The organism is Flavobacterium sp. FG139, assembly GCF_057809695.1.
Genome location: NZ_JBMDKL010000006.1, coordinates 57,672 through 173,014, shown reverse-complemented (window position 1 = coordinate 173,014; position 115,343 = coordinate 57,672). Strand labels below are relative to the sequence as shown.

Annotated in this window: 97 protein-coding genes and 1 tRNA gene (2 of these 98 cut by a window edge); 40 read left to right on the top strand and 58 right to left on the bottom strand. The window is 34.7% G+C overall.

What is annotated here, in order from left to right:
* Positions 1-1,950, bottom strand: the 5' portion of a protein-coding gene (gene mutS, locus ACODSI_RS07120) for a DNA mismatch repair protein MutS (protein WP_488916144.1). Its footprint begins 657 nt before the window's first position; the window shows 1,950 of its 2,607 coding nt (coding positions 1-1,950); its start codon is at positions 1,948-1,950; its stop codon lies beyond the left edge, outside the window.
* 153 nt (positions 1,951-2,103) lie between these two features.
* Between mutS and ACODSI_RS07115 the strand changes: the two genes are divergently transcribed.
* The 3 genes from ACODSI_RS07115 (at position 2,104) to ACODSI_RS07105 (ending at position 5,308) form a co-directional block, all read left to right on the top strand.
* Positions 2,104-2,592 (top strand): DUF1573 domain-containing protein, encoded by a 489-nt coding sequence (locus tag ACODSI_RS07115; protein ID WP_488916143.1) that lies wholly within the window; start codon positions 2,104-2,106, stop codon positions 2,590-2,592.
* A 63-nt stretch (positions 2,593-2,655) separates the two neighbouring features.
* Positions 2,656-3,195: an RNA methyltransferase gene (locus tag ACODSI_RS07110; RefSeq protein ID WP_488916142.1), complete on the top strand. Its 540-nt coding sequence runs from the start codon at positions 2,656-2,658 to the stop codon at positions 3,193-3,195.
* Between the two features lie 31 nt (positions 3,196-3,226).
* On the top strand, positions 3,227-5,308 hold the full coding sequence (locus ACODSI_RS07105) for a T9SS type B sorting domain-containing protein (RefSeq protein ID WP_488916141.1): 2,082 nt from the start codon (positions 3,227-3,229) through the stop codon (positions 5,306-5,308).
* Here ACODSI_RS07105 and folK read toward each other — a convergent pair.
* Entirely contained in the window at positions 5,305-6,438 is a 1,134-nt protein-coding gene (gene folK / locus ACODSI_RS07100) for a 2-amino-4-hydroxy-6-hydroxymethyldihydropteridine diphosphokinase (protein ID WP_488916140.1), read from the bottom strand. The two genes, ACODSI_RS07105 and folK, sit on opposite strands and share 4 nt — an antisense overlap.
* A gap of 139 nt (positions 6,439-6,577) precedes the next feature.
* Here folK and sppA point away from each other — a divergent pair, with 139 nt between their 5' ends.
* The 3 genes from sppA (at position 6,578) to ACODSI_RS07085 (ending at position 11,453) form a co-directional block, all read left to right on the top strand.
* Positions 6,578-8,341 (top strand): signal peptide peptidase SppA, encoded by a 1,764-nt coding sequence (gene sppA, locus ACODSI_RS07095; RefSeq protein WP_488916139.1) that lies wholly within the window; start codon positions 6,578-6,580, stop codon positions 8,339-8,341.
* 197 nt (positions 8,342-8,538) lie between these two features.
* Positions 8,539-11,103 carry an AsmA family protein gene (locus ACODSI_RS07090; protein ID WP_488916138.1) on the top strand — a complete coding sequence of 855 codons (2,565 nt, stop codon included), beginning with the start codon at positions 8,539-8,541 and terminating at the stop codon, positions 11,101-11,103.
* Positions 11,104-11,147: 44 nt separating this feature from the next.
* Positions 11,148-11,453: a GIY-YIG nuclease family protein gene (locus ACODSI_RS07085; RefSeq protein WP_488916137.1), complete on the top strand. Its 306-nt coding sequence runs from the start codon at positions 11,148-11,150 to the stop codon at positions 11,451-11,453.
* 38 nt (positions 11,454-11,491) lie between these two features.
* Here ACODSI_RS07085 and ACODSI_RS07080 read toward each other — a convergent pair whose 3' ends face one another.
* Positions 11,492-12,286, bottom strand: a complete 795-nt coding sequence (locus ACODSI_RS07080) for a DUF2797 domain-containing protein (protein ID WP_488916136.1) — start codon at positions 12,284-12,286, stop codon at positions 11,492-11,494.
* Between the two features lie 92 nt (positions 12,287-12,378).
* Between ACODSI_RS07080 and ACODSI_RS07075 the strand changes: the two genes are divergently transcribed.
* The 3 genes from ACODSI_RS07075 to ACODSI_RS07065 all read left to right on the top strand — a co-directional run bounded on the left by ACODSI_RS07075 (position 12,379) and on the right by ACODSI_RS07065 (position 16,367).
* Positions 12,379-13,911, top strand: a complete 1,533-nt coding sequence (locus ACODSI_RS07075; RefSeq protein ID WP_488916135.1) for a GH3 auxin-responsive promoter family protein — start codon at positions 12,379-12,381, stop codon at positions 13,909-13,911.
* A gap of 3 nt (positions 13,912-13,914) precedes the next feature.
* On the top strand, positions 13,915-14,055 hold the full coding sequence (locus ACODSI_RS07070; RefSeq protein WP_488916134.1) for a hypothetical protein: 141 nt from the start codon (positions 13,915-13,917) through the stop codon (positions 14,053-14,055).
* Positions 14,056-14,177: 122 nt separating this feature from the next.
* Positions 14,178-16,367 (top strand): TonB-dependent receptor domain-containing protein, encoded by a 2,190-nt coding sequence (locus tag ACODSI_RS07065; RefSeq protein WP_488916133.1) that lies wholly within the window; start codon positions 14,178-14,180, stop codon positions 16,365-16,367.
* Positions 16,368-16,432: 65 nt separating this feature from the next.
* Here ACODSI_RS07065 and clpX read toward each other — a convergent pair whose 3' ends face one another.
* The 6 genes from clpX to ACODSI_RS07035 all read right to left on the bottom strand — a co-directional run bounded on the left by clpX (position 16,433) and on the right by ACODSI_RS07035 (position 22,048).
* Positions 16,433-17,665 carry an ATP-dependent Clp protease ATP-binding subunit ClpX gene (gene clpX / locus ACODSI_RS07060; protein WP_488916132.1) on the bottom strand — a complete coding sequence of 411 codons (1,233 nt, stop codon included), beginning with the start codon at positions 17,663-17,665 and terminating at the stop codon, positions 16,433-16,435.
* A gap of 86 nt (positions 17,666-17,751) precedes the next feature.
* Positions 17,752-18,438, bottom strand: a complete 687-nt coding sequence (gene clpP, locus ACODSI_RS07055) for an ATP-dependent Clp endopeptidase proteolytic subunit ClpP (RefSeq protein WP_488916131.1) — start codon at positions 18,436-18,438, stop codon at positions 17,752-17,754.
* Positions 18,439-18,789: 351 nt separating this feature from the next.
* Entirely contained in the window at positions 18,790-20,118 is a 1,329-nt protein-coding gene (gene tig, locus ACODSI_RS07050) for a trigger factor (protein WP_488916130.1), read from the bottom strand.
* Positions 20,119-20,196: 78 nt separating this feature from the next.
* Complete coding sequence (locus ACODSI_RS07045; protein ID WP_488916129.1) at positions 20,197-20,544, bottom strand: phage holin family protein; 348 nt, start codon at positions 20,542-20,544, stop codon at positions 20,197-20,199.
* Positions 20,545-20,571: 27 nt separating this feature from the next.
* On the bottom strand, positions 20,572-21,333 hold the full coding sequence (locus tag ACODSI_RS07040) for an alpha/beta fold hydrolase (protein ID WP_488916128.1): 762 nt from the start codon (positions 21,331-21,333) through the stop codon (positions 20,572-20,574).
* 1 nt (position 21,334) lies between these two features.
* Positions 21,335-22,048 (bottom strand): pyridoxine 5'-phosphate synthase, encoded by a 714-nt coding sequence (locus tag ACODSI_RS07035; RefSeq protein ID WP_488916127.1) that lies wholly within the window; start codon positions 22,046-22,048, stop codon positions 21,335-21,337.
* A 113-nt stretch (positions 22,049-22,161) separates the two neighbouring features.
* Here ACODSI_RS07035 and ACODSI_RS07030 point away from each other — a divergent pair, with 113 nt between their 5' ends.
* The 13 genes from ACODSI_RS07030 to ACODSI_RS06970 all read left to right on the top strand — a co-directional run bounded on the left by ACODSI_RS07030 (position 22,162) and on the right by ACODSI_RS06970 (position 33,409).
* The gene (locus ACODSI_RS07030) at positions 22,162-22,821 is read left to right on the top strand and encodes a CBS domain-containing protein (protein ID WP_488916126.1); all 660 of its coding nucleotides are present in this window, start codon (positions 22,162-22,164) and stop codon (positions 22,819-22,821) included.
* A gap of 98 nt (positions 22,822-22,919) precedes the next feature.
* A complete protein-coding gene (locus tag ACODSI_RS07025; RefSeq protein WP_488916125.1) occupies positions 22,920-23,804 on the top strand; it encodes an NAD kinase in 885 nt (294 codons plus the stop codon).
* A gap of 166 nt (positions 23,805-23,970) precedes the next feature.
* Entirely contained in the window at positions 23,971-24,651 is a 681-nt protein-coding gene (gene porG / locus ACODSI_RS07020) for a type IX secretion system protein PorG (RefSeq protein WP_488916124.1), read from the top strand.
* Positions 24,652-24,655: 4 nt separating this feature from the next.
* Positions 24,656-25,402, top strand: a complete 747-nt coding sequence (gene uppS, locus ACODSI_RS07015) for an undecaprenyl pyrophosphate synthase (RefSeq protein ID WP_488916123.1) — start codon at positions 24,656-24,658, stop codon at positions 25,400-25,402.
* Positions 25,329-28,082, top strand: a complete 2,754-nt coding sequence (bamA, locus tag ACODSI_RS07010) for an outer membrane protein assembly factor BamA (protein WP_488916122.1) — start codon at positions 25,329-25,331, stop codon at positions 28,080-28,082. Before uppS ends, bamA begins: the two co-directional genes overlap by 74 nt.
* 33 nt (positions 28,083-28,115) lie before the next feature.
* Positions 28,116-29,096 carry an OmpH/Skp family outer membrane protein gene (locus ACODSI_RS07005; RefSeq protein WP_488916121.1) on the top strand — a complete coding sequence of 327 codons (981 nt, stop codon included), beginning with the start codon at positions 28,116-28,118 and terminating at the stop codon, positions 29,094-29,096.
* A gap of 32 nt (positions 29,097-29,128) precedes the next feature.
* The gene (locus ACODSI_RS07000) at positions 29,129-29,626 is read left to right on the top strand and encodes an OmpH/Skp family outer membrane protein (protein WP_488916160.1); all 498 of its coding nucleotides are present in this window, start codon (positions 29,129-29,131) and stop codon (positions 29,624-29,626) included.
* A 66-nt stretch (positions 29,627-29,692) separates the two neighbouring features.
* Positions 29,693-30,472 carry a glutamate racemase gene (gene murI / locus ACODSI_RS06995; protein WP_488916120.1) on the top strand — a complete coding sequence of 260 codons (780 nt, stop codon included), beginning with the start codon at positions 29,693-29,695 and terminating at the stop codon, positions 30,470-30,472.
* A gap of 65 nt (positions 30,473-30,537) precedes the next feature.
* Positions 30,538-31,404, top strand: a complete 867-nt coding sequence (locus ACODSI_RS06990; RefSeq protein WP_488916119.1) for a pseudouridine synthase — start codon at positions 30,538-30,540, stop codon at positions 31,402-31,404.
* A 28-nt stretch (positions 31,405-31,432) separates the two neighbouring features.
* The gene (locus tag ACODSI_RS06985; RefSeq protein WP_488916118.1) at positions 31,433-31,795 is read left to right on the top strand and encodes a nuclear transport factor 2 family protein; all 363 of its coding nucleotides are present in this window, start codon (positions 31,433-31,435) and stop codon (positions 31,793-31,795) included.
* A 101-nt stretch (positions 31,796-31,896) separates the two neighbouring features.
* A complete protein-coding gene (locus tag ACODSI_RS06980; RefSeq protein ID WP_488916117.1) occupies positions 31,897-32,097 on the top strand; it encodes a dodecin family protein in 201 nt (66 codons plus the stop codon).
* Between the two features lie 30 nt (positions 32,098-32,127).
* Positions 32,128-32,517, top strand: a complete 390-nt coding sequence (locus tag ACODSI_RS06975; protein WP_488916116.1) for a YtxH domain-containing protein — start codon at positions 32,128-32,130, stop codon at positions 32,515-32,517.
* Between the two features lie 67 nt (positions 32,518-32,584).
* Positions 32,585-33,409, top strand: a complete 825-nt coding sequence (locus ACODSI_RS06970) for a mechanosensitive ion channel family protein (protein WP_488916115.1) — start codon at positions 32,585-32,587, stop codon at positions 33,407-33,409.
* On the opposite strand, the gene tsaB is transcribed toward ACODSI_RS06970, so the two are convergent.
* Genes tsaB through ACODSI_RS06955 form a run of 3 tightly spaced genes read right to left on the bottom strand, consistent with a single transcriptional unit; the run spans position 33,410 to position 36,842 of the window.
* Positions 33,410-34,072, bottom strand: coding sequence for a tRNA (adenosine(37)-N6)-threonylcarbamoyltransferase complex dimerization subunit type 1 TsaB (gene tsaB / locus ACODSI_RS06965; protein WP_488916114.1), 663 nt, complete (start codon positions 34,070-34,072; stop codon positions 33,410-33,412). It abuts the gene before it with no gap.
* 24 nt (positions 34,073-34,096) lie between these two features.
* Positions 34,097-35,392 (bottom strand): efflux RND transporter periplasmic adaptor subunit, encoded by a 1,296-nt coding sequence (locus ACODSI_RS06960; protein ID WP_488916113.1) that lies wholly within the window; start codon positions 35,390-35,392, stop codon positions 34,097-34,099.
* A 4-nt stretch (positions 35,393-35,396) separates the two neighbouring features.
* On the bottom strand, positions 35,397-36,842 hold the full coding sequence (locus tag ACODSI_RS06955) for a TolC family protein (protein ID WP_488916112.1): 1,446 nt from the start codon (positions 36,840-36,842) through the stop codon (positions 35,397-35,399).
* Between the two features lie 137 nt (positions 36,843-36,979).
* Here ACODSI_RS06955 and ACODSI_RS06950 point away from each other — a divergent pair, with 137 nt between their 5' ends.
* Positions 36,980-38,371 carry a DUF4403 family protein gene (locus ACODSI_RS06950; RefSeq protein WP_488916111.1) on the top strand — a complete coding sequence of 464 codons (1,392 nt, stop codon included), beginning with the start codon at positions 36,980-36,982 and terminating at the stop codon, positions 38,369-38,371.
* Here ACODSI_RS06950 and ACODSI_RS06945 read toward each other — a convergent pair whose 3' ends face one another.
* The 25 genes from ACODSI_RS06945 to ACODSI_RS06825 all read right to left on the bottom strand — a co-directional run bounded on the left by ACODSI_RS06945 (position 38,372) and on the right by ACODSI_RS06825 (position 71,257).
* Positions 38,372-38,521, bottom strand: coding sequence for a hypothetical protein (locus tag ACODSI_RS06945; protein WP_488916110.1), 150 nt, complete (start codon positions 38,519-38,521; stop codon positions 38,372-38,374).
* A 118-nt stretch (positions 38,522-38,639) separates the two neighbouring features.
* On the bottom strand, positions 38,640-39,182 hold the full coding sequence (locus tag ACODSI_RS06940) for a DUF420 domain-containing protein (RefSeq protein ID WP_488916109.1): 543 nt from the start codon (positions 39,180-39,182) through the stop codon (positions 38,640-38,642).
* A 3-nt stretch (positions 39,183-39,185) separates the two neighbouring features.
* The gene (locus ACODSI_RS06935) at positions 39,186-39,866 is read right to left on the bottom strand and encodes an SCO family protein (protein WP_488916108.1); all 681 of its coding nucleotides are present in this window, start codon (positions 39,864-39,866) and stop codon (positions 39,186-39,188) included.
* A 2-nt stretch (positions 39,867-39,868) separates the two neighbouring features.
* A complete protein-coding gene (locus tag ACODSI_RS06930) occupies positions 39,869-40,525 on the bottom strand; it encodes a hypothetical protein (RefSeq protein ID WP_488916107.1) in 657 nt (218 codons plus the stop codon).
* Between the two features lie 76 nt (positions 40,526-40,601).
* Complete coding sequence (locus tag ACODSI_RS06925) at positions 40,602-40,952, bottom strand: cytochrome C oxidase subunit IV family protein (protein ID WP_488916106.1); 351 nt, start codon at positions 40,950-40,952, stop codon at positions 40,602-40,604.
* Positions 40,953-40,972: 20 nt separating this feature from the next.
* Positions 40,973-42,013, bottom strand: a complete 1,041-nt coding sequence (locus tag ACODSI_RS06920; protein ID WP_488916105.1) for a cytochrome c oxidase subunit 3 — start codon at positions 42,011-42,013, stop codon at positions 40,973-40,975.
* Between the two features lie 42 nt (positions 42,014-42,055).
* On the bottom strand, positions 42,056-42,634 hold the full coding sequence (locus ACODSI_RS06915) for a cytochrome c oxidase subunit 3 (protein WP_488916104.1): 579 nt from the start codon (positions 42,632-42,634) through the stop codon (positions 42,056-42,058).
* A gap of 2 nt (positions 42,635-42,636) precedes the next feature.
* Positions 42,637-43,539 (bottom strand): heme o synthase, encoded by a 903-nt coding sequence (cyoE, locus tag ACODSI_RS06910; RefSeq protein WP_488916103.1) that lies wholly within the window; start codon positions 43,537-43,539, stop codon positions 42,637-42,639.
* 95 nt (positions 43,540-43,634) lie between these two features.
* Positions 43,635-45,755, bottom strand: a complete 2,121-nt coding sequence (locus tag ACODSI_RS06905; protein WP_488916102.1) for a capsule assembly Wzi family protein — start codon at positions 45,753-45,755, stop codon at positions 43,635-43,637.
* Positions 45,756-45,769: 14 nt separating this feature from the next.
* Positions 45,770-46,513: a deoxyribose-phosphate aldolase gene (deoC, locus tag ACODSI_RS06900; RefSeq protein ID WP_488916101.1), complete on the bottom strand. Its 744-nt coding sequence runs from the start codon at positions 46,511-46,513 to the stop codon at positions 45,770-45,772.
* Positions 46,514-46,552: 39 nt separating this feature from the next.
* The gene (locus ACODSI_RS06895; protein ID WP_488916100.1) at positions 46,553-46,930 is read right to left on the bottom strand and encodes a VanZ family protein; all 378 of its coding nucleotides are present in this window, start codon (positions 46,928-46,930) and stop codon (positions 46,553-46,555) included.
* Positions 46,923-47,303, bottom strand: a complete 381-nt coding sequence (gene gcvH / locus ACODSI_RS06890) for a glycine cleavage system protein GcvH (protein ID WP_488916099.1) — start codon at positions 47,301-47,303, stop codon at positions 46,923-46,925. Before gcvH ends, ACODSI_RS06895 begins: the two co-directional genes overlap by 8 nt.
* A 77-nt stretch (positions 47,304-47,380) precedes the next feature.
* Positions 47,381-54,643: a T9SS outer membrane translocon Sov/SprA gene (gene sov, locus ACODSI_RS06885; protein ID WP_488916098.1), complete on the bottom strand. Its 7,263-nt coding sequence runs from the start codon at positions 54,641-54,643 to the stop codon at positions 47,381-47,383.
* 3 nt (positions 54,644-54,646) lie between these two features.
* Entirely contained in the window at positions 54,647-55,228 is a 582-nt protein-coding gene (gene ruvA, locus ACODSI_RS06880; RefSeq protein WP_488916097.1) for a Holliday junction branch migration protein RuvA, read from the bottom strand.
* Between the two features lie 66 nt (positions 55,229-55,294).
* Positions 55,295-57,592, bottom strand: coding sequence for an NADP-dependent malic enzyme (locus tag ACODSI_RS06875; protein ID WP_488916096.1), 2,298 nt, complete (start codon positions 57,590-57,592; stop codon positions 55,295-55,297).
* Between the two features lie 106 nt (positions 57,593-57,698).
* Entirely contained in the window at positions 57,699-58,622 is a 924-nt protein-coding gene (queG, locus tag ACODSI_RS06870) for a tRNA epoxyqueuosine(34) reductase QueG (RefSeq protein WP_488916095.1), read from the bottom strand.
* Between the two features lie 2 nt (positions 58,623-58,624).
* Positions 58,625-59,647, bottom strand: a complete 1,023-nt coding sequence (ruvB, locus tag ACODSI_RS06865) for a Holliday junction branch migration DNA helicase RuvB (RefSeq protein ID WP_488916094.1) — start codon at positions 59,645-59,647, stop codon at positions 58,625-58,627.
* A gap of 78 nt (positions 59,648-59,725) precedes the next feature.
* On the bottom strand, positions 59,726-61,531 hold the full coding sequence (locus ACODSI_RS06860) for a cytochrome c oxidase subunit I (RefSeq protein ID WP_488916093.1): 1,806 nt from the start codon (positions 61,529-61,531) through the stop codon (positions 59,726-59,728).
* Positions 61,532-61,554: 23 nt separating this feature from the next.
* Positions 61,555-62,736 (bottom strand): cytochrome c oxidase subunit II, encoded by a 1,182-nt coding sequence (locus ACODSI_RS06855; RefSeq protein ID WP_488916092.1) that lies wholly within the window; start codon positions 62,734-62,736, stop codon positions 61,555-61,557.
* Between the two features lie 19 nt (positions 62,737-62,755).
* Entirely contained in the window at positions 62,756-64,231 is a 1,476-nt protein-coding gene (locus ACODSI_RS06850) for a quinol:cytochrome C oxidoreductase (protein WP_488916091.1), read from the bottom strand.
* Between the two features lie 27 nt (positions 64,232-64,258).
* Positions 64,259-64,819: a c-type cytochrome gene (locus tag ACODSI_RS06845; protein WP_488916090.1), complete on the bottom strand. Its 561-nt coding sequence runs from the start codon at positions 64,817-64,819 to the stop codon at positions 64,259-64,261.
* A 6-nt stretch (positions 64,820-64,825) separates the two neighbouring features.
* Positions 64,826-65,353 carry a DUF3341 domain-containing protein gene (locus ACODSI_RS06840; RefSeq protein ID WP_488916089.1) on the bottom strand — a complete coding sequence of 176 codons (528 nt, stop codon included), beginning with the start codon at positions 65,351-65,353 and terminating at the stop codon, positions 64,826-64,828.
* Positions 65,354-65,361: 8 nt separating this feature from the next.
* Positions 65,362-66,771 carry an NrfD/PsrC family molybdoenzyme membrane anchor subunit gene (nrfD, locus tag ACODSI_RS06835; protein WP_481790732.1) on the bottom strand — a complete coding sequence of 470 codons (1,410 nt, stop codon included), beginning with the start codon at positions 66,769-66,771 and terminating at the stop codon, positions 65,362-65,364.
* Between the two features lie 36 nt (positions 66,772-66,807).
* On the bottom strand, positions 66,808-69,873 hold the full coding sequence (locus ACODSI_RS06830) for a TAT-variant-translocated molybdopterin oxidoreductase (protein WP_488916088.1): 3,066 nt from the start codon (positions 69,871-69,873) through the stop codon (positions 66,808-66,810).
* A gap of 31 nt (positions 69,874-69,904) precedes the next feature.
* Positions 69,905-71,257, bottom strand: a complete 1,353-nt coding sequence (locus ACODSI_RS06825) for a c-type cytochrome (RefSeq protein WP_488916087.1) — start codon at positions 71,255-71,257, stop codon at positions 69,905-69,907.
* Positions 71,258-71,474: 217 nt separating this feature from the next.
* Here ACODSI_RS06825 and ACODSI_RS06820 point away from each other — a divergent pair, with 217 nt between their 5' ends.
* Positions 71,475-71,864, top strand: a complete 390-nt coding sequence (locus tag ACODSI_RS06820) for an SPOR domain-containing protein (protein ID WP_488916086.1) — start codon at positions 71,475-71,477, stop codon at positions 71,862-71,864.
* A 48-nt stretch (positions 71,865-71,912) separates the two neighbouring features.
* Here the strand turns inward: ACODSI_RS06820 and infB are convergent, their stop codons facing one another.
* From infB to rimP, 3 genes are read right to left on the bottom strand one after another with little or no spacing between them, the layout of a single operon-like run.
* Positions 71,913-74,705 (bottom strand): translation initiation factor IF-2, encoded by a 2,793-nt coding sequence (infB, locus tag ACODSI_RS06815; protein ID WP_488916085.1) that lies wholly within the window; start codon positions 74,703-74,705, stop codon positions 71,913-71,915.
* 45 nt (positions 74,706-74,750) lie between these two features.
* Positions 74,751-75,992, bottom strand: a complete 1,242-nt coding sequence (gene nusA / locus ACODSI_RS06810; RefSeq protein WP_488916084.1) for a transcription termination factor NusA — start codon at positions 75,990-75,992, stop codon at positions 74,751-74,753.
* An 11-nt stretch (positions 75,993-76,003) separates the two neighbouring features.
* Complete coding sequence (gene rimP / locus ACODSI_RS06805; protein WP_488916083.1) at positions 76,004-76,468, bottom strand: ribosome assembly cofactor RimP; 465 nt, start codon at positions 76,466-76,468, stop codon at positions 76,004-76,006.
* 171 nt (positions 76,469-76,639) lie between these two features.
* On the opposite strand from rimP, the gene ACODSI_RS06800 reads away from it, so the two are divergent.
* Positions 76,640-77,464 (top strand): universal stress protein, encoded by an 825-nt coding sequence (locus tag ACODSI_RS06800; RefSeq protein ID WP_488916082.1) that lies wholly within the window; start codon positions 76,640-76,642, stop codon positions 77,462-77,464.
* 104 nt (positions 77,465-77,568) lie between these two features.
* On the opposite strand, the gene ACODSI_RS06795 is transcribed toward ACODSI_RS06800, so the two are convergent.
* Positions 77,569-77,639 (bottom strand) — tRNA-Gln (locus ACODSI_RS06795).
* Between the two features lie 403 nt (positions 77,640-78,042).
* On the opposite strand from ACODSI_RS06795, the gene ACODSI_RS06790 reads away from it, so the two are divergent.
* Both ACODSI_RS06790 and ACODSI_RS06785 read left to right on the top strand, forming a co-directional pair.
* Positions 78,043-81,321 (top strand): glycosyltransferase family 117 protein, encoded by a 3,279-nt coding sequence (locus ACODSI_RS06790; RefSeq protein ID WP_488916081.1) that lies wholly within the window; start codon positions 78,043-78,045, stop codon positions 81,319-81,321.
* 98 nt (positions 81,322-81,419) lie between these two features.
* A complete protein-coding gene (locus ACODSI_RS06785) occupies positions 81,420-82,058 on the top strand; it encodes a polysaccharide deacetylase family protein (protein ID WP_488916080.1) in 639 nt (212 codons plus the stop codon).
* Here the strand turns inward: ACODSI_RS06785 and ACODSI_RS06780 are convergent.
* Positions 82,055-82,351: a thioredoxin family protein gene (locus ACODSI_RS06780; RefSeq protein WP_482469182.1), complete on the bottom strand. Its 297-nt coding sequence runs from the start codon at positions 82,349-82,351 to the stop codon at positions 82,055-82,057. The two genes, ACODSI_RS06785 and ACODSI_RS06780, sit on opposite strands and share 4 nt — an antisense overlap.
* Positions 82,352-82,423: 72 nt before the next feature.
* Complete coding sequence (locus ACODSI_RS06775) at positions 82,424-83,656, bottom strand: metallophosphoesterase (RefSeq protein WP_488916079.1); 1,233 nt, start codon at positions 83,654-83,656, stop codon at positions 82,424-82,426.
* Positions 83,657-83,780: 124 nt separating this feature from the next.
* Between ACODSI_RS06775 and ACODSI_RS06770 the strand changes: the two genes are divergently transcribed.
* The gene (locus tag ACODSI_RS06770; protein ID WP_488916078.1) at positions 83,781-84,272 is read left to right on the top strand and encodes a hypothetical protein; all 492 of its coding nucleotides are present in this window, start codon (positions 83,781-83,783) and stop codon (positions 84,270-84,272) included.
* Between the two features lie 6 nt (positions 84,273-84,278).
* Positions 84,279-87,140, top strand: coding sequence for a DNA polymerase I (gene polA, locus ACODSI_RS06765; RefSeq protein ID WP_488916159.1), 2,862 nt, complete (start codon positions 84,279-84,281; stop codon positions 87,138-87,140).
* Positions 87,141-87,168: 28 nt separating this feature from the next.
* On the opposite strand, the gene ACODSI_RS06760 is transcribed toward polA, so the two are convergent.
* On the bottom strand, positions 87,169-88,191 hold the full coding sequence (locus ACODSI_RS06760; protein WP_488916077.1) for a LacI family DNA-binding transcriptional regulator: 1,023 nt from the start codon (positions 88,189-88,191) through the stop codon (positions 87,169-87,171).
* A 282-nt stretch (positions 88,192-88,473) separates the two neighbouring features.
* Between ACODSI_RS06760 and rplM the strand changes: the two genes are divergently transcribed.
* From rplM to ACODSI_RS06720, 8 genes are all read left to right on the top strand, one after another.
* Positions 88,474-88,929, top strand: a complete 456-nt coding sequence (gene rplM, locus ACODSI_RS06755; RefSeq protein ID WP_488916076.1) for a 50S ribosomal protein L13 — start codon at positions 88,474-88,476, stop codon at positions 88,927-88,929.
* On the top strand, positions 88,929-89,315 hold the full coding sequence (gene rpsI / locus ACODSI_RS06750; protein WP_488916075.1) for a 30S ribosomal protein S9: 387 nt from the start codon (positions 88,929-88,931) through the stop codon (positions 89,313-89,315). The genes rplM and rpsI overlap by 1 nt, the downstream gene beginning before the upstream one ends.
* 176 nt (positions 89,316-89,491) lie before the next feature.
* Complete coding sequence (gene rpsB, locus ACODSI_RS06745; RefSeq protein ID WP_488916074.1) at positions 89,492-90,313, top strand: 30S ribosomal protein S2; 822 nt, start codon at positions 89,492-89,494, stop codon at positions 90,311-90,313.
* 113 nt (positions 90,314-90,426) lie between these two features.
* Entirely contained in the window at positions 90,427-91,251 is an 825-nt protein-coding gene (gene tsf, locus ACODSI_RS06740; protein ID WP_488916073.1) for a translation elongation factor Ts, read from the top strand.
* A gap of 269 nt (positions 91,252-91,520) precedes the next feature.
* Entirely contained in the window at positions 91,521-95,288 is a 3,768-nt protein-coding gene (locus tag ACODSI_RS06735) for a TraB/GumN family protein (protein ID WP_488916072.1), read from the top strand.
* A gap of 5 nt (positions 95,289-95,293) precedes the next feature.
* Positions 95,294-95,944, top strand: coding sequence for a queuosine precursor transporter (locus ACODSI_RS06730; protein ID WP_488916071.1), 651 nt, complete (start codon positions 95,294-95,296; stop codon positions 95,942-95,944).
* Positions 95,934-96,494 (top strand): DNA-3-methyladenine glycosylase I, encoded by a 561-nt coding sequence (locus ACODSI_RS06725; protein ID WP_488916070.1) that lies wholly within the window; start codon positions 95,934-95,936, stop codon positions 96,492-96,494. Before ACODSI_RS06730 ends, ACODSI_RS06725 begins: the two co-directional genes overlap by 11 nt.
* A gap of 100 nt (positions 96,495-96,594) precedes the next feature.
* Positions 96,595-97,329 carry a YoaK family protein gene (locus ACODSI_RS06720; RefSeq protein ID WP_488916069.1) on the top strand — a complete coding sequence of 245 codons (735 nt, stop codon included), beginning with the start codon at positions 96,595-96,597 and terminating at the stop codon, positions 97,327-97,329.
* Here ACODSI_RS06720 and aat read toward each other — a convergent pair.
* The 3 genes from aat to ACODSI_RS06705 all read right to left on the bottom strand — a co-directional run bounded on the left by aat (position 97,326) and on the right by ACODSI_RS06705 (position 99,337).
* Entirely contained in the window at positions 97,326-97,961 is a 636-nt protein-coding gene (gene aat, locus ACODSI_RS06715) for a leucyl/phenylalanyl-tRNA--protein transferase (protein ID WP_488916068.1), read from the bottom strand. The genes ACODSI_RS06720 and aat overlap by 4 nt on opposite strands.
* A gap of 111 nt (positions 97,962-98,072) precedes the next feature.
* Entirely contained in the window at positions 98,073-98,450 is a 378-nt protein-coding gene (locus ACODSI_RS06710) for a DUF3127 domain-containing protein (RefSeq protein WP_488916067.1), read from the bottom strand.
* An 11-nt stretch (positions 98,451-98,461) separates the two neighbouring features.
* The gene (locus tag ACODSI_RS06705) at positions 98,462-99,337 is read right to left on the bottom strand and encodes a flavin reductase family protein (RefSeq protein ID WP_488916066.1); all 876 of its coding nucleotides are present in this window, start codon (positions 99,335-99,337) and stop codon (positions 98,462-98,464) included.
* A 102-nt stretch (positions 99,338-99,439) separates the two neighbouring features.
* On the opposite strand from ACODSI_RS06705, the gene ACODSI_RS06700 reads away from it, so the two are divergent.
* Positions 99,440-100,585 carry a sensor histidine kinase gene (locus ACODSI_RS06700; protein WP_488916065.1) on the top strand — a complete coding sequence of 382 codons (1,146 nt, stop codon included), beginning with the start codon at positions 99,440-99,442 and terminating at the stop codon, positions 100,583-100,585.
* 1 nt (position 100,586) lies between these two features.
* On the opposite strand, the gene ACODSI_RS06695 is transcribed toward ACODSI_RS06700, so the two are convergent.
* The 3 genes from ACODSI_RS06695 to greA all read right to left on the bottom strand — a co-directional run bounded on the left by ACODSI_RS06695 (position 100,587) and on the right by greA (position 102,404).
* Positions 100,587-101,462, bottom strand: a complete 876-nt coding sequence (locus ACODSI_RS06695; protein WP_488916064.1) for an SH3 domain-containing protein — start codon at positions 101,460-101,462, stop codon at positions 100,587-100,589.
* A gap of 73 nt (positions 101,463-101,535) precedes the next feature.
* Positions 101,536-101,925 (bottom strand): HIT family protein, encoded by a 390-nt coding sequence (locus tag ACODSI_RS06690; protein ID WP_488916063.1) that lies wholly within the window; start codon positions 101,923-101,925, stop codon positions 101,536-101,538.
* A gap of 2 nt (positions 101,926-101,927) precedes the next feature.
* Positions 101,928-102,404 (bottom strand): transcription elongation factor GreA, encoded by a 477-nt coding sequence (gene greA / locus ACODSI_RS06685; RefSeq protein WP_481790762.1) that lies wholly within the window; start codon positions 102,402-102,404, stop codon positions 101,928-101,930.
* Between the two features lie 249 nt (positions 102,405-102,653).
* On the opposite strand from greA, the gene ACODSI_RS06680 reads away from it, so the two are divergent.
* Positions 102,654-103,076 (top strand): Rieske (2Fe-2S) protein, encoded by a 423-nt coding sequence (locus tag ACODSI_RS06680; RefSeq protein WP_488916062.1) that lies wholly within the window; start codon positions 102,654-102,656, stop codon positions 103,074-103,076.
* Between the two features lie 53 nt (positions 103,077-103,129).
* On the opposite strand, the gene ACODSI_RS06675 is transcribed toward ACODSI_RS06680, so the two are convergent.
* The 6 genes from ACODSI_RS06675 to ACODSI_RS06650 all read right to left on the bottom strand — a co-directional run bounded on the left by ACODSI_RS06675 (position 103,130) and on the right by ACODSI_RS06650 (position 110,188).
* On the bottom strand, positions 103,130-105,277 hold the full coding sequence (locus ACODSI_RS06675) for a TonB-dependent receptor (protein ID WP_488916061.1): 2,148 nt from the start codon (positions 105,275-105,277) through the stop codon (positions 103,130-103,132).
* A 317-nt stretch (positions 105,278-105,594) separates the two neighbouring features.
* On the bottom strand, positions 105,595-105,996 hold the full coding sequence (gene arfB, locus ACODSI_RS06670; protein WP_488916060.1) for an alternative ribosome rescue aminoacyl-tRNA hydrolase ArfB: 402 nt from the start codon (positions 105,994-105,996) through the stop codon (positions 105,595-105,597).
* A gap of 26 nt (positions 105,997-106,022) precedes the next feature.
* Positions 106,023-108,140 carry a DUF4301 family protein gene (locus ACODSI_RS06665; protein ID WP_488916059.1) on the bottom strand — a complete coding sequence of 706 codons (2,118 nt, stop codon included), beginning with the start codon at positions 108,138-108,140 and terminating at the stop codon, positions 106,023-106,025.
* Positions 108,104-108,721: a nicotinamide riboside transporter PnuC gene (gene pnuC / locus ACODSI_RS06660; protein WP_488916058.1), complete on the bottom strand. Its 618-nt coding sequence runs from the start codon at positions 108,719-108,721 to the stop codon at positions 108,104-108,106. Before pnuC ends, ACODSI_RS06665 begins: the two co-directional genes overlap by 37 nt.
* Positions 108,721-109,434: a phosphoglycerol geranylgeranyltransferase gene (locus ACODSI_RS06655; protein WP_488916057.1), complete on the bottom strand. Its 714-nt coding sequence runs from the start codon at positions 109,432-109,434 to the stop codon at positions 108,721-108,723. The genes pnuC and ACODSI_RS06655 overlap by 1 nt, the downstream gene beginning before the upstream one ends.
* Positions 109,435-109,543: 109 nt before the next feature.
* A complete protein-coding gene (locus ACODSI_RS06650) occupies positions 109,544-110,188 on the bottom strand; it encodes a 4'-phosphopantetheinyl transferase family protein (protein ID WP_488916056.1) in 645 nt (214 codons plus the stop codon).
* A 129-nt stretch (positions 110,189-110,317) separates the two neighbouring features.
* Between ACODSI_RS06650 and ahcY the strand changes: the two genes are divergently transcribed.
* Positions 110,318-111,634 carry an adenosylhomocysteinase gene (gene ahcY, locus ACODSI_RS06645; protein WP_488916055.1) on the top strand — a complete coding sequence of 439 codons (1,317 nt, stop codon included), beginning with the start codon at positions 110,318-110,320 and terminating at the stop codon, positions 111,632-111,634.
* Between the two features lie 224 nt (positions 111,635-111,858).
* On the opposite strand, the gene ACODSI_RS06640 is transcribed toward ahcY, so the two are convergent.
* Both ACODSI_RS06640 and ACODSI_RS06635 read right to left on the bottom strand, forming a co-directional pair.
* Positions 111,859-113,760, bottom strand: a complete 1,902-nt coding sequence (locus tag ACODSI_RS06640; protein ID WP_488916054.1) for a S9 family peptidase — start codon at positions 113,758-113,760, stop codon at positions 111,859-111,861.
* 97 nt (positions 113,761-113,857) lie between these two features.
* Positions 113,858-115,343, bottom strand: partial view of a reprolysin-like metallopeptidase gene (locus tag ACODSI_RS06635; RefSeq protein ID WP_488916053.1) — the final stretch only. It continues 1,712 nt past the right edge of the window; 1,486 of the gene's 3,198 nt are visible here — the last part of the coding sequence; its start codon lies beyond the right edge, outside the window; its stop codon occupies positions 113,858-113,860.

Genomic DNA, 115,343 nt, shown 5'->3' with positions numbered 1-115,343 from the left:
TGCTTCAGCCGGAACAAAACTTCCCATTTGCGCCAACAAAACAATTAATGCAGTTTGGCGTAAAATAGCCGATTTTCCGGACATATTAGGTCCTGTAATCATAATGAGCTGCTGAGTTTCTCTATCCAAATATACATCATTGGCGATGTAAGGAACACCAACTGGCAACTGCTTTTCAATCACTGGATGACGCCCGTTCGTAATTTCCAATTCAAAAGAGTCGTCTATACTAGGGCAAGCATAACTGTTTTCGATGGCTAATTGCGTGAATGAGGTCAAACAATCCAATTGCGCCACCAAATTAGCATTCAATTGTACTGGTTTTATATAAGTTGCAATCCACTGAACCAATTGTTCAAATAATTGTCCTTCTATTTGATGAATTTTTTCTTCAGCACCTAAAATTTTGGTTTCGTATTCTTTTAATTCTTCAGTAATATAACGCTCGGCATTCACTAACGTTTGTTTGCGAATCCATTCGGCTGGAACTTTATCTTTGTGAGTGTTTCTAACTTCTATATAATAACCAAAAACATTATTAAACGATATTTTTAAAGACGAAATTCCTGTAGCTTCCGATTCTCTTTTTTCAATACCTTCTAAAAACTCTTTACCAGAAAAAGCTATTGTTCGCAATTCATCTAATTCGGCATGAACACCAACAGCAATAGCATTTCCTTTTGAAATAGCTACAGGCGCGTCAGGATTTAAAGTGGATTTTATTTTTTCGCGAAGCAAATCACAACTGTGAAAACTATCACCAATGATTCGAACCGCTTCTTGTTTGCTTTCAAGCGCCAACGATTTAATTGGAATGATGGCATCCAAAGAATCTTTAAGATAAATAACTTCTCTCGGAGAAACTTTTCCGGTTGCTATTTTAGAAATCAATCGCTCTAAATCGGATATTTGTTTGATTTGGTATTGAATTTTTTGAAGAATTTCTTGGTTTTCTTTCAAATAAGCAACTACTTCATGACGGCCTTTTATTTTTGCAGCATCTTTTAAGGGCAAAGCCAACCATCGCTTAAGCAATCGTCCACCCATAGGCGAAAGCGTTTTATCAATTACATCCAATAAAGTAACAGCATTAGGATTATAGCTGTGATACAATTCTAAATTTCTAATGGTAAATCGATCCATCCAAACATAAGCATCTTCAGCAATTCGTTGAATACTCGTGATGTGTTGCACCTTATTGTGTTGCGTTTCCGACAAATAATACAAAATAGCACCCGAAGAAATGATTCCTTCCTGCAATTCTTCAACCCCAAAACCTTTTAACGAATTGGTTTGAAAATGATTGGTCAAAGTTTCAAAAGCATAATCTTCTTGGTAGACCCAATCCTCTAAATAAAAAGTATTAAAATCTTCTCCAAAAGCTTCTTTAAACTGATTTCTGTTATTTTTTTGAATTAGAATTTCACTTGGACTAAAGTTTTGAAGTAGCTTATCTATGTATTCTTCATTGCCTTGTGACGTGAGAAATTCGCCAGTGGACACATCTAAAAACGATACGCCAAGTTGTTTTTTTCCAAAATAAATGGAAGCTAGAAAATTATTAGATTTCGATTGCAACACTTCATCATTCATGGCAACACCTGGCGTAACTAATTCGGTAACACCACGTTTTACAATAGTTTTAGTCATTTTTGGATCTTCCAATTGATCACAAATGGCTACTCGAAGACCCGCTTTAACCAACTTTGGCAAATAGGTGTTAATGGAATGGTGAGGAAAACCTGCGAGTGCCGTTTCTGTTTCGGAACCCGCACCACGTTTGGTTAGAGTAATGCCGAGAATCTTAGAAGCACGAACAGCATCTTCACCAAAAGTTTCATAAAAATCACCTACTCTAAACAACAAACAGGCATCGGGATATTTCCTTTTTATCTCGTTATACTGCTTCATTAACGGCGTTTCTTTGACGCTTTTTTCTTTTGATGCCAATGGAATAATTAGTTTAAATTGAGTTCACGAATTTAATTATTTATAATCAATATAAAAGACAGAAAAAATTAATTTTAATTTTAAGGTTTTTTTAAGTTGTTTCTTTTGTTTTTTTATTTAGATTTGCTTGTTAATTATTTAATTTAAACAAAAATGAAAAGAATACTATTATTAGCGATGCTAGTTGTTTTTGGTGTTACAACGTCAAATGCACAAACCAAATCAAAAGCAAAAAAAGCAACTAAAGCTGTTGCAGCAAAAGTGGAAACTCCAAAAACTCCAGCTGTAGAAGGTGCCGGTATGGTTTTTGAAAATGAAACTATTGACTACGGAACTATTCCTCATAATGCTGATGGGAAAAGAGAATTTGTTTTCACAAATAACGGAAACAAACCTTTAATCATTGAAAGTACTCAAGGATCATGTGGATGTACTGTTCCAACAACTCCAAAAGAACCTATTCAACCAGGTCAAAAAGGTGTTATTGGTGTAAAATATGCTACTGATAGAGTGGGTCAATTCACAAAAACAGTTACCATTAAATCAAACGCTGTAGGTCAAGAAACTAAAGTAGTAACTATCAAAGGTAATGTTTTGCCTGATGCTCCAGCTGCTACTCCTGCTACGGAAACAAAAAGCTAATATTATTTATATATAATCAAAAAGCTTCCTCTTTTGGAAGCTTTTTTTTTAAACAATACTAGAATGCGAAAACTGGAGAACAGCGAACTGGAACGTAAATCGGTTGCCGATTTTAAACAAGCTGACAAAACACCAATAATAATTGTTTTAGACGACATTAGAAGTTTACATAATATTGGTTCTGTATTTAGAACTTCTGATGCTTTTTTGATTGAAAAAATAATTTTGTGTGGGATTACCGCAACACCTCCGAATAAAGAAATTCACAAAACAGCTTTAGGAGCAACAGATACAGTAGCTTGGGAGTATCACAAAGATGTACTTGAAGTTATTAAAAGTCTTCAAAAAGAAAATACTCAAGTATATGCCATTGAACAAGTAGAAAATGCTGTTTTTTTAAATAACTTTTATCCCGAAAAAAACATCAAATACGCTTTAGTATTTGGAAATGAGGTTTATGGAGTTTCTCAAGAAGCCGTAAAATTATGTAATGGAAGTATTGAAATTCCGCAATTAGGAACGAAGCATTCCCTAAATATTTCTGTTACAACAGGTATTGTAATTTGGGATTTATTTCAAAAAATGAATCAAAATAAAAACTAAATTTGTAAGAAAATTATATTCCTTAACTCACATGAAAAAAGATCATTTAAACAAGCTATTTTTTCTTCTATTTTTTATAGTTGAAGCTTTTGTTTATGGTCAATCTTCGAATGTGGCTCCTATTCTTACTGCTACAGGAAACCAAATCTATTGTCCCGGTACCTCCATAAAAATTGTTACTAATATGACAATTGTAGACCCCGACGACCCTGGTGTTGCTGCAGTTTACATACAAATTTCATCTGGATATGTTTTTGGACAAGACATCTTAACTCTCACAGGTTCCCATCCAACGATAACGAGTACGTGGAATATGAATACTGGAAAACTGACCCTTTCAGGAGTGTCAAGTCAACCAACTTATGCCGATTTAATTGCGGCTATTAAAGATGTTGAGTACTCCAGTAACGCATTAAATCCATCTGGATCTAGAACTTTTTCGATATCAATAGGTCAAGCTAATTATTTACCTTCCAATGGACATTATTACCAATACATCCCAAATCTTGGTGTTACGTGGTCGGATGCCAAAAACTTTGCTCAAGCATCAACGTATTACGGACTTCAAGGCTACTTAGCTACAATTACAGCTCCTGATGAAGCACAATTAGCAGGTGCTCAAGCGGCAGGTGCTGGCTGGATTGGTGGCAGTGACGAGCAAACAGAAGGTGTTTGGAAATGGATGACAGGGCCCGAAACTGGAACCGTTTTTTGGAATGGAAATTTCACAGGCTACACAAACACTTATGCCCTTTGGAATACTGCAGAACCCAACAATATGAATAATGAAGATTACACACACGTTACAGCACCAGGAGTTGGAATAAGCGGTTCGTGGAATGATTTATCAAATACTGGAGATCCAAGTGGTGATTATCAACCGAAAGGTTATATTGTTGAATATGGTGGTATGCCAGGAGACCCTGTACTAAGTATTTCAACTAATTCTTCCATTACCATTCCGTCTATAACATCGACTGCTACCGAAACGATTTGTGGCACTGGCACTGTAAACCTTCAAGCCACCTCCAATACTGGTACTGTAAACTGGTATACTAGTGCTTCTGGAGGAACGCCAATTGCCACTGGAAACAATTTCACCACACCAACAATTGCCACTACAACCACATTTTATGCTGCAGCACACAGTGCTAATTGCTCAGACGACTACAGAACACCTGTAATTGCCTATATTACACCAAGACCAGTGTTAACCTATAATTCTCCCTACTATATGTGTGACGAAAGTTATATGGTCATTGATGTACAAACAACTTCAGGAATATTATTATGGTACGATAGTCCAACAGCTACCAATCAAATATTTTTAGGAACCCATTTCGTAGTCCCAAACATTCATCAAAATACTGTTTTTTACGCCGAAGCCAATTACAATGGCTGCTTATCGGTAAGAGTTCCAATTGCCATAAATGTGTATGCCGCACCTATCGCCGCCGATGAAAGTTATAAAATATGTGATGGCGATGTTTTAGTTTTAAACGCAGGAAACCCCGGCATGTCTTATCTATGGTCTACTGGAGCAACAACTCAAACCATAACTACCAATGGATTAAGCAATTATTCTGTAGTTATCACTTCACCTGCTCCTGAAAATTGTAGTAAAACTAAAAATTTTACCATTACTATTCATCAAGCACCCATAATTTCAGAAGTTGTAATAAATGGAGCCATTGCCACCATAAACACCACCAATTCTGCCGATTTTGAATATTCTGTTGACGGTATAAATTATCAAGCATCCAACCAATTTACTATTATTGATGGTGGTTTTTATACGGCATATGTTAGAGAAAAAAACAACTGTGGTATAGATACCAAACCATTTATAATCATCACAATTCCAGATTATTTCACCCCAAATGGTGATGGTCAAAATGATTTTTGGACTATAAAAGGACTTTTCAATTACCCTAAGGCCGAAGTCAAAATATTTGATCGTTATGGTAAATTAATCACCAAATTAACTTCCAATACCACTTCTTGGGATGGCACCTTAAATGGTAAAAATTTGCTATCTGATGATTATTGGTATGTTTTTAAAATTGACGAAAATTCACCCGAAGTAAAAGGCCATTTTTCGTTAAAACGTTAATTCATTTTCTTCTGAATTTCGTTCAAAATAAAAGTATAATCCTCTTGGTTTTTGACGAAATCACGTTCCGAAACATCGATAACCAACACATTCAAATCTTTTTGTGTTTTGATGTAATCCAAATACCCATTATTGATTTTTTCTAAGTATTCAGCTGGAATTTCTTGCTCATAACTTCGTCCTCTTCGCTTGATGTTATGAAGCAATCGCTCAGTATTTTGATACAAATAAATATACAAATCGGGTTTTGGCATTTCTTTATAAATGATGTCAAAAAGTGTTTTGTACAAGCGAAATTCGTCTTCTGCCAAGGTTACTTTGGCGAAAATCAACGATTTAAAAATATGGTAGTCGGCTACAATAAAATCTTTAAATAAATCAAATTGTGCCAAATCATCAGAAATCTGCTGGTAGCGATCGGCTAAAAAAGACATCTCTAACGGAAAAGCGTATCGGTTTTGATCTTTGTAAAATTTAGGCAAAAACGGATTGTCTGCAAATCGCTCTAAAACCGTTTTGGCATTAAAATCTTCGGCAATTTTACCCACTAAAGTGGTTTTTCCAGCGCCAATATTTCCTTCAATAGCAATGTAATTAAAAGCATCCAATTTCATTGAATCTAAAGGTGCTTTTAGCTTTGATATTATTTCGCATTTGCCTTTATCCTTACAAGAATGCATCAATTCTGCAATTGATTTTTGCAAAACTGGATGCATCCAATCGGAAGCAATTTCCTTCATTGGTAACAACACAAAAAGTCGATCTTGCATGTGTTTGTGTGGAAGCTGCAATACCTCATTGTCCATTATTTCAGAATCTAACGAAACAATGTCAACATCAATTATCCTAGGTTGATACGCTTCGCCTTCCGCTCGAATTCTTCCTAATTTTTGTTCAACTTTTTGCAGGCTTTTTAATAATTTTTGAGGTTTTTTATGAGTGTGCATCACAACAGCACAATTATAAAAAGATTCACTATCAAAACCCCAAGCATCCGATTCGTATAATGACGAAACCGCAACAATAGTACCTACCTGACGATGAAGCACATCGATACAACTAATGATATTTTCAAGGCGGTTGCCCTGATTACTACCTAACGAAAGTATTACGTGATGTTGCATCTTCATAAGCCACAAAATAACTAAAAGAATTTTAGAATTGAAGTATATTTGTGCGTTCTGTTGATAACTATTTTTTATCAAAAGAATAACCAAATGGTTTGTAACAAATTACCCTTTTGGAATACTAATTTAGAAAATTAAGATTATGAAATTTTTAGGAAATGTATTAGCCACAATAGTTGGTTTATTTATTTTTTGCATGATAAGCTTTTTCGGAATAATCATTATCAGTGCTATTTTTGGCAGTGGCGAAGATACTGTTACGGTTAAGAAAAATTCGATTATCGAATTGGATTTGTCAAAAATACACAACGATTATGCTGGTAAAACTTCATACGATGACATGCCATTTTTAAATGGAAAAACGAAGCATGACGGATTGAGCGATGTTTTAAAAGCTATTGAATATGCCAAAACAGATGATAAGATCAAAGGGATTTCTATTTTAAATGCAACTTCCGATTTGGGAATTGCTCAAACCAAAGCACTTCGCGACCAATTGGAAGATTTTAAAAATTCGGGTAAATTCATTTATTCGTATGCCGATGTGTATTCGCAAAAAGAATACTATTTGAATTCGGTAGCGAACACCATTTACATCAACCCAATTGGCGAATTGGATTTTAAAGGACTGTCTGCCGAAATTATGTTTTTCAAAGATTTTGAAGAAAAATCGGGATTGAAAATGGAAGTCATTCGTCACGGAAAATACAAAAGTGCAGTAGAACCATTCTTGGAAAACAAAATGAGTGATGCCAATAGAGAACAAACTACTCAATTACTAAATTCTATTTGGAATTCGGTTTTAGTAGATATTTCTAAAAGCAGAAAAGTATCGGTTGAACACCTAAATCAAGTTGCTGATGGCCTTTTAGCTCGTACTCCTGAAATGGCAAAAGCCGAAAAATTGATTGACAAAATTGCTTATGAAGACGTGTACCACGATGACATTCGCAAAGCATTAAAAATTGATGCGGATAAAGATTATGATGCGGTTTCTATTGCCGATTATGCTGATAAAGTAGCCACTTCAAACATCGATTTGGATGCTAAAGACAAAATTGCCATTATTTACGCTCAAGGCGAAATTGGAAGCGGTGAAGGTGATGTAAACGTAATTGGGGAAGGCTCTATGCGTCGTTCACTAAAACAAGCTCGTGACGACAAAAATGTAAAAGCCATTGTACTTCGCATCAACAGCCCAGGTGGAAACGCCTTAACCTCTGAATTGATTTGGAGAGAAATTGAATTGACTAAAAAAGTAAAACCTGTGGTAGTTTCTATGGGTGATTATGCTGCTTCTGGCGGCTATTACATCGCTTGTAATGCCGATAAAATTTTTGCAGAATCAAATACAATCACGGGTTCTATTGGTGTGTTTGGAATTTTACCCAACTTTACGGAAGCCGCCAAAAAAATTGGTTTAAATGTAGAACAAGTTAAAACCAACACTAATGCGTCAGAATACAGTCCGTTTCGACCTTTAGACGATAATTACAGAGCCTTCGCACAGGAAGGTGTGGAAAAAATCTACGGAATATTTGTAAACCGTGTTGCCACTGGAAGAAAATTAACCTTTGAACAAGTAGATGCCATTGGTCAAGGTCGTGTTTGGAGCGGTGAAGATGCCCTTAAAATTGGGTTGGTAGATAAAATTGGAGGCATGGACGAAGCTATCAAAGAAGCGGCTCGATTGGGAAAAACCTCAAAATACAGAACTCAAAATTATCCTGAATTTGAAAAAAGTTTTGATGATGTTTTAGCAAAATTCGGCTTAGCGCAAAGCAGAGAAAGCATTATTAAAGAAGAAATTGGCGAGCAAAATTATGTCATTCTTAAACACATCAAACAAATGACCACTCAAAAAGGCGTTCAAGCAAGAATGGCGTATGAACTAAAAATAAATTAAAAAACAATTGGGTTAGTTGTTTTATGATCCGTCTTATGAATGAATAAGGCGGATTTTTTTATTCAAAACTGTTTTGTATAAAAAATTATATAATATTTTATGAAAATTTTACAAGCTACTAGACAACTAAAAAACTAAATTTGTATACTATTTCTCGCAAACAAAGTCGTCTATTAATTGCATTAAATCAAACTAACATGGTAAAGAAAATATTAAAAATAACAGGTATCGTTTTACTGGTTTTAATCGCATCAGCATTTGCAATACCCTATTTATTTCAAGACCAAATCAAAGCTAAAATTGCGAAATCCATCAATGAAAATGTCGATGCTAAAGTTGCATTTAAAGATGCCGATTTGAGTTTGTTTAAAAGTTTTCCAAAAGCGACAATTTCTATTGAAAAACTGTCGGTCATCAACAAAGCTCCTTTTGAAGGCGATACGTTAGTGGCCTTTGACGAACTGAATTTAAAAATGTCGGTAATGGAACTTTTTAATAGCGACGACGAACCTATGAATATCGAAGGTGTTTCTTCTAAAAATGGGTTAATCAACATTATTTTCAATAAAGACGGCATTGGAAATTACGACATTGCCATCAAGAATAAAGACAAAAAAGACGATGGAAAAAGTAAACCGTTGGCTTTAAAAATAAAAAGCTATGATGTTGAAAATTTTAAGTTCAAATTCACTGATGAAGCTTCAAAAATCAAAATGGTTTTAGACAGTATTAACCACTCGGGCACTGGAGATTTTACCAATGATGTTTTAGATTTAGACACCAAAACTAGCGCTAAAGTATCGTTAAGCATGGACAAAATGAACTACATGAACAATGTAGCTATTTCATTAGATGCCATTTTAGGAATCGATTTAAACAAAAGCAAATATACTTTCAAACAAAACAAAGCTAAAATCAACGAATTGCCGCTAGAATTTGATGGCTTTATTCAGTTAGTAGATGCCGGACAACAATACGATTTGACCTTTAAAACGCCAACCTCATCGTTCAAAAATTTCTTAGGACTCATGCCAGCAGCCTACAGAAGTAGCATTGAAAACGTACAAACATCGGGTGATTTTACAGTGAATGGTTTTGCCAAAGGATTGCAATCGGACACTTCTGTACCTAAATTTAATATTGCTATTGCGTCCAACAATGCTTCGTTTAAATATCCAGATTTGCCAAAATCAGTAAAAAATATTGTAATTGATACTAAAATCATCAATGAAACGGGTATCATGAACGATACTTATGTCAATCTAGATAAATTATCATTCGCTATTGACCAAGATGTTTTTAGTGCCAAAGCAAATATTAGAAATGTTGCTACAAATGCGCTTGTAGACGCCTCTTTAAAAGGAACCATCAACCTTGGGAATCTTTCAAAAGCCTATCCAATTAAATTAGACAAACCGCTTTCTGGAATTCTAAAAGCCGATGTAACCACCAAATTTGACATGGCATCCGTAGAAAAAAGTGAGTACCAAAACATTGACAATGCTGGAAACATGAGTTTATCTGGTTTCAAATATGTGGATGAAAATGGCAAAAGCATGAACATCAGTTCAGCTGTGGTACAATTCAATCCGAGTCGCATTAACCTTCAAGAATTTAAAGCTACTACAGGAAAAAGTGATCTTAGCGTGACTGGAGCTTTAGAAAATTTCTACGGATTTGTATTTAGAAACCAAGAATTAAAAGGAAATTTCAATTTGAATTCAAACCAAATTGCAGTTTCCGATTTTATGACTACTTCAGAACCGACTAAAGCGGATGCAAAAGCAACTCCTACGGCGATGAAGATTCCTGCATTCTTAAATTGTTCGCTTACAGCAAAAGCCAATACTGTGTTATACGATAATTTAACGTTGAAAGATTGTTCTGGAAAATTGATTGTAAAAGATCAAGCCGTTACTTTAGAAAATGTAAAAACCAATGTTTTTGGAGGATCAATAGGACTTAACGGAATGGTTTCAACCAAAGAAAAAACACCAAAATTCAACATGAATTTAGGATTGAACAAAGTAGACATTTCCCAAACTTTCACCCAATTGGATATGTTGAAAAAAATTGCGCCAATTGCAGGTGTTATCAACGGCAAACTGAATTCTACCATCAAACTTTCCGGAAATTTGAATGCTAACGAAATGACTCCCGATTTAAAAACCATTTCGGGTGATTTATTAGGACAATTGCTTTCAACCACTGTCAATCCATCCAATTCTAATTTATTAAGCGCTCTGGGTTCTAATATCAAATTTATTGATTTGAACAAGCTGAATTTGAACGACATCAAAGCCGCTCTAACTTTTAAAGATGGGAAAGTAACGGTAAAACCATTTGACATCAAATACCAAGATATCAAAGTAACAGTTGGTGGAACACACGGTTTTGACCAATTGATGAATTACAATTTAAAGTTAGATGTTCCTGCCAAATATTTAGGAACCGAAGCCAATACATTGTTAGCCAAATTATCACCTTCTGATGTGGCAAAATTGGATAATATTCCAATTAACGCTAACCTAACTGGTAGTTTTTCTAAACCCAAAGTTACTACCGATGTTAAAGCAGCCACAACGAGTTTAGTTACTAATTTAGCCAAACAACAAAAACAAAAAGCGCTGACAAAAGGAACAAATGTGTTAGAAGACATGATTAATAAAAACACCAAATCGGGAGATACTACCAAAACTAAAAAAGTAGTCAATCAAACCAAAGATTTGCTGAATGGTTTGTTTAAAAAGAAAAAACCGTAATGTAGTCATTGCGAGACACGAAGCAATCTCATAAAGTATATATAATGAAGCCTGGGTTTGTTTATATCGTAACTAATAAATATAATAATACTTATTATGTAGGTGTTACTTCTAATCTTCCTAAAAGAATTTTGGAACATATTGAAAAACGTTATGAAAATTCATTTTCAGCACGATACAATTTAAACAAATTGGTCTATTATGAACAATTTCAAATGATTGGTGATGCAATTGCTAGAGAAAAACAATTAAAAGCAGGTTCAAGAGCAAAAAAAGTAACTTTAATTCAAAATATGAATCCTAATTGGATCAATTTATATGAAGAAATAAAAGATATAATGTCTTATTAATAGATTATGAGATTGCTTCGTGCCTCGCAATGACAAACTTACAATGTAATTTTAACTACATATCCTTCAAAAGTGCGCACATTAAAAACAGTCCCATCCTCAAAGATTAAATATTGCCCTTTAATGCCTATGAGTGTTCCTGAATAATTAGGTGCTTTGTCTAAATTCAAACTCGAAACTTTCTTTGGATATTCTAATACCGGAAAGTGAAGATCATACAAATCTTCTTTTTCAGGATGAAAGAATTCTTGCACTTCTTTTGGGATCAATGGTTCTAATTTCAATCGTTCTGCAATCAAATCAACTTCTGGCACTTCATTTTTCAACATCTTTTGCCAATTGGTTTTATCGGCATAATGGTCTTTTAATGCGACTTCGGTAATTCCAGCTAAATATCGATTGGGAACCTCCACAATCGGAATGGCTTGCACAGCACCTTGATCAATCCATCGCGTTGGCACTTGCGTTTTTCGGGTTACACCCACTTTGATTTCGCTCGACAAGGCTAAGTAAACAACGTGTGGTTGTAATTGCACTTTTCGTTCGTATTCTAGATCACGATCTTCAATATCCAAATGTGCCGTGCTCAATTCGGGTTTCATAATCCAATCGCCGGCCGAAGCGCTACTCATAAAACAATCGTAACAAAATCCTTGTCGGAAGATTTTTTTCTTTTTCCCACAATTCAAACATTGGTAACCCACAAAATTAATATCGAGGTTTTTATTCAATAATTGATTCAAATTCAAGAAACTAGTTTCAAAAACCAAATAATATTGAATTGGATTCAAGTATTCGGTTTGCATTTTGGTGAGAACGCCTTCGTATTGCATATTTTATAATTTCAAGAATATTTGTAATTAATTTACTATTTTAGCGTAAAGTTATAATTCGTAATTCGTAATTCATAATTCTAAATTAAAAAATGCCTTTTCCAATAATCAATTCGATAGCTTCTTGGGTTTTAAAACAACGCATTCATCAGATTGAGTTGTTTCTAAAATACCCTCATGAAGTTCAAGAAGAATTGCTGATGAACCTGATTCGTCAAGCAGAGGAGACTGTTATTGGAAGACAATATGAGTTTGAATCGATAAAAAGTTACCGCACTTTTGTCGAAAGAGTTCCAGTTTCAACCTATGAAGAATTGGAGCCTTTAATTGAGCGCACTCGAAAAGGCGAACAAAATGTTTTTTGGAACGAACCTATAAAATGGTTTGCCAAGTCAAGCGGAACTACGAATGCTAAAAGTAAATTCATACCTGTTAGCGAAAGTGCTCTAGAAGATTGCCATTACAAAGGCAGCAAAGATTTGTTGTGCATGTACCTCAATAACAATGAGAATTCGGATATGTTTTTGGGGAAAAGTTTGCGTTTAGGCGGCAGTTCCCAAATTTACGAAAACAACAATACTTCTTTTGGCGATTTATCGGCAATTTTAATTGAAAATATGCCCATGTGGGCCGAATTCAGTAGCACGCCAAGCAATAAAGTATCCTTGATGAGTGAGTGGGAAACCAAACTTACGGCCATAATTAACGAAACTAAAAAAGAAAACGTAACGAGTTTTGCTGGTGTTCCATCGTGGATGATGGTATTGTTGAATCGCATTTTAACCGAAACCAATCACACCAATTTGTTTGAGCTATGGCCCAACTTGGAAGTCTATTTTCATGGCGGTGTGAGTTTTGAGCCTTATCGCGAACAATATCAAAAAATATTACCCAACGACAATTTCAAATACTATGAAATTTATAATGCTTCGGAAGGATTTTTTGCCATTCAAGACTTAAATTATTCTAACGATTTGTTGTTGATGTTGGATTATGGAATTTTCTACGAGTTCATTCCGATGGATACTTTTGGAACGACAAATCAAAAAATCATTCCATTATCGGAAGTGGAATTGTTCAAAAATTATGCTGTTGTTATCACGACCAACTCGGGTTTATGGCGCTATTTAATTGGCGATACCATCCGATTTACCTCGTTAAACCCATACCGCATTAGAGTTTCGGGACGAACCAAACATCACATTAATGTTTTTGGTGAAGAATTAATGGTCGAAAATACCGATCAAGCGATTGCTAAAACGTGTTCCCAATTGAATTGTGAAGTAAAAGATTATACGGTTGCCCCAATTTTCATGAAAGGCAAAGAAAAAGGCGCTCACGAGTGGATGATTGAATTCAAAAAACACCCTGAAGACATTGTGTTATTTCAAAAAGTTTTAGACGAAATGCTACAAACGGTAAATTCCGATTATGAAGCCAAACGCTACAACAACATGACGTTAAATCAATTAAAAATCAATGTAGCTAGAGAAAATTTATTTTACGATTGGCTCAAAGAAAACGACAAATTGGGTGGTCAACACAAAATTCCAAGGTTATCCAACCAACGTGATTATTTAGAACAATTGAAAGGAATGCAAACCGCACTATCAAAAAACAACTAAGTCATGAAAAAAATATTTACTGTAGTTTTGATTACTTTATTCATCGTTTCCTGTGGACCAAAACGAATGTCATGTTATGGTAAACGTTGTGTAGAACACACGGTTAAAAAAGAAAACGTAAAGTCCTCTAAAGCAAATTCATAAAACTTTTCTTAAAAAATAATCGTTTTTGATTGTAACATTTTTGATTACTAAAAGTCTTATTGGTAATCATCAATCAACCGAAACTCAACCAAAAAGTAGGTTTCGGAAAAATCAATCAATCCATGAGAAAATTATTTTTATCTGTACTGTTTCTTGCAGCAACAAGTAGCTATGCTCAAGAAACGAAAAGTGACACTGTTAAGAAAAAAGTCACTGTCCTTGACGAAGTAAAAGTCAACATCAAAAAGAAATTCATCAAAGTAGAATCCGACAAAACAACCGTTTCTGTAAAAGATAACGCCATGTTAAACAGCGGTTCGAGTTTGGAAGCTGTAAAAAAACTACCCGGTGTAATCACCTCTCCAACCGGCAGTATCACTTTGAACGGAAAAGGCGTTGCTATTTATATTGATGGCGCTCCGAGTACTTTATCGGGAAATGATTTACAAAATTATTTGAATTCATTACCTGCCAATGCCATCGAAAAAGTAGAATTAATTTACAATCCGGGTGCAGCTTACGATGCTAATTCAAGCGGTTCTATCATCAATATTGTAACGAGTTCTAAAAGAATGAAAGGCATCAACGCCAGTTTCAACATCAATTATAATTTTAACAAATACCAAAAACCAAGTCCGCAGATATTGTTAAATGGTAAAGAGAAAAACTTAAGTTGGCAAACCATGTTAGGCTATAATTATATTGATAGTGAATCACGAACCACTAACAGCCAAACGTTTACAGCATTCAATCCGGTAAAAGTGTTGAACCAAGAAAACTTTACGTTTAATACCAACAGAAACCTATATTTTAGAGGCGGAATCAACTACAAATTGACTAAAATGTCTAATTTGTTATTCAATTACAACGGAACATTTTCGAACGATAGAGGTGTTTTTGATGCAACCACAACCGGTGACAATATTGATTATTTCAACAAAGGAGTAACCAAAAACAAGAACAACAATCACGAAGTTAGTTTGCAATACAAAGCCAAATTAGACACTATTGGAAGTACGTTTGACATTACGGCTTTTGGAAATCATTATGATAAAAAACCCATTACCAATTCGAATGCTGTTGAAAATTTGAGTACTACTAATTCGTTCAACAACGGAAATATCGATTTTAAATTAGACAATTACTATTTGAAATACGACTTTACGTTTCCGTTTGAAAAACAAAAATTTTCAATCAGTACGGGTGGAAAATTCAATGGATTACAGGTTAAAGACAATGGTAGTTATTTTTTAAATTCAGCTATTCCGAACAACATCACTTTTGATTACAAAGAAGATAATTTAGCATTTTATGCTGAAGCACGAAAGAAAATCAAAAAATTCAGTTTTACGGCTGGATTGCGATTTGAGAACTTCAACGTTGAGCGTATCACCAATACATTAGCGGACAAAATCAAATTCAAGAACAACAATTTCTTTCCGAATTTGAGTGCCATTTATGAAGTAAACGATAATGTGAATGTTTCGGCATCCTATTCAAAGAAAATCAACCAACCGAACTACAACAATTTAGATCCAAATAATAGTTCGAGTTTTGATCAATACAACACTTCGCAAGGGAATTTGTTTTTAAATCCGACTTTTTTAGACAATTATGAATTTAAGATTTCGGCTTTTCAGTTTGTTCAAGTAGGAATGAATTATACGGCATCAAAAGATAACAATTTATTTGTTTTTAGTGCCGATCCGAATGCAACAACACCAGTGAGCAATCAAACGTTTCAGCAATTTGAGCATTTTAATACGTTTAGTGCGTATGCCAACTTCCCTATTCCGTTGGATTATTTCTTAAAAGGTAAAGAGGAATTCCAAAAAAGAATGGCTGATATGGACAAGATGAATTACATATTCTTCAACATCAATTATATTAAATCGGACATAAAAGGATATACGTTTCCTTACAGCAACAAAGCCATATGGAATTATGCGGCACAAGCTCAATTTATATTGCCTTGGGGCATTAAAAACTCGATGACCTATTTTATTTTACCTTCTGGAAATTGGCAGATATACAAAATAACCAAACCGATTCAGCAGTTTGATATTTCGTTTAACAAAGATTTTATGGATAAAAAATTGAAAATCGGATTGCATTGTTTTGATGTGTTCAATTCAAATGAAGTGAATGCCTTAATCGCAGGACAAAACTTGGAAACCAATTTCAGACAAAAACAAGATTCAAGAACGTTTAGAATTTCGTTAACCTATAACTTTGGAAACTTAAAATTACAAAAAGAAAACACCGATATTGAAACTGAGAAAAAACAAGGTGGTGGCGGTTTGGTGAAATAAATCACACTTAATAGTCCTAAAAAAACCCGAATCTGAAATTTCAAATTCGGGTTTTACTTTTTTATTTACGAAGCAATTTCGAGTCGCTTCAATAAATTTTTATTCAAGGTATGTTCTGCATATTCTTTGTCGATTTCCAGAACCTTCTCGTCTGAACTTGGCAATTCATACATGGCATCGGTTAAGATGGCTTCACACAACGAACGCAAACCACGAGCACCTAATTTATATTCTAAAGCTTTGTCCACAATATAATCTAACGCTTCATTGGTTACCGTAAATTTCACTTCATCCATAGCAAATAACTTTTCGTATTGCTTGATTAAGGCATTTTTAGGTTCGGTTAAAATAGAACGCAAGGTTTCTTTATCCAACGGATCCATATGCGTTAACACTGGCAAACGACCAATAATTTCAGGAATCAATCCAAAATCTTTAATGTCTTTCGGAATAATATATTGCAATAAATTTTCTTTGTCAATGTTGTCAGCATTTTTAGAAGTTGAATATCCAACTGCCGTTCTGTTCAAGCGCTTAGAAATAATGCGTTCAATTCCGTCGAAGGCACCACCAGCAATGAATAGAATATTTTGTGTGTTGACCTCAACAAACTTTTGGTCGGGATGTTTTCGACCACCTTTTGGCGGAACGTTGACAACCGTTCCTTCCAATAATTTAAGTAACGCTTGTTGCACACCTTCACCCGAAACATCACGCGTGATGGATGGATTATCACTTTTACGAGCAATTTTATCAATCTCATCAATAAATACGATACCGCGTTCGGCTTTGGTCACATCATAATCGGCAGCTTGTAGCAAACGTGTCAAGATACTTTCTACGTCTTCTCCTACATAACCTGCCTCAGTTAATACCGTTGCATCCACAATTGCTAAAGGAACATCTAACATTCGAGCGATGGTTTTAGCTACCAAAGTTTTTCCAGTTCCGGTTTGTCCCACCATAATGATGTTTGATTTTTCAATTTCAACCTCTTCGTGGTGTTGCTGTTGCATCAAACGTTTGTAGTGATTGTACACGGCAACCGACATTACTTTTTTGGTTTGATCTTGACCAATTACGTATTCGTCTAGAAATGCTCTGATTTCTTTAGGCTTACGCAAAATCAAATCGGTTGTCATTTTAGCACCCGAATTCGACTTCAATTCCTCTACAATTATTCCGTGTGCTTGTTCAATACAGCGGTCGCAAATGTGTGCGTCAATTCCAGCAATCAACAAATTGGTTTCCGGTTTTTTTCTTCCGCAGAAGGAACATTCTAATTTTTCTTTTGCCATTTTATTTTAGTTTCTAAGTTTCTGAGATGCTGAGATACTGAGATTTCTCTCAGAAACTTAGTAACTTAGAAACTCAGTTGCTTTATTTATCTTCTTAACACTTCATCAATCATTCCATATTCTTTGGCTTCATCGGCAATCATCCAATAATCGCGTTCTGAATCTTGGTATACTTTTTCAATGGTTTGCCCTGAATGATGTGAAATGATTTGGTACAATTCATCTTTCAATTTCAACATTTCTTTCAAGTTGATTTCCATATCGGTTGCAACGCCTTGTGCGCCTCCAGAAGGTTGGTGAATCATCACTCTTGAATGCGGTAATGCCGAACGTTTTCCAGCGGCACCAGCACAAAGCAATACAGCACCCATTGAAGCCGCCATACCGGTACAAATTGTGGCTACATCGGGTTTGATATATTGCATGGTATCGTAAATTCCTAAACCTGCATAGACACTTCCACCTGGAGAGTTAATGTAGATTTGAATGTCTTTGGAAGCATCAACAGATTCTAAAAACAACAATTGTGCTTGAATGATGTTTGCCACGTGATCATCAACTCCAGTTCCTAGAAAAATGATTCTATCCATCATCAAACGAGAGAAAACGTCAAGTTGTGAAATATTCAATTGGCGTTCTTCAATAATATAAGGTGTCATGCTCGCTACAATCTTGTCGTAGTACATGCTATTCACTCCGTGATGTTTGGTAGCGAATTTTTTAAATTGCTTCGCCATATCGAGCGCAGCTCTTGGGTCTTTTCCGTAGTTCATTTTAATGTTATTATACGTTGAATGTTATTAATTTCTTTTTCAGTAAAGCAAAGGTCGTACCTTTTATTTTAGGTGACAAACTGTCGTATTGATATTTATGAGTTTATTAACCAAAATAGTTGTTTAGTACTGATGCCCTAGCCCCGATAGTAGTGAAAATCCTTTTTATTGCTTTACGAATTACCCCTTTGACTGGGCTCAGGGTAATAAGCAATAAAAAGATTACTTCACATTGTGTCCATTTTCATCGGAGTTCAGTGAACTTCGTTTGTAACGGACAGCGGGAATAGCTTCCAATAAAAAAGCGCCAAAATCGGATGACTTTGACGCTCAAATATACTAATTTTTTAATTATGCTTCACCGTACATGGCTTTGATGAAGTCTTCATAAGTTACTTCTTTGGTTTTTGCTTTCACTTTCTCTTTGAACAAGTTTAGCATTTTTTCGCTCATTACTTGTTCCGAAAGGCGTTTCACTTCGTCTTGATTGCTCATCACGCGTGCTACAATTCCTTGAATATCTTCATCGGTTGGGTTCATTTGACCGAATTGTGCCATTTGTTTTTTGATTAAACCCGATGTAAAATCTTTCAATTCTTCAAAAGTGATTTGAAGATTGTTGTCTGCCATAACTCTGCCTTCAATCAATTGGTAACGTAGGCCGTTTTCTGACTTAGTGTATTCTTCTTCAGCTTGTTCGGCAGTTAATGGATTTTCACCAGCCGTTTGAATCCATTTTTTAAGGAATTCAGAAGGTAAATCGAATTTTGTATTGGCAATTAAAAACTCGGTAACGTCGTTTAAGAATTTTTGATTTGATTGTTGTTCGAATTGTTGCTCGGCATCTTCTTTGATTTTCGCCTTCAACTCATCTACAGAAGTTACTACTTTTGGTCCGAATAATTTGTCGAACAATTCTTGATCTAAAGTCGCTGGCTCGTAACCTACTACTTCGTCAATAGTGAAGTTTACCTCAATGTCTAAACCATGAACATCATCATGACCAATAGCCAAAACATCCATTAATTTATGATCGTCGTTGAATAAACCTTTGGTTTTTAAAGTCACTACATCACCCACTTTTTTACCAATGAATGTTTTTGCTGTTTTAGCATCGGCAAACAATTCCATGTCTAAAGTAGTTCTGTTGTTGATTCCTTTTTCTTCGTTTGAAAAAATACCCGAAACATCATTTCCTTCGGCTACAACCGTTTGAGAAATTACTTTTCCGTATTGTTTTTGGATGCGCGCAACTTGAGCGTTCAACATCGTGTCATCAGCGATGATTTTGTATTGAATCAAGTTGTTTTTAGCGGCTAAATCAACGGTGAACGTTGGCGCAAAGCCCAATTCGAAATCAAATTTAAAATCTTCTGCATCCCAATTGAAATCTTCGGTAACTTTTGGAAGAGGATTTCCAAGAATATCTAATTTTTCTTCTTGTAAATATCGGTTTAAATTTTCTTGTAACACTTTGTTTACTTCTTCTAACAATACTGCTTTACCGTATTGTTTTTGAATCAAACTCATCGGAACGGCACCTTTTCTAAAACCAGGAATGGCAGCGTTTTTACGATAATCTGCTAATGTTTTTTCAACTTTTGGAGCATAATCTGCTTTAGAAACTTCTACCGTTACTACAGCGTTTAATGCATCTACATTATTTCTTGTAATATTCATTTTTTTATATACTAAAATTGGGTTGCAAAATTATAACATTTCTACAACCCAAGCAATTTTATTTTGTTGATTTTTAAACTATTGTTTGCCTTCTCCAGAAAGTTGATAAACCAATGATTGTGAAAGCGATAATATGATGCTAAAAAACAAGGCCGTCCAAAATCCGTTTACATCAAAACCATCTACAAAATGGTCGCACATGAGTATGATTAAAGCGTTGATGACTAGCAAAAACAATCCGAGAGTAAACACGGTTACAGGCAATGTAAACAACACTAAAACTGGTTTGACGAAAAAATTCAATAAGCCCAGAACGATGGCTACTTTAAGCGCTGTTGTAAAATGATCTACAACCACACCTTTCATCAGATACGAAATAGCCATAACGAGTGCCGACGTGATAAGTATTCTTAGGAGTAATTTCATATTTTTATTTTATTTAAAATTACGGAATTATTTCAAAAAACGTGCCGTTTCCTCAAAAAATAACTTTGGGTTTTCGGCATGAAGCCAATGTCCAACGTTAGGAATTGTAGCCAATTCAATATTCGGAAAATGCTTTTTGATTTCGGGTAAATCGGCATCTAAAATGTATTTAGAATTACCGCCACGAATGAATAAGGTTGGTTTTTCAAAAACAGCTTCTTGAGGTAAAGCGGTTCCAATTACCTCAATATTGGCATTAAAAACGGGTAAATTGAATCGGAAATCCAGTTGTCCAGGTTCCTTCCAATATACATTTTTCATTAAAAATTGTCGGGTTCCAAAATCGGGAATGAACGGATAAAGTGTCTCTTCTACTGCCGATCTGTCGGGTTTTGAAGCAAAATCTACTGCATTCAATCCGGCTAAAATATCTTGATGATGCGGTGCGTAATATTTCGGCCCGATATCGGCAACAATCAATTTATCAACTCTTTCGGGATAAGTTGTTGCAAAAAGCATGGCTACTTTTCCGCCCATCGAATGTCCGATGATAGAAACCTGTTGCAATTGATGTTCTTGACAATAGTTTAAAACATCTTGCGACATCACATCGTAATTAAAAACCTCTGAATGAAAACTTTTTCCGTGATTTCTTAAATCGAGTAAATGCACTTGAAACCCTTCGTCGGCATAAAGCGCTGCAAACGACTTCCAATTGTCAGACATTCCTAAAAATCCGTGAATGATTAACAATGGTTTTCCTGAACCTTCTATTCTTGAATACAACATGTTATTTTAATTTTTGCAAATACATATTCACCACATTGTCTAATCCAAGATATAAGGCTTCCGAGATTAACGCATGACCGATTGAAACCTCTAACAAACCTGGAATATTTTCTTTAAAGAATTTGATGTTATCCAAACTCAAATCGTGTCCGGCATTGATGCCTAATTCTAATTCATTGGCCAAAATGGATGCTTGTGTATAAGGATGTATTCCGTTGTGATTGCCTAAACCATATTGGTGTGCAAATTCTTCGGTATACAATTCGATTCGATCTGTTCCTGTTTTTTTTGCACCTTCAACCATTTTCAAAATTGGGTCGACAAAAATAGAAGTTCTGATGCCGTTTCGTTGAAATTCCTGAATCACTTCGGTTAAATACGATTGATGTTTGACAGTATCCCAACCAGCAGATGATGTGATGGCACCAATGGCATCAGGCACTAAAGTCACTTGTGTGGGTTGACATTCTAACACTAAATCGATAAAATTGTGTTGTGGATTTCCTTCAATATTATACTCGGTGTACACTATTGGTTTTAAATCACGCGCGTCTTGATAGCGAATATGACGCTCGTCTGGACGCGGATGAATGGTGATTCCTTGCGCTCCGAATTTCTGAATATCTTTCGCAACTTGCACTAAATCGGGCACATTTCCACCACGAGCATTACGCAACGTGGCAATTTTATTGATATTTACACTTAATTTTGTCATGATTCTACTGAAATAATTTCGATTTTGAAATTCTGATTACAAAAATACAAAGTTAAAATAAGGATTTATGTCCTAAAATTTGATTATTTTGCAACAAATATTGAATAAGTACCATGACCGAAATCAACGAATACATAACAAACGATTACAAAGCCATTGATAGCCAGGAAACTATTACTGATGTTCAAGATTTTTTTATCGATGTTCCGTTCTCACATTTTCCAGTTGTAAACGAAGGCATTTACCTAGGAAGTATCGCCACTGATGATGTGGAGACTTTTGATACGGATAAAAAAGTTTCCGATTACAGGTATGCCTTGGAAGGTTTTTTTGCTAGAAAAAATATGATTTGGTTGGATGTTTTGGAAGTTTTTGCTAAAAATCATACCAATGTAGTTCCGGTTTTAGATGAGGCAAATGCCTATTTAGGCTATTATGAATTGGAAGATATTGTGAAATTTTTCCACGAAACTCCGTTTTTAAAAGAACAAGGTGGCATTATTGTGATAAAAAAAAGCATCTTGGACTATTCTATGAGCCAGATCACCCAAATTGTAGAGAGCAATAACGGAAAACTTTTGGGATTATTTGTTTCAGACGCCGACACCGAAAGTGTAGAAATTACGGTAAAAATAGCATTGGGAAGCATGAACGATATTATTCAAACTTTTAGAAGATACAATTACGAAATAATTTCAGAGCACAACGAAGACAATTATTTAAATAGTTTGAAAGAACGTTCTGATTATTTGGATAAATATTTAAACATTTAGAAATGAAATCGCCACAAATAATTTGTTTTTGTAAAAAAATATCAATAGTAAAAAGGCGATACCATATATGACCACTGACAAATAAACACTTTACATATATGAAAGTTGCCATTTTCGGACAATATTATCAAAACGACACACGACCTATTATCAGAGACATCTTTTTATTTTTCAATAATAACAAGGTCGAACTAGTGATTGAAGAAAATTTTCTAAAAATATTATACGAGCAAGAAATCCTAAAAAAAGAATACAAAACCTTTAATAATTATAAGTGTTTGGATTCGAGTTTTGATATTTTGGTGAGTATTGGTGGTGACGGAACCATTTTGAGAGCAGCTACTTTTGTTCGCGATTCATGCATTCCGATATTAGGAATCAATGCAGGTAGATTGGGGTTTTTGGCCAAAGTTCAGAAAGAAGATATTGAGCAGTTTTTGCAAATAGTTTTAGAAAAAAAATATACCATTTCCGAAAGAACACTATTAAGTTTAGAATGTTCACCAGAAAACGAACAAATCAACGAGTTGAATTTTGCCATGAACGAAGTAACCGTTAGTAGAAAAGACACCACTTCGATGATTACCATTGACACTTCTTTAAACGATGAGCATTTAAATTCGTATTGGGCAGACGGCTTGATTATTTCAACACCAACTGGGTCAACAGGTTATTCTTTAAGCTGTGGCGGACCCGTTTTGACACCAGAAGTCAAAGGATTAGTAATTACACCAATAGCACCTCACAATTTAAATGCACGTCCGTTAGTAATTCCAGATGATACCGAAATCAAACTAAAAGTTTCAGGTAGAGAAGAGCAATATTTAGTATCATTAGATTCTAGAATTGCAACCCTCAACAACAATTCGGTTTTAACCATCAAAAAAACGCCTTTTAAAATTAAGATGGTTGAAATTCCGAATGAAACCTTTCTAAAAACCTTACGCAACAAGCTACTTTGGGGTGAAGACAAAAGAAATTAACATCTTCTTTCGATACTACATTCTTCTTTTTTTCGTTAAATAGCAGTCCATTTTAAATGGAATTTATTTTAAACTTTAATTGTGTCAATTTTAATTTATTATAAATACTAATATCATGTTTTATTAGTAGCTATAATTGTTATATTTGCACGCTATTTTTCAATTAATGAAAAAAATATTTTTATTTATTTTTATATTAGGATTAACAAAATTAAACGCTCAGATTCACGAAGTTGGAGTTTTTCTTGGTGGTAGCAATTATATTGGAGATGTAGGAAAAACAAATTATGTAAATCCTAACGAGCTCGCTTTTGGGTTTTTGTATAAGTGGAATAAAAGTCCGAGACATGCCTGGAGAATCTCCTATACGCAATCTAAAATTACAGCAAATGATTTGGATTCTAAAGTATCGGGAAGGTATAAAAGAGGCTATAATTTTGAGAATAATATAAAAGAAATTTCGGCAGGTTTAGAATTCAATTTTTTTGATTTCAACTTGCATGAATTTGGAACAAAAGTAACGCCATATGTATATACTGGTTTGTGTTACACCAACTATGATGAATTGTATGTATTAAATGGCGAAACCAAGAAAGACATCAATCATGGTACTTTCGCAATTCCAATGACTGTGGGCATTAAAACTAATATTACTAAAGAGTGGATATTGGGTTTTGAAGTGGGAACACGATACACAATGACCGATAATTTAGATGGAAGTTTGCCTAAAAATGCAAATTTAGAGCCACTTAAATTTGGAAATATAAACAGCAAAGACTGGTATGTATTTAGTGGATTTACACTAACCTACACTTTTGGAGAAAAACCATGTTATTGCGCAGATTAAAAATATGAGTTTAAAAGAATCAATAAATAAGGACAATATACCCAAACACCTAGCCATAATTATGGACGGCAATGGACGTTGGGCTAAACAAAAAGGTTTATTGAGAACTCTTGGTCATGAAAGCGGTACTAAATCGGTAAAACGCATTGTAGAAACCTGCTCTAAATTGGGTATTGAAAATCTAACCTTATATGCCTTTTCAACCGAAAACTGGAACCGTCCAAAACTAGAAGTAGATACATTAATGAAACTTTTAGTGAGTTCTTTGAGAAAAGAAACCAAAACATTTCAAGAAAACAACATCCGACTAAACGCTATTGGCAATCTTACCAAGCTTCCAAATTCTATCCTTAAAGAATTGAATGAAGTTATGGACAAGACCAAAGACAATACCACCATGACCTTAACTCTTGCTTTGAGTTATGGCTCTCGCGAAGAATTATTAAATGTTGTTAAAAACATCAGTGATAAAGTTAAAAATAATATAATTTCAATAGAGGCTATTGATGAATCAATTATAAATCAGCATCTTTACACACACAATCTACCTGATGTAGATTTATTAATCAGAACCAGTGGCGAACACAGAATCAGTAATTTTTTGCTATGGCAAATAGCCTATGCCGAATTATTTTTTACTGACGTTTTATGGCCCGATTTTACAGAAGAACATTTATATGAAGCCATCATTAGCTATCAAAAAAGAGAACGAAGATTTGGAAAGACCAGTGAACAAATTAAACAATCCTAATAAAGTGTCAAAAAAATACCTTAAAATAGCAATAACACTTTTATTCTTAGGAGTTGTTTTTCAGTCAAATGCACAAGATAATTTATCATTCGAGCAAGGAAAAAAGTACATTCTTGGCAATGTAAATGTTATTGGAAAAATAAGCTACAATCAACAAACTGTTGTGACATTTGCTGGTTTAGAAAAAGGGCAAAACATCACCGTTCCTGGTGAAGAAATCAGTAATGCCATCAAGAAATTAGGTAAACTTGGTTTGTTTAGTGACATCGATTTTTATGTAAATGAAGTAAAAGGCGATAGCATCTATTTAGACCTAGAAATTACTGAATTACCCAAACTTAATGAAGTAAAATTTAACGGCGTTAAAAAGAACAAAGTTGAAGATTTAATCAAAGAAAATGCACTTACAAAGGGAAAAATTGTAAATGAAAACCTAATTACTACAACCAAAAACTATTTGGAAAACAAGTACAAAAAAGAAGGTTTTTTTAATACCAAAGTAGCGATTCGCACCATTCCAGCAGACACCGTTAAGAATGTTGTGAACATGTTAGTAAATATCGATAAAGGTGACAAAATAAAAATTACACAAATTGCTTTTGAAGGCAATGAAAAATTTTCGGACAAAAAACTCCGAAAAGCAATGAAAAATACCAAAAAAATCAATCCAATACGAATTTTTAAAGCATCCAAATTCATCAAAAAGAAATACGATGAAGATTTAGTAAAAATTGCTGATGCTTATAAAGAAAAAGGATACCGCGATGCAAGAATTGTTTCTGATTCAGTATGGTTGGATAAGAAAAAGAATAAATTAGCCATCAATATTAAAGTTGAAGAAGGTAAGAAATACTACTTCGGAGACATTAAATTCTTAGGAAATTCTGTCTATTCAGATCAATTATTGAACAGTTATTTGGGTATTAAAAAAGGAGACACCTACAATGGGGTACTTTTAGAAAAAAGAATCGCTGATAAATCGAAACCGGATGCTGATGACATTACCAATCTTTATCAAAATAATGGTTATTTATTCTCAACTATAAATCCTGTTGAAGTAAGAACGGTTAATGACTCCATTGATTTTGAAATAAGAGTTACAGAAGGTCCAGTGGCATATTTCAATAAAATTTCTGTGGTAGGTAACGACAAAACCAACGACAAAGTAATCTACCGCGAATTGAGAACAAAACCGGGAGAAAAATACAGTAAAGAAGACTTAGTAAGAACGATTCGTGAGATTGGTCAATTAGGTTTCTTTGACCCAGAAGCGATTGAACCAAAATTTAAAAATGTTGATCCAACCGCAGGAACGGTAGATATTGAATACAATCTTAAAGAAAAAGGATCCAGTCAAATAGAACTTCAAGGAGGTTATGGTGGCGGTGGATTTATTGGAACACTAGGATTGTCTTTCAACAACTTCTCGGTTCAAAATATTTTCAAAAAAGAAGCGTACCATCCGCTTCCCATGGGAGACGGGCAAAAAGTATCGTTGCGTTTGCAAGCCAGTACTTTCTTTAGAACCTATAGTTTATCGTTCTCAGAACCATGGTTTGGCGGAAAAAAACCCGTGAGTTTCTCGGCTTCTATCTCACAAAGTAAACAATTTTTATACACCGGATCATACAGCAGTATCGATAGAAGTAAAAGTTTTAATATTACCTCACTTTCTGTTGGTTTAGCCAAAAGACTTACCGTTCCAGACGATTACTTTGTATTATCAACTGCCTTGAGTTTCCAACATTATGATTTACACAATTATAACACCGGGTTATTTACATTTGGAAATGGTTCTTCTAAAAACTTTGCGTTCAATATTGGTCTAACTAGAAATAGTAAAGGAATTAATCCAGTATTCCCAACCAAAGGTTCTGAATTTAGTATTTCTACCAAATTTACATTGCCGTATTCCTCTTTTAATAAAATTGACTACGGAAATTTAGAAAATTTACCAGAATATAAGTTAACTTATGATGGAACTAGTGCAACAACTCCAATTCCAAATTCAATTGGTGAAACACCAAGTGTAGGCGATTTCATCAAATACGGAACTGTAAATAACATAACCGGATATTACAAAGTATATAGTGCTGCCGATGCTGATGTAAATCGTGGTAAAGTAGATCAGAAAAAATTCAACTGGTTGGAATACTATAAAATCAAACTGAAATTTGATTGGTATACCAAATTAATCGGTAACGATCAACACGCACTTGTATTGCGTTCTTTGGGTGAGTTTGGTTATTTAGGAGCATACAATTCTGCAAGAGGAGTTGTACCATTTGAGCGTTATTTTGTTGGAGGAGATGGATTGGCAAATTATGCTTTAGATGGTAGAGAGGTTATCCAATTGAGAGGGTATCCAAACCAATCTTTATCGGCTTCTACTGGTGGAACTATATATAACAAATTTTCATTAGAATTGAGATACCCTTTAACTTTAAAAGCAGCCGCATCGATTTATGGTTTAACTTTCTTAGAAGCTGGAGCATCGTATAACAATTTTCAAGAATATAATCCGTTTGTATTACAACGTTCAGCCGGATTTGGTATAAGAATCTTTATGCCAGCATTCGGTCTTCTTGGAATTGACTTTGCACATGGTTTTGATCCTGTTCCTGGAACAACAGTAAAAAGTGGTTGGCAAACACATTTCATTATTGGACAACAATTTTAGTATATTTGCTTAAACATTTCTAAACTCAGCGTTATGAAGAAATATATTTTATTACTGTTAGTTGCTTCATTATTAACATCCTATAATGGGAAAGCGCAGTCACGTGGCATAAAAGTTGGATACATTGACATGGAATATATCCTTGAAAAAGTGCCTGATTATGCTGAAGCAAAAAACCAATTAGAACAAAAAGCTGAAAAATGGAAGCAAGAAATTGAAACCAAAAAAAGCGATATCAATAAACTAAAAGAAGCTTTAAAAACTGAAAGAGTTTTATTAACCAAGGAACTTATTGAAGAACGAGAGGAAGAAATTGCTTTTCAAGAGAATGAGTTATTAGAATACACTCAGAAAAAATTTGGTCCAAATGGCGACTTAATTGTACAAAAAGCAGTTTTAGTAAAGCCGATTCAAGACCAAGTTTTCAATGCGGTTCAAGACATCGCCGAAGCAAAAAAATACGACTACATCTTCGATAAATCTTCCGATTTGACCATGTTGTTTGCTGCCAAAAAGCACGATATTAGCGACCGAGTAGTTCAGGTTTTAACACGTGCTGAAAAAAGACAGCAAATGACCGAAAAACAAAGAAAATTAGAAGAAGAAAAAGAGCGCAAGCAAGACATGATCGACGATAATCCGGAGCTTTCTGAAAGACAAAAACTTGCCGATCAAAGAAAAGCAGAGCGATTAAAAATGGTTGAAGATAAAAAAATTGCTGCCGAAGAAAAGAAAAAAGCAGCTGAAGAAAAAAGAAAACAATTATTAGCAGACAAAAATGCCAAAAAAAGTGGCACAGTTTCTGATAAGTCAAATACGGATGGCACTAGCACTACAGAAACAAATGCCGCTGATAAAAAAGCAGCCGCTGATGAAGCTAAAAAGAAAACTTTAGAAGAACGCCAAAAAACAATTGACGACAGAAAAAAGGCAGCAGAAGAGAAAAAACAAAAAATATTAGCAGATAGAGAAGCTGCCAAAAAAGCTAAAGAAGACGCTAAAAACAAACCTTAAATAAATTAAAACAATAATTAATACCTAAAATGATGAAACAATTAAGAACTTTTTTAATAGCTGCAGTAGCTTTATTTGGTTTTCAAACAATTAATGCGCAAACAAAAACAGCTCATGTTGATGTTCAAGAAATTATGACTAAAATGCCTGCGGTTTTGGATGCTCAAAATCAATTGAAAAAATTAGGTGATACTTACAGCGCTGAATACAAAACAATGGTAGATGAGTATCAATCTAAATTAAAAAAATATGATGCTGAAGCAGGTACTGTAACCGATGCGGTGAACCAAACACGTCAACAAGAAGTACAAGATATGGCTAAAAGAATTGGTGATTATCAAGATACTGCTCAAAAAGATTTACAGAAAAAAGAAGCTGATTTAATGAAACCAATTACGGATAAAGTAAAAGCTTCTATTCAAAAAGTTGGTAAAGCTAAAGGATACCAATACGTATTAAATGCTGCCGATCTTTTATTAGCTGATGGTCCAGACTTAACTGCTGACGTAAAAAAAGATTTAGGATTTTAATCCACATCTCACAAAATAATAAAAACTGCTCAATGGATTTGGGCAGTTTTTTTTTACTTTTGTTTTATGATAAATAATAATCCTATAGGACTTTTTGATTCCGGAATTGGCGGCACTTCCATTTGGAAGGAAATTCATCAATTGCTTCCTTCCGAAGACACTATTTATCTTGCCGACAGTAAAAATGCTCCTTACGGAGAAAAATCTAAAGAAGAAATCATTCATTTAAGTGCTAAAAACACGGAGTTTCTTCTAAATCAAAATTGCAAATTAATAGTTGTGGCTTGTAATACCGCAACCACTAATGCCATCAAAGAGTTAAGAGCAAAATACAGCGTTCCATTTATTGGAATTGAACCTGCGATAAAACCTGCAGCGCTTCATTCACAAACCCAAAAAATTGGAATACTTGCCACTAAAGGCACTTTAAACAGCGAATTATTTTACAAAAATGTAGAACAATTTCAAGACATTCAAATTATTGAACAAATTGGTTTTGGCTTGGTTGAATTAATTGAAAATGGCCAAATGGATTCGCTGGAAATGAATAAATTACTGAATGACTATTTAACTCCAATGATAGAAGCTAATATTGATTATTTGGTATTGGGTTGTAGTCATTATCCTTATTTAATTCCTCAAATTAAAAAAATACTTCCTGAAAATATTAAAATTATCGATTCGGGAGAAGCAGTAGCCAAACAAACTAAAAAGATACTGACAGAAAAAGTGGGTTTTAGAGAACCCGGTCTTAAAAGCAATCAGATTTTCTACACAAATGTAAATCCAAAAGTAATTTCAGACCTATTGAAAAACCAATATACTGTAACTGAGAAAGATTTCTAAAGAGGGTGCTTGATATAAGTATCGATAGTTCCTTCAAAAAGAGTATCTTTGCAAAAATAAAAAGCATGAATAATTCCAATAATAAAAAGCGAACAGGGACAAGCAAACCTAGTGGTGACCGAAAAAAATCGGCAGCTACTTCAAAACCTGCTATGGCTAAACGTTCTCAAAATAAAAAACCAGTAGTTAAAAAAGACTCACCAAACGTACCGAAACCATTAAAATCGGATGACATTCGTTTGAATAAATACATCGCCAATTCGGGTGTATGTTCGCGTCGTGATGCTGATATTTATATCCAATCTGGGAATGTAAAAGTTAACGGTATACCTGTGACCGAAATGGGATATAAAGTGAAACCAGGCGATGTAGTTAACTTTGATGGTGTTACCCTAACTCCAGAAAGAAAAGAATATTTTCTTTTAAATAAACCCAAAAACTTCACTACTTCTAACGAAGAAGTTGAACATAAAAATGTTTCCGAATTGATCAAAGGCGCATCAACAACTAAGATGCAACCTATTGGCAGAATGGATAAAAACACCACAGGATTATTAGTCTTTACTAATGATACTGATATGATACGCAAATTCAGTTTGCCAAATCAAAAATCACCAAAAATTTACCAAGTTACTTTAGATAAAAATTTAAAGTTTGAAGATTTGGAAAAAATAGCCTCAGGAGTTACTCTTGACGGTCATCGCTTGTTTGTGGACGAAGTTAGTTACATCGAAGGTGAACCAAAAACAGAAATTGGCATCAAACTAAGAACTCCTAATGTAAAAGTGGTACGTGCTATATTCGAAAACTTTAAATATACCGTTATAAAAGTAGATCGAGTTGCCTTTGCAGGATTAACCAAAAAAAATCTTCCAAGAGGAAATTGGAGAGCGTTAACAGAGCAAGAAATTATTAATTTAAAAAATATATAACCACGCCAAAAACGTGGTTTTTTTAAATATGACTACACAAAAAAATTTATCTATTGCACACGCATGGTTTGAAGCCTTTAACACTCATAATTTAGAAAAATTACTTTCGTTATATGATGAAGATGCTCAACATTTTAGCCCAAAATTAAAAATAAGACATCCTGAAACTAAAGGATTAGTAACTGGAAAAAATGCTTTAAGAACTTGGTGGCAAGATGCTTTTGACCGATTACCAACCCTAAATTATAAAGTAACTTCCTTGACTGCGAATGATGATAGGGTTTTTATGGAATACATCAGAACTGTTACAAACGAAGAAGATATGCTAGTAGCAGAAGTTCTGGAAATTAAAGAGCAAGTTATTGTAGCTTCGCGAGTATATCACGGATAAAATAATTGAAAAACAATAAAATAGCATTAAAATACTGTCTTTTTTCTTCCAAGATGATCAAATAAATTGTAACTTTATTTTTTTAATTAAATCATCACATTATGGCAGTATTAAAAGTAATTGAAGTTCTTTCAAGTTCCGAAATAGGCTGGGAAGACGCTACTCAAAAAGCAGTAACACAAGCAGCAAAATCCTTAAAACATATTCGTTCTGTTTATGTTCAAGAACAAAGTGCTACGGTAAAAGATGGAAAAGTTACCGAATATAGAGTAAATTTGAAATTGAGTTTTGAAATCGAATAAGTACATTTTTAATCATTAAACAAAATAAATATGGGAATAGGTGGGTTTTTTAAAAACTTGTTTGGTTCGTCCAAAGAAAAAGTAAGTGATGTAGCGGATAAAGCTGAAAATTTAGTTGAAGATGCTATTGAAAAAGTAAAAGAAACTGCAGCTCCATTGGTTGATAAAGCTGAGGAATATGTGGAAACAGCCAAAGAAAAAGTTAGCGAATACGTTCCTGCTGCAACCGAAGCAATAGATAACGTTGTTGAAACTGTAAAAGAAAAAGCAAGCGAACTAGTTGACAAAGCTGAAGAATTTACAGAAAATGCAGTAACAACTGTGAAAGACAAAGTGAATTCGTTTACCGATGATGCCAATGATGAAGCACCTTCAAAACCAGAAGGACCAATAAACAGAGTTGAAGAAGACGCAGATTAATTTCAAGAAAATACTATCTTTGCAAAAAAATTAAATCACACTTTTTAGTGTGATTTTTTACATTATTATGGAAGTAAAACAAGATTTCTTTTCAGCAGAAGGTTATATTAAAGGATTTATTAAAGTCCTTATCGAATATTCTCCAAAGTTAATTTCGGCATTTTTAATACTTTTTATCGGACTTTATACCATTCGGTTTGTCAATCGAATGACCCGAAAAATAATGCTAAAACGAAATTTAGACCCTACCCTATCTAAATTTTTAGCCGACATCATGATCTGGGTATTTCGAGTATTACTATTTGTTACATTCATTTCTAAACTCGGAATAGAAACTTCTTCTTTCGTGGCCATTTTAGGAGCTGCAGGTTTAGCGGTTGGAATGTCATTACAAGGTTCGCTATCCAACTTTGCAGGCGGTATGTTAATTATTTTGTTCAAACCATTCCGAGTTGGCGATACCATAGAAGCACAAGGTGTGATAGGAACCGTTTCAGAAATCCAAATATTTGTAACCAAATTACTAGCCGCTAACAATCAAACGATTTTTATTCCGAATGGGATTTTGTCAAATGGCATCATAACCAATCTTTCCATTGCAGGAATGCGCCGATTGGATTTAGTCTTTTCACTATCTTATGCCACAGATATTAAAGTTGCTAAAGAGGTTGTGATGGACGTAATGAAAAATCATCCCAAAGTTCTCAAAACTCCAGAGCCTGTGGTTTTAGTAAGAGATTTAACCGACAACGCAATCCATCTTGCCATTCGTCCTTGGTCTAAAAACGAAGATTTCGGAACCGTTTCTTCAGACATCTTAGAACAATGCAAAACTGCTTTTGACGAAAAAGGCATCCAAATTCAACCTTTTGTTAGAGATGTTGCTAAATAATTATTTGGCAAACATAAAGTCTTTAAGATAATACGGCTCAAAATAAGCCACATCAACAAAATCCTTTTTTTGGAATTTTTCAAAAGAAAGAGCACTCATTTCTTTTGCCGAAGGATAGACAATGCCTTCAAGAAAAACAAAATTTGATTGGGTCATAACCGATTTTGCTTTTTCATTACTATCTCCAACAAAATAAACCGTATCGGTAATTGTAGCAAAACTTTCTGGAGTTAAAACTTCAGATTGAACCTCACGAATCATTTCTTTTTTGGAATTGAAAATAGCACTATACACTTCCATTCTGCGTGCATCAATCATCGGTATAATTAAACCATCATTGTACGCCACTTGGTGCGCTAATGAAGTCAAAGTATCTATTGCCATTAACGGAATTTGCAATGCATAACTCAATCCTTTTGCTGCAGAAACACCAATACGCAACCCAGTATAGGAGCCCGGACCTTGACTTATTGCAATTGCAGCTAAATCAGACATAGAAATACCAGCTTCTGCAACAATTTCTTCTATAAAAACATGGAGCTTTTCCGCATGTGAATACCCTTGCTCTGCAATTTCTTTACAATTGATAGTTTCTCCATTTTTTGCTAAAGAAACCGAACAGTTTTTGGTTGCTGTTTCGAGATTAAGAATATAACTACTCATGGAATTAATAAAAATGAATTTTGATTATTTTTTTGGAAGTTTGTCTTTGGCACCACTCAATTTTACTTTATCACCCGAACTCAAATCTTTGGAAACGGTAACATAAGGCCCTGTAATTACTTCGTCGCCTTTTTTCAACCCAGACAAAATTTCAATATTGGTATCGTCTTGAATACCTGTTTTTACAATTCTGATTTTAGCTTTATCGCCAACTTTCACAAAAACACATTCAAATTTTTTATCACTTTTTGATTTAACTTGATCCTTATTTTCTTCTGGCATTTCAAATTTCTTAGTAGCTGTAGTATCTGATTTTACAACAACAGCACTAATTGGAATTCCAATTACATTTTCTTTTCTAGTAGTAATAATATCTACTGTAGCCGTCATTCCTGGTCTGAATGGCGAATAAGTAGCAGGTTTTCCTTCAATTAAATCTAAATACGACTCTTTCAAAATTCTAACTTTTACTTTAAAATTAGTTACCTGATCGGCAGTTGTAGTGGTACTTGCCGAGTTAGAAATGCTTGTTACAACGCCTTTAAATTCTTTTTTCAAATACGCATCCACTTGGATTTTAGTTTCATCACCTATGTTGATTTTAACGATATCATTTTCGTTCACATCAACCTCAACTTCCATATTGTTTAAATTGGCAACGCGCAATAATTCGGTTCCAGCCATTTGTTGGGTTCCCAAAATACGTTCTCCCAATTCTACATTAAGTTTAGAAATTGTTCCGTCATTTGGTGCATAAATCGTGGTTCTACCCAAATTGTCTTTAGCTTCTTTAACCGTTGCAGAAGCACTTTGTACGTTGTAATATGCTGTTTGTTTATTGGCTTTAGCTACTTCAAAAGAAGCGATAGCTTTATCCCAATCGGCTTTAGATATGATGCCTTTATCGTATAGTGTCTTATTTCGTTCATAGCTCGCTTGCGCTTCTTTAAAGGAAGCATCAGCCTGACTTAGACCCGATTTTGTGCCCGAGTAATTCGATACCGAACGATTCAACCCAGAAGTATATAAATCGGGATTGATGCGCACTAACAAATCGCCTTTTTTAACAACTTGCCCTTCTTTTACAGGCAAATCGATAATTTCTCCAGAAACTTGAGACGAAATTTTAACTTCTATTTCCGGCTGAATTTTTCCAGTGGCTGATACGGTTTCGACAATAGTAATTTCATTGGCTTTAGCGACTTCAACCTCTTTAGAATCATCATTTTTACCAATAACTCCTTTAGATTTTAAAACAACAAGCAATCCAACTATTACTAATATTACAACTACAATTAGGGTAATTCTTTTCTTTGACATGATATTATTTTTTTTCAATGATTGGTATTCCGAAATAAAACTCTACAATTTTAACCTTAAAAATATAATCGTATTTCGTTCTTAAAACTTCCGATTGGGCATTCACATATAACGTTTGTGATTGATTAAAATCAAAACTATTCATCATTCCCACTGCATATTTTTCTTTAGCATAATTGAAGGCTTCTTTTCTAGCTTCAAATGCGGCAACTGCGGCTTGATAAGCATTTAATGCTACATTGGCATTGGTAATAGCAGTGTAAACATTTCGCTCTAAATCGAGATTGGCCTGTTTTTCTACCGTTTTCGAGCGCTCGTATGCAATTTTAGCACGTTGAAAATTATTAGATGCCGAAAAACCATTCAAAATGGGAATATTCAATTGAACCCCAAAATTATGTCCTTTATTTCTACTAAATTGATCAAAAAAGGGAAGTGGATTTCCTAATACCGTAGAATAATTTGGCTGTAAAACATTCTGTCCAGTCCCTTCTACTTGTCCAATCACAGAAGTTGGATTGGTTACGTCTTGAGTAAAACCAACAACTCTATTAGCGTAACTTACTCTCGAACTAAAACTATAAAAACCAGTCAAACTAGGTTGAAAAGCGCCTTTGGCAATTTTGACATCTTTTTCAGCTATTTCTAAATTGGTTTTTGCAATTTTTAATTCTACTCGATCTTGTTTGGCTTTTTCAACAATAGTTTCTGGTTTTTCAAGCATTGTGGCACTGGGCTTAGCTTCATAATCTACATCAACAACATCAAATGTTTGAAAATCTTCCAACTGAAGTAATTGAGCCAAACTTAATTTCGATATGAATAAGTTGTTTTCTGCTGTAATAACCTTTTGTTTATCAGCCGCAACAGTTGCTTTAACGTCTAACAAATCACCACGTGCTACAACACCAGCTGCAACCATCTCTTCACTTTTCTTTTGTTGTTTTTCATCGTTAGCCAACTGCTCATTTTGCACTTTCAAATTTTCTTTATTGAATAAAATTTGCAAATAGGCATTGGCCACATTTAACGAAATATCATCCTGCATTTTAGACAGTTGATATTGAGCGGCAAGTATCGATAAATTGGCTTTTCGAAATTTATTCTGATTTTGAAGACCATTATAAATCGTAATATTTGAATTTATTCCAGCCGATGTAAATTGTGTTGTTTGATTTTCTAATAAACCAGTTGTAATGTTCTGATTCAAACCAATATTCCACGAATGAGAAGCATTAGCATTAATGCTTGGTAAAAAATTCCCTAAAGCTGCCTTTTTCGAAATGGCTGTAGTCTCGGCATCCAATTCTGTTTGTTTGATAGAAATGTTGTTTTTGAGTGCATAATCAACACACTCTTGAAGCGTCCACTTTTTGGCTTGCGCATGGGTATGATTTCCTAAAAGCAAAACAAAAAGCAACATCAGTATTTTAAAGCCGTAATTTTTCATGTTCTTTCATTCAAAAGTGAAAATAGTATACAAATTTAGTCGTTTTAAAATGAATTCAACCAAATTATTATCTGCCTATCAGACGTTAAATTAGATTTTTTGTTACATTCACACCAAAATTAATTTTAGCATCTAAAATGAATACGATTATTATCCGATTAACCGCTGTTATCCTATTATTTTCTTTGATTGGTTGTTCTTCTACGAGCAAAATTACTACGTTAAAACCAGAGCCTTCTACCAATGTCGCTATGGCCTACAAAACCACTACTTCGTTTGTAAGTATGCCTATGGAAATTACACTCAAAGAAATTGAAAATCAGCTAAATAAATCATTAAACGGATTGATTTACAAAGACACCATTCTGTCTGACGATAAAACCGAAATGAAAATTTGGAAAACAGCTCCAATTAAGTTGGTTGAAAAGGATGGTAAAATAGAATCGGTTTTACCATTGAAAATTTGGTCAAAATTCAAATATGGTACTGATTTTCTAGGGTTAAACGACACTAGAGAAATCGAATTAAACGGCACCATAACCCTATTGAGCAGCGCAAAATTATCCAATTGGAAAATGTCAACTAGTTCTATAATAGAAGATTTTCAGTGGAGCGAAAGCCCTACAATATTAGTCGCTGGAAAAAAAGTACCCATTACGTACATCATCAACCCAACTTTGTCTATTTTCAAATCTAAAGTGGCTAAAAAAATTGACGATGCCATTGAAAAATCATGTGATTTTAAGCCTTATGTCTTGAATGTTTTACAAACCATGAGTACGCCGTTTGAAACCAGTGCACAATATGAAGCTTGGTTTAAGATGAATCCAATAGAAGTTTATGTAACTGATGCCGTACTTGAAAAAAGTAAAATTAAAATGGATTTAGGGTTAAAATGCACGATGCAAACGATGGTTGGTGAACAACCTAAAAATAATTTCAACAAAGACGCTGTATCGTTTAAACCGGTAAGTAAAGTACCCGATAAAACTACCGCATCTATTGCAGCCGTCTCGACGTATGAAAGTGCTTCAAGAATCATCACAAAAAATTTTCAAGGAAAAGAATTTGCCTCAGGAAGTCGAAAAATTGTGGTTCAAAAAGTCGATTTATGGTCGAAAGACGGTAAAATGATCATTGCCCTTGACATGACTGGAAGTATCAATGGTACAATTTACTTGAGTGGAATTCCAAATTACAATTCGATTACCAAAGAAATTTACTTTGAGCAAATGGATTATGTATTGAATACGAAAGGCATTTTAACCAAAACAGCCAATTGGCTTTTACAAGGAATAATTTTGAAGAAAATTCAAGAAAACTGCCGTTATTCTATTAAAGAAAATTTGGATGAAGGCAAGAAAAACTTATTGCCCTATTTGAACAATTATTCGCCCATGAAAGGTGTTTTTGTTAATGGCACGATGAATGACTTTGAATTTGAAAAAGTAGAACTAACCAATGAAGCCATCATTGCTTTTATAACTGCCACTGGAAAGATGAATGTTAAGATAGACGGAATGGAGTAATTACTGTTGTTTTTTCTTGTACATTCTATAAACGACAACGCCTACAACACCAACTAGAATGTAGGGAATTATCATTAAATAAACGATACCATCATTTACTGCCTCGGCTTTCATGGTATTCCCTTCACTCTCTAAAGACGCTCTACACATAGCACATTGGGCTTGTGAACCTAGAGAATAAAGTAGGAAAAATAGAAAATAAACTGTTTTACTTTGCAAGAAGAACAGCTTATATGCAGTATTAGTATTACTCTTTTTTACACGATTTTTAAACATAGTACGGTGCAATCATAAAGTAAACAATTACTCCAGTAACCGCAACATACAACCATAAAGGAAAAGTTATACGCGCTAATTTTTTATGACGGTCAAAATCTTTAGATAAAGCTCTAACATACGTAAACAATACTAGAGGAATAATAGTTACTGATAAAATAATATGAGTAATTAATAAAAAGAAATACACGTATTTAATGAATCCTTCACCTCCAAATTTAGTGGCATCTGCCGTCATGTGATAGGCTACATACATCACTAAAAAAACCACAGAACAACCAATGGATGTTGTCATTAGCTTCTCATGTAAAACTCGATTGCCTTTTTTAATAGCTCGTACTGCCAAAACCAATAAAACAGCCGTTAGACCATTGATTCCGGCATATATTGGAGGCAAAAATGAAAGCGGTTCCATAACAACACCAAAGTCTTTTAATCGAACACTAAAAAGCAGAGCAACCGCAACAGGGATGAGTATTGAAACGATGATGATTGGTGCCTTAAATTTTTTTTCAATTGCTTTATTATCTTCCATGTTTTATTCTTTTAATAGTACTTTAATATCTTCTTTAATGGCATCAACACCTGGTTTCTCAAGACCATCATAATACAAAATAGGATTCCCTTGCTTGTCATAACGGCATCGAATTATACCATTTTTATCAATAAGAGCAAAAAGGCCTGAGTGCTCAAAATTTCCTAATGCTTTATTATTTTCTCCAACATACAAATTAAATCCTTTGTTGGCTAGGTTAAAAATATAATCTTTATTACCAGTTAGGAAATGCCAATTAGCAGCTGTAGCACCTATTTTGGCTGCATGTGTTTTAAGAACTTCCGGAGTATCGTTTTCTGGATTGATGCTAATGGATGCAATTCCAAAATCACTTTCTTTTGAAAATTCATTCTGAATTGACACCATATTTTTATTCATAATTGGGCAAATTGAAGGACAAGTAGAAAAGAAAAACTCTAATACATATACTTTGCCAACATAATCTTTATTGGAGATTTTTGTACCGTTTTGATCGGTTAGTTCAAACTTAGGAGCTGGCCCTATCTTTTTTAAATTCCCTTCTTTCACTATTTCGCTCGACAAACTCATGCGGTCGTTTTGAACTACTGAATCATTTTTAATTCTATCAATAATTTTGGGAATGAAAATAATTCCGAAAATCAATATGATGAATGAAATTCCGATATACGATTTATTTTTCATGATTAGATTTGTCTAGTTGCATTATGATTTCTTTTTAGAGCCAATCGATATTCTGCCAAAATAATTTTAACATCATCTGTCATTTGATTGTATAATTCTGAGACAAAAATGGTGTTGTAACCTTCTTTATATTCGGGTTTCCCTTTTTTATCATGCCCTTTTCTACCTCTCAAATTCCTTTTTTTGTCAATTATATAGACATTTGGTGTACCAAGTTTAGCATCTAATTTTCCAACAAGGTTTAATTTATTATAAAAAGTAGTAATCTGCTCTGGCGAACCAAAGACAAAATTCCAACCGGCTTGTGTTCCTAATTTCATTAAATCTTGTTGTAATTCACCAACTTGTTCTTGAGTTCCATCTGGCAAAATCATCACCATTTGAAAATCTTTAAAATCTTTATTTCTAGCATAGATTTTTTCATACAGATTAAAGAAATTTCCTTTGTGCTTTAGTACATCTTCGCCAATAAAACCAAGTATGCTAATCTTACCTGTTAAGGTAACCGGCTTTCCTTCTAAAGTTTTCCAAGAATTGATGTCTGGAATGTTTTTAGTAATAGTGGGAAGCTTAGCAAAGCTATTGATTCCAGAAGCAAAAAAAAGATAGGCAACAATAGGCAGAATAAACAATACGAATAGAACTAGATTCTTCTTCATTTTCAAAATTGATTTGATAGTACAAAAATAAAAAAAAGGTACGCATTGCGTACCTTTTTATTGAATTAATATCGTGTTAAAAATTCCACTTAATTGTAGCATCTCTAAATACCCCAAATATATAATTACCTTCCGTCAACAAGATGAATGATAAATATAAAATTAAGAAAATTACCGTCCAAACCACAGCTCTTCTCAAAGCTGGAGTCTCGCCTTCCATGTGCATGAAAGCCCAAACAATGTAATATGCTTTAAATATTGTAAGGATGATGAAAATCCAATTCAATAAATTCATGCCTAAAAAATTAGTCATGTGTAATGAAACTGGTTTTTGAATACCCAGAATAACTTCAACTGTTGTTACTACAGATAGTAATCCGAAAACAAACCAAATTCTTTTTGTATTAGAAACGTGTTCGTGTGACATAATATATAATTTCTAAAATATTAAACTAAGTAGAAGAATGTAAATACGAATACCCAAACTAAATCAACAAAGTGCCAATAAAGTCCAACTTTCTCAACCATTTCATACGTTCTTCTTTTTTCATACGTTCCTAAAAGAACATTGATAAAAATAATGATGTTGATGATTACTCCAGAGAACACGTGGAAACCGTGGAATCCAGTAATGAAGAAGAAGAAATCAGCAAACAATTTACTTCCGTATTCGTTGTGTTGCAAATTCGCACCTTCAATTACCAAACGAGCATCAGCTAATCTTTTCTCTGATTCAGCTCTGGTTAAAATAGTTTTGTGTTTCGATTTGAAAGTAAAATCATTTAATGTTGGGTGTACTCCTTGAGAAATTTTAGAAGTCGCTTCGTCAAAAATAGTTTCTGTTCTTACTAAATAATCTGGATGAGCTTTAAAACCCGCTTGAATTTGTTCTACAGAATACGTTGGCAAAGAGCTTTCTTCCATAAACCATTTGGCTTTACCTCTAGTCAATTGCTCTCTTTCTTTTGGAATGCTTGTATCGGCAAAATCCTTTATTGCGATATGGTTACCTTTAGCATCCACAAACTGAAGAATACTTCCTCCTTTTGTTTCCACAGCGCCATATTCACCTTGAATAAAATTTTTCCACTCCCATGCTTGTGACCCAACGAAGATTAAACCTCCAATAATAGTTAAAAACATGTAGAATGCTACTTTTCCTTGCTTCATTTGGTGTCCTGCATCAACGGCCAATACCATTGTTACCGATGAACCAATCAAAATAAAGGTCATTAATGCCACGTAGTACATTGGCATAGAAACACCATGAGCAAATGGAAAGTGCGTAAACACCTCATCAGCCAAAGGCCAAGTTTCGATAAATTTAAATCTTGAAAAACCGTAAGCTGCTAAAAATCCTGAAAATGTTAATGCATCCGAAACGATGAAAAACCACATCATTAATTTTCCGTAACTTGCTCCTAGTGGCTCATTTCCGCCATCCCAAGTTTTTCCTACAGTATTTGCAGTAGTAACTGTCGATCCCATAAAAAGTTATTGTTAAAAAGTTCCCAAATTTACATTTTTTTCTTATTTAAAGAAATATAAAAACAAAAATAAATAAATCCACAAGAAATCAAGAAAGTGCCAATACATTGCACCTAGCTCAATACCAAGAAATTGAGACGAATTGTACTTTTGTTTAAAATGATTATAAATTATAATTAATAATGAAATTATTCCTCCAGACAAGTGCGCCAAGTGCACATACACCAATACATACAAGAAAGAAATGGTGATAGAACCTGCTCCACCAACCGGATATAAATGGTTTTCAAAAAGCTGTGCAAATCCTTCAAATTGAAAATACACAAACCCAAGACCCAATACCAAAGTAGCTAATAAAAGTGATGTTGTGGCTTGTCTATTATCTTTCTTAATGGCTTTTTTGGCCAAATGAATGGTCACACTACATAAAAGAATGATGGCTGTACTAATAAAAAAAGCGGATGGCATATGAAAATCTTTCAACCAATCAGGTCTTGACTTACTCACAACCAAGGCGCTGGTTAATCCAGCAAACATCATCGTCATGCTTATCATAGCAAAAATCAACAAGAGCTTATAGGATCTTGCTGTGCGTGCTTTATGTTCTTCTGCTGTCATCATAACTAACGTAAAAATTTATCTGTTATATATATTATTTGTAACAAGGTGATGTAAGAAACACTCACTAGCATTAATATTCGTGCCGCCTTTGGCGTTCTTTCCTTATATAATTTTACCGCATACAACAACATCCACAACCCTAATAACAAGACCAAGATTGCCGAAACATACCCAATGTGCAACTGACCTGTAAATCCTAAACAAGGAAGTAAAGAAGCTACTATAAGCCACAAGGTGTACAATATGATTTGCATGGCTGTTTTATTGTCTCTTTGTCCTGTTGGCAACATGAAGAAACCTGCTTTTTCATAATCTTCAAACAAGAACCAACCTATGGCCCAAAAATGAGGAAACTGCCAAAAAAACTGAATCATAAACAAGGTTCCTGCTTCTATTCCGAAATGGTTTGTAGCGGCAACCCAACCCAACATAAACGGAATGGCTCCGGGAAATGCCCCAACAAAAACCGACAACGGCGTCATGGCTTTTAATGGCGTATACACACTCGTATATAAAAATATAGAAATCGCACCAAACATGGCTGTTTTGGGATTGATTAAATACAATAAAATTAACCCTATAATAGTAAGCAAACTTGCCACAAACAACGCCACATTGGGAGACATTCTTCCAGATGGTACTGGACGATTTTTAGTGCGATCCATCAACGCATCCAAATCTTTTTCAATCACTTGATTGAATGCATTAGAAGCACCAACCATACAATATCCGCCAACGGCCAACATTAAAAGCGTTGCCCAACTAAAGGGATGCTTATCGTCAAATCCTAATAAATAACCAGCTATAGACGAAAAAACAACACTAATAGCCAATCCAGCTTTAGTGATTTGTTTAAAATCGTGGTAGATTTTTATAGGAGAAAATGACGATGTATTGGTTTCCAAAAGTGTTTTGAAATTAAAACTGCTGCAAAAGTAGTTTATCAAAAAGGATTTGACAAAAAACAAACCATAAAATTGACAAAATAGAATGCTTTTTTCTAATAATCAAAATACCAATTGAAAATGTCGCATCGCAATCCGATGGAGAACCACGTAGTAGTTTCTTTCTTAACCAAATCAGTTTCTACTGTTGGTTTAAAATCGCGGTAAATTATACTTCCGAAAATCTTTAAATTGGTAGCTGGATTTACCAAATAACCTGCTTGTAAATCGGTGATGAAAATATTGGTTTTATTTCCTTGCCCGACTACTACATTATTGTTATACGGACGGTTTTCATTGTATCCTAAATAAATATTTCCGCCATAATTAAAATTATCTGTTGTTGTATTGAAATCCAATCCACGTGAACCAAAAGTAACTTTGGCATCAGCATAATAACGTCCTTTGTGATAACGAGCAATAGCTATAAACTCTTGTGCATTTCCACCCCATTGGTGTCCTAAACTTTGATTACTACTACCGTAATTGGTCAACGGATCACTATGTGAATACACATACGGACGAATGTGATTGTATTCTACTTGCAACAACAAATTATCGATATTGAATGCGTTGAAATATTTCATTCCGAATTGGTAAGCAAATTTATTCTTCCAACTTCTATTTCCTGCTTTTACTTCACCAAATGAAAATTCGTCGATTAAAAACTGACTGTACACATTAAACTGATTGTTCAATTTGTATTTTCCAGTCAATCCTAATAAGGCATTACCGCTTTTAGACGATGCCGAAATCTCAACCGCACGATAGAAAATAATCGGGTTGAAAAAACTCATATCGAAGCCTCGCTTGTTTTGATTGGCCCAAACTACCGATTCGAATAATCCCAAATTAAAACGCTTGGTAACATTCCAACTCAAATAATGATTTGCTACATATTTACTGGCATACGTTCCGTCTGAAGTTACTGCATCGCGAACGTCTTTCATGAACATGTAAGTATTGGTATATTTAATTTTCCAAAACGTAGAATTGATTTTTAAATAGGGATATGGACTAACACCATCGGTCAAGATTAACGAACGGTATCCATCTCCCAAAAAGTTTCTACCATACCCTACTTGAACGTCAAAAAACTTGCTTGGTGCATACGTTAAATTGGCTTCAGCCATAGGAAAATCAAAGGCATCTGTTTTAAATTCTTTAGCAATTCCAATTCCCGGTATGATTGCTGGATTTCCACCTGATGGACGAATAGAAACCGCATAATTATTGAAATAATCGGCAAATCTACCTAGACTTTCGTATATGGTTGTGGTAAAATTGAATTGTTTTCCAACGCCACCACGAATTTGGATTCCACGTGTATTAACATACGTTGAATTCTTTACACTTGGTGTGCTTTTTCCCATTTGCAAATCAAAAATAGGATTCATGGTAAACCAATAATCTTCACCTTGAATAGCTACTGTATTTTCGTTCCACAATTTTTTGCCCCACCACGATGTTTTGTTCTTCATTAACTTATCGTTTTCGGCTTCTAGGTTGTAATATTTAGAAACTTCGGCATACGTATAAGGCTTAGAAGCCGTGTGATTATTGCTGCCAACACGATTTAATGCCGCATCAAATTGCGCATAATAGCTGTGTGAAAACGGAATACTTAAATGACTTTGAAACTGTGGGTTTTTAAATTTTCGATAGGCAATACTGTCCAATTCGGTGAGTTCTTTATTCTTGTTTTTAGAAGAATATAAAAGGCTTTCTGGAGTGGGTTGCTGTGGTAACACTTCTTCATCCAACTTCACATCGGCTGGATTTTGCAACGGAATGGCTATTTTAATGGTGTATTTGGCATAGGTTGGCTTACCGTTGTAGGTTGGCGGAGTCACTTTGGGCATTTTACCAAAAACACGTTTACTTTCGGCAATTAATTCTTCTTCATTTGCATCCACATATTGTACTTTAAAACTTCCTTGGTCATCGACTTCAAAAAGCACAATTACAGCACCTTTATAATTATTTGTCTGAAGCTTTTTAGGTACTTGAAAATTGTTGTATACAAAGGTTTGCACTTCGGTATTAAAACAAGTTTCCAATGCTTTACCTTGTAAATTTTCGCACTTAGGAAAAATAGGCATTTGCTCACTGTTTTTTTGAGCAGGCGCAATTGTTAATGTAATAAAAGCCAGAAAAAGTGTAATTTTTTTAATCATCTTAATAGTATAATTTAGTAATCACTAGTTGTTGTTTCACCATGAGCAATAGCTTTGGCAGAAGAAGTTCCGATGCGTTTTACACCCAATTGAATCATGGCAACCGCTTCATCATAAGTTCGCACACCACCAGCTGCTTTCACCGGAAGTGGCGACGCATTTTCGAGCATCATCAATATAGTAGGGATTGTAGCGCCATTAGGCAACCCATTTTCTGTGGTGTAAAAACCTGTTGATGATTTTACAAAAACCGAACAATAATTTGATTCTTTAAAATTAGACATCACTACATTTTTAATCAATGTAGACAACTGAATGATTTGGTCAGCGTTTAAAGCCGCGACTTCAATGATCCATTTTACAATTTTATGATGAGACAAACCCAATTTAGTACCTTCAAGGATTTCGGTTTTTACCAATTCGATTTCGCCTCTTTTAAACGCTTCATAATTGCAAACAAAATCCAAATCATCGGCTCCATCTTCAATTGCTTTTTGGGCTTCGGCTAATTTTTCTTCTAACGAATACGTGCCTTCGTGAAATCCGATTACCGTTCCAATAGTCAGCACTGAATTGGCTTCCGTAATCATTTGCTTTGCCAACGAAACCATATCGGGACGAATCATAATCAATTTAAAGTGTTCGTCGATAGCTTCTTGGATAAAACCTTGAACTATTTTGGTGTTTTCGGCAACCGAAAGTCCCGCTTGTTCTGGTGTTTTAAGATAGGTTGAGTCTAAATATTGTTTGATATTCATTTTGATTTTTTAGAAGTGATAAAGGTACAAAAAAACCACTCAATGAGTGGCTTTCTTTTTAATATGATATAGGGTAATAAAAATAAATCCTATTATTGCGCCAGTTGTATTCGCATAAATATCATGGATATCGGGCGTTCGGGTTTTGGTAAAAATTCCTTGACAAATTTCCATAAAAACACCATATTCTATTGCAAAAAGAACGATAAGAATATGAGTAAAAACGGTATTGTATTTGGCTTTTAAAACAAAATTCCAAAACAGAACAAAAACGAAATAAAACGTAAAATGAACGTATTTATCTTTACCTGGAATCGTAATCGATTCACCAACATCACCCAAAGTTGCCAGACTAAGAAACGTGACTATTGCAGTCCAAAGCAGAGCAAATAATAGATATGTTTTGGTATTAAGCACCGATTAATTTTCCGTAAGCTTCGCTGTCTAATAATTCATCCCATTGCGATGCATCGGCAACTTTTACTTTCACCATCCATCCTGCTCCATAAGGATCCGAATTTACAGTTTCTGGATTGCGCTCTAAATCTTCGTTAAATTCAATGATTTCTCCAGCCAAAGGCAAGAACAAATCAGAAACAGTTTTTACCGCTTCAACGGTTCCAAAAACCTCATCTTTGTCTAACGTTTGATCTAATGTTTCTACTTCTACATAGACAATATCGCCCAATTCGCTTTGTGCGAAATCAGTAATTCCAATAGTAGCTACATCACCTTCAAGAGCAACCCATTCGTGGTCTTTAGTGTATTTTAAATTAGTTGGTATGTTCATTTGTTTGTGTATTTAAATTCAGGTCAAATGTATTGTTTATTCTTAAATTTTTAAAATGATTTTTATCACTATTTCAATTAATTTCCAAAGTTGTATCGCAAGGTAAATCCACCTCTAATATTGGTCAATGGGAATGAGGTTGAAATCACCGCTTTAGAGAACGAATGATCGTAATAGAGAATTGCAGTCAGGTTTTTACTGAACGAATAATCTGCGGTTAATTTGAACGACCAAATGTTTTGTCCGCCACCCAATTGATTGTTATCATAATCTAAATAACGTACAATTGTTTTATTATTTCTATACGAAAAATCAATTTTCAAGTTGATATCACTTTTGATAACACCCGATGGATTATCGGCTAATCTGGAAGAGAAAATGACATCTTTAAATCGGTATCCTGTTCCAATGACGTATTCAATACCTTTCACTTCGGTTAACAAGTTGTTGTCGAAACTAAGTGACAAAGCACGATCTTTTTTCATTTCGGCCAAAATTTTAAACGAACTTTTGGTTTCAAAATCAATACGAACTAGCGGATTAAACTGCTCTACTAAATTCACATTGCCAACAATTGTTTGACTGTAATAATTTCCGTTTAACGGATTGATCTGACCTGCATGTTGCGTATAATCTAAATTAGATCGGAATGAATTTATAGTATAAGAAGCCTTGTACGCATGTTGAATAGAGAAGCGCTTGAATTTATCTTTGAAGAATTTATAGCGCATCAATCCACTGTATTTGACATTCCAGTTTGGAATCGGAACATTCCTAAACATTCCTAAAGAAACTCCCGAAGCGTCTTTTCCGGTGTAAGCTGCTAAGAATGATGGCAGCAAAACTTCTTGACTCGTTTTACCATATCCTTTAGGAAAACCATCCGGATTAATATTGGCTGGATTGCTCAAATCAATACCGTTTGCGGTTGCCAAACGATTAGCTACTATAAGACGATTGCTTCTAAAATCATCAAAGGCGGCAGAACCAAATTCATCACTACTCTTGAAAGCGGTTTTTATTAAAATAGTCGAGATAGCAAAATTCCCAGTGTTATAAGGCGATCTTGAATTATAAGCTCCAGTTGCAGCATCTACATCGTATTGCTCTGAGTAATTGTTTGCATAGGTTCTATTCCCACTCAAATCGATTTTGAAATCTGGAAACAAATCCATATTGGCTGTAAAATCAAGAGTTCGAGTCAAAACATGTGTATAATTTTGATTGAAATCTGGATACGTTGTTAACCATCCACGTTTAGCCGCTTCAAAGCGAATATCGTCTTGAGCTCCAAAAGCAAATCCTAAAGAAGGCTTGGCGGTTCCAAAAAACCCAATGCTTGGTAAAAATCCTGGCAAGGCGGTTCCTTGGTTTTCGTTATAATTTATCTGAATATTTTTGACGCTAGTTACAATACCAATCAAACCATCTAAAAATACATTGGTGTTTTGGGCTGGTACCGCTTTAATATTATTCACTTTATCTCCGGGTTTTGGAGGTGCATTTGATGCTGTAGTTTTAGTAGTTTTCTTCTGTTTAGACAACCCAATATACTTATAGAACGTCTCCATATTTAAGGTCGTATTCAACTTGTGAGAACCAGCATTTTGGATGGTGTTTCCTAAATTATAATCAATTCCATCAGAACCAACTACTGAAGACATTGCTATGGAGGAACGTTGCCAACTGTAATTACCCGTATAAGTATAATTCGCTTTCACAAAACTCAAAAATGGAATTTTGTTGATTGGTAATTCGTAGTTTACTGTTACTTGTTGGTTGTGTTGGTTAGGCGTTCCAATATTCCAATAATCCGACCAAATGGTATAGGAATTATCGGGAGTATTGTCTTCTTTCATATAATTTCTAACAATATTATTAGAAGTAGCATTAAAGTTAATTTTCAATGCTTTGGTCAAATTATAATTGAACCCGTATTGGTAATTGAACAAGAAATTTCTTTGATATAAGGCATCCAAACCGATACCTTCCACATCAACCAATCGAAATTGTTGTCTATTAAATTGTCGTGTTATATTTGAACTAAATGAAACGTTGGTTGGTAAATAATTAAAGTTGAAATCACTCAACATTTTCCAATAACTGCTCTTTTTGAATATTTTAGTTTTCTTAAAGGGCTCAACAGGTTTGGTTTGAAATGCAAACGTATAATCGGCTGTTGTGCTAACATGCTGATCGGTATAGTTTTCTAGTTCATAGGTATGACGATCAACCTGATTATAGGTATAAGACAACGTTAAGTTCTCCGGATCATAAAAATGTGGTTTTTGTTTTTCACCACGTTCTTTTTTCACCCCGATAAAGTTGATACTTTTTCTTTTAGTGTAATCAATCGCTCTGTTTTTGATGTTTTTCTTTTCAGCAGCATCTGTAGTTACATCAATCAATTGCTTTAATTCAATATCTTGATTGAATGGGTCGTATTTAGGCGTGATGAATTCTTCACCAATAGCATAATTGAACGGTAAATTAACGTGGTAGGTTTTTGGTAATAATTTACCCAAACTCAAATTGGTTACCACATTATACTGCAATACGTCTTCAAGATTTCTTTGACTTGGCCCTTGCTCTAGAGCGCCAAATCCAATCGTACTCATACGTCCTGTTGCAGAAACAGTCGCAAAATCGGCTACATTGGCATCCATATTTGCTATAGCAGCCATACCGCCTTTATTGTCCATTTCGGCCAAACGCAATTCATTAAACCAGACTTCTCCTTTAATACGTCTAGGATTTAATGGATGTTGTGTAGTGTTTAATCGATTGGTATTGTTTTTAACCCCAAGCATTAATGTTCTTACTAATCCAAAATTAGGATTACCTCGAATTCCAAGACGCAAGTTAGGATCGCCATCACCATCTGCCAAAGTAACATCATCATCAGGATAATAAATTTGACCCGGAGCCAAAACATGACTCATAGCAATGATTTTCATTCGAGTAAGAAGTTCCAGAGAAACATCCAAATTATTGGCTGTTGGCCATACTCCTTCACGAGAGTTATCTCCAAATTGGGTTTTCTTAAGCGGAAGCTCTACTTGATAGAAGTTGTCTATAAAATCGCCACCAAATCGGATGAAACCAATCATTTCATCATCTTCAATTGAGTTGGAATCTGTAGCGATGGCCTCAGCATGTAAAAACATTTTTATTTTTTTATACTGACGCATATCCACACTTACATTTTTGAACACTGCACGAGAATCACCTGGTTCTAAACCGTTATCGGTTAAGGTACCCACTCTAATCGCCAAGGACTGCTCATTTTGCGGAATCAAGGTATTATTATTGTACAATTGTTCCAATTCTACTCCAGGAGGCAACACATAATGAATAGGAGTTCTTGTACCGTTTTCCTGTGTGTTTACCGCAAATGAATCGTAGTCGGTACTGTCATCTGTAGTATCCGTATCGGCAGGATCTAAAGTATTGTCGTATTTTCTCCATTCGCCACGAACCAAGTCTAATGAACCAAAACGAATGGTCATTTGATCGGTAAATTTGGTCATGAACATTCTCATGAATCGAATAGAGCGAAAATCAGAAATACTTCCAATAGTATTCGTTGGTTGGTTAATCGGAATTTTAAACTGAATCCAACGTGCTGTAGTAGTTTCGCCATTAGGAAGCGTTACCTGGGTTGGTAAAATGTTAGTGATGTAGTTTTGACCAACATTCGCTAAATCTAACGGGCTTATTTTAATACTGTATTCATAATAGGCATTAATCGTGTTCATGGTATTGTCACGATTGATGTCTTCTACATCTGGTACTGTTGTAGAACCACGATTGGTATCGGTTACATTAACTGGTGAGTTCCCTTCTGTACCATTATAATTTTTATAACGATCAAAAACATCTCCAGTGGTGTTTAAATAATAGGTGTAATCGTCTTGTGCTGGATCTTGAAAAGAGGCAAATCCTGGAAATTTAACGGCTTCTTGAGCATTATTCAACCCATTATATCCTAAATCTTGTGATCCTCGGTTGGCTTCATTAGAATCAAAAGCGTAAATTAACGACTGTGAAGCTGGTGTATCACCCCAGATGGTTGGTGGTGCTAAAGTTTGGTTGTTTCCAATTCCATTTTCATAGAATTTTCTTCCGTCTTGAAGCACGTCTTCAGATATTTCTCCTAAGTTAAAATAAATTCTACCGGTATTTCCTGGATTAATTGGTGCCGTTGAAACTCGGGTATCTGTGTAAGGATCCATCATCCAAAACTGAATATACTCAATATTGGATTGTTCAAAATTAGTCGAATTTAAAGCTCTAACGATTCCTCCAAAATTATCTCCTGGATTGGGCAATGTGTTGTCTGAAGCCGTAGCTGGGTTGAAGTTATAGGGACCACGATCTTTTGGAAAATAGGTCAAATCTAACGTATTAACTACTTGGGATTGTCCTTGAGCTAAAACGGTTGCCGGATATAATTCTTGACTGTAAATTCTTCTGGTCGTATTTAGCGACAAATCATCATCCGAAATACCGGTTGGCCGTTGCGTATAAAAAACAGGGTCGATGGTGTACCAAGCCAATCTTGCTCTTTTAAAACCATAATCTAAAGTAGTTGAATTTCCTCCAAAATCATTGTAATCGGTTATCGCACCTGTAGTAGGCTTAATTGGAGTAGCGGATAAAAACCACGAATAGGGTGATTTCATATCAATATTGGTTTGAGAGCCCTCAAAATCCTCTACATAAACCGTAGATTCTCCATTAAATTTATCTGCTTTTGGAGTACCCGGTTTTAAGTAGGCAATTTCACCTCTAAACGACACATTCGACGGTACGTCAGTATCGATATTTGGCAATTTATTTACCAATCGAGTTAGGAATGGAACTTCTGTTGAGTAGCTCGTATTCAATCCATATATGGTATTGTTTACGGATTCCTGACCGTAATTTGATTTTTGAGTAAATGGACGTTCCGACATTTTCAACATAGTACCACCAACCATAAACTTGTCGGTAAACTTGTGCTCTACGTTAATTCCGTAAAAACGTTTGGTTTGTCTTCCAAAAGTGGAATTATTTTCAACCGAAACCTCAATTGGAGTATTTGAAGCGGATAACGATGGATCTAAAATTTGCACTCTACCGGCTTGATAATTTACAGTGTAATCAACGCCTTCCACCAATCGTCTTCCTCCAGCAGTTACGATAACCGAGCCTTTAGGCACGTTGAAAGCTCCAATTGGAATTCCGTCACCACCCGACGATTTGAATTTCCCTTTTAATTGAAATTTATTCTTCTGACTGTCTTGTAAAGCTGCAGCTTGAGTGGATTTATACAGTTTTCTAAAAACATATTTAGACTGATTGTCGTTGTATACTAATGGATTTAAAGAAACGTCTCCATTATAATCTTGTAGCGGACTGGTTCTTAATTTTTCAAATAAATAATTTCCGAATGGCTCTACCGAAGTGAAAATAATTCGACCGTTTTGTTGATCAACCGTTAACCCGGGTACAAAATCAAAAAAACCATCTCCACCAACTTGTGGGTCGTTACTGGAATTTAATCGATCCAAACCAAATACTTTCAATAGTGGAGTATCTGCTATATCTGTTGGGAGTGGTGATGTAGAATTAGCTGGCGTTATATAGTTTAACGGCGATGGGTCGGTGTATAAAATATTGAATTTAAAATCTTCTTTTTGCAATTGAAACCCACTCGGAATTTGATAGATATTTTTCATCATCAATCCCCAAATTGGTTTCTGTACGTTGGTCAAACTACTTTTAAGCATTTTCAAAATCAACGCTTGAGAAGAGGGAACACCGTTTGGATCTACCTGAGTAGCATCTACACCATCGGTACCAAACTCACCTACTTGAAACACCTGATCACCAATGGTATATTGATACGCCACTGCTAGAACTTCGTCATTAGCCAAGCGCTGTTGCAACGAAATGTATCCCAATTGTGTATTGTAAGTAAACTCGTTTGGTAATAATTTTCGTGCATTCTCTAATTTAGCGTAATCGGTTCCTTCGGAAACGGGTACCGAATTGTTGAATCCAGCATTAGAAGTTACAATTTGACGAATATTCGTATTTAACAATCCGCCTGTTGCTATGATTAAAGCCGGATCGTAAAGGTTATTATTGTTGGCTGGTGGAGAATCTATAGGATTCACAAAGAAATTTGAAGGTGGCGTATTAATAGCAACCACTTGATCATCTGGAATAGCATTAATTGTTGGTGGATAATTCAAACGCGCTTCTCCTAAATCTTGAAGAGCAATGATATTTCGCAAATTATTATTGGTCGTGCTCACGCGATTTTGTTTATTGGTAATCCAAACTTCAATACGTGTAATTTGTACTCTACTGTCAATTAATGGATAGTTTCTTAAGGCATAATCGTAACGATTCTTAAAATACTGAGATAAGAAAAAGTGCCTGTCGGCATCATATTCTTGGGCGAAAAGTTCAAAATTCTGAACGGTCCCTCCGCCCTGAGCTGTTACCGTTTTGGTTTGTGATTTTTGTTCGGCAAATACAGCATTTACCGTAGTTTTACCAAACTGCAATTGTGCTTTAACCCCAAACAAACTCTGTGCACCTCGAATTAATGTACTGTTGAGTGGCATGCTTACGGCACCTACTTCAATTTTTTTAATAATGGAGTCATCTCCTCCCGAAGCGGAAGGATCAAAAGATAATTTGATAAGATTTTGAAATGCAAAAGTAGATTGAGTATCGTAATTAGCATTTACATTCAATCGTGTTCCGACTTTACCCATCAAACTCATACTAATTCTTTGATTGAAATCGAACGTTGTTGTTGAACGATTTCGAGGTGAAAAAGAAGGATTATCCTGTTTGGTATGGCGAAAACCTAGATCAATTTCGGCCGAACCTGTGGGTTTTACGTCTATTGTATTGGAACCAAATATAGTGGCAAAAAAGTTAGAATTGACATAGTATCTCGGCAATAAATCTTTCTTTTTTTCTTCAGCACCAGCTTTTTTGCCGTCTATGGCATCCGACTTTTCTTTGAAATAATTGTGCATGGATTCCTTAAGAACAAGGTCTTCATATTCTTTTGGAGTAAGAATGATTGGATAATTTATGTTGAAACCTTCAAAGGTTTTGGTCAGTACATAACGATCTGTTGCCGAATCGTAGGTATAAGCTTCAACCACACTTTTGGGATTAGCCATTTGCATGCTTCCTGTATTGTATCCTTTTATGGAGTCATTCACATCAGTATCAACTTGAGCGTGTGTAAATTGAGTAACTAGCAACAATACTATGACAAATGCTAGTTTTTGAACAACTTTGATATATTTATGGTAATTTGTTTTCAACAATTATAAATTTTTTAATGCTTGTTTGATAATTACTTCAACGGTAGCATCCGGATTTTGACTGATTACTTTATCTACTATTTTTTCGGATGCTTTTCTAACAAAACCTAAAACCTCCAAAGCAGATAACGCTTCATCTCGATTTGTATTGTTTTGAGATAGCGAAACTTCGTCTAAATCATATATTTTTAACACTTTATCCTTCAAATCAAGTATGGCGCGTTGGGCGGTTTTACCTCCAATTCCTTTTATAGATTGTATGGTTCCCACATCACCACTAGCCAATGCTTGAATGATTTGTTTTGGTTCTAATGAAGATAGCATAGTTCTGGCAATTCCAGCTCCTATTCCAGAAACCGAAAGCAGCATTTTAAATATTTCTCGTTCTGATTTTTCTACAAATCCGTATAGTGAATGTGCATCTTCTTTAATCATTAGATACGTGAAAAGTTTCACAAAATCGGTGTTGGGAAGTAATGTGTAGGTGTGCAACGAAATATTGATGTGATAACCCACACCATTACAGTCAATTACGACTTCAGTTGGTGTTTTTTCAACTAATTTACCTTGAATGTGTGCTATCATAATTTACCTATGTAATTCCAAATATAACAAAAATCTTTAATTAGCGTGATTATTACCGTTTTAATGCTACTTATTTACGTCGAAATTCTTGATTCGCTTAGCTTTTTCTTGAGCATCCACAACCGCTACCGCCGACATGTTTACCATTTCTTCTACACTTGCTCCGAGTTGGAAAATATGTACTGGCTTATCCATGCCAAGCATGATAGGACCTACTGAATCTACTTTGTATAATTCTTTAAGCAATTTATACGTGATATTCGCCGATTCTAAATTTGGAAATATTAACGTATTTACCTTTTTGCCTGCTAATTTAGAGAAGGGAAACTTCGCTTTAAGCATGTCGGGATTCAAGGCAAAATCCGTTTGAATTTCACCATCAACAATCAAATCGGGATAATATTTGTGTAAATAAGCCACCGCTTCACGAACTTTATTGGCACTTTCATGTGTAGACGAACCAAAATTGGAAAACGATACCATTGCAATTACAGGTTCCATACCAAACATTCGAACGGTTTTCTCTGTCATTAAAGCAATTTTTGCCAAATCATCTGCTGTTGGATTGGGATTGATTGCGGTATCCGACAAAAACATTGGACCACGATTGGTCATCATCATGTTAGTGGTGGCGATAAGCGAAATACCTGGTGCTTTCCCAATCAATTGCATCAAAGGTTTTACGACAGTTGGATAACTTCTAGAATAACCCGAAACCATGGCATCAGCATCACCTTGATTAACCATCATAGCAGCAAAATAATTGCGTTCGCGCATCCATTTTTGAGCATCCAACAATGAAATTCCACGACGTTGTCTTTCTTTCCAAAAAATATCGGCATATTCTAATCTGCGTCTGTCTTCTTCTTTAGTTTTCGGGTCAAAAATTGGCACATCGGCATCAAATCCAATTTCTTCTTTCAATTCTAGAATATCTTCTTTTCGACCTAGTAAAATTGGATGACCAATTCCTTCTTCGTAAACTATTTGAGCTGCTTTCAGCACATCTAATTGATCTGCTTCTGCAAAGACAATGCGTTTAGGGTCCGTTTTAGCACGATTAGTAAGCAATCGAACCATTTTATTATCAGAACCCATTCGCTCCATCAACTCCTCTTCATATTTTTCCCAATCGGTAATGGGTTGTAGCGCTACGCCACTTTCCATAGCGGCTTTAGCCACTGCTGGTGCTACTGTAGCAATTAATCTTGGGTCAAAAGGCTTTGGAATAATATAATCTCGACCAAAATTCAATCGGGTTTCGCCGTAAGCAATATTAACTTGCTCAGGAACCATTTCTTTGGCCAAAGCCGCTAATGCACGAACAGCTGCCATTTTCATGGCTTCATTAATTTTAGTAGCTCGAACATCTAGAGCACCTCTAAAGATATAAGGAAATCCTAGCACATTATTTACTTGATTAGGATAATCGGAACGACCGGTTGCCATGATAAGATCCTCTCTTGTTGCAATGGCAATGTTGTAATCTATTTCTGGAGTGGGATTAGCCATAGCAAAAACAATAGGATTTTGAGCCATTCCTAACAACATTTCTGGCGACAGAATATTTCCAGCAGAAAGCCCGAGAAACACATCAGCATTCACCAAAGCATCTTTCAAACTAATACCTTTTTTTCCGTAGGAGTATTTTTTTTGAAGTTCAGATAAGTCGGTTCGGTCATTTGACAACACCCCATCCTTATCGAACATGATGATATTTTCGAGTTTTACACCCAACAACACGTATAAATTAGCGCAAGCTAAAGCCGCAGAACCAGCACCAGAAACTACTAATTTTACCTCTTCAATTTTTTTATCAGCTAATTCTAAAGCATTCAGCAAGGCTGCAGAAGAGATTATTGCTGTTCCGTGTTGATCGTCGTGCATCACTGGAATGTTCAATTCTTCCACCAATCGTCTTTCAATTTCAAACGACTCTGGGGCTTTGATATCTTCAAGATTAATTCCACCAAAAGTAGGTGCTATATTTTTGACAGTAGCGATAAATTCTTCGATATCTTTGGTGCCTACTTCAATATCAAAAACATCAATATCGGCAAATATTTTAAACAACAATGCTTTACCTTCCATTACAGGTTTAGATGCTTCAGGACCGATATCTCCTAATCCTAAAACAGCAGTACCATTAGAAATTACGGCTACCAGATTCCCTTTAGAAGTATATTTATAAACGTTGTTTATATCTTTTGCAATCTCAAGACAAGGTTCTGCAACACCCGGCGAATAGGCTAAAGACAAGTCTCGTTGTGTAGCATATTTTTTGGTTGGAACAACTTGTATTTTTCCTGGAGTAGGTTTGGCATGATATAAAAGTGCTTCTCTACGCTTACTTGATTTATTCATTGTGGTCTTTTTACATTCTGACTTACAAAGGTAAAAGTCTCGACGTAAAACAACAACTTTTATAGCTTTTCTTTTGGCGAAAACATAAATATAAATTAATTGATATTTATTTTAAAAAATTAATATTTCGCCTAAAACCATCAAGCTGTGTTCTGTTAACAGCTGAGCTTTTGAAGACCTTATTGAACGTATCTTCTGTAATTTCTTCCCAATCTTTTTTGGTGAATGACAGCAATTCTGGATTGGGGTTGAATGAAGGTTCGTTATGCGGTTTAGAAAATTTATTCCACGGACAAACATCTTGACAAACATCACAACCAAAAGCCCAATCGTCGAATTTACCTTTCATTTCTTGAGGTAAATTGTCTTTTAATTCGATAGTAAAATAAGAAATACATTTACTTCCATCAACGACATAAGGTGCAACAATGGCTTGGGTTGGACAAGCATCTATACAAGCCGTACAACTGCCGCAATGGTCGGTTGTGGCATGATCGTATTCCAACTCTAAATCAATAATTAATTCAGCTATAAAATAAAACGACCCTACTTGTTTGGTTAGCAAATTATTGTTTTTTCCCAGCCAACCTAAACCACTTTTAGCGGCCCAAGCTTTTTCCATTACTGGAGCAAAATCAATAAAAGCCCGACCTGAAACATCTCCAATTTCTCTTTTAATCGTATTTAGAAATTTTCTTAATTTCTTTTTTATAACATAGTGATAATCTTTACCGTAGGCATATTTTGATATTTTATAGCTTTCTTCATTTTGAAACTCTGATGGATAATAATTCAGTAATAAAGAAATGACGCTTTTCCCGTCTTCCACCAAAATTGTTGGATCTAAACGTTTGTCAAAATAGTCTTCCATATACGCCATTTGCCCGTGCCGATTTTGGTTCAACCAACGTTCTAATCTAGGTGCTTCTTCTTCTAGAAAACCCGCTTTAGAAATGCCACATGAGAAAAAACCGAGGCGTTTGGCTTCGGTTTTAATGAGTTGGGTATATTTTTCTTTATTGTTTATCAAAATTAAAACAATCCTCCTTGAATATTAGTATTTATTTTACCTAGATGTTTATAAGCTTTTTCGGTCACCTCTCTGCCTCTTGGAGTACGAATTATGAATCCTTCTTGAATTAAAAAAGGCTCGTAAACTTCTTCGATGGTTTCACCACTCTCTGAAACTGCTGTGGCTAAAGTTGACAAACCGACAGGACCACCTTTAAATTTTTCGATGATTGTGGTTAATATCTTATTGTCCATTTCATCCAAACCATGTGCGTCTACGTGCAATGCTTTTAACGAATATTTAGCAATTTCAATATCGATTTTACCATTCCCTTTAATCTGCGCAAAATCTCTAACGCGACGCAATAATGCATTGGCAATACGCGGTGTTCCGCGGCTTCTACCAGCTATTTCTATAGCAGCTTCCATCGTAATTGGCATTCTAAGAATGGCCGAACTACGTTGAACAATAGTCGTTAATAATTCGGTGTTGTAATATTGAAGTCGACTTTGAATTCCAAATCGAGCACGCATCGGTGCGGTTAATAACCCCGAACGAGTAGTCGCTCCAACTAAAGTAAACGGATTTAAATTGATTTGAACCGTACGAGCATTTGGTCCAGATTCAATCATAATATCAATTTTGAAATCCTCCATGGCAGAATAAAGATATTCTTCCACAACCGGACTCAAGCGATGAATCTCATCAATGAACAAGACATCTCTATCTTCTAAATTGGTAAGTAAACCAGCCAAATCACCGGGTTTATCCAAAACGGGTCCTGAAGTAATTTTGATTCCAACTCCTAACTCATTGGCTAAAATATTAGCTAAAGTTGTTTTACCTAATCCTGGTGGCCCATGAAATAAGGTATGGTCTAGCGCTTCATTTCTTTGATTGGCAGCCTCAACGAAAACTTTTAGATTGTCTAAAACTTGTTCTTGTCCAGTAAAATCGTCAAATGATAATGGCCTTAATTTTTTTTCGAGGTCAAGTTCATCCGAATTATAATTGGAATTGGTAGGATCTAAATGTTCGTTCATATTACAAATATATAACAAAGTTGGATGCAAATAAAAATGCCTCTCATTAGAAAGGCATTTTTTATATAATATATAATCTTAGTGGTGTAATACTTCTTCACCTGGCTTCATTGGAACATTTTGTGGTACAAAATCTTCATCATGACCTGGTTTACTGTAATCATAAGGCCATCTGTAAACTTCAGGAATTTCACCTGGCCAGTTACCGTGGATGTGCTCAATTGGAGCAGTCCACTCAAGTGTATTTGATCTCCAAGGATTTTGAACAGTTCTCTTTCCATAAAAAATACTGTGGAAGAAGTTGTAAATAAATACTAATTGGAAAGCACCACCTATAAGAGCAAAAGTTGTAATAATAACATTCACATCTTGTAAATCATCAAATAATGGGAAGTTCGTATTCTCATAGTAACGTCTTGGTAAACCAGCCATACCAATAAAGTGCATCGGGAAGAAAACTCCATAAGCACATACGGCAGTTACCCAGAAGTGAACATATCCTAACGTCTTGTTTAACATTCTACCAAACATTTTAGGATACCAATGATAGATACCAGCAAACATTCCGTAAAGAGCAGAAATACCCATTACTAAGTGGAAGTGAGCCACAACAAAATACGTGTCGTGAACATTAATATCTAATGTACTATCTCCTAAAATAATTCCAGTCAAACCACCCGTGATGAACGTTGAAACTAAACCAATAGAAAACAACATAGCAGGATTTAACTGTAAGTTACCTTTCCATAAAGTAGTAATGTAGTTGAACGCTTTTACAGCCGATGGAATTGCAATTAACAATGTTGTAAAGGTAAACACCGAACCTAAGAAAGGATTCATTCCCGAGATGAACATGTGGTGACCCCAAACAATTGTAGATAAAAATGCAATCGCCAAAATAGACATGATCATTGCTCTGTATCCAAAGATTGGTTTACGAGAGTTGGTAGCGATTACTTCTGAAGTAATTCCCAATGCTGGTAACAAAATGATATATACCTCAGGATGTCCTAAGAACCAAAATAAATGCTCAAATAAAACTGGCGAACCACCTTGGTAGTTAAGAACTTCTCCAGCTAAATAAATATCAGATAAGAAGAACGAAGTACCGAAACTTCTATCCATAATCAACAATAACGCAGCTGACAAAAGAACTGGAAATGATATCACACCGATAACTGCAGTAATAAAGAAAGCCCAGATAGTTAAAGGCATTCTTGTCATTGTCATTCCTTTAGTTCTAAGATTAAGTACTGTTACAATGTAATTTAGTGATCCCATTAAAGAAGCTGCAATAAATACTGCCATAGAAACCAACCACAATGTCATACCTAAACCTGAACCTGAAATAGCTTGAGGCAAGGCACTCAAAGGAGGATATATTGTCCAACCTGCTGATGCTGGTCCTGATTCTACAAACAAGGAAATTACCATAATAACACTTGACAGGAAAAATAACCAGTAAGATATCATATTTAAAAATCCAGAAGCCATATCTCGTGCTCCAAGTTGTAATGGAATAAGCAAGTTACTAAAAGTACCACTCAAAGCTGCAGTAAGTACAAAGAATACCATTATGGTACCGTGAATTGTAATTAAAGACAAATAAGCTTCGTTAGTCATTACGCCTCCTGGAGCCATTTTTTCTCCTAAAAAGAAGCTAAAAACTTTAAAAGACTGCTCTGGCCAAGCCAACTGAAGTCTAAAAAGCAAAGACATACCAACACCAATAATTCCCATAAAAATACCTGTCAACAAGTATTGTTTAGCAATCATTTTATGGTCTATACTAAATATATATTTAGTAATAAACGTGTCTTTATGGTGGTGTTCATGATGATCTTCGTGGTGATCGTGTGCGTGATTATCGTGTGCGTGACTCATATTATTGTAAATATTATTTTTTATTATTTCATTGGTGCTTCAGCCACCATAGTTGTATCTTTTTTTGCAGAAACAGTATCAGATTTAGCCCCGGCCGCTTCGCCTTCTTTGGCTTTAGCATCTTCAGCAGCAGCATCTTTAACAGATTTTACTAGAGTAGTCTTTCCGCTCAACCATTTTTTATAGTCTTCTGGAGTATCAACTACAACCTTCATTTGCATGTTATAGTGAGATGCTCCACAAATTTTATTACACAACAAAAGGTAATCAAAAGTATAAGGATCTAAAGCAGTTTTTCCTTCAGCAAGTAATTCTTTGCTCTTTTCTTCTCTAATATGATTGATTCTAGCTACTTTTTTTATCATATCAGGATTGTCTCTCATCTCGCTTGTAGTAGTAGAAGGAATAAAAGAGAACTGAGTTACCATCCCAGGAACACAATTCATTTGTGCTCTAAAATGAGGCATGTACATCGAGTGTAATACATCTTGAGAACGTAATTTGAAGATTACTCTTTTCCCTTTTGGGATATGAATCTCATCAGTAACAATATCATCTTGAGCATTTTTATCAGCCAAATCAACTCCAAGTGAATTCACACCTTCAATTAATCTAACATTTGCTTTTCCTAAAACATTGTCTTCACCAGAGTATCTAGCAGTCCACTTGAATTGTTGAGCGTAAATCTCTATAACAATAGGTTTCTCAACTTTCTCATTTACGAACATAATGTCGTTCCATGAATACAAACCGAAAAAGATTAACACCGCTAAAACAATTGCAGGAACGGAACTCCAAATAAATTCTAATTTATTATTATCCGAAAAATAGGTCGCAACTTGTCCTTTTTTACCTCTGTATTTGTAGGCAAAATAGTGTAACAATGCTTGTGTTATAATTTGTACAACAAAAATCAATATCATTGAAATCCACATCAACTGATCTACTTCTTTTCCATGAACAGAAGCCGCATTACTCATCAGTGGTAAATCACCGTATTTTACGATACAGAAAATTGTAATACAGTAAATGAACCCTAAAAAACCAAACATTAGGTAACCATTAACTTTATTATCGTTATCGTCAGCAACTTGATTGTTGTCGTCACTGCTTTTTCCTACTTGAGTTAAATCAAAAATTTTAGTTAGTTGCCATAATGCAACCGATAATAAAACTAAAACAAGAAGTACTAATAAACTTGTCATTTGTTGTTTTCTTTAAATATTAATAATGAAAATGTTTACTTTCTTCTATAAAAGGATTACGTTTTGGCGTAAGTGGCACTTTAGATAAAGCGGTAAATACTACATAAATAAACAATCCTAAAAAGAACAAAACTGATGCGATTTCTGAAACTCCTATAAACCATTGATCACCAACAGTAGCAGGCATAACCATGTTAAAGAAATCAATATAATGACCGCATAATATTACTACACCAGCACCAACGATGATTGGAGCTACGCGTTTAAAATCTGTGTTGATAAGTACTAAAATAGGGAAAACGAAGTTCATAACAACTGCACCCCAAAATGGTAATGTAAATACATCAATTCTAGTTTTGAAATAGGTAACCTCTTCTGGAATGTTAGCATACCAAATCAACATGAATTGAGAGAACCATAAATACGTCCAGAATACACTAATACCGAACATGAATTTAGATAAATCGTGAATGTGGCTTGAATTTACATTTTCTAAATATCCTTTAGATTTTAAATATAAAGTAACCATAGAAATTGTTGTGATACCACTTACAAAAAAACTTGCAAATACATACCAACCGAATAACGTACTGAACCAGTGTGGATCAAATGACATTAACCAATCCCAAGCCATAATAGATTCTGAAACGATAAAGAATACTAAGAATACCGCTGATAATTTAAAGTTCTTTTTATAGAAAGTATTATCTGAAGCTTCATCTTGAGCTAAACAATTTTTTCTAGAAAAATATCGGTATAAGTTCCATCCTAATAAAAAGATAGCTGCTCTTGAAATCCAAAATGGAAAATTTAAGTACCCTGATTTACCAGCAATCATTTCGTCATAATTAGCACTACCTTTAGTAGTAACACCGTCTGCTAACCACGTAAACAAATGGTGTTGATGAAAACCAGCTAATAATAAAAGAACGAAAAATATAACCGAACCAACAGGCAAATAGGCTGTGATACCTTGCATCACTCTAAACAATACTGGAGACCAACCTGCTTGTGCCACTTGTTGAATCGCATAAAATGCTAAAGCACCTAAGGAAATCAACATGAAGAAAATACAAGCAACATATAAAGCAGCCCATGGTTTATTTTGTAACTGATGAAAAACATGTTCAGCATGTTCTTTCTTTTCTTTAGCTTCATCTACTTCAGCAACTTCTGCTTTTGCTTTGTGTTCTACTACAGGAGTAACAACTTCATTAATAGAATCCGTTTTAGCTACAAGTGAATCAGCACTGGTTTTAGTCGTATCTTTAGTGATAACTTCAGCAGATGTTTTAGTTTCTTCTGACGGCATTGCTACTTTATGACCATCATGAGCTTCAGCTTCAGCGTGATGTCCTTCGTGAGTTGCAGCTACTATTTTTTCAGCCTCTTCTATAGTTTTAGGAGCAGATAAAAAACCATACACAATTCCAACTAATCCTAAAATCATTAGAATAAGTGCTGTGGTTTTTAATTTTTTTGAAAATGTATACATATCTATAAGAATCTGTTTGTTCTACTATTATAATTGCGATTTAAGTTTCATTACATAAGCTGCAACCATCCAACGTTCTTCTTGGTTTAGTTGATTTGCGTAAGAACCCATTGAGTTAAGACCAAAATTGATTACGTGATTAACACTTCCTTCCGTAATTTGTCTGTCTTTATAGTTTGGAACTCCTAAGAATTTACCTTGTTTAACTAAATTTCCTTTACCATCACCAGCGGTTCCGTGACAAATTGCACAATAAATATTAAAAAGCTCTTCTGCTTTTTTCATATCAATTTTAGCAGGATCAAGTGGTGAAACAGAATTTAATTTTGCTAAATTATACCCATCCGTTGAGTTTGCATACTCATAAGGAACATAGCCTCTTTTAATAGTTCCAACAGGTGGCAACTGACCTTCTTTACCTTGTAATCCCGTTGGAGAATTAAATGCTGAAGACTCTGAATAGGTTTCATAAGCAACCGATTCATACATATTAGGCATGTACTGGTAGTTTGGAGAGTTATTATCCTTACAAGAAGAAAAAGACAGTATTATCCCTAATACTAATGCTATTTTTAATAAACTTTTCATGTCTGTTTAGTGCTTTTCTATTACTTTAACTTCAACTGCACCTGTACTTTTAAAGAAAGATGTTAATTCATCTTCATTATTATTTACAGCTACTTCCATCAAAAAGTGGTCATCAGTTGTTCTTACATCTGGATTTTCAGCTTGTTTAAATGGCCACAATTTACTTCTCATATAAAAAGTAATAACCATTAAGTGAGCTGCAAAAAATACAGTCATCTCAAACATAACAGGAACAAAAGCCGGCATGTTTTGAATGTAACTCATACTAGGTTTTCCACCAATATCTTGAGGCCAATCTTGAATCATAATATAATCCATCATTGTGGTGGCAACTGTAAGTCCGATACATCCGTAGATGAAAGCACATATAGCCAATCTAGTTGATGGTAAACCCATAGCTTTATCCAATCCGTGAACTGGGAAAGGAGTATAAACTTCTTCAATATGATGATGCGCCTTTCTGGTTTGCTTTACAGCATCCATTAAAATATCATCATCATTGTATATAGCGTGTATAACTTTATTACTACTCATAACAAATACTAATGTTTTTCTGAATGATTATGTCCTTCTTTTTCTCTTTCTCTTTTGTAATTTTCACCCGAAGATTTCAAAATAGTTTTAACCTCTGCTTGTGCAATTACTGGGAATGTTCTAGCGTATAATAAGAATAACACAAAGAAGAATCCAATTGTACCAGTAAAGATACCAATATCGATAAATGTTGGAGAGAACATCGTCCATGAAGATGGAAGGTAATCCCTGTGAAGTGAAGTAACAATAATTACGAAACGTTCAAACCACATACCAATATTTACTACGATTGAGATTATGAAAGAGAACATGATACTTGTTCTTAGTTTTTTAGACCACATAAATTGTGGAGAGAAAACGTTACAAGTCATCATCGACCAATATGCCCACCAGTATGGACCAGTTGCTCTGTTTAAGAAAGCATATTGCTCATATTCTACACCTGAATACCAAGCTACAAACAACTCAGTGATATAAGCGACACCAACGATTGAACCCGTAATCATAATTACAATGTTCATTAATTCAATATGTTGAATAGTGATGTAAGCTTCAAGGTTAGAAACTTTTCTCATGATAATTAACAAGGTATTTACCATTGCAAATCCTGAGAATACCGCTCCAGCTACGAAGTAAGGAGGGAAAATTGTAGTATGCCATCCTGGAATTACCGAAGTAGCAAAGTCAAAAGATACAATAGTGTGTACTGAAAGTACCAATGGCGTAGCTAAACCTGCCAAAACAAGAGAAACCTCTTCAAAACGTTGCCAGTCTTTTGCTCTACCGCTCCAACCAAAACTTAAAATAGAATATACTCTTTTATTGAAAGGAGTTACCGCTCTGTCTCTAAGCATTGCGAAATCAGGAAGTAAACCAGTCCACCAGAATACTAATGATACCGAAAGATACGTTGAAATCGCGAACACGTCCCAAAGAAGTGGTGAGTTAAAGTTAACCCACAACGAACCAAATTGATTAGGAATTGGAACTACCCAGTAAGCTAACCATGGACGACCCATGTGAATGATTGGGAATAATCCAGCTTGTACAACTGAGAAAATTGTCATCGCTTCAGCAGAACGGTTAATTGCCATTCTCCATCGTTGACGGAAAAGTAACAATACAGCAGAAATCAAAGTTCCTGCGTGACCAATACCAACCCACCAAACGAAGTTAGTAATATCCCAAGCCCAACCTACAGTTTTGTTTAGTCCCCAAGAACCAATACCTGTAGAAATGGTATAGATGATACAACCTACTCCCCAAAGGAAAGCTGCTAATGCGATTGAAAAAACGGTCCACCATTGTTTGTTTGCTCTTCCTTCAACAGGTGCAGCAACATCGACAGTCACATCGTGATAACTTTTATCACCTATGACTAATGGTTTTCTAATGGGTGCTTCGTAATGAGACGACATAATCCTTTATCTTGTTTCTTAATTAATCTTTTTAAACTAGGTATTTCTTACTTTAACGTGATACATAACGTTTGGTTTAGTACCAACATGCTCTAATAAATGATACATTCTTTTATCTTCAAGCAATTCTGCTACTTTAGACTCCGAATCATTTACATCTCCAAATACCATTGCTCCTGTAGAACAAGCATTTGAACAAGCAGTTTGGAATTCACCATCTTTTATAACTCTTCCATCACGTTTAGCATCAAGAATTGTTTTTTGTGTCATTTGAATACACATTGAACATTTCTCCATAACCCCACGTGAACGAACGTTTACATCTGGATTGATAACCATACGACCTAAATCATCATTCATATGATAATCGAACTCGCTGTTTTTGTTATATAAGAACCAGTTGAAACGACGCACTTTATAAGGACAGTTGTTAGCACAATAACGAGTACCAACACATCTGTTGTAAGCCATTTGATTTTGACCTTGACGACCGTGTGAAGTTGCCGCTACTGGACAAACTGTTTCACAAGGCGCATGGTTACAATGTTGACACATTACAGGTTGGAAAGCAACTTGTGGATTATCAGCAGGATGTTCCATACTTCCAAAACCACCTAACGATCCTTTTTCACCAAATAATCCATCAAAATTTTCTTTTTTCTCATTATCCCCTGCAAACGTATCTTCAGAAGAATAATATCTATCAATACGCAACCAGTGCATATCACGACTTCTTCTTACTTCTGATTTACCTACTACAGGAACATTATTTTCAGCGTGACATGCAATTACACATGCACCACAACCCGTACAAGCATTTAAATCGATTGACAAATTGAAATGATGTCCTGTTGAACGATCAAATGATTCCCATAAATCTACTTTGGTAGCAGGAGTTTCTTTGTGATCTAAAGAAACCATAGGAACTGGGTTCCACTCTTCTACTTTAACATTAGGATCACTGAAAACTTTTAAGGTTGTTTCTTTAACAATATCACCTCTACCCATTAAGGTTTTTTGTGATTGAACACAAGCAAATTCGTGCTCTCCGTCTCCTTTAGTAATCGAAACTGATTGAACGTTGTTAAAGTTATTATATAATACGTAAGCATTAACACCTACTTGCATTTCTTCTTTTAATGAAGCCTTTTTTCCGTACCCGAAAGACAATCCTAAAGTTCCAACTGCTTGTCCTGGCTGAACAATAACTGGTACTTTTTCAAGTTTAGTTCCGTTTACCGTTAAAGTAGCATAACTTCCGTTAAGACCACCGTTAGCAACAATTCTATTCTCTAAACCTAATTTCTTAGCATCCGCTTGAGAAACAGTTACGTAATTATCCCAAGAAACTCTAGTGATTGGATCTGGAAACTCTTGCAACCAAGGATTGTTTGCTTGTTGTCCATCACCTAAACCAGTTTTGGTATATAATACTAATTCAAAATCACCAGCTGATTTAGATTGTGCTAAAGCTGAAGCCGCAACACCATAATCTGCAGTTCCACCAGCAATACCAGTAGCACCTGACACTACCAATCCATCATGAAGCACTTTATTCCATGTACTACCTGCTGTGTATGAAGCTGAATTAGCTTTAATATAATCGTAATACGTTCCAGAAACACCATTCCAAGACATTAACGCTTCTTGAAATTGTTTTGTATTAAATAATGGACGAATAGTAGGTTGCGCCAAAGAATACGTTCCTTTAGTCAACATATAATCGTTCCAAGATTCTAAATAATGTGGCGCAGCAGCAGCTATGTTCACTTTTTCTGCTGTTTCATCTTCTTTAATTGAAAAAGCTACAGAAGTTTTTACTTTACCTAAACCACTAACAAAAGATTTGCTATTTGCTAAAGTATACACCGGATTTACACCGCTCATAATTAATGTATGAACAGAGCCTACATTCATATCAGCAATAAGTTGCTCTACTTTCGCATCAGATCCTTTTCTAATTAATCTAGCACTTGCTGTTAACAAGGCCTCACTTTTTAAAACTTGATTGATTGCTAAAACAAGTAATTGTGCATTTTTATCTTGAATTCCAGATACTAAAAGACCTTTAGATCCAGCTGCTTTTAATTGATTTGCTGCTTTTACAACTTCAGCTTCGTTATCTAATTTACCTAAAGCTACTGAAGAACCAGTGATGATGTTGTAAATTTTTACTAAAGCAAGTTTTTGGTCTGCCACTTTCATAGCCACTCTTTTATCAGCTGCAGCACCCGAAAGGGTCATATTAGCTTCAAATTGAAAGTGCTTAGACATTTTCCCAGCTTGTGGAATTCTTCCTTGAGCAAAACCTTTATCATAACCACCACCTTGCCAATCTCCTAAGAAATCTGCACCGATAGAAACGATAGTATTCGCTTTTGAAAAATCATAATCTACTAAAGCTCTTTCACCATAAACTGCTTCAAAAGCATCTAACGCTGCTGATTCTGAAACTGCATCATAAACAATATGCTTAGCCGTAGGGTTTTTAGCAATAAAATCTGCAATTAATTTTTCAGAAGAAGGACTCGCTAATGTATTGGTGAGCAATACTACTTGTTTTCCTGAAGCTTTTGCCTCAGCTAAACTCGCTTTTATTTTAGCATCAACATCACTCCAGGAAGCCGATTTAGCATCCACTTTTGGTGCTTTTAGTCTCATGCTATCATATAATGACAACACTGAAGCGTGAACTCTTGCATTAGCTGCAAATTTTGCACCTTCTATTTTATTATTTTCAATTTTGATTGGACGACCTTCTCTTGTTTTAACTAAAAGATTCGCAAAATCAAATCCGTCAAACATAGTGGTAGCATAGTAATCGGCTACACCAGGAATAATAGTATCTGGTTGTACTACATAAGGAATTGATTTGTGAACTGGTCCTTCACAAGCAGCCAAAGACGCAGCTGCTGTTGTAAAACCAACGTACTTTAAGAAATCACGACGAGTAGTTGATGAAGATGATAAAGAATCACTATCTGAAAGAAAATCAGATGTTGGAATTTCTTCCACGAATTCATTATTTCTAAGCGTCTCAACAATAGAACTATTTTCGTTTAGTTCCTCAACACTTTTCCAGTATTTTTTGTTAGATGACATCGTATATAAATATTAGCTTCTTAATAATTGATTAATAGTGACACTTACCACATTCTAAACCTCCCATTTGTGCAGCAGTCAATTTGTCTACACCATATTTTTTAGAAAGTTCTTTGTGAATTTTATCGTAGTAAGCATTGCCTTCCATTTTAACATCTGTTTCACGGTGACATTTAATACACCAACCCATGGTTAATGGAGCAAATTGTTTTTGTACTTCGTAAGTTTGAACCGGACCGTGACATTTTTGACATTCAATTCCAGCAACAGTTACGTGTTGAGAGTGGTTGAAATAAGCGAAGTCAGGTAAATTATGGATTCTAACCCATTTCACTGGTTTAGTTTTTCCTGTATATTTAGAACCATCCCATCCTACAGCATCGTATAATTTTTTGATTTCACCATCATAAAACGCTTTAGTATGACCATCAACTGTTGAAGTTGTATCCGATACTTCTGCAATATTTTTGTGGCAATTCATACAAACATTCAACGAAGGAATACCCGCATTTTTACTTACTCTAGCAGCAGAGTGACAGTACTTACAGTCAATTTTGTTATTTCCAGCATGAATTCTGTGCGAGTAATGAATTGGTTGTATTGGCGAATAATCTTGATCAACACCAACTTGCATTAAGAAACCATACACAAAATATCCACTAGCCAACAATAAGAATATAGCCGAAACCAAAACTAAAAATTGGTTTTTAACAAATGCTTTCCAAATTGGCAATCTAGCTTCTTTAGCAGCAACTTCTATACCGTTAGATTTAGCAATTTTAGTCAATACATTGTTCACTAAAAACAACATAACCACTAACATAAACATTACTAAAGCTAAAGCTCCAAGTATTACTCCGTTAGAAATACCACCTTCTTGTTTTTCTGTTCCTGGAGGACCTGCTGTTTTAGCAACTTCAGGCTCTGTTTTAACCTCATCAGTGTAGGCAATGATGTTATCAATGTCTCCATTAGACAATTGAGGAAAAGCAGTCATCACAGCTGGCTTGTTTTCATTCCAAAGTTTTACCGCATCAGCATCACCTGATTTTATTAAAGCCGAACTATTTTTAATCCAACCATAAAACCAATCTTTTTTATGACGTCCTGAAACACCTCTAAGTGCTGGACCTGTCATTTTCTTGTCTAAATTGTGACAAGCAGCACAATTTGTGTTGAATAATTCTTTTCCTTTTACAGCATCACCACCTGAAGTTGCAGCAGGAGCCGCATCTGCTTTTGCAGCAGTCGCAGCAGGAGCTGTTGTCGCCGCACCGGCAGTCGGAGCTTCTTGGGCAAATGTAGATAAGGAGAAAGTTAGCATTAATGCTAATCCGAATGAATAGATTCTGGAAATCGAATTATGGTTACCCACTTTTTTCATATTATAAATGATTATCGACTAATTTGTGGCATGGTCTTTTCTGTTATTTTAAGAAAATGCCAATACACTTTTTTTAAAACTTGAGCAAAAATACAATTTATGAACTATTCTCAAAACCTTAAATATATCTTAATTATCAATTTATATTAATTCTAAATAATATTTTTAATTTGGTATAATCACATAAGTATTACATTTGCATTAAAATCAAACCATTATGAAATTTTTAACACCAAAAAACCTCGTAAAATCGAGCTTATTTATTTTATTATTTTCAAACTTTAACACAATAATTGCACAAGAAGTGACCGTCAATCAAGACCCTAAATTTGAACAATTATTGAGCGAAAAAAGAAAGGTAAATTCTTCAATCACAATCAACAACAGATATAAAATCCAGATATTTAATGGCTCAAGTGAAGAGTCAAAAAAAACACTCATACAATTTAAAAAAGAGAATAAAACCTATGATGCAACAATAGTTTTTAGCACTCCATTGTATAAGGTATGGATTGGAAATTTCAAAACGAGAATTGAAGCAGAACACCATCTCAATATTTTGAAAAAAAAATACCCTAATGCTATATTAATTAAGCCGAATAGATAAATAAAAAAATCCCGATTACTCGGGATTTTTTATGAATACTTCTATTAATTATTTCAACTTTTTCTTTACTTCTACTTCTTGGAAAGCTTCGATAATATCCAATTGCTCAATGTCGTTGTAGTTTTTAATTTGAATACCACAATCATATCCTTTTGAAACTTCTTTTACATCGTCTTTAAAGCGTTTCAAAGTTGATAATTCACCAGTGTAAATAACCACTCCTTCACGAATAATTCTGATTTTAGAACTTCTAAAAATCTTACCATCGGTAACCATACATCCAGCGATAGTTCCTACTTTAGAAATTTTGAATGTTTCTCTAATTTCTGCTGTACCGGTAATTTCTTCTTTCAACTCAGGAGACAACATGCCTTCCATTGCGTCTTTCAAGTCATCAATGGCATCATAGATTATAGAATAGTTTCTGATATCAATTTCTTCTTTATCGGCTAATTGTCTCGCATTTCCAGCAGGACGTACATTAAATCCGATAATGATCGCATCAGAAGCAGAAGCTAACATTACATCGGTCTCAGTAATAGCTCCAACTCCTTTATGAATAATATTAATTTGAATTTCTTCAGTTGATAATTTCGCAAAAGAGTTTGACAATGCTTCTACAGAACCATCCACATCACCTTTAAGGATAATGTTCAACTCTTTAAATTGTCCAAGCGCAATACGACGTCCAATTTCAGCAAGAGTAATGTGTCGCTGTGTTCTTACCGATTGCTCACGCATTAATTGTGTACGCTTAGCCGCAATTTGCTTGGCTTCTCTTTCGTCTTCAAAAACGTTGAATTTATCTCCAGCGGTTGGCGCTCCATCCAATCCTAAAATAGACATTGGAGTAGAAGGCCCAGCTTCTTTCATGCTGTTTCCTCTTTCATCATACATCGCTTTAACCTTACCATGGTTTTTACCAGCCAATACATAATCTCCAACTCTTAAAGTTCCAGATTGTACTAATATAGTAGAAACATATCCTCTACCTTTATCTAATTGTGCTTCCACAACGGTACCAACAGCAGGCTTGTTTGGATTGGCTTTTAAATCTAAAATTTCGGCTTCCAACAATACTTTTTCAAGTAATTCCTTTACACCCATTCCCATTTTGGCAGAAATGTCATGCGATTGGTATTTTCCACCCCAATCTTCTACCAATAAATTCATAGAAGCCAAACGTTCTTTAATCTTTTCAGGATTAGCATGAGGTTTATCTACTTTATTGATAGCAAATATCATTGGAACTCCAGCTGCTTGAGCGTGACTGATTGCCTCTTTTGTTTGTGGCATGATGTCGTCGTCGGCAGCGATTACAATAATAGCGATATCGGTAACTTGAGCTCCACGAGCACGCATAGCGGTAAACGCTTCGTGACCTGGCGTATCAAGGAATGTAATTTTTTGTCCGTTGTCTAATTGAACTGCATAAGCACCTATGTGTTGTGTAATTCCACCCGACTCACCAGCGATAACATTCTCTTTACGGATGTAATCCAATAAGGAAGTTTTACCGTGATCTACGTGACCCATTACAGTTACGATTGGAGCTCTCGGTACTAAATCTTCTTCTCTATCTTCTACAACTTCTAAAGATTCTTCAATATCTGTTGTAATAAATTCTACTTCATAACCAAATTCATCTGCTACAATAGTCAAAGTTTCAGCATCTAAACGTTGATTCATGGTTACCATGATTCCTAACGACATACAGGTTCCAATCACTTTAGTAATTGGCACATCCATCATGGTAGCCACTTCACCTACAGTAACAAACTCGGTTACTTTGATTGTTTTGCTTCCTTCCTCTATAGCTCTTTGCTCGTCATCAGTACGTTGACGGTGCGAATCTCTTTTGTCTCTTCTGTATTTAGCCGCCTTAGACTTAGACCCTTTACCTTGAAGTCTTTCAAGGGTTTCTTTGATTTGGTTTTTAACCTCTTCTTCTGTAGGCTCAACTTTTTGAACAATCGCTGGTCGGTTTCCTTTTTGGAATCCACCACCACCTGGTTTGTTAGCAGTAAATTTGTTTCCTCCAGCACCTGCAGGACGATTTTGACCTCCAGCCGCATTTCCTCCAGGAGTTCCCGGACGAGCTTCACCTGGTTTTGGCGGAATTCTTTTACGCTTGTTTTTGTTAGCGTTAGGATCTGTCTTGCTTGCGCTATTTATTTTTGGATTCTCAACTTTCTTTTTAGGTTTGTTGAATTGCGACAAATCAATTTTTTGTCCCGTTAAAGTTGGACCCGAAAGATTTTGATATTGTGTGGTATGCGTTTCGTCAACTGCAGGTGTTTCCGTATCGGCAACCACAACCGTTTTCTCTGATTTTTCAATAGCAACAGGAGCAACTTCCGCTTCTGCCTTTTCTGCGACTGTTTCTTTCGACGCTTCTTTTTTAACTTCTGCAGATTTTACTTCCTGAGGAGCATTTACTGGCTTTGGTGCTTCAGGCTTAATTGGAGTAGTTGTTTTAGTATCTAACTCAATTTTCCCTACTTGTTTCGGACCTGTAACTACAGCTTTAGCTTTAATTACTTCAAGACGTTGACGCTCTTCTTCTTGTTTTTTCTTGTCTTCAATTTCTTTTTCTCTTTCAAGACGAAGCGCTTCTTTTTCTTTTTTTATCTCTTCGCTAACACCTTTTGAGGCTTCTTTGTTGCCTTTATCACCAGCAAATTGATTTTGTAGAATATCAAACTCTTTATCGGAAATCTTAGCATTTGGATTTGCATCAATAGCAATACCCTTTTCTTTAAGATGATCGACAGCTCTTTCTAACGAAATATTTAATTCCCTTAAAACTTTGTTTATTCTAATATTTCTTTCTTCAGACATAAAATCTTTTATAAATTCTTTTTTTTAATTGGGGTGAAATCAGAATTAATCTTCAAACTCTTCTTTCAATATGCGCATTACTTCTTGTATTGTTTCTTCTTCTAAATCGGTTCTTCTCGCTAAATCGGCAACATCTTGTTTCAAAATACTTTTAGCGGTGTCTAAACCAATTTTGGCAAACTCATCAATAATCCATCCATCGATTTCATCTGAGAATTCTGTTAATTCAACATCGTCATCTTCAGCAGTACTTCCTTCACGAATTACATCCAATTCATAACCTGTTAATTGACCTGCTAATTTAATGTTTTGACCACCACGACCAATCGCTTTTGAAACTTCTTCTAATTTCAAAAATACTTCTGCATGTTTGGTTTCTTCATTAATTTTGACAGAGGAAACTTTGGCAGGACTCAATGCTCTTGTTATCAATAAAGAGGCATTAGTCGTGTAGTTTATAACGTCGATATTTTCATTGCCTAATTCACGAACGATTCCATGAATACGCGATCCTTTCATACCAACACAAGCTCCAACTGGATCAATTCTATCATCATAAGAATCAACGGCTACTTTTGCTTTTTCACCAGGAATTCTCACTACTTTTTTAATCATAATTAAACCATCAAAAACTTCTGGAATTTCTTGTTCAAATAATTTTTCCAAGAATTTTTCTGAAGTTCTAGACATCACAATTTGAGGTTTATTACCTTTCAATTCAACGCTTTCAATAATTCCTTTTACATTATCTCCTTTTCTGAAAAAATCGGATGGAATTTGTTTTTCTTTTGGCAATACAATTTCGTTTCCTTCATCATCCACCAAAATTACAACTCTTGGACGCACATGATGCACCTCGGCCGTATAGATCTCTCCAATAATATCTTTAAATTGCTTATATAAATTGGTATTGTCGTGTTCGTGAATTTTGGAAATCAAGTTTTGACGTAAGGCTAAAATAGCTCTTCTTCCTAAATCTATCAATTTTACTTCCTCAGAAACTTCTTCTCCAATTTCAAAATCAGGTTCAATTTTTCTAGCATCTGACAAGGTAATTTCTAAGTGTTCCAAATCCAAATCATCATCAGCAACCACAATTCTTCTTTGCCAGATTTCCATATCTCCTTTATCAGGGTTTATGATAATATCAAAGTTGTCATCAGAACCATACTTCTTTTTTAAAGCATTTCTAAATACATCTTCCAAAATCGCCATAAGCGTTACTCGATCAATAAGTTTATCGTCTTTAAACTCTGAGAATGATTCGATTAATGCAATATTTTCCATTCCTATATTAATTAAAATTTTATTGTAACAATTGCTTCTTTTATTTCTGAATAAGGAATTTCTTGACGTTTTTGAACGGTCTCTTTTCCTTTTCCTATTTTTTTAGGCTCTCTTGCTTGCCAAGACAACACTATATTTTGTTCATTTGCTTCCACTAATTCAGCTTCAATTGTCTCCACGTTAGTCTTAACAATTAATGTTCTTCCTACATTTTTAATGTATTGTCTCACTAATTTCAAAGGCGAACCTACACCAACCGAAGCCACCTCAAGCGCATAATCATGTTCCTCTCTGTCTAAATTGTTTTCAATTGCTCTACTTACATCGATACAATCTTGAAGGTTTACTCCAGTATCACCGTCCAAAGTTACAATAATTTTGTAAGTATCTGAAATTGATAAATCTATCAAAAACAAATTGGCTTTTTCTAGTAAAGCATCGTTTAGAAGTTTTGAAACCTGCTCTTTAAATGTCATATTTTGTATAAAAAGAGGGAAGCACTGCTTCCCTCATTATTCCATTTCTGTTTAACAATGGTGCAAATATAGAATTTTTTTTTATATTAAAACCCTTGGCTTTTATATTTTTTTTATACCTTTATACTCTATAATTTACACAAACAACAAAAATTTATCTTTTTTATAATCATGAAAAAAATTTTAATACCTACTGACTTTTCTCAAAACGCTGAATATGCTCTGAAAGTTGCTGCACAAATTGCAAGAAAAAATAATGGCGAAATCATTTTGCTACACATGCTTGAATTGCCTCACGAATCAAGCGACGCTGTTGGTTCTGGAACTGACATTCCTGAAATCATGTTTTTTAAAAATGCCGCCATCCGAAAATTAGAAGAATTAATGGATTCCGACTTTCTTGAAGGCCTAAAAGTTTCAGAAATCATCCAATTTGAAATGGCATTTGACGGAATTCTAAAAATTAGTCAAATAAACAATGTTGACTTGATTGTAATGGGTTCTCACGGCGCTAGCGGCTATAAAGAAATGTTTATTGGTTCAAATGCCGAAAAAGTAGTTCGCAACTCTGAAGTGCCTGTGCTGATTATCAAAAAAGACCAAGGTGTTTTTGAAGTAAACGATTTTGTTTTCGCTTCAGATTTTAGTGATGAAATTAAAAAACCTTTCTGGAAAGTAGTTGAGTTTGCTAACAAATTTGACGCAACATTACACTTAGTTACCGTAAACACCCCAAACAACTTTAAGTCTACTTCTGCAGCAGAAGAAGTGATGAAAAACTTCCTTTCTGGATATCAAGTAAACAAAGTAAAAACACATATTTACAACGAAACTAACGTTGAAAAAGGCATCTTAAATTTTGCTAACACCATTAACGCTGATTTGATTGGAATGAGTACTCACGGCAGAAAAGGACTTTCTCACTTTTTTAACGGAAGTATTAGTGAAGATTTAGTGAATCATTCAAAACTTCCAGTTGTCACTTTCAAGATATAATTTACAAAATAAAAAACGCTCAAATATTTGAGCGTTTTTTATATACTAAAATATCAAATTGAGATAAAACAAAAAATCCCAACTTTTCAGTTGGGATTTTTCTGTTGGTCTACAAGGACTCGAACCTTGAAAGACTGCACCAAAAACAGTTGTGTTACCATTACACCATAGACCAAAATGCACTAAACATTCATTAACTTTACTAGTTCAATACTCTAATTTTGTACCTGAATGCGGGTGCAAATTTAATACATTTTTTATTTTAAGCAAATATTTAACCGCTTTTTTATTCATAATGCCTTAAAAATATTTATGCTGTTTATTAATTTACAGATACTAAATGTTTTAAAATTATAATTCATTTTTTTTAATTTCATTGTATTATGCCATAACCTCAAAAAACAGCTAAGTTAAATGAAGGTTAAAGACTAACGAAAAGTTTATTAAACAAAAGAATACGATTATTTTTGATTCACAAAACCGAATTACAACAATTACAATCAGTATTTTTAATTTTTTGTTAAAGGGTTACACAAAAAAATAGTTTCTTTGCACTTACATTAACCTCATACTATACTATGACAACATTTGACTTTAAAAAGTGGAACAACATAATGGGTTGGTTGGCTTTTTCAATTGCATTAATCACTTACACTTTAACCGTTGAACCTACAATGAGTTTTTGGGATTGTGGCGAATACATTGCTACAACCGCTAAACTAGAAGTAGGACATCCGCCTGGAGCGCCTTTATTTCAAATGCTGGGTGCCTTTTTTGCAATGTTTGCAACAAGCAAAGAAACTGTGGCGCTAATGGTTAATATGATGTCGGTGTTTTCTAGTGCTTTCACGATATTATTTCTGTTTTGGTCATCATCAATTATATTGAAAAAAATCATTTCGTCATATACTGAAATTGATAAAAACAACAGTATTGTAATCTTAGGAAGTTCTTTTGTTGGTGCTTTAGCCTTCACTTTTTCGGATAGTTTTTGGTTTAATGCTGTAGAAGCCGAAGTGTATGCTATGGCAATGTTACTAATTGCACTACTGCTTTGGTTGGGCCTTCGATGGGAACAAGAAATGCACGAACCAAGAGGAAACCGATGGTTATTGTTAATTAGTTTGGTGGTGGGTCTGTCTTTTGGGGTACACTTCATGGCACTTTTAACCATTCCTTCTATCGGATTTTTATATTATTTCAAAAACTACAAGAAAATCACAATTAAGAATTTCATTCTAGCCAACATCATAATTGTTGCTGTACTTCTTTTTATATTCAAACTTTTACTTCCCTACACGTTGGCATTTTTTGGTAAAACCGAAATCTATATGGTCAACAATCTTGGTTTACCCTTTAATTCAGGAACTATATTTGCCTTGTTAGTAATTATTGCCTTTTTCTATTTTGGATTAAACTATACCAAAAAGAAAAATCACCCTACCTATAATACTGTATTATTGTGTATTCTTTTTGTTTTAATTGGGTTTTCAACTTGGATGATGTTGCCTATTCGCGCTAATGCTAATACGCCTATTAATGAAAACAAACCTTCCGATGCCGCAGAGGTGTTAGCTTATTACAATCGTGAACAATATGGTGTTAATCCGTTATTCTACGGACCACAATATACCGATGCCTTTGCAGGATTAGACCCTAAAACACCTTATTTGGACAAAGCTCCTAATTATGAAAGAGATGAAAAATCAGGTAAATACGTCATTGTAAATGATTATAAAAACGCCGAACAAAATTCTGATGACGCACACAAAGCAATCCTGCCTAGAATGTGGAGCCCTGATAATGTTCAAGGGTATATAAATTTTGCAGGAGTGCCAAAATTCAAAATGAATCCAGATTATGAATACGAAAGAGATTTGGCCCAATACGGAATTGACATCAATACCTTAACCGAAGAACAAGTTGCTCAATACACCGCACAACTTCGAAATGAAATGGAAAAAAACGTAGCTAAATTTAAACAAGCCTACAACCAAAAACAATTAGACAACGACAGTTACGTAGCTTTCCTAAAAAAATACAGCGATTATTTAATTGTAGAAAAACCGTCTACATGGGATAATTTAAGTTTCATGGTTGAGTATCAGTTTGGATACATGTATGGCCGTTATTTATTGTGGAATTTCGTGGGAAGACAAAACGATAACCAAGGAAGATATGATAATTTAGACGGAAATTGGCTCAGTGGAATCAAGGTTGTTGACAAGATTCATTTGGGCTCACAAGACAATTTATCGCCAGATGTCGCGAACAATAAAGGTAGAAATTTATATTATTTTCTTCCCTTCTTTTTAGGATTAATTGGTTTAATGTACCACGCTCAAAGAGATTTAAAGAGTTTTTATGTATTATTAGTATTATTTCTTTTCACTGGACTGGCGCTTAAGATTTATTTAAATGAAAGACCTTTTGAACCACGAGAAAGAGATTATGCGCTTGTAGGGTCTTTTTATGTATTTGCCATTTGGATTGGATTTGGAGTGTATGCCATTTACGAAATGATAAAAGAAAAAGTAGCCAACAAAATTGTTGGACCACTAGTGATTACTACTTGTTTACTAGCCGCTCCAGTATTGATGGCATCACAAAACTGGGACGATCACGATCGTTCTGGAAGATATACTGCAATTGCCATGGCTAAAAACTATCTGGCATCGTGTGACCAAAACGGAATTTTGTTCACTATTGGCGACAACGACACCTTCCCACTTTGGTATGCTCAAGAAATTGAGGGCTATAGAACCGACGTGAAAATAGTAAACACAAGCTTGTTGATGACCGATTGGTATATCGATCAAATGAAAATGAAAACCTATAAATCTGATGGATTACCCATTTCATTCGAACATCAACAATATGTAGCAGACAATAGAGATGCTGTTATTTTCAACAGAAAAGTAGACAGCCGATGGAATTTAAAAGATTTTATAAACTTTGCCAAAAGAGAAGACACATTGTCTAAAGTTGAAATGCAAAGTGGTCATAAATTAAATTTCTTCCCTACCAATAAAGTACGGTATGCTATTGATAAAAATGCTGTCATAGCCAATAAAGTTGTGAACGCTAAACAATACGACTCTATAGTTCCTTTTATTGATATCGATTTGAATGGCGGAGCATTGTATAAAAACCGCCTAATCATGTTTGACATCTTAGTCAATAACAACTGGAAACGACCTATTTATTTCAGCCCAGGAAGTTTTGGTGATGATGACTATTTATGGATGAAAGATTACCTTCAATTGGACGGAATGGTGTATAAATTAGTTCCTATCAAAACTCCAGTAAAAGAAGAAGATTATCCAGATATGGGACAATTGGATACCGATAAAATGTACAATCTTGCCATGAAATGGGAATGGGGTAACGGAGAAAGTTCGAAAATCTATCACGATCCTGAAACCAGAAGAAACGCCATTTCATATCGAACAAATTTATCGCGTTTAATGAAGGCATTAATCTCAGAAGGCAAAAACGATAAAGCCAAAAAAGTAATTGATTTAGCCATTTCTAAAATGCCATTAGATTATTATGGCTATTATTTAACTGTAGAACCATTTGCAACAGGCTATTATGAAATTGGCGAAAAACAAAAAGCACGCGATTTAATAACCAAATTGATGACCAAATACAAAGAAGAATTGTTATACTACAGCACATTTAATGCCGAAGATCAAAACTATATGGGGACTGATATTGTAACGGCAATTGAACGCTATAGAAGTTTATTGGAAGTAATGAAAAAACATGGCGACATAGAATTCTACAACAAAAGTAGAGGCGATTTCAATTCTTACAACAACAGATTCCAACGATTTGGTAGAGACAAAGAGTAATTAGTAATTCAACTATAATAAAGTGCCATTCATTCAGTTGTTGGCACTTTTTTTATGTACTTTTGATTGGTGACGACTTAAAATTAAATTTGCTACACATGAAACTAAGTTGGGTAAAAACACATTGGTTGGTAAAAAAAATATTTTCAAATTATGTTTGGGATATTCCAAATAAAGAAAACAAAGTTTTTTTAACTTTTGATGATGGTCCAACACCCGAAATTACAGAATGGACGCTAACACAACTCAAAAACTTCAATGTTAAAGCTACTTTTTTTTGCATTGGTGATAACCTTAGAAAATATCCTGAAATAGCACATAAGGTAATCCAAGATGGGCATTCCGTTGGAAACCACACTTACAATCATTTAAACGGATGGCAAACTACAACCTTAGAGTATATTGAGAATGCTAAGTTATATGAAGAAGAGCTCAACAAACAGAATTTTGAGCAAACGCATTTATTTCGTCCGCCTTATGGTAAAATAAAACCTTCTCAATCTAAAATATTGAGAAAATTAGGCTACAAAATAATTATGTGGGATGTATTGAGTATCGATTTTGATGCAACTATTTCTCCAGAACAATGCTTAGAAAATGTTCTTAAAAATGTAACTTCAGGCAGTATTATCGTTTTTCACGACAGCCAAAAAGCCTTCCGTAACTTGGAATTTACTTTACCAAGAACCTTAGCATTTTTAAAAGAAAAAGGATTTGTTTGTGATGTAATTGACTAAACTTGTTCTTGAACTAAACCAATTATGGTATTAGCATCCAACTCGCCCGATTGCCTCCATACCATTTGACCTTCTTTATAGATCATCAATGTTGGAAGTCCTTTTATACGAAGTGCTTCGGCTAATTCCTGATTTTTATCCACATCAATTTTAATCACTTTTGCTTTATCACCAAGTGCAGCTGCTACATCTCTAATTACAGGATGCATGATTACTGATGATTCGTTCCACTCTGTGTAAAAGTCAATTAACACAGGAACTTGAGCATTGATAAGTTCTCCAAATTTTGACATAAAACCAAAATATTTTGTTTTCTTTAGCTAAAAAAAGAAATATTACACTACAAATGTAGCATATTTAACGAATTATACTAAACTTTTCCCTTTTTTTAGTTCAATTACTGTTATTTCGGGCATAATACCCACTCTACCCGGATAGGCATGAAACCCAAAACCGCGGTTTACATAAATGTATTTTCCTGCTTTTTCATACAACCCGGCCCATTGTTCATACACATATTGCGCTGGACTCCATTTAAAAAATCCTGGAATTTCTATACCAAATTGCAATCCATGGGTATGCCCTGAAAGCATTAAGTGAAAATCTTTTGGGTGTTTATTCACTTCTGCATCCCAATGACTTGGATCGTGGCTCATCAAGATTTTAAATTCTTCTTTAGTCAAACCTTCAGAAGCTTTATGTAAATCGCCTGCTTTTTTAAATTTTACGCCCCAATTTTCTACTCCGACCAAAGCGATTTTATCGTTTCCTTTTTGAATATACGTATGCTCATTAAGCATTAAATTGAAGCCAATTTTACCGTACAAATCCTTTATATCATGAAAGTTTTTGGCTTTATCTGCCTCCGTTTTCCAATCAACATATTCGCCATAATCATGGTTTCCTAAAACAGAATATTTACCATATTTGAATTTCTTAATACGATTAAAGGTATCAATCCAAGGTAGCATTTCTTTGGCATGCGTATTGACAATATCACCGGTAAACAAAATCATATCGGCTTCTTGCTCATTAATCAAATCGATAGCATAATTAATCTTTTCAGGATTATCAAAACTACCGCTATGCACATCAGAAATTTGTGTGATTTTAAATCCGTCAAAAGCATCTGGCAAATCGGGAAAGAAAATTTGTTGGCGAATCACTTTGTAATTGTACTTCCCAAAGGTCATTCCATATATTAAAGAGGCGAATGGTATTGCGGCGATTCCTAATGCAATCTGACTTACAAAACGTCTTCTTTCAGGTAAAAAATCACCCGTAGATGCTCCAGAAAATTTAGATATTGTTCCTGATAAAATTCGGTAAACATCTTCTAAAAATAACACTAAAGTCAAAATCAACTTCGGAATCAAAACCAACAACAACAGCCCTAATGTAATCATGGTCATTTGGGTTTGCCCAACACTTCTGTCGAATTTTGTAAATTGATATCCAATAAAGATTATAGCTGCCACTGAAACCAATACATAAGTTATTAAAACCCATCGTACTTTGGTAAACGTTTTTACTGCCTGAAATGCATAAAGTTCAATAAAGGCAATAATTACTATAAATATAATCCAACGAAACGCCATATTTGAAATTTTTTAACAAAAGTAAAAATCATTAATCTACAAAAACATAAATTTTAGTTAATCTTTATTATAATATTTATGTATTAAAAACTATTTTTGTTTCAAATCAATCCCATACACTCTTATGAAAAAGACAGCACTTCTATTTTTACTAGTTCTTCCATTATTAAATTTTGCTCAAGACACTTTAACTTGCAAAAGTAACGGAAGAGTTTTTAACTCTAACCAACAAAAACTAACTTCTGAAGAAGTTAAAAGCTTGCTTGTTAATAATACCGAAGCTCTTCACTTGTATAATATAGGAAAAACTAAACAAACGTTGGGCAGTATACTTTTATATGGAGGAATGTCTACAGTTGTAATTAAGCACATTACCATGATAAATAAACATTCTGGAACAAATTCCTTAAATGCCGATACTAATAATGTAATGTACTTTGTTGGTGGTGCTATGGTAATTATTGCCATACCTATTAAATTGGGCTTTTCAAAAAAAATAAAGCGAGCAGTTGCTTTAATAAATGAAGATTTAAAAAAACCGAATACTGGATTTAATATTGAATCAACATCATTCATTTCCAACTCGAACGGTTTTGGAATTTCAATTACCTTTTAAACAAAAATCATGTCACAAAAACGACTTTACCTTCTTGACGCTTACGCCCTAATATTTCGTGGCTATTTTGCCTTTATAAAAAACCCAAGAATCAATTCGAAAGGAATGGACACTTCGGCCATTATGGGATTCATGAATGCTTTGATGGATGTTATCAAACGCGAAAAACCAGATCATTTGGCCGTAGCTTTCGATAAAGGCGGAAGTGATTACCGTTACGAAATGTACCAAGAATATAAAGCCCATCGTGACGAAACCCCAGAAGCTATTAAAATTGCCGTGCCCTACATTCAAGAATTATTGAAAGCCATGCATATTCCGATTATTGAAAAAGCGGGTTTTGAAGCCGACGATTTGATTGGAACCCTGGCAAAACAAGCTGAAAAAGAAGGGTTCAAAGTGTTTATGGTAACACCCGATAAAGATTTTGCGCAATTGGTTTCTGAAAATATTTTCATGTACAAACCGGCACGAATGGGCAACGATATTGAAATTTGGGGAATTCCTGAAGTGCTAGAAAAATTCGAAATTGAACGACCAGAACAAGTCATCGATTTCTTGGGTATGATGGGCGATGCTGCCGATAACATTCCGGGATTACCTGGCGTTGGTGAAAAAACAGCTAAGAAATTCTTGGCTGAATATGGATCTATGGAAAATCTTCTAGCCAATACGCATCAACTAAAAGGCGCTATTAAAGATAAAATCGAAGCCAATGCCGAATTGGGTTTATTGTCAAAAAAATTAGCTACTATCCTACTCGATTGCCCAGTTACCTTTGATGCCAATGATTATGAATTATCCAAACCCGATGTAGAAAAAACAGACGCGCTATTTCAAGAATTGGAATTCCGCCAAATGAAAGCGCAGTTTGACAAATATTTTGGAACTGGAAAAGAATACGACGAAATAGACACCAATGGCAATGGTACTTCAAGTGATGTGCTGCAACCTGCAAAGAAAGCTCCAGCCAAAAAAACAAACGAAGATCAATTTGATTTATTTGGATTTTCAGATGAAGAAAATGGCAAAGAAAAATCACATTCGCATTATGCCACTTTAGAAAACACCAATCATAATTACACCATTATTCAAGGTGAATTGGGTACAAAATTATTTTTGCAAAATTTACTCCATCAAACTTCGGTTTGTTTTGATACTGAAACTACTGGAATTGATGCTTTAAATGCCGAACTAGTTGGAATGTCTTTTTCATGGCAAAAAGGTGAAGCGTTCTACGTTCCGTTTCCCGAAAATCAAGAAGAAGCGCAAACTTTAGTAGATAAATTCAAACCTTTTTTTGAAAGCGAATCTATCGAAAAAATTGGTCAAAATATCAAATATGATTTGAAAATTCTGTCACATTATGGAGTTCAAATCAAAGGAAAATTATTTGATACTATGATTGCGCATTATTTGATTAATCCAGATATGCGTCACAATATGGATGTTTTAAGTGAAACGTATTTGAAATATTCGCCTAAATCTATTGAAGATTTAATTGGTAAAAAAGGCAAAAACCAATTGTCAATGCGACAAGTGCCGCTTGAAGATATTAAAGAATACGCTGCCGAAGATGCCGATGTAACTTATCAATTAAAACAAAATTTCAGTCCGATTCTCGATAAAGCCGAAACCAAAAAATTATTTGATGAGATCGAAATCCCATTAATTCCAGTTTTAGCGGCCATGGAATTGGAAGGCATCAATCTTGACGTTCCATTTCTAAAAGAAATGTCAGTTGAAATGGCTAAAGAAAGTGCTGCATTAGAACAAAAAATCTACGAAACTGCTGGCGAAAAATTCAATTTGGCTTCACCAAAACAATTGGGTGATGTTTTATTTGACAAATTAAAAATTGGTGGTGCCAAACAAAAGAAAACCAAAACGGGTCAATATGCCACTGGTGAAGAAATTTTAAGTTATTTAGCCAATGACAACCCCATTGTAAAAGACATTCTCGACTGGCGTCAAATGGTGAAATTGCAAAGCACCTACATTGATGCGTTACCCAACCAAGTTGACAAAAAAACAGGTCGCGTGCACACCGATTATATGCAAACGGTTGCTGCAACAGGGCGTTTGAGTTCGAATAATCCGAATTTACAAAACATTCCGATTCGTACAGAACGCGGCCGATTAATCAGAAAAGCATTTATTGCTCGTGATGAAAATTATACGTTATTGTCTGCCGATTATTCGCAAATAGAACTTCGAATTATTGCCGCGTTATCCGGCGAAGAAAACATGATCAAAGCGTTTCAAAATAATGAAGACATTCACCGAAGTACCGCCGCCAAAGTGTTTAATGTTCCGCTGGAAGAAGTGACTAAAGAACAACGTAGCAATGCCAAAACCGTGAATTTCGGAATCATATATGGCGTTTCTGCATTCGGACTTTCCAATCAAACCTCGCTTTCGCGAAAAGAAAGTGCCGAGTTGATTGAAGCCTACTATGCAACTTACCCAAAATTGAAATCGTATATGAGCAATCAAGTAGATTTTGCTAGAGAAAATGGTTATGTGCAAACCGTTTTAGGAAGACGTCGTTATTTAAAAGATATTAATTCGGCCAACATGATGGTGAAAAGTGGTGCGGAACGAAATGCCGTTAACGCTCCTATTCAAGGTTCTGCAGCTGATATTATCAAAATTGCCATGATCAATATTCACAAAAAACTATCTTCCGAAAACTGGAAATCAAAAATGTTATTGCAAGTTCATGACGAATTGGTGTTTGATGTTCACCTTTCAGAATTAGAAAAAATAAAACCACTAATCAAACACGAAATGGAAAACGCTTTCAAAATGGACGTACCATTAGAAGTAGAAATGGGCACAGGTAAAAACTGGCTGGAAGCACATTAAAAAAAGCGACGTAAAGTCGCTTTTTTATTTATAATTTTCTAGTCGATTCGCGTTGTCGCAACTCGGTTTTAATTACCGTAGTTTTATGATTGTAAATTTCTTCTTTACTTTCTAATTTATCAATCAGCATTTTGGTAGCTACTTCGCCAATTTCTGGTCCGTGTTGACTTACCGTAGACATACTAGGAGTCATTCTTCTTGACCAAACGCCATCAGCAAATCCAATAACAGAAAGTTCTTCCGGAATTTTCAAACCTTTTTTAATACCCAATTTCATAGCCGTTACCGAAGCATGCTCATCTAAAGCAAAAACGGCATCTACTTTATTTTTATCAAAAAATCCTTTCGCTTTAGTATCAAAACCTTCTTCAGATTCAGCTAAAACGATAAGGTTTTCTTCCGCTTGCAAACCATTTTCTTCCAAGGCTTTGAAAAAACCTTTAGCACGCAACTTTCCAACACTCAAATTATCAATAGTCGAAAAAAGCGCAATCTTTTTACATCCTGTTTTTATCAAATGATTGGTAGCATCAAAGGCTGAATCCAAATCATCCACCACCACTTTATCACAATTCACTTCATCTGCAATACGGTCAAACATTACAATCGGTGTACCTTCGTTGATAATGGTTTTAAAATGATCAAATTTGTGCAACTTTTGTGCTTCTTCCGAAATAGATAGAATAAAACCATCAATCGTTCCGTTACTCAACATCTCCAAAGCATTAATCTCTTTCTCTAAAGACTCATTCGAAATACACGTAATTACCTTATATCCTTTTTCATCCGCTACTTTTTCAATACCAGTAAAAACCTTGGCAAAAAAAGAATTCAAAATATTAGGAATGATCACACCAATAGTTCTTGTAGAACGGTTTTTCAAATTCAAACCAATAACATTTGGCTTATAATTTTTCAACTTAGCATACTCTTGAACACGAAGTTTCGTTGGTTCACTAATTTCCGGACTGTCGTTCAACGCTTTAGAAACGGTCGATACAGAAACTCCTAATTCTTTGGCAATCTGTTTTAAAGTGGCTTTCGATTTCATTGGTCTATTTATATAAATGGTAAAAATAAGAAAATAAAATTTAGAAGCGAATGGTTTGGAGCATTTTTGTAATCCGTTTTCCTGCCTTCCTCCCAAAACTTTGCCAAAAAGCAAAGGTTTTTCCTTCCAGTCAGGGCTAAAAAGCCAACAAAAGGCACTTTATAAAACGTTAAAATTCAAAATAGTAATTAAAATTGGAAATCATTTTTGCATATATAATAAATAATTGTACTTTTGCACTCCCTTAATTGGGAATGGAATGTTTAATTAAAATAAATTATTGTGAACACATTAAGCTACAAGACAGTTTCAGCAAACAAAGCCACAGCAGACAAGCAGTGGATTGTTGTAGATGCTGAAGGTCATAACTTAGGTCGTTTTGCTTCTAAAGTTGCGATGCTTTTAAGAGGTAAATACAAACCAAGTTATACACCGCACGTTGACTGTGGAGATAACGTAATTGTTATCAACGCAGAAAAAATCAACCTTACTGGTAACAAGTTAGATGACAAAACGTACATCAGACACACAGGTTACCCAGGAGGACAAAGAAGTTTAACTGCTAAAGTAATGCAACAAAAAAATCCTGCATTATTAGTAGAAAAAGCTGTAAAAGGAATGCTACCTAAAAACAAATTAGGTGCTGAGTTATTCCGCAATTTGAATGTAAATGTTGGTACTGAGCACAAACACGCTGCTCAACAGCCAAAAACCGTAAACCTTAACGACTTAAAGTAATGGGAGTTATTCACAAAATCGGTAGAAGAAAATGTGCTGTGGCACGTGTCTATGTTTCTGAAGGAACAGGAAAAATCACCGTAAACAAAAGAGAATTTAACAACTACTTCCCAACAGCTACTTTACAGTACAAAGTATTACAACCAATGTCTATGACAAACAACGTTGAAAACTTTGATGTAAAAGTAAATGTATATGGTGGTGGTTCAACAGGTCAAGCAGAAGCTGTGAGAATGGCTATTGCTAGAGCAATGTGTGAGGTAGAAGCTGAAAACAGAGCTATCCTTAAACCAGAAGGATTACTAACAAGAGATCCAAGAATGGTAGAACGTAAAAAATTCGGTCAGAAAAAAGCACGTAAGAGATTTCAATTCTCTAAACGTTAATATTCGATTTTTATCAGAATATTTTTTCAACACCATTTTTACAATTAAAATTGAATTAAAAACAAAGTTGTCGATATTCCTTATCAAAAGGGAATTAGTTTAGCATCTAAATTTTCAAGACATACCGAAAGTGACTACTTGAAAATTGCTAATCACGGAACGTAAACTATTACACAATGGCAAACAAGATTGACGTTAAAGAATTATTAGAGGCAGGTGTTCACTTTGGACACATGACTCGTAAATGGGACCCAAACATGGCTCCTTACATTTATATGGAACGTAATGGTATTCATATCATTAACCTATATAAAACAGCTGCAAAAATTGAAGAAGCTAACGAAGCTATGAAAAAAATTGCAGCATCTGGTAGAAAAATACTTTTCGTAGCTACCAAAAAACAAGCAAAAGATATTGTTTCAGAAAAAGCATTAGCTTGTAACATGCCGTACATCACAGAAAGATGGCCTGGTGGTATGTTAACAAACTTCGTTACTATCCGTAAAGCTGTTAAAAAAATGGCTACTATTGATAGAATGAAAAAAGACGGAACATTCATGACACTTTCTAAAAAAGAAAGACTTCAAGTTGATCGTCTTCGTGCGAAATTAGAGAAAAACTTAGGTTCTATCGCTGACATGTCTAGATTACCTGCTGCATTATTTGTAGTGGATATCAAAGCTGAACACATCGCAATAAAAGAAGCACAAAAATTAAACATTCCAGTTTTCGCAATGGTTGATACTAACTCTGATCCACGTGAAGTAGATTACGTTATCCCAGCCAATGATGATGCTTCTAAATCAATTGACAAAATTTTGACTTTAGTAACTGATGCTGTAAAAGACGGATTAGCAAACAGAACTTCTGATAAAGAAGCTGATGATGCTACAGAAGTTGAAGCAGTAGAAGTTGTTGCCGCTCCTGAAGTTGCTGCCGTTGTTGAAACTGCTGCTCCTGAAGTGGAAGCTGCTGAAGAAACTAAATCAGAAGAATAAAACAAAACAATTACGAATTATGAATTGTGAATTGCGTATGTTTTGCGTAATTCGTAATTCGTAATTCGTAATTTCTTTTAAAAGAATTTTTTAATCTTAAAATAAAAAACAAAATGGCAACAATTACTGCTGCAGACGTAAATAAATTAAGAACAATCACAGGTGCAGGGATGATGGACTGCAAAAAAGCATTAGTAGAAGCTGATGGAGATTTTGATTTAGCAATCGAAAACCTTAGAAAAAAAGGTCAAAAAGTGGCTGCTAACAGATCAGACAGAGAATCTACTGAAGGTGCTGCTATTGCAGTTGTAAATGCTGATAAAACATCTGGTGTTGTAATCACATTGAACTGCGAAACTGACTTCGTTGGAAAAAATGAAGGTTTCGTAAAATTAGCTACAGATTTAGCTAATCAAGCTTTAAACTATGATACTAAAGAAGCCTTTTTAGCTTCAGATTTTAATGGTATCACTGTTGCTGACAAATTAATTGAGCAAACGGGTGTAATTGGAGAAAAAATTGAAATCGCTTCTTTCGCTAGATTGAATGGTGCTTTTGTTGGTTCTTACATTCACGCTGGTAATAAAATTGCGGTTTTAACTGCTTTATCTGCTAATGTTGAAGGTGCTGAAGAAGCTGCTAGAAACGTAGCAATGCAAGCTGCTGCAATGAATCCAATTGCTTTAGATGAAGCTGGTGTTGATGCCTCAATCATTGAAAAAGAAATTGAAATCGCTAAAGACCAATTGCGTCAAGAAGGAAAACCAGAAGCTATGTTAGACAATATCGCTAAAGGTAAAATCCAACGTTTTTACAAAGACAATACTTTAGTAAACCAAGATTATATTAAAGATGGTTCGATGAGTGTTGCTGCTTATGTAAAATCGGTTGACGGCGGATTAACTGTTACTGGATTTAGCAGAGTTGCTTTAGGATAATTTTAAAGACAACATACGAAGTACGAAGTACAACGTATCTACAATAGAAAACCTCGTTTCTTAATTGAAATGAGGTTTTTTTATTGCATTACATTTTACGATAATCAGTTCTACACTAAAAAAGCATGATAATTAAACAACTATTAAAATCTAAACTCCGTTTTAGGATTCACAAATTTATTTCTATATTTATTGAAATTTATGGATTGCCAATGCTGGTCTTGAACCTACATCATTAGTTTTATTATAAACCTAACACTTTTATACTCTTGAAAAAATCGCTATTCCTTTTATCGCTCCTATGCTCTTCCCTATTATTGGCACAAAAAGAAAAAACGTTGTTTTGGGAAATCTCGGGCAACGGATTGACTAAAAACTCGTATTTATATGGCACGATGCACGTAAACGACAAGGTTTCGTACCATCTTTCGGATGCTTTTTTTAAACATCTTTTAAATTCTGATATTGTTAGTAACGAAAGTGATCCCGAGACTTGGGATGAAATTATTGGTTTAATTAAAAAAAATTCGTTGGAATCGCCGTATAATTTTTACCGTTCCTTTTATATGAATCCGGTTAAAAAAGAAACGATTGGAACCTCTTTTGAGAATACCAACTATTTTACCAACATGCTTTCGGGTATCGAAGGAGCACAAGCCGATTTTCAAGAAAATACCGTTTTGGATATGTTTATCTATCAAACGGGTAGAAAATACAAAAAACGCATAGTCGGTTTAGAAAGCGCTAAAGAATCGATTCTTTCCATCATGAGAATCAATCCCGATGAAGCCAAACCCGACGATAAAAACATTGAAAAGTTAATGAAGCTAATGAAAAATGGCAACTTCAATGAAACGTTGAAAAACTATTATCGAGAAAAAGACATCGTGATGTTGGATTCTATTTATAAATTGATGTTTTCTAAAAAAGTACATAACGTATTGATCGGCAACAGAAACGTTATTATGGCAAAAAGCATCGATTCGCTTGCACGAACTGGTAGCTTATTTTCTGCTATTGGCGCGGCGCATCTGGCAGGAAAAGAAGGTGTTATTCAACTCTTGCGAAATAAAGGCTACACGGTAACACCAATTATTGATGTTATTTCGGAAGATGGCCAAAAACAAAAGAAAGCAATTGAAGATTTTTTTCCAAATCCAGGATTTACGATTTCTTCCACAACAGATGAAATGGTCAAAATGCCCTTGAATAAGAAAATTATTCGGAATGATGAAAATATTGGATCGCCAGATTTTACTAACGGTGGTGCCATAAACATCAAACGAATACCGCTAAATTCTTTTCTCGACAAGAAGAATGAACTCTATAATCCGAAGTCGTTGGACAGTTTGTTTTTTGAAAATATTGCTGGCGAAATAGTGGAAAAAAACGCAATAAAAGACGAGAATTATGTAGGTTACGACATCAAAAATACCACCAAAAACGGCAACAATCAGCATTGGCGATTTTACATCACACCATTAGAATTAATTACGGTTTCGATGACTGGTCCGGGCAACTACACCAAACAATTTGACAAAGAAATTTTTGACAAAATCAAGATTAAATCTATTAAAAATACATGGGAAAAAGTTACCCCAAAAAAAGGCGGTTTCTCTGTTGTTGTTCCTTCGTTTAACTTAGTGTATGGAAATGATCAAGACGAAGTAAAAAACACCGACATTCAAGCCTATGATGCCAACGAAAAAGCGTATTATTTTCTGTCTGAACGTACACTCAACAGCACACAAGAATTGGAAGATACTGAGTTTGAATTGAAACAAATGCACTATGAATTTTACCTTCAACACGAAATAGATTCAACCAAAACCAATTATGATACGTTGCGAAAATCGTTTACATCCGAATCTAAAATTGGCACTAAAACGATTAAATTGAAATCGGTCATTCATGGCGAAAAGTATTATTTATTAGGAACCGTAAATTCGTCTGATGCCAATACGAATAAGTTTTTCGACTCATTTCAGGAAGAAAAATTCAATTACCTAGCCGAAGCAAAAACGTATAACGATACGGTTGCCAAACTTCAAATAGATATTCCTAAGAAACAAAACGAAAACCTGTTTTTAGACTTAAACCAAGAAAGAAGAGCATGGAAAAGCAAAAATGCTTTCATTTCTAAATCGGTAGAACATACTTTCTATTCAGAATCTGGAAAATCGGTAGATTTAGAATATTACAAATACCATCGCTATGAATATGTACAAAACTTAGATTCCATAAAAAGTGATTTTAGAAAAACCTTTCTTAAAGAATCGTTGTTTACAGAAAATCCATACGAAGATGAGTATGATGACGATTATGAAGACTCTACTACAAGTGTTTCTTTATTGAATTATGATTTCAATAGCCGAAAAGGATTCACCAAATCACAATGGAATAAAATTATGGATGACAAAGAAGATCGTTATGAGATTATTAGCGAATCAACTTCTTACGATAAAGAGAAAAACATACATGTTTTTGAAGCCTTAGTTTCTCGTCCAAAAGCGACTCAAGCTATAAAATATAAGGTGTTTTTTAACGGAGATTCCAACACCCAATTAACGGCCTTGGTTGATAGAAATTATAAAAATGACGATTCGTTTATAGAGAAAACCTTCAATTCTGTTGTTTTTAAAGAAAAGAATGCCACTTCTGTTTTTGATGATAAATTAAAAGTTTTCATGGAAGATGTGATGAGTGAAAAAGACACCATTCGTTATTCGGCGATGAATTCGGTTTTTCAATTAAAAATCAACAAAGAAGATTTTGACACAGTGACTAATTTCATAGACTCTTTTCAGTTTAAAGACAGTGAATTAAACGCTTTGGAAATTCTTATTAAAAAAATAGGCGAAATTGAAGATCCTCGTGTAATTCCGTATCTCGATGGGTTATACAAGAAAGATGATGCTAAAACAGCTGTTCAAATTAGTGTTTTGGAAGCACTTACTCATCAAAAATCAAAATCAGCTTACAAAAAAATAGCCGAATTATTAGCTTACGATTTACCGCTTTCCGATAATGAGTATGAAATCAAAAACCTGTTTTCTAGCTTTGAAGAAGATTTGGAAAACAGCAAAACACTGTTCCCAGAAATCTTCCAATATTACAGCATTAAGGAATACAATGCGCCAATCATTAATTTCTGCAATACCCTTTTTGATGCCAATGTAGTTCCTGCAAAAAAACTAAATTCGTTTAGAAAAATCATCGAAACCAACGCCAAATTAGAATACAAAAGAATTGCCAGTTGGAAAGAAAAAAACCCGATTGAAGACGACGACAAAGCCTCTGCTGCGGATATCGTTAAAAAAGCAATGGCAGCAGTTACTAATGCTTCAAACGAAGATGAAATACAAGAAGTGGTAGATTATTCTGAATCTGTTGAAACCTCTGAAGCTCCAGTTGCCGACTTACTCAATTACATGAGTTTACTTTCTAATTTTCCAGAAAATACTGATTCAAAGGCATTACTAACTAAAATAAAGAAGCTTGATATTCCGCAGTTGAATGTAGAGTTACTCCGATTGGGAATAATCAACAACACGTATTCTGATGCCGAAATTCAGGAAGCTTTAAACAATTCTAAAACCAAATACATCACCGTTCAATTGCTATTGAACCAAGACAAAAAAAGCTTTATAGAACATATCGAAGACGACGAAATTGCCAAAGCAGCGGTCATTAATTTTGAAAACCTTAAAGAAAAAGATGCTATTTCATTACTAGAAAAACAAGTTGTAGCCAATAATGGAAAAGAAATCACGTATTTTTTCTTCGAAATTGTTAGAAAAGTCGACAAAGATGAAGTAGCCAAAAAAGAATTGTATCCAATTGCTTTCATCAATGACGGCAAAAAAATCAATGCTTTAGCTTACAAAGTATTTAGTTCTGAAAACATTTCGGAAGACGATGATGTTAAGAAAAAGTGCGCCGAAATTATCACCGAATCCTTAAATGAAAAACACTCGAGAGCTTCTTTTAAGAAACAAAAAGATGAAAATATAAATTTCCCTTTAGAAGATTATTAATATCTATGTTTAGATCTAGAAAAGATACCGTTTATGTTATTCTTGCTGGAATATTTATTACCAATGCTGTAGTAGCAGAACTTATTGGTGGTAAATTAATTGATGTTTTTGGCGTTCCGATGAGTATCGGAATTTTGCCTTGGCCGATTGTTTTTGTCAGCACCGATTTGATTAATGAATATTTTGGCGAAAAAGGAGTTCGAAAACTATCCCTAATTACGGCTTCTTTAATTGCCTACACCTTTTTGATATTATATTTTGCCATAAAAATTCCGTCCACCGGCATCAGTTCGGTCAGCACCGACCAATTTAAAGCGGTTTTCGGACAAAGCCAATGGATTATTGTTGGAAGTATCGTAGCGTTTTTAGTATCGCAATTAATTGATGTAACGTTATTTCATTTCGTAAAGAAAAAAACAGGAGACAAAATGATTTGGTTGCGAAGCACAGGTTCTACTGTAATTTCACAACTATTTGACAGTTTTATCGTATTGGGAATTGCCTTCTGGGCCACTGGTATAATGACAACCGAACAATATCTAAAATCGGGAATAACGGGTTATTTTGTGAAATTAATTATTGCCATTTTAATGACGCCTATGATCTATTTAGGCCATTCACTAATTGAAAAATACTTGAAAAAAGATGCAAACTAAAATTCGATGTGCTTGGTGTGAAAAAGACGATTTGTATCGTGATTACCATGATAACGAATGGGGAAAACCTGTTTATGACGATGATAAATTATTTGAGTTTTTAATTCTAGAAACATTTCAAGCTGGTTTGAGTTGGTACACTATTTTGAAGAAAAGAGAAAACTTTAGAACTGCTTTTGATAATTTCGACTATAAAAAAGTGGCCAATTATGATGAAGTAAAAATCCAAGAATTACTTCAAGATGCAGGAATCATTAGAAACCAATTGAAAGTTAGAGGCACGATTTCTAATGCTATTGCTTTTATAAAAGTGCAAGAAGAATTCGGAAGTTTTTCGAAATACATTTGGGCATTTACCGATGGGAAACCAATTGATAACAACAGAAAATCACTAAGAGAAGTTCCGGCAACGACGCCACTTTCAGACGCAATTAGTAAGGATTTAAAGAAACGCGGCTTCAAGTTTGTGGGCTCAACAGTAGTGTATGCTCACATGCAAGCCACAGGAATGGTAAATGACCATATAGAAGATTGCTGGACGAAACGTTAATTTTCAATTGCAGTTTTCAGTTTTTCATTCAGAAATCTCATTCCATTTACGATTTTAATATTGATTTTAAATTGTATCTTTATTAGATAATTAATCAATCATGTTTCGCCACAAAGGAAGTAGAAGAACCTATTTACACAATTTGCGATTAGCCTCCAATCTATCATTTATTGCGGGTATTGTAAATATTGCTGGTGTGCTTTCTGTGGCTACATTAACTACAAATGTCACAGGTCATTTTGCTTATTTTGCTGAAGAAGTTTCATTAAAAAATTATTCAAAGTCAATAACCTTTTTACTTTTTATTTTCTTTTTTCTTGTTGGTGCATTTGTTTGTAACACTTTAATTGAAATTATATCAAAAATTAAACCCCGAATTGCTCATGCTTTTCCAATGGGAATTGAAGTCTTAATTTTGACAATTGTAGGTTTGGGATGTGTTACCCATCAAGAACATATTGCTTATTTATTGCTCTTTGCGATGGGAATTCAAAATGCCTTGGTTACTCAAATTTCTCAATCCGTTGTAAGAACAACACATCTTACTGGATTATTTACAGATTTAGGAATTGAATTGTCACAACTTTTATTTTATAAGAAGCCCGAAGAAAAAACTCGATTAAGAAGAAGTGTTTTTCTCCGACTTTCCATTATTTTCTTTTTCTTTTTAGGGTGTGTTCTTGGCGGATTTTTATTTGAAAAATTCAAATTGAAAATACTGCTTTTTGCAGCTTTATCCCTTACTATTGCTTTATTATTCGACAATATTGTGATCTATTATCATTTAACTAAAAGAAAAATAAAATCGAGTTTTCATGACGAAGATGAGAATTAAGAGTTTAGTATCATCATAAAAGTTGCTCTTGAGATTTCAAAAGCACCCAATTTTTCTAAATGATCATTGTGCACTTGACAGTCTAATAGCTTATAATTATTGGTTTTTAAGTAGTCTATCAACTTCACAAAAGCCACTTTACTAGCATTTGGCACTTTAGAAAACATGCTTTCACCACAAAAAACATGACCTAAATCTACACCATACAATCCGCCAACCAGTTCGTTATTTTGCCAAACTTCAAACGAGTGGGCTTTACCCAAACGATGCAATTTTGTATATGATTCTATGATGTCATTGGTAATCCAAGTACCTTCTTGGCCTTTACGAGCAATCGTTTGACAATTCGAAATCACGGCCTCAAAATTTTTATTCATAGTAACCTCAAAAATATTTCTGTTGATGATATTTCGAAGACTTTTGGAAACCTTATAATCGTGTGGATTGACTACCATTCGCTCGGGCGGTGACCACCATAAAATAGGCTCATCGTCGTTAAACCATGGGAAAATTCCGCTATGATAAGCCAACAGTAATCGCTCTACCGACAAATCACCACCCAAAGCCAAAATCCCTTCGTAGGAAGCTTCATCAACTGGTGGAAAATAGAGTTCTTTGGTTAGAAAATACATTTTTGAGAAAATAGAAAAAAGAAGAAAGAGAAAAGATTTAGTAAGCAAAAGCCATTCTAAAATTTACAAAAAATTAGAATGGCAGTCTTTATTCTTTACTTTATTCTCCTGTTAGAAAGGCAAATCGTCGTGTTCTTCTTCTTTAAAATTCGTTGCTGGTGCAAATGCTTCTGCTGCTGGCATTGGAGGCATTTGTTGTGCAACTGGAGCTTCTGTTTGTAATTTTTCAATTCTCCAACCTTGGATAGAATTAAAATATTTAGTTTCTCCTTGTGGGTTTACCCATTCTCTACCTCTTAAATTGATAGAAACTTTTACCGCTTCACCGGGAGTATAATTATTTAACAAATCGCATTTATCTTGAGTAAATTCAATCATAATGTGTTGTGGATACTGCTCATCTGTAGTTACCACTAACTCTCTTTTTTTAAACGAAGCACTTACTTGTTGCTCTGCATTAATCACTTTTACTTTTCCTAAAACTTCCATAATATAATTGTTTATTGTTTGGCTAAAAGCACTTTCCATGCGGTTAGCACTTCATTTTTATCTAAATATTCTTTGGCTAATTGGTGTTTTTTCAGTTCATCATCGGCACTTAAAACTCCTTTTACTCCAAAATTTTGTTTTACAAATATAGTAATTTCTTCTTCGGTTGGCAAGGCTTCAACATTTCCTAATTTACCTAAATCGTTTCCGTCAAAAACAGTACTTTCTTTAACAAAATTTGGTATAGCATCCACACCAATTCCTAAAGTAGCCAATGGTTTTTCAACTTCAAACAATCCTTGATTGGCTCTTGAATACCAATTGCCACCTAGTCTTGAAACCAAATCAATTTTCACTGGATCGATGGTTCCATTAGCATCTAAAACAGCTTCATTGATGTGTATTTTTACGACTTCACAAATAATCAAATTTCCAGCACCACCTTCGGTTCCAAGAGCGATGATTTCGTTGACTTTACATTCCAATTGCACTGGGCTTTCGGCCACGCGATAGGGCTTTACAATTTCGGATGGAATCGGCGTTAATCCTGCTTTTTCAAATTCGTTCACTCCATCGGGATATTCTGTACTGGACAACGACATTTGCTGCACAATATCATAATTCACCACATTAATCACAACTTGTTTGGTATCTTGACAATTAATCAATGTGTGTTTAATGGAATTGTCTCGTACGCGTCGTGCTGGTGAAAAAACTAAAATTGGCGGATTCGAACTAAAGATATTAAAGAAACTAAACGGCGATAAATTGGGTTTTCCATTTTTATCTAATGTACTTGCAAATGCAATAGGTCGAGGTGCCACGGCACTTTGTAAATAACCTTGTAATTTTACAGGCGAAAGTTCTTTGGGATCGATTGTTAACATAAAGATTTAGTTTGCACAAAGATAGTAAATCGATGAGTACAGCAATTTGAATAATGGATACAATTTTGAAAAAAATCCTTACTTTTAAACAAAAATTTATACATGCAATTTTCCGAAAGACGAAACATTACACGCTGGATCATTATCATTGCATCGTTCTGCATTGTTTTGCTTATTTTATGGAATACGTATTCCTTTTTTCAAATCTTTAAAACGGAAGAACGCAACAAAATGGAGCAATGGGCACAAGCTCAAAAAACACTCATAAACTCTGATATCAATACCGACTTAGAGTTGCCTCTTAAAATCATCCAAGATGCTCGCATTCCGATTATTGTTACACAAGACAACAAAATAATTAATCACACCAATATTGATAACGACATTGAAAAAGATTCGTTAAAACTAAAAGCCTTTCTGGAAGAATTAAAATCGCAAAACGACGCTATTAAAATGGAATACCTGCCGGGTAAGTTTCAATACTTTTATTACGGCGATTCATCTTTGCTGAATAAATTAAAATATTATCCAATTGCCTTATTGCTGATTATTTTCTTGTTTGGCACTGTAGTTTACAATTTCTATCGAAGTACCAAAATGGCCACTCAAAACAAACTTTGGGCCGGAATGGCAAAGGAAACCGCGCATCAAATTGGGACACCTTTATCGTCATTAATAGGTTGGCTCGAAATTATGAAAGCCGATAATGTAGATGAAACCACGATTTCTGAAATTGAGAAAGACATCAACCGTTTGCAAATTATTACCGAACGTTTTTCTAAAATTGGATCGGAACCCATTTTGGAACAAAAAAATATTGTGGAAGAAACATTTAGATCGTTTGATTATTTAAAATCGCGTTTTTCTAATCAAGTGGAATTTAGTTTTACAGCACCCAACAATCCCATAATGGTTTTATTAAATCCAGAACTTCACAGTTGGACGATTGAAAATCTTATGAAAAATGCTATTGATGCAATGAAAGGTCGCGGAAAATTAAGTTTGGCGATAGAAAACGATGGACAGCATATAAAAATCAACGTTTCTGACAGCGGAAAAGGAATTCCGAAGAATCAATTTAGACGCGTTTTCGAACCTGGTTTTACCACCAAAAAACGAGGCTGGGGTTTGGGTTTGTCGTTAACTAAAAGAATCGTAGAAGAATACCACAAAGGAAAAATAAAAGTATTACAATCTGAAATTGACAAAGGAACTACCATGCAGATTTTGTACAAAAAAGCAAAGTAGTCTACTCTTTTCTTCGGTATTTTTTTACCTTGCTTTTTTGAAAAAACACAGCTTTTTCTCCATCCCATTTGTAAATTTCTTGCCATTCCTCAACATCAAAAATCGGATGAATAGCCTCTTCGTCTTGCGATTGACCTTCTTTAAAAACTTTTAGTATCATGTCGGGCTTTCCTCCTTTTTCTTTTGGAAAAATAAAATCTTCCGTATGATAGTAAATTCCGGCATCGCCTACAGCAAATTTACTTGGCAATTGTATCATTTTAGTGCCGTTCCAAGCGAAATAATAGAATAGTGATGCCACTCCGCACGCTTCTCCTTCAAAACTAATTCTGTATATATCCACCACATTTGTTAACCCTAAACCTCCTATTGCTTTGTTTTGAAAATAAGAACTTTCACCCAAACTTTCTTGAACTGTTTTTTGACCCAAAAACACATTTTGATCGTTTAAAACTTTAGCAGAAATGGAAAAAACATCCATACTGTCCTTCTTTCTAATTTCATATTTATCTAAGGTCGTTAGAAAGGTTAACCCTTTCTTTTTGGCATATCCCAACGCTATAAAGCCTTTCCACAGATACCCTTTAGAAATAGTACCTAATTTGTTTTGGTATTCAATTTCAACCCAAGACACATTCAGCCCTTTGATGGCATAATCAATATCCGTCGATTTGAGTACCGTTATCTCTTTTCCCATTTGAAGGGAATCCAACAAAGCCGCTTTAGTAGAAGGATTTTCTCTGACATAGCAATTGGCAACACCTACCATAGCTTTCCTATTTTCTTCGTTACTCCAGTAATAATTATGCGAACTTCTCTCTTGAGAAAACGCTCTTATTTGAGTAAGCAATACCAGTATTAATAAGGCTTTTTTCATATTTACAACAATAAAAACTCCACAAACTTACCGAAGAAACTGCAAATTTGTGGAGCTTGTTTAATTTTTTATTTTACAAATTATTTTGAATTGCTTTGGCTAAATCCTCAAAGGCTTCTTTGGTTAAAGCAACTTTGTTTTGAAAACGCATTTCATCCATTTCGTTTAGCGGAATCAAATGAACGTGTGCATGCGGCACTTCCAACCCAATTACTGCCATTCCAATTCGTTTACAAGGCACCGTTTTTTCTAGTGCTATTGCGATTTTTTTTAAAAATGCCATCAACGCCAAATACAAATCGTCTTCAATGTCAAACAACTTATTGATTTCTTGTTTCGGAATACACAACGTGTGTCCTTTGGCATTGGGATTCACATCTAAAAATGCCAAAAAATTATCATCTTCAGCGATTTTATAACATGGAATTTCTCCGTTGACTATTTTGGTGAAAATACTCGACATGATTAGTCTCTTGAAATTTCTAACACTTCAAATTTCAACGTACCATTAGGTACCGTGATTTCTGCTATTTCTCCTACAGATTTCCCTAACAAACCTCTACCAATTGGAGAAGTTACCGAGATTTTTCCTGTTTTTAAATCGGCTTCACTTTCGGCAACTAAAGTATATTTTAGTTCCATTCCGTTGGCTTGATTTTTAATTTTTACGTTTGATAATACCAAAGCTTTAGACAAATCTAAATTACTTTCGTCAATCAATCGTGCATTAGAATACACTTCTTCCAATTTAGCGATGCGCATTTCCAACATTCCTTGCGCTTCTTTGGCAGCATCGTATTCTGCATTCTCAGACAAATCGCCTTTGTCTCTGGCTTCTGCTATGTCTGCTGATGCTTTAGGGCGCATCACACTTTTTAAATGATCTAATTCTTCTTTTAATTTTTTCAGTCCGTCTGCTGTGTAATAAGATACAGTGCTCATAATTTCATTTCTTTATTTACTGCTATTCTAAAATTCAAATTGTTAAATAGTAGTTATTATTTGGATTGTAGTATATCAAAAACTACCTTTTAGTCGTTATCATAAAATAGAAAAAATCCCATCGCAACGGGATTTCTTTTTTCAAAGATATATAATTTGTATATTAAATTCCTACTTTTGTATGATAATGAAATACAAAGTTAACGAAATTAATTTTTTTTGAACCAATCTTTTGCTAATTTTTTTAAAATGAAAAAGACACTGTTACTAATTGCATTTTCTGTTGTGTTGTTTGGGTGTTCTAAAGACAAATTCAACAACAATAACCCATATTTACCCAACTATGCTTTTTCAATGGATCTCAACACTAATTTACCGAGTTATTCCAATTTGAAATTTACCGGAAATGCAGTACGAGTTTATCCCACAAATGGCCCATCCAAAGGTGTTATTGTTTTTAATACCGGAAGTACTTATAATGCTTTTGATGGTGCATGCCCTAATCAAGCTTTGAGCACTTGTTCTTTATTAACAATTAGCGCTTCTAATGCCAATTGCCCTTGTTCAAGCGAAAACTACAATCTATATACGGGTCAAGCGCCCGGAAAAGAATATCCTTTAAAACAATACCGCGTTGAAGTAAACGGTGATGTTGTTAGGGTGTACAATTAAGAGAAAAGCCAAGTCAGAAATACTAACTTGGCTTTTTTTATTAAAAACTATTTCTAAAATTTTAACGTCAATCCCAACAAGAAATTTCGTCCTGCTTGCGGATAATAGTACGGATATACATCATACATATACCCGTTAGAAATGTATTTTTTATTGAAAGCATTGTTCATCAATCCAGTGAATACAATCGATTGGAACACCGATTTTGGTTTGATTTCATACGATACATTCACATCATTCACGAAATAATCGGGTAAACGAGCTTCTTGTAATTCGATGTTGTTCAAATACTGCTCGCCTACAAATTTAGACAGTAAGGACAATTGTAACTGTTCTGTTGGTTTGTAAACAAATATATTTCCTGCCACTACATTTGGTGAATACGCAATATTTTTATTTCCGAAGTTTGTTCCGTCAACATTCAAATCGACATTTTTATTTTGACTTATCGTAATATTTGGTCGAATAAACACTTGCTCTGAAAGTGAGATGGTCGCATCAACTTCCAATCCCAATCGGTAGCTTTTTTCACTATTCGAACGTATCGGATTTCCAACACCATCCAAGTTACCTGTTAAAATTAATTGGTCTTTATACGCCATATAATACACATTGGTATTTAATTTTACTTTTGTCGAAGCATAGCGCCAACCCAATTCGTAGTCATTCAATTTTTCAGGTTTCACGGTACCACCTTCGTAATCGGTTCGGTTGGGTTCGCGATTGGCTCTGGCATACGATACATACAAACTGTTTTTAGTGTCGATAGTATAATTCAAACCCGCTTTTGGATTGAAGAAATGGAACGTGTCGTTTACCAAATTAGCGCCTAAACCATTCGCTTTGTAATTCACGGTTCTGTATTGCAAATCGCCATAAAGGCTGAATTTTTCGGTCAGTTGATAGTTGATTTTTGCAAACACATTGCCATCCGTTTTATTACCGTAATCATCATAATAATGATCGCCCAATTCACTAGTAGAAGCATATCGTGCCCAAATTACTTTGCCAAAATGCTTTCCGTTGTATTTGTTCCAAGCGCCACCAAAAATAAAATCGACTTTGTCTTTTTTATAATTGGCTGAAAATGTAGTTCCATAAAAATCGTTGTCCAACCATTTTTGACGAATCAAATCAGTAGATGTTTGTCCGGCAACTGGCGTCAATCCATAATCGGCAAAATCGGCATCTTCTTTATAATTTTCATAATAGCCTTTCCCTTTGGTATAATGAACCGCTAGATTGGTGTTCCAAGTCGACGAAACTTTTTCATTCCAATGCAATTGGTAATGATCTTGTTGGTAATTATCAGTTTCATTATCGTAAAAACGCGTAGTTCCAAATTCATCGGTAAACATTCCAGCCGAATTGAACGTTCGGTTTCCGTTGAGCGTTTCGCCATCAATTCCATTCCAAGATTGGTAGGTTTTTTCGGTTCCACCAAAGGTCAATGCTTTGATGATAGTCGTTTTTCCAACATACGTTCCTTGTAGAAAATACGATCTTAAATTCGACGAACCTCGATCAATATAGCCATCCGATTTAATTTGAGACAATCTTCCAGCAATTTCAAAATGATTGTTCATCAAACCCGTACTGAATTTAACCGTGTTTTTTCTTGTGTTAAAACTACCTGCCGAATTGGAAATTTCACCCGAACTCTGTTTCGAATATGAGTCGGTCAACATGTTCAAACTCGCACCAAAAGCACCAGCGCCATTGGTTGAAGTCCCAACACCGCGTTGCAACTGCAAACTTTCTACCGACGAAGCAAAATCGGGCAAATCCACAAAATAGGTGCCGCTTCCTTCCGCATCGTTATACGGAATTCCGTTAATGGTTACGTTAACACGAGTGGCATCGCTTCCGCGGACGCGAATTCCGGTATAGCCCACACCATTTCCGGCATCAGAAGTAGTCACAACAGACGGCATAAAATTCATTAAAATTGGAATGTCTTGCCCCAGATTTCGAAATTTGAAATCTTTTTTAGTTAAATTGCTAAAACTAACAGGCGTTTTGGTCGTTACTCTAATTGCTGAAACTAGAACTTCATCGAGTTGTGTAACTTTGGTAGTGTCTTTGGCCTTTTCTTGACCAAAAGAATAAAAAGAGAAAAGAGAAAAGAGGATAGATGCCAAAAAATAGACTTTCGACTTTCGACTTTTAACGTTCGCCTTTTGAGTACATAAATTTTCCATTCGTAAAAAAATGTTACGAATAAAAAGAGGTAATTATTCTTGGTTAAAAATAAAAATGTTTGTTTCCTGTGACAAAGTTCAGCGTGCACTCTGTTTTGTCACTTTTCCCTAAACAGCATTACCTGTTCTAGGTTCATTGGGTATAATCTCAGCTCGCCATTTAGAGCACCCCTTTTGAGACGGTGCAAAGATAAGCGAATATCAATAACAATTGCAATAGTAATTTCAAAAATCAAATTCAAAGTTCAAATTCAAAAGTCAAGAAAATGTCTTTTGAACTTGAAATTGACTTTTGAGATTGAAGTTGATTTTTAGATTTACAACTCTGGTTTTTTTCGATTTTGTTTGATTTCAGAATTGGTTGATTTGTCTTTCAATCGTTTTTCGATAACCGATTTTGGAACTGAAGTGGGTTTTCTTTTTTTGGGAATCACTAAGGACTTGGTCATTAATTCCAAAAATCGTTTCGTTACAATCTCTTTGTTTTTCAGCTGACTTCGGTCTTCATCACAGTTTAAAATCAAAATATTTTCTAAAGTCAATTTGGATTTCAATTTGTTTACCAATAACTCTTTTTCTTCTTCTGAAAGGGCTTGAGAAGCATACAAATCAAAAGTAAGCACCACTTTAGACGACACTTTATTGACGTTTTGTCCACCAGCACCCGAGCTTCTTACGGCTTTAAAAGTGAGTTCTGAAATGATTTTTTCTTTGTCCATTTATGCTGAATTTATTTCAGTATCAATTAGTGTGGCGATTGGTGTGCCGGTTTCAACAAGTCGTTTACTGTTTTCACCGGATTGAATGTAATCAGTGGTACTTCTACAAAAACTGTAATCCATTTAGCCATAGCCCCATTCCATAGCCCCGGTAATTCAAAGGCCTTATAGGGTTTTCCGTTTTTATTTTTTTCAACCACAAAACCCGAATTGGCATCAATGAATTTCATTAAATCAAATTTTTGTCCGTTATAATTTTTAATACCGCATACTAAATCTACTGGATTAAAATGAGTGGCACTTCCAAATATTTTTACCTGACTTTCGTCTTTAGTATCAATTTGAGACGATTCTATAATTTGAAGAAAAATTTTCCCTTTTTTATCAGCAACCCAAAATGGACCACCGCCGGGTTCACCTTCATTCTTAACCATCCCACAAACGCGAATTGGACGATTTAAAATAGATTGAAGGTATTCTACTTTACTTTCTTTAGTATAGCGAGCAAAATCTTCTTTAATGGCAATATTTAATTTGGATTTGATATAATTTACCATCTCATTCAAATCATCGTTAGATACAGAATCAGAATTCAAAGTTCTCATAAACTTAAAAATCATTTCCTGATATTGGATGAGAATTCCTGCTAATGATTTTTTATACAAGGCAATAGTTTCTAGATGATTTTGAATCACATTATCGATGTTTTTAATAAAAATAACATCCGCATTTAGGTTATTCAAGTTTTCAATCAAAGCGCCATGTCCACCTGGGCGAAAAATTATGGCATCATTTTCATCTCTAAATGGGATTCCGTTTAAATCAACCGCAATAACATCAGTTGCTTTATGTTGGTAGGAAAATTTAATGTCAATTTTAATTTTCGATTGATTTTCAACTTTCTCTCTTACATCCTTTATAATCGTTTCAAACCCTTTTTGATGTTCTTCTGATACCGTAAAATGAAGGTTAGATCTTTCGTTGGAAGCCGCATAATAGGAACACTCATTCAAATGTTCTTCTATGGCGGTTGCGGTATGTGTTTCGTATTTATGAAAAGGTAAAACTCCTTTGGGTTTGTTGGCAAAATCAAAATACGATGAAGACAACATGGTTTTAATAAACCAATAATCACGGGTATCATTGTCCCATGAATCGAAATCGGAAACGGATTTTTTGGTCGTTTCTAAAATGTCTTTATAAAATGGAAATTTTTCTTTGGCGACTAAAAAAACAGATAAATTCTTCTCTTTTTTTCTGTTAATATAAGCGTTTATGGATTCTTCACCTAGTTTAAAATCATTGAGAAATTCGCTTAGAAATTTAAACATTCTACTCGCTGCACCCGAAGCTGGAACAAATTTTTTCAGTTTTAACTTATTTTTCTTTTCATCAAAAAAATTAGAATAATATTTTGCTTCGTCTTGCGACACTGCAATAATTCCATCATTTATTACAGCAGGCCGATCGAGATTGATCTTTGGAATGCCATTTTTAATGATATTAAACTGAAACTCGATGGTTTCTAAATTGATATTTCGATTGTAAATTTGAACAAAATCATAGGAATTTAAACCTAATTTTTTAGCTTTAACCAAATCATTGATTATTCTCAACGCTTTCTCAAAACGTTCTTCAACACTTCCAGAAAGTTTGATATAAGGCTTATTATAATCCATTAATGCTTTTTCAAAAATGGCTAAAGTTGTTTCTCGATCTTCAGGTTTGTCTCTTAAATCGTCTTTCTCCCATGGCACATCAACATCGGTAAGAAAAAACAAATCGTATTTATGTTTTTTGGCGGCTTTTTCCAAAACAGGATCGCAAGAACCATAGTAAATATCTGAAAAGACTTTGGTTACCAATAAATTAGTATCACAAAACAAAAAAGTATTTGCTTTAGAAAGTGCTTCATTTTCTAATTTGGTTTGTCCAATAGCAATGGGTAATAAATCTTCTTGTTGGCAGATCTCTTGTTTGGAATCCCATTTTTCTTGAAGGTAATCACGTGCAAATTCAGGTATCCAAACGGTGTTGAATTCCAATGCTAATTGTTGAGCTAAAGTAGTTTTCCCAGTAGATTCTGGACCGTACAAAGCTATTTTAATTACTTCTGTATGTTGTTGTTTAAGATTTTCTTCCATTCAAGGTATGCTAACACTGCTAAAATTGTAAAAATTAGATATTGTACCGATAACATTCCCAGTCCTCTGTAGGCAAATAAAGGCACCGCAATGATATCTCCCAAAATCCATAACGACCAGTTTTCTATTTTTTTAAGCGCCATATACCACATGGCTGTAAAAAATATTCCTGACGTAAAAATATCAATATAATTAGGAATTTCAAGTTTATAATTGAAAAAAACATAAACTAAATACGTAATGAACATAGTTAAAATAAACAGTCCAATTCCGATTATTTTTTCTTTCAAAGTAGTTCGTGTAATTTTTAAATCGGGCACCGATTTTTTGGAAGCCCACATATACCAACCGTAAACACTCATTATGGAATAATACACATTCATGGTCATGTCTCCAAAGTATTTCGCTTGATACAGTAAATAGACCGTAATTACTGTTGAAATTAAACCCGTTGGATAGACCCAAATATTTTCTTTTTTCGCACAAAAAACGCTTATGATTCCGAATACAAAGGCCAAAAACTCCAAAACAATTTGAAAAACAGAAGCATCTTTGTATTGAGAAATAAAAAAATCAAGCATTAGTTAAAAAAATTTAAGTCGTTTTCAAAAGCCGTTCCAATAACCACCACATCGGCACCCGCTTGGTATGCCGCATCCATTTCAGCTTTAGAACGAATGCCACCACCAACTAGTATGGGAACATTGATGTTTTGGGAAACTAGTGAAATCATTTCGGTTGGAACAGCCAATTTTGCACCACTACCCGCTTCTAAATAGATTAATTTATTTCCAATAAACACTCCTGCTTGAGCCGTTTGCACAACATATTCTGGATTATTTCGATCTAGAGGTTTGGTTTGACTCACACGTTCAACTGCAGTTTCACTTCCACTTTCAATTAATATATAACCTGTAGAAATGACTTCGAGATTGGTTGTGTTTAAGATAGGAACCGCATTAACCTGATGTTCAATTAAATAGTCTGGATTTCTACCAGACAACAAGGTTAAGAATAAGATTCCGTCTGCTTTATCTGAAATTTGTGATGGATTTCCGGGAAAAAGTAGAATTGGTACATTTATTTTGGATTTTAATTCGACAACTAATGCATCTAAATGTGTTCCGTTAAACGAACTTCCTCCAACCAAAATATGCGTTGCTGGTGATTGGTTTATTTTTTCAATTAAATGTGAAAGGTCTTCTAAAGCCAACTTATCTGGATCAAGAAGAATAGCAAGAAGTTTTTTGCCTTCAGCTTTTGAGTTTATAATATTTTGGTAGATGTTTGTCATTTTTCTAGCCACAGATAAAACGGATTTTACTGATTATCGCGGATTTATTTATTAGTATTTTCTTGGAAAGACGCAAGGTCGCAAGGATTATTAAACTGTAACTGGTTATTTATTTTTCAAAAGCGCAAACAAAGATATAATCTTCTACCGAATCAAATTGGATTTTGAATTTTTCTTCGGTATCGTTAAATTGTAAGGTTGCAGTAGCGGTTTTATCGTCTAAATTAAAATGGTCTTCAAAAATATGCTTGGGAAAACTAATGCCTTTTTCGTTTTTAATTTTGAAAATGCTTTCTTTGATGCCCCAAACTACTGTTGCTTTCTTAATTTTTTCAGTATTAGACAAACCTTCTAGATGCGAAACATTCATAAATCGAGGCGCAATTTTTAAGGTTTTTTCTTTGAGTTGTTCTAAATCGAGTCCCACTTTTTGCTCGCTAATTACAATAGCAGAAAAATCATTAGAATGCGAAATAGAGATTTCAACCTCTTTTATACTACAGCCTTGCGGTTTAATATGAGGTTTTCCAAATGCATCATAAAACAAATCAAAATCGGTATAATCATTATGTTGCAACAACATTCTAACAGCTAAAAACCCTTTTTTGTGGCTTTCCGATTTCATACTTTCCAAACGTTCTAAGGCAGAAGGTTTTAATCGCACTTGATTAAAAAGCGTATCAAAATCTTCTGTAATCTTCCAAAGATACAGTTTGGCTGTTTTTGATAATAATATAACTTTGTGTAATGGCATTTAGTATTTTATTGTGATACAGAGTCTTAAGAACCTAAACATTTCATAATTTTAAAAATAAATTATAAAAATCAAAACCTATGTTGTAATTTTGCACCAAATTATAAAAAAAACAAATATACATAATAGATGAGTACACAAACATTACCTTATGTGGCTTTTAAAGTGAAAGATATTTCGCTTGCAGCTTGGGGAAGAAAAGAAATTGAATTGGCAGAAGCTGAAATGCCAGGATTAATGGCGTTAAGAGCAGAATACAAAGACGAACAACCGTTAAAAGGTGCTCGTATTGCAGGATGTCTTCACATGACCATCCAAACTGCAGTTTTAATTGAAACTTTAATCGCTCTTGGTGCTGAAGTTACTTGGTCTTCTTGTAACATTTTTTCTACTCAAGATCAAGCTGCTGCTGCTATTGCTGCTGCTGGAATTCAAGTATATGCTTGGAAAGGATTAAATGAAGTAGATTTTGATTGGTGTATCGAACAAACTTTGTTCTTTGGTGAAGATAGAAAACCATTAAACATGATTTTGGACGATGGTGGTGATTTAACCAATATGGTTTTTGACCGTTACCCAGAATTGATTCCTGGAATCAAAGGATTGTCTGAAGAAACAACCACAGGCGTACACCGTCTATACGAAAGAATGAAAAACGGAACGTTATTCATGCCAGCTATCAACGTAAATGACTCGGTTACAAAATCGAAATTTGACAACAAATACGGTTGTAAAGAATCTGCTGTTGATGCTATTCGTCGTGCTACCGATGTTATGTTGGCTGGTAAAAGAGTAGTAGTTTGTGGATACGGTGACGTAGGTAAAGGAACTGCTGCTTCGTTCCGTGGCGCTGGTTCTATCGTTACTGTCACTGAAATCGATCCAATTTGTGCGTTACAAGCGGCTATGGACGGATTTGAAGTTAAAAAATTAAACACTGTTGTAGCCAATGCTGATATCATCATCACTACAACTGGAAACAAAGACATCGTTTTAGGTTCTCACTTTGAGCAAATGAAAGACAAAACGATTGTTTGTAACATCGGTCACTTCGATAACGAAATTGATATGGCTTGGTTGAACAAAAACCACGGTGCTTCTAAAATCGAAATCAAACCACAAGTGGATAAATATACTATCGCTGGAAAAGACATCATCATCTTGGCCGAAGGTCGTTTAGTAAACTTAGGTTGTGCTACAGGTCACCCAAGTTTTGTAATGAGTAACTCGTTTACTAACCAAACATTAGCGCAAATCGAATTGTGGAAAAACAGCGCTTCTTACAAAAATGAAGTATACATGTTACCAAAACATTTAGATGAAAAAGTAGCTGCCTTACACTTAGCTAAATTAGGAGTTGAATTGGAAACGTTACGTCAAGACCAAGCAGAATATATTGGTGTTGAAGTGGCTGGACCATTCAAACCAGAATACTACAGATACTAGTCTGATATTAGATTTTTGATATTAGATATTAAATATAAAACCCCGATTTCAATTGAAGTCGGGGTTTTTATTTGTAACGAATTTGTTTCAAGGTTTTTGAAGCTTTTTCCAGCTCTACGCTCTATCTTTTGCTCCACTACGTTCCGCAAAAGGATGCCGCTGCTATCTGGGCTAGGGCAATTATTTAAAAAAGAAAAACCGATTTAAAAACAGGTTTTCTTTTATTACAACGTCTCTTTCAACCATTTGTAAAACTCACTTTGCCAAACCATGCCGTTTTGTGGTTTTAGCACCCAGTGGTTTTCTTCTGGAAAATATAAAAATCTCGATTTAATACCACGCAATTGCGCTGCTTGAAAGGCTTCTTGTCCTTGCCCAATTGGCACACGGAAGTCGATGCCACCTTGAATAATTAAAATCGGAGTATTCCATTTGTCTACATAATTAATTGGGTTGAAAGTTGTATACGCTTTTTGAGCCACTGCATTGTCTTTTTCCCAATACGCACCACCAAAATCCCAGTAATTAAAGAATACTTCTTCGGTAGTTCCAAACATACTTTGCGTATTGAAAACCCCATCATGAGCTATAAAGGTTTTGAAACGGTTGTTGTGGATTCCAGCTAAATAAAACACGGAATAGCCACCATAACTCGCACCCACACAACCCAAACGCGCTTTGTCTACATAGCTTTCTTTAGCAACGTCATCAATCGCCGAAAGGTAATCGTTCATTACTTGTCCGCCCCAATCTTTAGAAATTTGCTCGTTCCATTCTTGACCATGACCGTACATTCCACGACGGTTTGGCGCCACTACAACATACCCTTGTGAAGCCATCAACGAGAAATTCCAACGAAACGAATAAAACTGCGTCAACGGACTTTGCGGTCCGCCTTGACAATACAATAAGGTTGGGTATTTTTTAGTTTTATCAAAATTAGGAGGAAGAATTACCCAAACCAACATTTTTTTACCGTCGGTTGTGGTCACATATCTTCGTTCGAATTTTGGCAACGAAAGTTTGGCATACGTATCATCATTTACTTTAGTCAATTGCGTCCAAGTGTTTTTCTTCAAATTACACGAGTATATTTCCAGTGCATGATTCATGTCGGTGCGCGTCAAAATAGCCGTATCGCCTGTAATATCAACAATATCATGCACATCAAAATCGCCCGAAGTTACTTGTCTAACTATAACAGCAATTTTGGTTAAGCCCGGAAAATTCACTTCAAATAATTGTTGCGTTCCATCAACAGCAGCAATAAAATAGATTTTTTTGCCATCTTTACTCCAACGGAAGCTTTCTACAGATCCATCCCAATTGGCAGTTAGATTCATTTTCATCCCTTTAAAACTAACGATAATGTCGTTTTTGTCGGCTTCATAACCATCGCGTTTCATTTGCAACCAAGTCAAATTTCCTGTTGGAGAAAATTGTGGATTGGTATCGTAACCCAAGTTGTCTTCCGTTAGATTTTGAGTGGTTTTAGTTTCTAAATTATACTGATATAAATTAGTATTGGTAGAAATCGCATAAGCCGTTCCTTCTTTTTTCTTACACACATAAATAATGCTTTTTCCGTCGGGTGTCCAAATAAAATCTTCATCACCACCAAAAGGTTTTTGAGGCGCATCATAATTTTCACCTTTCATAATATCGGTTGGAGTAGCGCCTTCTTTATTTTCTGCATAAAAAACATGATTGTGAGTTCCGTTATTCCAAGTATCCCAATGGCGGTAATCCAAACCGTTATAGATTTGCACATCCGATTTTTCTAAATTAGGATAATAATCTTTTCCTAAAATGCTTTCTGTTTTTACTTCTTGAGTCGATAAAATATACTTCCCATCGGCAGATATATTTTTGTCAGCAACCAAATCTTTGGTATCTTTTACTTCGGTAGCCACGCCTCCAGTTACTGGAATAGTAAAAAATTTAGAAGTCGATTTATTGTCTTCCATCACAGGAGTAGACACTTTATAAACAATCGATTTTCCGTCTTTAGACATTCCGATTACCGAAACGCGTCCTAACTTCCAAAGCAATTCTGGTGATAAAACTTGTTGTGCAGATGCTGCTATACTCATAGTGCTTACGATTATAAAAAATATTTTTTTCATTGTAACAATTGATTTTAATAAGACGTTAAAAGTAACAAATAATATTCATAAAAAAAGCCACACTTTTCAGTATGGCTTTTAAATTTAACTTTTAAATTTATTGTTTGATGAAACGTTTGGCAGTAGAACCATTTTCATTGGTAACCTGAATTAAATAGGTTCCAGCGGTTAATGATCCAACATTAATTGTCCCTTCATTTTCAATTCTTCCTTTTCCTAATTCTTGTCCCATCATGTTAAAAATTACATATTCTGATGTTTTTTCAAGATTAGAAACATTCAATACATCACCATTAACAGGGTTTGGATATAAATTGAATGACACTACAGTATTAGAAGCTGTTTCATCCACTCTAGCTGTTAACGAAATATTTACGGTATAATCTTCCACTTGTCCATAAGTGAATGAAGCACAAGAAGAAGTTGGTGTGGCATTATAACTCATTTGAACTCTCATTCTAGTAGCACCTAATGTGGCTGTTGCAGGAATGGTAAATGTTCCTGTTACTGGAGTGGTTGTTGAAGCTGCTTTAGTCCAAACTTTTTCTCCGGCATCAGTGAAAACTCCGTTTCCGTTATAGTCAATCCAAACAGCATATCCTTCTTTATAAACAGTGCTTGTCCAAGATGGAGTAATAGTAATAGTGTATGCAGTACCTCTTACTACATTAGTTGAAAGTGCCGTAAAGTTTTCGTAACCTGCTGTTCCTGTCGACGTATTGCTAATAGTTCCGAAAACTACTTTACCAATTTTTTCATCTGTTGTAATACTAGAAGTAGAAGTACAATAGGTTACTGTATTGGCTAAAGTGGTTACTGAAACCGTGTTACTTGCCACAGAAACATTACCCGCGGCATCCTTAGCTTTCACTGTAAATGAATACGTCGTTGAAGCTGTTAAACCAGAAACTGCATAGGTTGTTGAAGTTGTTGAACCTAATAAAGTTGTCCCTTGATATACATCATAACCTGTAACACCAACGTTATCAGTAGCACCCGACCAAGACAAAGTTGTTGAAGTAGAAGTTGTTCCAGAAGCTGTTAATGTTGGAGCAGTTGGAGCAGTTGTATCTACTACAGGAGCTAATGTTGTTACTGAAACTGCATTACTAGCAACAGATACATTACCCGCAGCATCTTTTGCTTTTACTGTAAATGAATAAGTAGTTGAAGCTGTCAATCCTGAAACTGCATAAGTAGTAGAAGTTGTTGAACCCAGCAAAACACCGTCTTTATATACATCATAACCTGTAACTGCTACGTTATCTGTAGCGCCAGACCAAGATAAACTTGTTGTTGTTTGAGTTGTTCCAGAAGCTGCCAATGTAGGAGCTGTTGGAGCAACGGTATCGGTTACACCAGAAGTAATCGTAAAGTTAGTATTAGATACATCAAAGAAAATATGATTGGTTCCTTTCACCATAATTCTGTTAGTTGTACCTGGAGTATTTGGAATCGTAACGGCTTCTGTACCATCATTTGGAGTAGCTGCTAATAAAGTGGTCCAACTTGTTCCGCCATCTGTAGATAATAAAATATCCACATTAGCACAGTTTACACCATTTGCAGTAGTACCTGCAACA

Coding starts and splice junctions, on each gene's coding strand:
- ACODSI_RS06875 (WP_488916096.1), bottom strand. CDS start 57,592: ATGAATAAATCAAGTAAGCGTAGAGAAGCACTTTTATATCATGCCAAA.
- infB (WP_488916085.1), bottom strand. CDS start 74,705: ATGTCTGAAGAAAGAAATATTAGAATAAACAAAGTTTTAAGGGAATTA.
- sppA (WP_488916139.1), top strand. CDS start 6,578: ATGAAATTTTTAGGAAATGTATTAGCCACAATAGTTGGTTTATTTATT.
- ruvA (WP_488916097.1), bottom strand. CDS start 55,228: ATGATAGCACACATTCAAGGTAAATTAGTTGAAAAAACACCAACTGAA.
- ACODSI_RS07000 (WP_488916160.1), top strand. CDS start 29,129: ATGAAACAATTAAGAACTTTTTTAATAGCTGCAGTAGCTTTATTTGGT.
- ACODSI_RS06775 (WP_488916079.1), bottom strand. CDS start 83,656: ATGGCGTTTCGTTGGATTATATTTATAGTAATTATTGCCTTTATTGAA.
- ACODSI_RS07080 (WP_488916136.1), bottom strand. CDS start 12,286: ATGCAATACGAAGGCGTTCTCACCAAAATGCAAACCGAATACTTGAAT.
- ACODSI_RS06905 (WP_488916102.1), bottom strand. CDS start 45,755: ATGATTAAAAAAATTACACTTTTTCTGGCTTTTATTACATTAACAATT.
- ACODSI_RS06830 (WP_488916088.1), bottom strand. CDS start 69,873: ATGTCATCTAACAAAAAATACTGGAAAAGTGTTGAGGAACTAAACGAA.
- aat (WP_488916068.1), bottom strand. CDS start 97,961: ATGTATTTTCTAACCAAAGAACTCTATTTTCCACCAGTTGATGAAGCT.
- ACODSI_RS07110 (WP_488916142.1), top strand. CDS start 2,656: ATGCGAAAACTGGAGAACAGCGAACTGGAACGTAAATCGGTTGCCGAT.
- ACODSI_RS06680 (WP_488916062.1), top strand. CDS start 102,654: ATGAAAAAGACACTGTTACTAATTGCATTTTCTGTTGTGTTGTTTGGG.
- ACODSI_RS06770 (WP_488916078.1), top strand. CDS start 83,781: ATGAAAAAGACAGCACTTCTATTTTTACTAGTTCTTCCATTATTAAAT.
- ACODSI_RS06675 (WP_488916061.1), bottom strand. CDS start 105,277: ATGGAAAATTTATGTACTCAAAAGGCGAACGTTAAAAGTCGAAAGTCG.
- ACODSI_RS06970 (WP_488916115.1), top strand. CDS start 32,585: ATGGAAGTAAAACAAGATTTCTTTTCAGCAGAAGGTTATATTAAAGGA.
- ACODSI_RS07005 (WP_488916121.1), top strand. CDS start 28,116: ATGAAGAAATATATTTTATTACTGTTAGTTGCTTCATTATTAACATCC.
- ACODSI_RS06960 (WP_488916113.1), bottom strand. CDS start 35,392: ATGTCAAAGAAAAGAATTACCCTAATTGTAGTTGTAATATTAGTAATA.
- ACODSI_RS06760 (WP_488916077.1), bottom strand. CDS start 88,191: ATGAAATCGAAAGCCACTTTAAAACAGATTGCCAAAGAATTAGGAGTT.
- nrfD (WP_481790732.1), bottom strand. CDS start 66,771: ATGTCGTCTCATTACGAAGCACCCATTAGAAAACCATTAGTCATAGGT.
- ACODSI_RS06915 (WP_488916104.1), bottom strand. CDS start 42,634: ATGATGACAGCAGAAGAACATAAAGCACGCACAGCAAGATCCTATAAG.
- ACODSI_RS07030 (WP_488916126.1), top strand. CDS start 22,162: ATGACCGAAATCAACGAATACATAACAAACGATTACAAAGCCATTGAT.
- ACODSI_RS06785 (WP_488916080.1), top strand. CDS start 81,420: ATGAAACTAAGTTGGGTAAAAACACATTGGTTGGTAAAAAAAATATTT.
- ACODSI_RS06980 (WP_488916117.1), top strand. CDS start 31,897: ATGGCAGTATTAAAAGTAATTGAAGTTCTTTCAAGTTCCGAAATAGGC.
- ACODSI_RS06690 (WP_488916063.1), bottom strand. CDS start 101,925: ATGTCGAGTATTTTCACCAAAATAGTCAACGGAGAAATTCCATGTTAT.
- ACODSI_RS06920 (WP_488916105.1), bottom strand. CDS start 42,013: ATGGGATCGACAGTTACTACTGCAAATACTGTAGGAAAAACTTGGGAT.
- ACODSI_RS06665 (WP_488916059.1), bottom strand. CDS start 108,140: ATGGAAGAAAATCTTAAACAACAACATACAGAAGTAATTAAAATAGCT.
- ACODSI_RS06800 (WP_488916082.1), top strand. CDS start 76,640: ATGAAAAAAATTTTAATACCTACTGACTTTTCTCAAAACGCTGAATAT.
- greA (WP_481790762.1), bottom strand. CDS start 102,404: ATGAGCACTGTATCTTATTACACAGCAGACGGACTGAAAAAATTAAAA.
- ACODSI_RS07090 (WP_488916138.1), top strand. CDS start 8,539: ATGGTAAAGAAAATATTAAAAATAACAGGTATCGTTTTACTGGTTTTA.
- ACODSI_RS07045 (WP_488916129.1), bottom strand. CDS start 20,544: ATGAAATTACTCCTAAGAATACTTATCACGTCGGCACTCGTTATGGCT.
- ACODSI_RS07105 (WP_488916141.1), top strand. CDS start 3,227: ATGAAAAAAGATCATTTAAACAAGCTATTTTTTCTTCTATTTTTTATA.
- ACODSI_RS06700 (WP_488916065.1), top strand. CDS start 99,440: ATGCAATTTTCCGAAAGACGAAACATTACACGCTGGATCATTATCATT.
- arfB (WP_488916060.1), bottom strand. CDS start 105,996: ATGGACAAAGAAAAAATCATTTCAGAACTCACTTTTAAAGCCGTAAGA.
- ACODSI_RS06990 (WP_488916119.1), top strand. CDS start 30,538: ATGAATAATTCCAATAATAAAAAGCGAACAGGGACAAGCAAACCTAGT.
- ACODSI_RS07065 (WP_488916133.1), top strand. CDS start 14,178: ATGAGAAAATTATTTTTATCTGTACTGTTTCTTGCAGCAACAAGTAGC.
- uppS (WP_488916123.1), top strand. CDS start 24,656: ATGAGTTTAAAAGAATCAATAAATAAGGACAATATACCCAAACACCTA.
- ACODSI_RS06850 (WP_488916091.1), bottom strand. CDS start 64,231: ATGTATACATTTTCAAAAAAATTAAAAACCACAGCACTTATTCTAATG.
- ACODSI_RS07085 (WP_488916137.1), top strand. CDS start 11,148: ATGAAGCCTGGGTTTGTTTATATCGTAACTAATAAATATAATAATACT.
- ACODSI_RS06860 (WP_488916093.1), bottom strand. CDS start 61,531: ATGAGTCACGCACACGATAATCACGCACACGATCACCACGAAGATCAT.
- ACODSI_RS06845 (WP_488916090.1), bottom strand. CDS start 64,819: ATGAAAAGTTTATTAAAAATAGCATTAGTATTAGGGATAATACTGTCT.
- gcvH (WP_488916099.1), bottom strand. CDS start 47,303: ATGAACATACCAACTAATTTAAAATACACTAAAGACCACGAATGGGTT.
- ACODSI_RS07115 (WP_488916143.1), top strand. CDS start 2,104: ATGAAAAGAATACTATTATTAGCGATGCTAGTTGTTTTTGGTGTTACA.
- ACODSI_RS06940 (WP_488916109.1), bottom strand. CDS start 39,182: ATGGAAGATAATAAAGCAATTGAAAAAAAATTTAAGGCACCAATCATC.
- deoC (WP_488916101.1), bottom strand. CDS start 46,513: ATGAATATCAAACAATATTTAGACTCAACCTATCTTAAAACACCAGAA.
- ahcY (WP_488916055.1), top strand. CDS start 110,318: ATGAGTACACAAACATTACCTTATGTGGCTTTTAAAGTGAAAGATATT.
- ACODSI_RS06975 (WP_488916116.1), top strand. CDS start 32,128: ATGGGAATAGGTGGGTTTTTTAAAAACTTGTTTGGTTCGTCCAAAGAA.
- ACODSI_RS06705 (WP_488916066.1), bottom strand. CDS start 99,337: ATGTTAACAATCGATCCCAAAGAACTTTCGCCTGTAAAATTACAAGGT.
- nusA (WP_488916084.1), bottom strand. CDS start 75,992: ATGGAAAATATTGCATTAATCGAATCATTCTCAGAGTTTAAAGACGAT.
- porG (WP_488916124.1), top strand. CDS start 23,971: ATGAAAAAAATATTTTTATTTATTTTTATATTAGGATTAACAAAATTA.
- ACODSI_RS06720 (WP_488916069.1), top strand. CDS start 96,595: ATGTTTCGCCACAAAGGAAGTAGAAGAACCTATTTACACAATTTGCGA.
- ACODSI_RS06790 (WP_488916081.1), top strand. CDS start 78,043: ATGACAACATTTGACTTTAAAAAGTGGAACAACATAATGGGTTGGTTG.
- ACODSI_RS07075 (WP_488916135.1), top strand. CDS start 12,379: ATGCCTTTTCCAATAATCAATTCGATAGCTTCTTGGGTTTTAAAACAA.
- ACODSI_RS06945 (WP_488916110.1), bottom strand. CDS start 38,521: ATGTGTAGAGCGTCTTTAGAGAGTGAAGGGAATACCATGAAAGCCGAG.
- ACODSI_RS06780 (WP_482469182.1), bottom strand. CDS start 82,351: ATGTCAAAATTTGGAGAACTTATCAATGCTCAAGTTCCTGTGTTAATT.
- ACODSI_RS06695 (WP_488916064.1), bottom strand. CDS start 101,462: ATGAAAAAAGCCTTATTAATACTGGTATTGCTTACTCAAATAAGAGCG.
- ACODSI_RS07025 (WP_488916125.1), top strand. CDS start 22,920: ATGAAAGTTGCCATTTTCGGACAATATTATCAAAACGACACACGACCT.
- ACODSI_RS06640 (WP_488916054.1), bottom strand. CDS start 113,760: ATGAAAAAAATATTTTTTATAATCGTAAGCACTATGAGTATAGCAGCA.
- ACODSI_RS06730 (WP_488916071.1), top strand. CDS start 95,294: ATGTTTAGATCTAGAAAAGATACCGTTTATGTTATTCTTGCTGGAATA.
- ACODSI_RS06650 (WP_488916056.1), bottom strand. CDS start 110,188: ATGCCATTACACAAAGTTATATTATTATCAAAAACAGCCAAACTGTAT.
- ACODSI_RS06840 (WP_488916089.1), bottom strand. CDS start 65,353: ATGAGTAGTAATAAAGTTATACACGCTATATACAATGATGATGATATT.
- ACODSI_RS07035 (WP_488916127.1), bottom strand. CDS start 22,048: ATGACAAAATTAAGTGTAAATATCAATAAAATTGCCACGTTGCGTAAT.
- clpP (WP_488916131.1), bottom strand. CDS start 18,438: ATGAACTACGGAAAAGACCCAAGAGCTGCGCTCGATATGGCGAAGCAA.
- ACODSI_RS07040 (WP_488916128.1), bottom strand. CDS start 21,333: ATGTTGTATTCAAGAATAGAAGGTTCAGGAAAACCATTGTTAATCATT.
- rpsI (WP_488916075.1), top strand. CDS start 88,929: ATGGGAGTTATTCACAAAATCGGTAGAAGAAAATGTGCTGTGGCACGT.
- rimP (WP_488916083.1), bottom strand. CDS start 76,468: ATGACATTTAAAGAGCAGGTTTCAAAACTTCTAAACGATGCTTTACTA.
- ACODSI_RS06825 (WP_488916087.1), bottom strand. CDS start 71,257: ATGAAAAAAGTGGGTAACCATAATTCGATTTCCAGAATCTATTCATTC.
- clpX (WP_488916132.1), bottom strand. CDS start 17,665: ATGGCAAAAGAAAAATTAGAATGTTCCTTCTGCGGAAGAAAAAAACCG.
- tsf (WP_488916073.1), top strand. CDS start 90,427: ATGGCAACAATTACTGCTGCAGACGTAAATAAATTAAGAACAATCACA.
- ACODSI_RS06710 (WP_488916067.1), bottom strand. CDS start 98,450: ATGGAAGTTTTAGGAAAAGTAAAAGTGATTAATGCAGAGCAACAAGTA.
- rpsB (WP_488916074.1), top strand. CDS start 89,492: ATGGCAAACAAGATTGACGTTAAAGAATTATTAGAGGCAGGTGTTCAC.
- ACODSI_RS06925 (WP_488916106.1), bottom strand. CDS start 40,952: ATGTCACACGAACACGTTTCTAATACAAAAAGAATTTGGTTTGTTTTC.
- folK (WP_488916140.1), bottom strand. CDS start 6,438: ATGAAGATGCAACATCACGTAATACTTTCGTTAGGTAGTAATCAGGGC.
- murI (WP_488916120.1), top strand. CDS start 29,693: ATGATAAATAATAATCCTATAGGACTTTTTGATTCCGGAATTGGCGGC.
- ACODSI_RS06725 (WP_488916070.1), top strand. CDS start 95,934: ATGCAAACTAAAATTCGATGTGCTTGGTGTGAAAAAGACGATTTGTAT.
- ACODSI_RS06655 (WP_488916057.1), bottom strand. CDS start 109,434: ATGACAAACATCTACCAAAATATTATAAACTCAAAAGCTGAAGGCAAA.
- ACODSI_RS06985 (WP_488916118.1), top strand. CDS start 31,433: ATGACTACACAAAAAAATTTATCTATTGCACACGCATGGTTTGAAGCC.
- ACODSI_RS06930 (WP_488916107.1), bottom strand. CDS start 40,525: ATGAAGAAGAATCTAGTTCTATTCGTATTGTTTATTCTGCCTATTGTT.
- ACODSI_RS06950 (WP_488916111.1), top strand. CDS start 36,980: ATGAATACGATTATTATCCGATTAACCGCTGTTATCCTATTATTTTCT.
- tsaB (WP_488916114.1), bottom strand. CDS start 34,072: ATGAGTAGTTATATTCTTAATCTCGAAACAGCAACCAAAAACTGTTCG.
- ACODSI_RS07070 (WP_488916134.1), top strand. CDS start 13,915: ATGAAAAAAATATTTACTGTAGTTTTGATTACTTTATTCATCGTTTCC.
- ACODSI_RS06935 (WP_488916108.1), bottom strand. CDS start 39,866: ATGAAAAATAAATCGTATATCGGAATTTCATTCATCATATTGATTTTC.
- bamA (WP_488916122.1), top strand. CDS start 25,329: ATGAAGCCATCATTAGCTATCAAAAAAGAGAACGAAGATTTGGAAAGA.
- pnuC (WP_488916058.1), bottom strand. CDS start 108,721: ATGCTTGATTTTTTTATTTCTCAATACAAAGATGCTTCTGTTTTTCAA.
- ACODSI_RS06955 (WP_488916112.1), bottom strand. CDS start 36,842: ATGAAAAATTACGGCTTTAAAATACTGATGTTGCTTTTTGTTTTGCTT.
- ruvB (WP_488916094.1), bottom strand. CDS start 59,647: ATGAACGAACATTTAGATCCTACCAATTCCAATTATAATTCGGATGAA.
- ACODSI_RS06855 (WP_488916092.1), bottom strand. CDS start 62,736: ATGACAAGTTTATTAGTACTTCTTGTTTTAGTTTTATTATCGGTTGCA.
- ACODSI_RS06820 (WP_488916086.1), top strand. CDS start 71,475: ATGAAATTTTTAACACCAAAAAACCTCGTAAAATCGAGCTTATTTATT.
- tig (WP_488916130.1), bottom strand. CDS start 20,118: ATGAATATTACAAGAAATAATGTAGATGCATTAAACGCTGTAGTAACG.